General features: G+C 36.6%; 101 protein-coding genes (2 of these 101 only partly in view). 49 read left to right on the top strand and 52 right to left on the bottom strand.

Translation table 11 applies throughout. The annotated features are described in order from the left end of the window. Nucleotides 1–441, top strand: partial view of a class I SAM-dependent rRNA methyltransferase gene (locus tag MMF97_RS03010; protein ID WP_243359029.1) — the final stretch only. 747 nt of this gene lie to the left of the window's left edge; 441 of the gene's 1,188 nt are visible here — the last part of the coding sequence; its start codon lies off the left edge, out of view; it ends in the stop codon at nt 439–441. Between the two features lie 318 nt (nt 442–759). Next, nucleotides 760–1,401, top strand: a complete 642-nt coding sequence (locus MMF97_RS03005; protein ID WP_243359028.1) for a hypothetical protein — start codon at nt 760–762, stop codon at nt 1,399–1,401. 67 nt (nt 1,402–1,468) lie between these two features. On the opposite strand, the gene MMF97_RS03000 is transcribed toward MMF97_RS03005, so the two are convergent. The 3 genes from MMF97_RS03000 to fumC all read right to left on the bottom strand — a co-directional run bounded on the left by MMF97_RS03000 (nt 1,469) and on the right by fumC (nt 4,252). Further along, a complete protein-coding gene (locus tag MMF97_RS03000; RefSeq protein ID WP_243359025.1) occupies nt 1,469–2,260 on the bottom strand; it encodes a S1/P1 nuclease in 792 nt (263 codons plus the stop codon). 15 nt (nt 2,261–2,275) lie between these two features. Beyond that, nucleotides 2,276–2,710, bottom strand: a complete 435-nt coding sequence (locus MMF97_RS02995) for a fumarate hydratase (protein WP_243359023.1) — start codon at nt 2,708–2,710, stop codon at nt 2,276–2,278. 144 nt (nt 2,711–2,854) lie between these two features. Beyond that, nucleotides 2,855–4,252 (bottom strand): class II fumarate hydratase, encoded by a 1,398-nt coding sequence (gene fumC, locus MMF97_RS02990; protein WP_243359021.1) that lies wholly within the window; start codon nt 4,250–4,252, stop codon nt 2,855–2,857. Nucleotides 4,253–4,428: 176 nt separating this feature from the next. Here fumC and MMF97_RS02985 point away from each other — a divergent pair, with 176 nt between their 5' ends. Continuing rightward, nucleotides 4,429–5,661 carry a serine hydrolase domain-containing protein gene (locus MMF97_RS02985; RefSeq protein WP_243359020.1) on the top strand — a complete coding sequence of 411 codons (1,233 nt, stop codon included), beginning with the start codon at nt 4,429–4,431 and terminating at the stop codon, nt 5,659–5,661. A gap of 56 nt (nt 5,662–5,717) precedes the next feature. Here the strand turns inward: MMF97_RS02985 and MMF97_RS02980 are convergent, their stop codons facing one another. Together MMF97_RS02980 and radA are read right to left on the bottom strand one after the other, a co-directional pair. Beyond that, the gene (locus MMF97_RS02980) at nt 5,718–6,182 is read right to left on the bottom strand and encodes a DUF4920 domain-containing protein (RefSeq protein ID WP_243359015.1); all 465 of its coding nucleotides are present in this window, start codon (nt 6,180–6,182) and stop codon (nt 5,718–5,720) included. A gap of 99 nt (nt 6,183–6,281) precedes the next feature. Then, nucleotides 6,282–7,655 (bottom strand): DNA repair protein RadA, encoded by a 1,374-nt coding sequence (radA, locus tag MMF97_RS02975; RefSeq protein ID WP_243359014.1) that lies wholly within the window; start codon nt 7,653–7,655, stop codon nt 6,282–6,284. Nucleotides 7,656–7,786: 131 nt separating this feature from the next. Between radA and MMF97_RS02970 the strand changes: the two genes are divergently transcribed. Further along, the gene (locus MMF97_RS02970) at nt 7,787–9,001 is read left to right on the top strand and encodes an ROK family protein (protein ID WP_243359007.1); all 1,215 of its coding nucleotides are present in this window, start codon (nt 7,787–7,789) and stop codon (nt 8,999–9,001) included. A gap of 484 nt (nt 9,002–9,485) precedes the next feature. Here MMF97_RS02970 and MMF97_RS02965 read toward each other — a convergent pair whose 3' ends face one another. The 3 genes from MMF97_RS02965 to MMF97_RS02950 all read right to left on the bottom strand — a co-directional run bounded on the left by MMF97_RS02965 (nt 9,486) and on the right by MMF97_RS02950 (nt 12,462). After that, a complete protein-coding gene (locus MMF97_RS02965) occupies nt 9,486–11,036 on the bottom strand; it encodes an Rne/Rng family ribonuclease (protein ID WP_243359006.1) in 1,551 nt (516 codons plus the stop codon). 255 nt (nt 11,037–11,291) lie between these two features. Continuing rightward, complete coding sequence (locus tag MMF97_RS02955) at nt 11,292–12,143, bottom strand: tetratricopeptide repeat protein (RefSeq protein ID WP_243359005.1); 852 nt, start codon at nt 12,141–12,143, stop codon at nt 11,292–11,294. A gap of 16 nt (nt 12,144–12,159) precedes the next feature. Further along, on the bottom strand, nt 12,160–12,462 hold the full coding sequence (locus MMF97_RS02950) for an HU family DNA-binding protein (RefSeq protein WP_243359003.1): 303 nt from the start codon (nt 12,460–12,462) through the stop codon (nt 12,160–12,162). Nucleotides 12,463–12,637: 175 nt separating this feature from the next. Here MMF97_RS02950 and mutY point away from each other — a divergent pair, with 175 nt between their 5' ends. Together mutY and MMF97_RS02940 are read left to right on the top strand one after the other, a co-directional pair. Beyond that, on the top strand, nt 12,638–13,684 hold the full coding sequence (gene mutY / locus MMF97_RS02945) for an A/G-specific adenine glycosylase (protein ID WP_243359002.1): 1,047 nt from the start codon (nt 12,638–12,640) through the stop codon (nt 13,682–13,684). 12 nt (nt 13,685–13,696) lie between these two features. Beyond that, nucleotides 13,697–14,116 carry a single-stranded DNA-binding protein gene (locus MMF97_RS02940; RefSeq protein WP_243358998.1) on the top strand — a complete coding sequence of 140 codons (420 nt, stop codon included), beginning with the start codon at nt 13,697–13,699 and terminating at the stop codon, nt 14,114–14,116. A gap of 168 nt (nt 14,117–14,284) precedes the next feature. Here the strand turns inward: MMF97_RS02940 and MMF97_RS02935 are convergent, their stop codons facing one another. The 6 genes from MMF97_RS02935 to MMF97_RS02910 form a co-directional block, all read right to left on the bottom strand. Next, nucleotides 14,285–14,950 (bottom strand): hypothetical protein, encoded by a 666-nt coding sequence (locus tag MMF97_RS02935; RefSeq protein WP_243358993.1) that lies wholly within the window; start codon nt 14,948–14,950, stop codon nt 14,285–14,287. A gap of 57 nt (nt 14,951–15,007) precedes the next feature. Beyond that, complete coding sequence (locus tag MMF97_RS02930; RefSeq protein WP_243358992.1) at nt 15,008–16,468, bottom strand: RagB/SusD family nutrient uptake outer membrane protein; 1,461 nt, start codon at nt 16,466–16,468, stop codon at nt 15,008–15,010. Nucleotides 16,469–16,486: 18 nt separating this feature from the next. Further along, complete coding sequence (locus MMF97_RS02925; RefSeq protein WP_243358991.1) at nt 16,487–19,654, bottom strand: SusC/RagA family TonB-linked outer membrane protein; 3,168 nt, start codon at nt 19,652–19,654, stop codon at nt 16,487–16,489. Between the two features lie 308 nt (nt 19,655–19,962). Next, a complete protein-coding gene (glmS, locus tag MMF97_RS02920) occupies nt 19,963–21,801 on the bottom strand; it encodes a glutamine--fructose-6-phosphate transaminase (isomerizing) (RefSeq protein WP_243358990.1) in 1,839 nt (612 codons plus the stop codon). Between the two features lie 85 nt (nt 21,802–21,886). Next, nucleotides 21,887–23,329: a DUF4270 domain-containing protein gene (locus tag MMF97_RS02915; protein ID WP_243358989.1), complete on the bottom strand. Its 1,443-nt coding sequence runs from the start codon at nt 23,327–23,329 to the stop codon at nt 21,887–21,889. Between the two features lie 18 nt (nt 23,330–23,347). Further along, entirely contained in the window at nt 23,348–24,172 is an 825-nt protein-coding gene (locus MMF97_RS02910; RefSeq protein WP_243358987.1) for a glycogen/starch synthase, read from the bottom strand. 153 nt (nt 24,173–24,325) lie between these two features. On the opposite strand from MMF97_RS02910, the gene panC reads away from it, so the two are divergent. The 3 genes from panC to MMF97_RS02895 all read left to right on the top strand — a co-directional run bounded on the left by panC (nt 24,326) and on the right by MMF97_RS02895 (nt 26,999). Further along, entirely contained in the window at nt 24,326–25,174 is an 849-nt protein-coding gene (panC, locus tag MMF97_RS02905) for a pantoate--beta-alanine ligase (RefSeq protein ID WP_243358986.1), read from the top strand. A gap of 59 nt (nt 25,175–25,233) precedes the next feature. Next, nucleotides 25,234–25,584 carry an aspartate 1-decarboxylase gene (gene panD, locus MMF97_RS02900; RefSeq protein WP_243358985.1) on the top strand — a complete coding sequence of 117 codons (351 nt, stop codon included), beginning with the start codon at nt 25,234–25,236 and terminating at the stop codon, nt 25,582–25,584. Between the two features lie 275 nt (nt 25,585–25,859). Further along, nucleotides 25,860–26,999: an acyl-CoA dehydrogenase gene (locus MMF97_RS02895; protein WP_243358984.1), complete on the top strand. Its 1,140-nt coding sequence runs from the start codon at nt 25,860–25,862 to the stop codon at nt 26,997–26,999. A 46-nt stretch (nt 27,000–27,045) separates the two neighbouring features. Here the strand turns inward: MMF97_RS02895 and MMF97_RS02890 are convergent, their stop codons facing one another. Continuing rightward, complete coding sequence (locus tag MMF97_RS02890; protein ID WP_243358983.1) at nt 27,046–27,393, bottom strand: phage holin family protein; 348 nt, start codon at nt 27,391–27,393, stop codon at nt 27,046–27,048. A gap of 16 nt (nt 27,394–27,409) precedes the next feature. Here MMF97_RS02890 and MMF97_RS02885 point away from each other — a divergent pair, with 16 nt between their 5' ends. From MMF97_RS02885 to MMF97_RS02855, 7 genes are all read left to right on the top strand, one after another. Then, nucleotides 27,410–27,805, top strand: coding sequence for a hypothetical protein (locus MMF97_RS02885; protein ID WP_243358982.1), 396 nt, complete (start codon nt 27,410–27,412; stop codon nt 27,803–27,805). A 35-nt stretch (nt 27,806–27,840) separates the two neighbouring features. Continuing rightward, nucleotides 27,841–28,551, top strand: a complete 711-nt coding sequence (locus MMF97_RS02880) for a hypothetical protein (RefSeq protein WP_243358981.1) — start codon at nt 27,841–27,843, stop codon at nt 28,549–28,551. Nucleotides 28,552–28,674: 123 nt separating this feature from the next. Further along, the gene (gene rimP, locus MMF97_RS02875) at nt 28,675–29,139 is read left to right on the top strand and encodes a ribosome assembly cofactor RimP (RefSeq protein ID WP_243358980.1); all 465 of its coding nucleotides are present in this window, start codon (nt 28,675–28,677) and stop codon (nt 29,137–29,139) included. A gap of 2 nt (nt 29,140–29,141) precedes the next feature. Beyond that, on the top strand, nt 29,142–30,377 hold the full coding sequence (nusA, locus tag MMF97_RS02870) for a transcription termination factor NusA (protein ID WP_243358979.1): 1,236 nt from the start codon (nt 29,142–29,144) through the stop codon (nt 30,375–30,377). A gap of 69 nt (nt 30,378–30,446) precedes the next feature. Next, a complete protein-coding gene (gene infB / locus MMF97_RS02865) occupies nt 30,447–33,410 on the top strand; it encodes a translation initiation factor IF-2 (protein WP_243358977.1) in 2,964 nt (987 codons plus the stop codon). Nucleotides 33,411–33,480: 70 nt separating this feature from the next. After that, nucleotides 33,481–34,548: an acyltransferase family protein gene (locus MMF97_RS02860; protein WP_243358974.1), complete on the top strand. Its 1,068-nt coding sequence runs from the start codon at nt 33,481–33,483 to the stop codon at nt 34,546–34,548. 11 nt (nt 34,549–34,559) lie between these two features. Further along, nucleotides 34,560–35,489: a nucleotide-diphospho-sugar transferase gene (locus MMF97_RS02855; protein ID WP_243358973.1), complete on the top strand. Its 930-nt coding sequence runs from the start codon at nt 34,560–34,562 to the stop codon at nt 35,487–35,489. Here the strand turns inward: MMF97_RS02855 and MMF97_RS02850 are convergent, their stop codons facing one another. Genes MMF97_RS02850 through MMF97_RS02825 form a run of 6 tightly spaced genes read right to left on the bottom strand, consistent with a single transcriptional unit; the run spans nt 35,490 to nt 42,937 of the window. Beyond that, nucleotides 35,490–36,575 (bottom strand): glycosyltransferase family 4 protein, encoded by a 1,086-nt coding sequence (locus MMF97_RS02850; protein WP_243358972.1) that lies wholly within the window; start codon nt 36,573–36,575, stop codon nt 35,490–35,492. 5 nt (nt 36,576–36,580) lie between these two features. Next, nucleotides 36,581–37,381, bottom strand: coding sequence for a glycosyltransferase family 2 protein (locus MMF97_RS02845; RefSeq protein ID WP_243358971.1), 801 nt, complete (start codon nt 37,379–37,381; stop codon nt 36,581–36,583). 11 nt (nt 37,382–37,392) lie between these two features. Beyond that, on the bottom strand, nt 37,393–39,426 hold the full coding sequence (locus MMF97_RS02840) for a glycosyltransferase (protein ID WP_243358968.1): 2,034 nt from the start codon (nt 39,424–39,426) through the stop codon (nt 37,393–37,395). Then, nucleotides 39,401–40,168 carry a glycosyltransferase family 2 protein gene (locus MMF97_RS02835; protein WP_243358966.1) on the bottom strand — a complete coding sequence of 256 codons (768 nt, stop codon included), beginning with the start codon at nt 40,166–40,168 and terminating at the stop codon, nt 39,401–39,403. The genes MMF97_RS02840 and MMF97_RS02835 overlap by 26 nt, the downstream gene beginning before the upstream one ends. Next, entirely contained in the window at nt 40,168–41,103 is a 936-nt protein-coding gene (locus tag MMF97_RS02830) for a hypothetical protein (RefSeq protein WP_243358965.1), read from the bottom strand. The genes MMF97_RS02835 and MMF97_RS02830 overlap by 1 nt, the downstream gene beginning before the upstream one ends. A 4-nt stretch (nt 41,104–41,107) precedes the next feature. After that, nucleotides 41,108–42,937: an ABC transporter ATP-binding protein gene (locus MMF97_RS02825; RefSeq protein WP_243358963.1), complete on the bottom strand. Its 1,830-nt coding sequence runs from the start codon at nt 42,935–42,937 to the stop codon at nt 41,108–41,110. Nucleotides 42,938–43,042: 105 nt separating this feature from the next. Between MMF97_RS02825 and meaB the strand changes: the two genes are divergently transcribed. The 5 genes from meaB to MMF97_RS02800 all read left to right on the top strand — a co-directional run bounded on the left by meaB (nt 43,043) and on the right by MMF97_RS02800 (nt 49,393). Next, nucleotides 43,043–43,951 carry a methylmalonyl Co-A mutase-associated GTPase MeaB gene (gene meaB, locus MMF97_RS02820; protein WP_243358959.1) on the top strand — a complete coding sequence of 303 codons (909 nt, stop codon included), beginning with the start codon at nt 43,043–43,045 and terminating at the stop codon, nt 43,949–43,951. Between the two features lie 262 nt (nt 43,952–44,213). Next, on the top strand, nt 44,214–45,545 hold the full coding sequence (locus MMF97_RS02815) for an OmpA family protein (RefSeq protein ID WP_243358957.1): 1,332 nt from the start codon (nt 44,214–44,216) through the stop codon (nt 45,543–45,545). Nucleotides 45,546–45,613: 68 nt separating this feature from the next. Next, on the top strand, nt 45,614–45,964 hold the full coding sequence (locus MMF97_RS02810; RefSeq protein WP_243358955.1) for a bleomycin resistance protein: 351 nt from the start codon (nt 45,614–45,616) through the stop codon (nt 45,962–45,964). A 91-nt stretch (nt 45,965–46,055) separates the two neighbouring features. Continuing rightward, nucleotides 46,056–47,042 (top strand): pyruvate dehydrogenase complex E1 component subunit beta, encoded by a 987-nt coding sequence (locus MMF97_RS02805; protein WP_243358954.1) that lies wholly within the window; start codon nt 46,056–46,058, stop codon nt 47,040–47,042. Between the two features lie 77 nt (nt 47,043–47,119). Then, nucleotides 47,120–49,393, top strand: coding sequence for a Tex family protein (locus tag MMF97_RS02800; RefSeq protein ID WP_243358953.1), 2,274 nt, complete (start codon nt 47,120–47,122; stop codon nt 49,391–49,393). A 51-nt stretch (nt 49,394–49,444) separates the two neighbouring features. Here MMF97_RS02800 and MMF97_RS02795 read toward each other — a convergent pair whose 3' ends face one another. Together MMF97_RS02795 and MMF97_RS02790 are read right to left on the bottom strand one after the other, a co-directional pair. Continuing rightward, nucleotides 49,445–50,176 carry a glycosyltransferase family 32 protein gene (locus tag MMF97_RS02795; RefSeq protein ID WP_243358951.1) on the bottom strand — a complete coding sequence of 244 codons (732 nt, stop codon included), beginning with the start codon at nt 50,174–50,176 and terminating at the stop codon, nt 49,445–49,447. A 4-nt stretch (nt 50,177–50,180) separates the two neighbouring features. Continuing rightward, complete coding sequence (locus MMF97_RS02790; protein ID WP_243358950.1) at nt 50,181–51,698, bottom strand: lipopolysaccharide biosynthesis protein; 1,518 nt, start codon at nt 51,696–51,698, stop codon at nt 50,181–50,183. A 125-nt stretch (nt 51,699–51,823) separates the two neighbouring features. On the opposite strand from MMF97_RS02790, the gene MMF97_RS02785 reads away from it, so the two are divergent. After that, nucleotides 51,824–52,576: a glycosyltransferase family 2 protein gene (locus tag MMF97_RS02785; protein WP_243358948.1), complete on the top strand. Its 753-nt coding sequence runs from the start codon at nt 51,824–51,826 to the stop codon at nt 52,574–52,576. 2 nt (nt 52,577–52,578) lie between these two features. On the opposite strand, the gene MMF97_RS02780 is transcribed toward MMF97_RS02785, so the two are convergent. The 12 genes from MMF97_RS02780 to MMF97_RS02725 form a co-directional block, all read right to left on the bottom strand. After that, nucleotides 52,579–53,496, bottom strand: coding sequence for a glycosyltransferase family 2 protein (locus MMF97_RS02780; protein WP_243358946.1), 918 nt, complete (start codon nt 53,494–53,496; stop codon nt 52,579–52,581). A 27-nt stretch (nt 53,497–53,523) separates the two neighbouring features. After that, nucleotides 53,524–54,732: a glycosyltransferase gene (locus tag MMF97_RS02775; RefSeq protein WP_243358945.1), complete on the bottom strand. Its 1,209-nt coding sequence runs from the start codon at nt 54,730–54,732 to the stop codon at nt 53,524–53,526. Between the two features lie 104 nt (nt 54,733–54,836). Then, the gene (locus MMF97_RS02770; protein ID WP_243358940.1) at nt 54,837–56,030 is read right to left on the bottom strand and encodes a glycosyltransferase; all 1,194 of its coding nucleotides are present in this window, start codon (nt 56,028–56,030) and stop codon (nt 54,837–54,839) included. Beyond that, entirely contained in the window at nt 56,014–57,471 is a 1,458-nt protein-coding gene (locus MMF97_RS02765; protein ID WP_243358938.1) for an O-antigen ligase family protein, read from the bottom strand. The genes MMF97_RS02770 and MMF97_RS02765 overlap by 17 nt, the downstream gene beginning before the upstream one ends. Next, a complete protein-coding gene (locus MMF97_RS02760) occupies nt 57,464–59,632 on the bottom strand; it encodes an exopolysaccharide transport family protein (RefSeq protein WP_243358936.1) in 2,169 nt (722 codons plus the stop codon). Before MMF97_RS02760 ends, MMF97_RS02765 begins: the two co-directional genes overlap by 8 nt. A 6-nt stretch (nt 59,633–59,638) precedes the next feature. Further along, nucleotides 59,639–60,319, bottom strand: coding sequence for a TolC family protein (locus tag MMF97_RS02755; RefSeq protein WP_243358934.1), 681 nt, complete (start codon nt 60,317–60,319; stop codon nt 59,639–59,641). Between the two features lie 20 nt (nt 60,320–60,339). After that, on the bottom strand, nt 60,340–61,410 hold the full coding sequence (locus MMF97_RS02750) for a sugar transferase (RefSeq protein WP_243358932.1): 1,071 nt from the start codon (nt 61,408–61,410) through the stop codon (nt 60,340–60,342). Next, a complete protein-coding gene (locus MMF97_RS02745; protein WP_243358931.1) occupies nt 61,410–61,805 on the bottom strand; it encodes a response regulator in 396 nt (131 codons plus the stop codon). Before MMF97_RS02745 ends, MMF97_RS02750 begins: the two co-directional genes overlap by 1 nt. 94 nt (nt 61,806–61,899) lie before the next feature. Beyond that, nucleotides 61,900–62,376 carry an Lrp/AsnC ligand binding domain-containing protein gene (locus MMF97_RS02740; RefSeq protein WP_243358929.1) on the bottom strand — a complete coding sequence of 159 codons (477 nt, stop codon included), beginning with the start codon at nt 62,374–62,376 and terminating at the stop codon, nt 61,900–61,902. Between the two features lie 652 nt (nt 62,377–63,028). Next, nucleotides 63,029–64,333 (bottom strand): amidohydrolase family protein, encoded by a 1,305-nt coding sequence (locus MMF97_RS02735; protein ID WP_243358928.1) that lies wholly within the window; start codon nt 64,331–64,333, stop codon nt 63,029–63,031. Further along, a complete protein-coding gene (locus MMF97_RS02730) occupies nt 64,326–67,367 on the bottom strand; it encodes an amidohydrolase family protein (RefSeq protein WP_243358926.1) in 3,042 nt (1,013 codons plus the stop codon). The genes MMF97_RS02735 and MMF97_RS02730 overlap by 8 nt, the downstream gene beginning before the upstream one ends. Before the next feature lie 107 nt (nt 67,368–67,474). After that, nucleotides 67,475–68,746: an MFS transporter gene (locus MMF97_RS02725; protein WP_243358923.1), complete on the bottom strand. Its 1,272-nt coding sequence runs from the start codon at nt 68,744–68,746 to the stop codon at nt 67,475–67,477. Nucleotides 68,747–68,917: 171 nt separating this feature from the next. Here MMF97_RS02725 and MMF97_RS02720 point away from each other — a divergent pair, with 171 nt between their 5' ends. From MMF97_RS02720 to trpC, 4 genes are all read left to right on the top strand, one after another. Continuing rightward, complete coding sequence (locus MMF97_RS02720; protein WP_262916087.1) at nt 68,918–69,367, top strand: cytochrome B; 450 nt, start codon at nt 68,918–68,920, stop codon at nt 69,365–69,367. A 262-nt stretch (nt 69,368–69,629) separates the two neighbouring features. Then, entirely contained in the window at nt 69,630–71,033 is a 1,404-nt protein-coding gene (locus MMF97_RS02715) for an anthranilate synthase component I family protein (protein ID WP_243358921.1), read from the top strand. A 10-nt stretch (nt 71,034–71,043) separates the two neighbouring features. Beyond that, the gene (locus tag MMF97_RS02710; protein WP_243358920.1) at nt 71,044–71,646 is read left to right on the top strand and encodes an anthranilate synthase component II; all 603 of its coding nucleotides are present in this window, start codon (nt 71,044–71,046) and stop codon (nt 71,644–71,646) included. Between the two features lie 53 nt (nt 71,647–71,699). Then, nucleotides 71,700–72,497, top strand: a complete 798-nt coding sequence (gene trpC / locus MMF97_RS02705) for an indole-3-glycerol phosphate synthase TrpC (RefSeq protein ID WP_243358919.1) — start codon at nt 71,700–71,702, stop codon at nt 72,495–72,497. Here the strand turns inward: trpC and MMF97_RS02700 are convergent. Beyond that, nucleotides 72,494–73,153 carry a gluconate 2-dehydrogenase subunit 3 family protein gene (locus MMF97_RS02700; RefSeq protein WP_243358918.1) on the bottom strand — a complete coding sequence of 220 codons (660 nt, stop codon included), beginning with the start codon at nt 73,151–73,153 and terminating at the stop codon, nt 72,494–72,496. The two genes, trpC and MMF97_RS02700, sit on opposite strands and share 4 nt — an antisense overlap. Before the next feature lie 3 nt (nt 73,154–73,156). Further along, the gene (locus MMF97_RS02695) at nt 73,157–74,890 is read right to left on the bottom strand and encodes a GMC oxidoreductase (RefSeq protein WP_243358915.1); all 1,734 of its coding nucleotides are present in this window, start codon (nt 74,888–74,890) and stop codon (nt 73,157–73,159) included. A gap of 218 nt (nt 74,891–75,108) precedes the next feature. Between MMF97_RS02695 and hflX the strand changes: the two genes are divergently transcribed. From hflX to aat, 7 genes are all read left to right on the top strand, one after another. After that, nucleotides 75,109–76,302: a GTPase HflX gene (hflX, locus tag MMF97_RS02690; RefSeq protein WP_243358914.1), complete on the top strand. Its 1,194-nt coding sequence runs from the start codon at nt 75,109–75,111 to the stop codon at nt 76,300–76,302. Nucleotides 76,303–76,351: 49 nt separating this feature from the next. Then, entirely contained in the window at nt 76,352–76,726 is a 375-nt protein-coding gene (gene rbfA / locus MMF97_RS02685) for a 30S ribosome-binding factor RbfA (RefSeq protein ID WP_243358913.1), read from the top strand. Continuing rightward, entirely contained in the window at nt 76,719–77,357 is a 639-nt protein-coding gene (gene trhA / locus MMF97_RS02680) for a PAQR family membrane homeostasis protein TrhA (RefSeq protein ID WP_243358912.1), read from the top strand. Before rbfA ends, trhA begins: the two co-directional genes overlap by 8 nt. Before the next feature lie 81 nt (nt 77,358–77,438). Continuing rightward, nucleotides 77,439–78,239: a sterol desaturase family protein gene (locus MMF97_RS02675; protein WP_243358910.1), complete on the top strand. Its 801-nt coding sequence runs from the start codon at nt 77,439–77,441 to the stop codon at nt 78,237–78,239. Between the two features lie 124 nt (nt 78,240–78,363). Continuing rightward, a complete protein-coding gene (locus MMF97_RS02670) occupies nt 78,364–78,753 on the top strand; it encodes a hypothetical protein (protein WP_243358909.1) in 390 nt (129 codons plus the stop codon). Between the two features lie 81 nt (nt 78,754–78,834). Further along, complete coding sequence (locus MMF97_RS02665; protein WP_243358907.1) at nt 78,835–79,230, top strand: META domain-containing protein; 396 nt, start codon at nt 78,835–78,837, stop codon at nt 79,228–79,230. 8 nt (nt 79,231–79,238) lie between these two features. Then, complete coding sequence (aat, locus tag MMF97_RS02660; protein WP_243358905.1) at nt 79,239–79,880, top strand: leucyl/phenylalanyl-tRNA--protein transferase; 642 nt, start codon at nt 79,239–79,241, stop codon at nt 79,878–79,880. Here aat and MMF97_RS02655 read toward each other — a convergent pair. Next, a complete protein-coding gene (locus tag MMF97_RS02655; RefSeq protein WP_243358897.1) occupies nt 79,869–82,766 on the bottom strand; it encodes a DEAD/DEAH box helicase in 2,898 nt (965 codons plus the stop codon). The two genes, aat and MMF97_RS02655, sit on opposite strands and share 12 nt — an antisense overlap. Nucleotides 82,767–83,091: 325 nt before the next feature. Here MMF97_RS02655 and MMF97_RS02650 point away from each other — a divergent pair, with 325 nt between their 5' ends. Next, nucleotides 83,092–83,733: a GIN domain-containing protein gene (locus tag MMF97_RS02650; RefSeq protein WP_243358895.1), complete on the top strand. Its 642-nt coding sequence runs from the start codon at nt 83,092–83,094 to the stop codon at nt 83,731–83,733. Nucleotides 83,734–83,805: 72 nt separating this feature from the next. Here MMF97_RS02650 and amaB read toward each other — a convergent pair whose 3' ends face one another. Beyond that, entirely contained in the window at nt 83,806–85,347 is a 1,542-nt protein-coding gene (gene amaB, locus MMF97_RS02645; protein WP_243358893.1) for an L-piperidine-6-carboxylate dehydrogenase, read from the bottom strand. A 205-nt stretch (nt 85,348–85,552) separates the two neighbouring features. Between amaB and MMF97_RS02640 the strand changes: the two genes are divergently transcribed. Further along, nucleotides 85,553–88,054 (top strand): M1 family metallopeptidase, encoded by a 2,502-nt coding sequence (locus MMF97_RS02640; protein WP_243358885.1) that lies wholly within the window; start codon nt 85,553–85,555, stop codon nt 88,052–88,054. Between the two features lie 69 nt (nt 88,055–88,123). Here MMF97_RS02640 and MMF97_RS02635 read toward each other — a convergent pair whose 3' ends face one another. Next, nucleotides 88,124–88,573: a nuclear transport factor 2 family protein gene (locus tag MMF97_RS02635; protein WP_243358883.1), complete on the bottom strand. Its 450-nt coding sequence runs from the start codon at nt 88,571–88,573 to the stop codon at nt 88,124–88,126. A 238-nt stretch (nt 88,574–88,811) separates the two neighbouring features. Here MMF97_RS02635 and MMF97_RS02630 point away from each other — a divergent pair, with 238 nt between their 5' ends. The 7 genes from MMF97_RS02630 (at nt 88,812) to MMF97_RS02600 (ending at nt 94,808) form a co-directional block, all read left to right on the top strand. Then, nucleotides 88,812–90,215, top strand: coding sequence for a tetratricopeptide repeat protein (locus MMF97_RS02630; protein WP_243358881.1), 1,404 nt, complete (start codon nt 88,812–88,814; stop codon nt 90,213–90,215). 53 nt (nt 90,216–90,268) lie between these two features. Further along, nucleotides 90,269–91,030 carry a phosphosulfolactate synthase gene (locus MMF97_RS02625; RefSeq protein ID WP_243358878.1) on the top strand — a complete coding sequence of 254 codons (762 nt, stop codon included), beginning with the start codon at nt 90,269–90,271 and terminating at the stop codon, nt 91,028–91,030. Nucleotides 91,031–91,055: 25 nt separating this feature from the next. Then, nucleotides 91,056–91,808, top strand: a complete 753-nt coding sequence (locus tag MMF97_RS02620) for a shikimate dehydrogenase family protein (RefSeq protein ID WP_317228595.1) — start codon at nt 91,056–91,058, stop codon at nt 91,806–91,808. Nucleotide 91,809: 1 nt separating this feature from the next. After that, nucleotides 91,810–92,400: a gliding motility lipoprotein GldD gene (gene gldD / locus MMF97_RS02615; RefSeq protein ID WP_243358875.1), complete on the top strand. Its 591-nt coding sequence runs from the start codon at nt 91,810–91,812 to the stop codon at nt 92,398–92,400. A 71-nt stretch (nt 92,401–92,471) separates the two neighbouring features. After that, nucleotides 92,472–93,110 (top strand): MBL fold metallo-hydrolase, encoded by a 639-nt coding sequence (locus MMF97_RS02610; RefSeq protein ID WP_243358874.1) that lies wholly within the window; start codon nt 92,472–92,474, stop codon nt 93,108–93,110. Between the two features lie 66 nt (nt 93,111–93,176). After that, complete coding sequence (locus tag MMF97_RS02605) at nt 93,177–94,409, top strand: FtsX-like permease family protein (RefSeq protein ID WP_243358872.1); 1,233 nt, start codon at nt 93,177–93,179, stop codon at nt 94,407–94,409. A 3-nt stretch (nt 94,410–94,412) separates the two neighbouring features. Continuing rightward, entirely contained in the window at nt 94,413–94,808 is a 396-nt protein-coding gene (locus MMF97_RS02600; protein WP_243358869.1) for a hypothetical protein, read from the top strand. A gap of 48 nt (nt 94,809–94,856) precedes the next feature. On the opposite strand, the gene MMF97_RS02595 is transcribed toward MMF97_RS02600, so the two are convergent. The 6 genes from MMF97_RS02595 to mqnB form a co-directional block, all read right to left on the bottom strand. After that, nucleotides 94,857–95,711, bottom strand: a complete 855-nt coding sequence (locus MMF97_RS02595; RefSeq protein ID WP_243358867.1) for a menaquinone biosynthesis family protein — start codon at nt 95,709–95,711, stop codon at nt 94,857–94,859. Nucleotides 95,712–95,821: 110 nt separating this feature from the next. Next, on the bottom strand, nt 95,822–96,244 hold the full coding sequence (locus MMF97_RS02590; protein WP_243358865.1) for a DUF1801 domain-containing protein: 423 nt from the start codon (nt 96,242–96,244) through the stop codon (nt 95,822–95,824). A gap of 30 nt (nt 96,245–96,274) precedes the next feature. Then, entirely contained in the window at nt 96,275–97,861 is a 1,587-nt protein-coding gene (locus tag MMF97_RS02585) for an ABC-F family ATP-binding cassette domain-containing protein (RefSeq protein WP_243358863.1), read from the bottom strand. A 148-nt stretch (nt 97,862–98,009) separates the two neighbouring features. After that, the gene (locus MMF97_RS02580; protein ID WP_243358859.1) at nt 98,010–98,435 is read right to left on the bottom strand and encodes a GNAT family N-acetyltransferase; all 426 of its coding nucleotides are present in this window, start codon (nt 98,433–98,435) and stop codon (nt 98,010–98,012) included. Between the two features lie 33 nt (nt 98,436–98,468). After that, nucleotides 98,469–99,182, bottom strand: coding sequence for a hypothetical protein (locus MMF97_RS02575; protein ID WP_243358848.1), 714 nt, complete (start codon nt 99,180–99,182; stop codon nt 98,469–98,471). 15 nt (nt 99,183–99,197) lie between these two features. Beyond that, entirely contained in the window at nt 99,198–99,824 is a 627-nt protein-coding gene (mqnB, locus tag MMF97_RS02570) for a futalosine hydrolase (protein WP_243358837.1), read from the bottom strand. A 158-nt stretch (nt 99,825–99,982) separates the two neighbouring features. Between mqnB and MMF97_RS02565 the strand changes: the two genes are divergently transcribed. From MMF97_RS02565 to MMF97_RS02545, 5 genes are all read left to right on the top strand, one after another. After that, entirely contained in the window at nt 99,983–100,393 is a 411-nt protein-coding gene (locus MMF97_RS02565) for a 6-pyruvoyl trahydropterin synthase family protein (protein WP_243358825.1), read from the top strand. Between the two features lie 8 nt (nt 100,394–100,401). Further along, nucleotides 100,402–101,037, top strand: coding sequence for a GTP cyclohydrolase I FolE (gene folE / locus MMF97_RS02560; protein ID WP_394801152.1), 636 nt, complete (start codon nt 100,402–100,404; stop codon nt 101,035–101,037). Nucleotides 101,038–101,203: 166 nt separating this feature from the next. Next, a complete protein-coding gene (gene fabD / locus MMF97_RS02555; RefSeq protein ID WP_243358817.1) occupies nt 101,204–102,088 on the top strand; it encodes an ACP S-malonyltransferase in 885 nt (294 codons plus the stop codon). A gap of 226 nt (nt 102,089–102,314) precedes the next feature. Further along, nucleotides 102,315–105,932, top strand: coding sequence for a sensor histidine kinase (locus MMF97_RS02550; protein ID WP_243358815.1), 3,618 nt, complete (start codon nt 102,315–102,317; stop codon nt 105,930–105,932). Continuing rightward, the gene (locus MMF97_RS02545) at nt 105,932–109,363 is read left to right on the top strand and encodes a hypothetical protein (RefSeq protein ID WP_243358813.1); all 3,432 of its coding nucleotides are present in this window, start codon (nt 105,932–105,934) and stop codon (nt 109,361–109,363) included. The genes MMF97_RS02550 and MMF97_RS02545 overlap by 1 nt, the downstream gene beginning before the upstream one ends. Before the next feature lie 40 nt (nt 109,364–109,403). Here MMF97_RS02545 and MMF97_RS02540 read toward each other — a convergent pair whose 3' ends face one another. Next, nucleotides 109,404–109,868 carry a PEGA domain-containing protein gene (locus MMF97_RS02540; RefSeq protein ID WP_243358804.1) on the bottom strand — a complete coding sequence of 155 codons (465 nt, stop codon included), beginning with the start codon at nt 109,866–109,868 and terminating at the stop codon, nt 109,404–109,406. Between the two features lie 170 nt (nt 109,869–110,038). Next, entirely contained in the window at nt 110,039–111,622 is a 1,584-nt protein-coding gene (locus MMF97_RS02535) for a peptide chain release factor 3 (protein WP_243358801.1), read from the bottom strand. Here MMF97_RS02535 and MMF97_RS02530 point away from each other — a divergent pair. Both MMF97_RS02530 and MMF97_RS02525 read left to right on the top strand, forming a co-directional pair. Next, entirely contained in the window at nt 111,621–111,767 is a 147-nt protein-coding gene (locus MMF97_RS02530; protein WP_243358793.1) for a hypothetical protein, read from the top strand. The two genes, MMF97_RS02535 and MMF97_RS02530, sit on opposite strands and share 2 nt — an antisense overlap. A 119-nt stretch (nt 111,768–111,886) precedes the next feature. Beyond that, on the top strand, nt 111,887–113,233 hold the full coding sequence (locus MMF97_RS02525) for a Gfo/Idh/MocA family protein (protein ID WP_243358791.1): 1,347 nt from the start codon (nt 111,887–111,889) through the stop codon (nt 113,231–113,233). Between the two features lie 61 nt (nt 113,234–113,294). Here the strand turns inward: MMF97_RS02525 and MMF97_RS02520 are convergent, their stop codons facing one another. The 4 genes from MMF97_RS02520 to mfd form a co-directional block, all read right to left on the bottom strand. Next, nucleotides 113,295–114,311, bottom strand: a complete 1,017-nt coding sequence (locus tag MMF97_RS02520) for a LacI family DNA-binding transcriptional regulator (protein ID WP_243358783.1) — start codon at nt 114,309–114,311, stop codon at nt 113,295–113,297. Between the two features lie 350 nt (nt 114,312–114,661). After that, entirely contained in the window at nt 114,662–115,012 is a 351-nt protein-coding gene (locus MMF97_RS02515; protein ID WP_243358781.1) for a hypothetical protein, read from the bottom strand. A 76-nt stretch (nt 115,013–115,088) separates the two neighbouring features. Continuing rightward, nucleotides 115,089–115,316, bottom strand: a complete 228-nt coding sequence (locus MMF97_RS02510) for a DUF3820 family protein (protein WP_243358779.1) — start codon at nt 115,314–115,316, stop codon at nt 115,089–115,091. Further along, a protein-coding gene (mfd, locus tag MMF97_RS02505; protein ID WP_243358777.1) for a transcription-repair coupling factor crosses the window boundary here: on the bottom strand, nt 115,316–115,343 show its 3' portion. The gene runs 3,308 nt beyond the window's last position; 28 of the gene's 3,336 nt are visible here — the last part of the coding sequence; the start codon falls outside the window, past its right edge; it ends in the stop codon at nt 115,316–115,318. The genes MMF97_RS02510 and mfd overlap by 1 nt, the downstream gene beginning before the upstream one ends.

Below are 115,343 nucleotides of genomic sequence, written 5' to 3'. Positions count from 1 at the left end.
AGCTCTGCCTTAGCTATACAAACATTGAATCAAAATATTAGCTTAAATCATTTTCAAGCCGATAAACATACGGCTATTCAAAATGATGTGAACAAGCAACTTAGAATATTTGGAGATAAAGAACGAAAGTTTGATGTGGTAATCTTAGATCCTCCTAAATACGCGCCTTCAAGATCGGCATTAGACCGTGCAGCAAGGGCCTACAAAGATCTCAATAGAAGAGGGTTAATGCTTTTAGAAAAAGGAGGCCTACTAGCTACATTCTCTTGCTCAGGAGCTATGGATATAGAAAGCTTTAAGCAAGTTCTGGCTTGGGCAGCTTTAGATGCAGGCAAAGAAATACAGGTGATCAGGCAGTTCTGTCAACCCGAAGACCATCCAATTCGACTTTCTTTTCCGGAAGGAGAATACTTGAAAGGCCTATTGATCAGAGTGGTCTAAGCACTCAAATCTTTAAATTAAAATCTAAATCAAGACCTTATTTTCTTATAAAATATCCTGTCACAACCATTTGTTTTAAACAAAAAAGTGTTATGTTTGCGCCCTGATAAACAATCTGTTAGAAAAGAATCAGAATTAAGGCTCTATAATGCTCAATACAAATATTCAGGCAAGTCAAAAACTTCTTTCTTATAAACATTTATATGTTTATCCTTCATGTATTTGCTTTACTGTTTTTAAGTAAAGAAGGATGTCTATTGCATTATCAAATAAATAACAAACAATTATAACCCAACAAATTATTTAAGATCAATTTTTATGAAAAAACTATTATTATTAATTTTTACCTTAACATCATTAAAAGCATTCTCACAATTTGAAGGAAGCAAGCAAATTTACGAAGCTAAGGACTTAAAAGAAGCAATTTCTACTCAGAAGCTAGTTGCTATATTACCTTTCGAAACTAAAATCACCTACAAAAAACAACCTAAAAATTATAGCCCAGAAGGAAACCATCAGCAAGAACTGGCAATGGCAAAAAATATACAATCCAGCATGTATACTTTTTTGTTAAGAAAGAAAAATGATTATTCTGTTGATTTTCAGGATGTGGATAAAACGAATATACTTCTTAAGAAATCTGGAATCTTAGATAAACTGGATGAATATACTAAAGATGAAATAGCAAAAATATTAGGTGTTGATGCGGTAATTGGTGGTAAATTTGAACAGGAACAAAGTAAAAGTGAAGCCGGAGCAATTGCCTCTGCTGTTTTGTTTGGAGGCTTTGGTGGGAAAACAGGTTCTGGAACTCTAACCATGACTGTAAATAATGGCTCAAATGGAGAATTGTTATGGAGATTCTTTAAAACAATGGATGATAGTGTTTTTAGCTCAACAGATGATCTGATAGAGAGAATGATGAGAAAAGTATCAAGGAACTTTCCATATAGAAAATAGAACCTACCCTTTAAAAACAAAAAGCTGCTCCGAAAAGGGCAGCTTTTTGTTTTTTTATGCATTGTGTTTAACCATAAATCCCATTTAAGATATTAGCCAGTCTTATACCACCTTTTAACAACTGAGAGTTAACCGTAGAAATCCAGTCAAAATTATATCTATAACTCAACTTGTCGTCATTTTTAATGCCTGTAGCATAAATTTTATTGCAGATTTCGTAAGATTCAAAAATATAATCTTTGATGTTTCCTTTTTTCCATTCAGCAAGTTGTGCTGTTGTAGGGCTGTTAATTGCTTTTGTATATTCTGTATAGCTTAACTGCTGGTAATCAATTAGCTGTTCGTCCCATACGCGGTGCAGGTTAGATTTTTGTCCGAACCAGTTAACCGTAATCCGATTACCACCTAAATCTTCCTTACGGGCAGTATGCATAGGCTGATGCATATCGCCTACTAAGTGTATCAACATACGTAAAGCCAAAAGCTTTTGAGCTGCCGGAGTTTGCTTGTTTTTTAACAGGGCAATCATTTCATTAGTCTTGTTGTAAATGTTTGCTTCTGTCATGTTCTCAAGGTAATTATTAACCCCAATTTTGTCTAAATTTTCAGGTAGGTTAACGTAATGCCATGAGCTTAAATAATTATAACTTGAATCAGATTTGATAAAATCTGGCCAATTGGCCGTAATAGCCATACTTTCAGAACCTAAAATTTCTTTAACGGCTTTTCGGGCATTAGGGTTTAAATAAGATTCAGCTATTTCGCCTACAATGCGATGCCCTAATAAACCCCATGCATTTGCAGCATATGGTAAATAAGTTAGCACAGCTACAAAAATTAATTTTTTAATCAGTTTCATTTTTTATGGTTAAGATTATAATTCTTTTGGTACGCAGATTATTTGTTCACGTAGGGTAAAACTTAATGGATTATGACTGTTCAAGTCTTCAAGAGCAAGCTGTTTAGCTGACCAGTTCTTAATTTTAAATTCGTTGATATATCTCCCCGTCCGGTAGCAACCGCTAACCTTTTGTTTATAGTTTGCTTTGGTAAAGTCGCCAACAAGAGTTAAGGTATCATTTTTTACCAGATAAGTTCCCTTTGCATACTCTTTCCACACGCCATTGTTAAAGCATGAATCTTCATAGTAATTCTCTTTAGAATGAGTTACAAAATCAACGTAAAAAGAGTCGCAGGTAAACTTTAACCGATGGGTAGTATATGACAGGAGCTTTTCAGCGTGAGCTACGCTATCCTGCTGCCATATGCCTTGTAAAAAAGTTTCTCCTTTACCTTGTACATTAGGCATGCGCCTGCATGCTAAAGCCGTTATGCCAACTAAAAAAATGAAGATATACTTTTTACACATTTAACCTAAGAAATAAATAATGCTACGCTGTGATGAAATTAAAGCATGGTTGTTTTAATAACAACCATGCTTTAAAGATATTTTTTATTTTAAGCTGCCAACCATATCTTCAGGCTTAACCCAGGCAGTAAACTGCTCATCGGTTAATAAGCCTAATTCAATAGCCGCTTCACGCAAAGTTTTATTTTCTTTATGTGCTTTTTTAGCAATTTTAGCCGCATTCTCATAGCCAATATGGGTATTTAATGCAGTAACTAACATTAAGGAGTTTTCTAAATGCTGCTTAATTACAGGTTCGTTAGGTTCAATACCAACGGCACATTTATCATTAAATGATACACAGGCATCGCCTATTAAACGGCCGCTTTGCAATACATTAGCTGCAATAACAGGTTTAAATACATTAAGCTCAAAATGACCATTGCTGGCACCTATACTTACAGCTACATCATTACCCATTACCTGCGCACAAACCATTGTTAAAGCTTCTGGTTGCGTAGGATTAACTTTTCCAGGCATGATAGAAGACCCAGGTTCATTATCGGGGATAATGATTTCGCCGATACCACAACGAGGACCAGAACTTAAGATACGGATATCATTTGCCACTTTCATTAAAGAAACCGCAACGCGTTTGTAGGCAGAAGAAAGCTCAACCATAGCATCATGAGCCGCCAAAGCCTCAAACTTGTTTGGAGCAGTAACAAAAGGCAATCCAGTTAATTCTGCAATCTTTTTCGCAACCAATACATCATAACCTTTAGGGGTATTTAGTCCGGTTCCAACAGCAGTACCGCCAAGAGCTAACTCGCTAATCATCTCAAGCGCATTTTTAATGGCTCGTATTCCATTATCTATCTGTTGTACATAACCAGAGAACTCCTGACCTAAAGTTAGGGGAGTTGCATCCATAAAGTGTGTACGGCCGGTTTTTACAATATTGCTCCACGAAGCAGCTTTTGCGGCTAAGGTATTTCTAAGTTTTTCTAATCCCGGAATAGTAATCTCTACTGCCTGTTTGTAAGCAGCGATATGCATGGCTGTTGGATAAGTATCATTAGATGATTGAGATTTGTTTACATCATCGTTTGGATGAAGGATTTTTTGATCATCGGCTAAACTACCACCGTTTAATACATGGCCTCTGTTCGCGATTACCTCATTACCATTCATATTGCTTTGCGTACCCGATCCGGTTTGCCAGATTACCAAAGGAAACTGATCATCCAACTGTCCGGCAATTACCTCGTCACAAGCTTTTGCAATCAGGTCTGTTTTTTCCTTAGAAAGCACGCCTAGTTCATTATTTGCCAATGCTGCAGCTTTTTTAAGATAGCCGAAAGCATGGATAATTTCTTTAGGCATAGAAGCCTCAGGCCCAATTTTAAAATTGTTACGCGAACGCTCAGTTTGTGCACCCCAATATTTATCTGCAGGAACCTGAACTTCGCCCATTGTATCGTGTTCTATTCTGAAACTCATGATCTTATATTTTTAGCCAAATTTAAATATTTTAGAACGGATATGGCAATTTAAACTGTATTTACTTTGTGATAAAATGAGAGGAATAAAACAACAGAGAATGTTTAAAACTCTTTTCCCCGATACCGTTTAATAATGCTTATTTTTCGGGCTTTAACTTTAGAAAACCAGTATCAATGAGGATTAGATTTGTTGCTGCGGCAATTGCACTGAGTATATTTTCTGTTGTAGCATGTACCAGTAAGGAAGAAAAAGAGAAGAAAAAGGCCGCCGATAAAAAAGTAAGAGTAAAAGAAGATGATAAAGCCGATAGTTTATTATTAGTTTACGATAAAAAGAATGAAGATAAATGGATAGCAGAATTCGTCGAGAACCTGCACAAAAGATACGGATTTAATGGGAATGCTTTAGTGGCCAGGAAAGGCAAGATCATTTATCAGGGGGCAAAAGGCTGGGCAGATTATTTGCATCGCGATAGCTTAAAGATCAACTCAGAATTTGAACTGGCATCTATTACCAAAACCTTTACCGGAGTGGCCATTATGCAACTGGTAGAGCAAGGTAAACTTAGCCTTAATGATAATGTTAAAAAATTCTTTCCTAACTTCCCTTATGAGGGTATTACGATAAAATTATTGCTTACCCACCGTAGTGGTATGATGAACTACGTTTATTTTATTGATGATATATGGCGTAAGGAAAAACGTGATATGAAAAAAGGGATTACCAATGAGGAAGTGATGAAAGTTATAGCCGAGCGTAAACCTAACCCTTATGTAAAACCCGATAACAGGTTCCACTACAATAACTCTAACTATATGGTTTTAGGCGCTATTATCGAAAAAGTTACAGGTATGCGCTATTCTCAGTATATGGCCGAAAATATTTTTAAACCTGCGGGGATGAAAAATACGCATGTTTATTCTAAGGCAGAGTATGAAAAGATACCTGTAGATGTGGTTGGCCATGATAAAATATGGAAATACTCAGTTGCGCAAAACTTTTTAGACGGGCCAGTTGGCGATAAAGGAATTTACAGCACCTTGCATGATCTGGTTTTGTATGATAAGTACCTTAGAAATGAAAGACTTCTTTCTAATAAAAGCTTAGATTCTGCTTATGTTGGCAGAAACAAACCTGTAAACGGACATTTTAATTACGGTTATGGCTGGCGTATGTTTGATGGCAAAAATATGGATAAAGTAGTTTACCATACCGGCTGGTGGCATGGTTTCAGACATATTTATGTAAGAGATTTAGATAAAGATATTGTAGTAATCTTTTTGGGTAATCTAACTAACGGCAGTTTAATGCACTTAGATGATTTATATAAATACCTGAAAATGCCTATTATCAGAAAAGGAGCGTATTCGGGATCAGGCTCATTGCCGGGTAGTGATGAGGATTAAGAAATAAAAAAGGCAGGAAATTTTCCTGCCTTTTTAGATGATATAAACCTTAGCTTTTATTTGTCTAAAAGAACAACGCCTTTAGCTTCGAAAATAATTTCTTTTTTAGGTTGGGTAATTTTAGCAATTTCTTCAGCAGATTTTTTCTGATCTTCAGCATAGTGTTTCAAATCTTCAACAGATGTTGTTTTTCTTTCTGCAAAACCATCAATAACTACTTTTCTACCCTCAATATCTTTAGGCATAAAAAATGCATAATCTTTAAATTCTACACGCATAGTTTCGCCATTAGACATTTTCAGATTCATGAAACAACCTTTTTTCTTGCAAACAGAAACAACTTCTCCAACAACTTTCATGTCGGCTTTATTGCCTTTGCCTAAAGTAGCATCTACTTTATCAGCCGTAATTTCACCACCTTTTTTTACGCCTTCACCAAATGCTTGGCCCTGAAAAGCGTCTTGTGCAAAAGCAAAAGTTGCAAAAGCACAGAATATTGCACTTAAAATAATCTTTTTCATTTTTCCGAATTATGTTAATCAGTCAAATATATTTAAAATCCTTCTAAATAAGAACAAACAGAATTATACTTTGCCAGAAAAGTCTTGTTTTAAAATAACTTAGCCAAATAAGGCCGCAAATACTTCTTCTATTTTCGCAACTGTAACGAGCTGGATTTTGTACTTGTTTTTATCAAAGCCTTTAACATTATAACTTGAAATAAAGATCTTATCAAATCCTAATTTCTCTGCTTCGGCTATACGCTGTTCTATCCTGTTTACTGCTCTGATTTCACCTGAAAGACCTACTTCGGCAGCAAAGCATATTTTTGATGATACAGGCATATCCTCATGCGAAGAAATAATGGCAACGATAATGGCTAAATCAATGGCAGGGTCTTCAACCTTTATACCTCCTGCGATATTCAGGAAAACGTCTTTTATGCTCAGCCTGAAACCACATCTTTTCTCCAGAACGGCTAAAAGCATATTCATACGTCTGGTGTCAAAACCAGTCGCTGATCTTTGAGGCGTACCATAGGCCGAGTTACTAACCAAAGCCTGAGTTTCGATAAGCATAGGTCTTGCGCCTTCTAAAGTAGCGCCAATGGTAATCCCGCTTAATTCTTCTTCGCGTTGAGAAAGCAGTATTTCAGATGGATTTGAAACCTCACGGAGACCATTGCCATGCATGGCGTAAATGCCAAGTTCTGCAGCAGCACCAAAACGGTTTTTGATAGAGCGCAAAATGCGGTAAATATGATGACGGTCGCCCTCAAACTGTAAAACCGTATCAACCATATGCTCCAATATTTTTGGACCGGCAATAGCACCGTCTTTGGTAATATGGCCAATTAGGAAAACAGGTGTTGAAGTTTCTTTGGCAAATTTCAGCAGTTCGGCGGTGCATTCACGAACCTGAGAAACACTGCCCGGAGTAGATTCTATATGTGATGAATGTAAGGTTTGTATAGAATCGATAATCACCACATTAGGCTCTAATTGCTCTATTTGCTTGAATATGTTCTGAGTAGAAGTTTCTGTAAGAATATAGCAATTGGTGTTGGTTGTTTGGGTTATGCGTTCTGCACGCATCTTGATTTGCTGCTCGCTTTCTTCGCCCGAAATATAGAGCACCTTTGCATGGTGTATATTTAAGGCCAGTTGCAACATTAAAGTAGATTTGCCGATACCCGGTTCTCCACCAATTAATGTTACAGATCCTGCTACAAGTCCGCCACCTAAAACACGGTCAAGTTCTGCATTACCGGTAGGCATGCGTTCCTCTTGCGCACTGCGAATTTCATCTAGGCGATTAGGCTTATTTAAGCGCTGTGTACCACTTGCCGATTTCCATGTAGGTACATTTGCTGATTTTTCGATGATTTCTTCAACAAAAGTATTCCATTGTGAACAGACAGGGCATTTTCCAAGCCATTTAGCCGACTCATAACCGCAACTTTGGCAGAAATATGCTGTTTTTGTTTTAGCCAATTGAAATTATTTTTTAAAGTTTAATTGCTCGTTTAGCTTACGAATTTACTCTATTGCCTTTACAAATCATTACTTATTTTACATACCGGCCTTAAATTTATATCTTATTTTTGTTTAGAAAATCAGGCAGAATGAAACGCTTTACTGAAATTAATAACGATAGTATTTCTGGAGTGGCTTATAAGACCATAACGCTAAAAAAAGCAGTTATCGCTTATTTTAGCAGATATGGCAATGCTACCATAGCAGATCTGAAGACACAGTTGAGCTTAAGTACGCCAAAAATTATAGATGTACTGAATGATCTGGTTGAACTGGGACTGGTTAAAGACTATGGCAAACAAGAATCAAGCGGTGGCAGAAAGCCTAATGTTTATGGTTTAGCTGGCGAAGCAGGGTATTTTCTAGGAGTAGATATTAAAAATGACCATATCAAATTTGCGGTTTTAGACTTACAAAAAAACCTAGTGTATTTTAAAGATAAAGTGTCTTATCGGGCATCTAACACAGAAAAAGGATTAAATGAGTTATGCGATATCATTCTGGACTTTATCAAAGTAAGTAACCTACCTAAAGAAAAACTATTAGCTGTCGGAATTAGCTTATTTGGGCGGATTAACCAGATTTCAGGAAAGAGTCATAACCTGTTTAATTTTTATAATGAACCCTTAGATATCATCCTTTCACAAAAGTTAGACATGCGGGTTTTTATAGAAAATGATTCGAGAGCGATGTGTTATGGAGAATTTGCCCGTGGCGTTGTTACAACAGAGAAAGATATGTTATTCCTGAATATAGACTATGGTTTGGGAGTGGGTATTATCATCAATGGTTCCCTATACTACGGTAAATCCGGGTTTTCAGGTGAGTTTGGACATGTTCCTGCCTTTGATAATGAAGTGATCTGTCGTTGTGGTAAAAAAGGTTGTTTGGAAACAGAGGTTTCGGGATGGGCGCTTTTGAACCAGTTTAAACAGCGTATCGATAAAGGATCGGCATCTATTTTATCCGATAAATATCAGCAGGGAAACCTTGAAATAGATGATATTTTAGAAGCTATTTATAACGATGATGTGCTGGCTATCGAACTTGTTGCAGAAATGGCAGGAAAATTAGGTAGAAGCATTGCTTCGCTAATTAATATTTTTAATCCTGAGTTAGTGGTATTAGGCGGTAAATTAACTGCTGCCGGAGAAAATCTGTTGTTGCCCTTAAAAACGGCATTGAGAAAATACTCGTCAAGCCTGGTCAATAATGATACCCAGATAAAGATTACCGAATTGAATGAACAGGCTGGGGTTTGGGGAGCTTGTTTACTGGCAAGAAACAGAGTATTAGAAAATTAGTCTTATTCAAGAGGCTGTAACTTAACTCTTTCTTATTCACTAAATATTTACTAACTTAAAGAATATCAATTCTTTTGAGACCAGAATTATTTGGTTCAAAGGCTTGAGCAAGTGCATGCGAACACTTGAGCCAACAAGTATGATGTTGTTAAATCATATCGTTTTATGTTTTTACGTGGTAAAAAAACAACCTAACCTAAATTAAAACTTGAACAATGAACAAAGCAAATCTACTCAGCAAATCTGAGATGAAAAAAGTAAAGGGAGGAAATGGTTATCCACCATCATATTGCCTTGATAAACCTGACTGTAAGGGATGTTGTCCACTCACATCTGATCTGTTTATCTGTGAAGTTTTATGTGATTCGCCTAAAACAACTTAAGTTAATTTTTACCTATCTAGAAAACGCTTTGGATAGGCTTACATCACAAAAAAGTCTGGTTCCATTCATAGAAAACCAGACTTTTTATTTATGTAACCAGATTACAGTTTTATTTCTTCGTCTTTAGACGAGATAAAGCGAAATTCTGTTAAATGATAAGAGCTTACAGGTTTAACTTTTATCCATTTACCAAACTTAACGAACCATTTCCATTGCAATGAAAATAATCCTTTTTTAATATAGGCCTCTATATAAGGATGAACGCAAAGCGTTACTTTTTTCTCATTCTGCTCACGCAAAATGTAGCTTAAGTTGCTCTCAATATCGTCCATTAAAACAATACTTGCTTTAATTTCTCCCGTTCCATCGCAGGTTGGACATTTTTCAACCGTAACAATGTTCATTTCAGGTCTAACTCTTTGCCTTGTTATCTGGACCAGACCAAATTTACTTGGTGGCAAAATAGTATGTTTTGCCCGATCTAATAACATCAGCTCTTTGAGGTGATCAAACAGCAGCTTTCTGTTAGCGGGTTTGTGCATGTCTATGAAATCTATCACAACAATACCTCCCATATCACGTAAGCGCAACTGTCTGGCAATTTCTTTAGCGGCTTCTTTATTTACCTGAAGCGCATTTTCTTCCTGATTTTCTTTGCTGGCCGTTCTGTTTCCGCTGTTTACATCTATTACATGTAAAGCTTCGGTGTGTTCAACAACCAGATAAGCGCCTCCGGCTAAATTTACGGTTTTACCAAAACCGTTTTTTATTTGTTTTTCTACGCCAAAATGATCAAAAATTGGCTCTTTATGTTTGTACAGTTTAACAATTTTCTCCATCTCTGGAGAAATTTCATGTACATAAGATTTTATATCTTCAAACAATAATGCATCGTTTACGTAAACGTTTGCAAAATCAGTGTTTAAGATATCCCTGATTAAGGTAGATGTTCTATCCATCTCGCCCCAAACTCTTTTGGAAGGTTCTGCATCCGGAAGCTTTTTCATAAAGCTTTCCCATTTTGAAACGCAGTCCTGCAAGTCTTTTTGAAGCTCGGCAACGCCTTTTCCCTCAGAAACCGTTCTAATAATTACTCCAAAATTTTTAGGCTTAATACTTTCAATAATCTTTTTTAACCGATTACGCTCTGTATTGCTTTTTATTTTTTTTGAAATAGATATTGTATTAGAAAAAGGAACTAAAACGATGTGTCTTCCTGCAATAGAAAGATCAGAGCTTAGCCTGGGTCCCTTTGTAGAAATAGGTTCTTTAGCAATTTGTACCGGAATAACTAAGTTTTTGTTAACAACATCAGATATTTTTCCTGCTTTATCAATGTCGTCTTCTAATTTAAAGTTATCTAGTAAAGTGCCGTTTACTGTGCCGTTTCGCTTAATCTTAGTTAGCTTTATTAAAGATTGAACCTGAGGGCCTAAATCAAAGTAATGCAAAAACGCATCTTTGTCATAACCAACATCCACAAACGCAGCGTTAAGGCCGGGCATAATTTTTTTGATGCGACCTAAATAAATATCGCCAACGGCGTAATTATTATTAACGTGTTCCTTGTGGAGTTCTACAAGTTGCTTATCCTCAATTAAAGCTATGGTTACTCCTGCCGGAGTTGAATCGATAATTAATTCTTTTACCAAAAGCTATAGATTTTAAGGTGCTAAGCACGTATTAACGTATGGACTAAAAAACACAGAATCCACAAATGAATGCTACATATTGATAAGCATTCATTTGTGGCTAATACATAAAAATAGTTAAACTATTTTTTCTTATGTCTGTTTTTTCTTAAACGTTTTTTACGTTTGTGCGTAGCCATTTTATGTCTTTTTCTTTTTTTACCGCTTGGCATAATTTTAAGGGTTTAATTTTTTTATTAATCTGTTAATTAAATTTTATTTTTTTAGTTCAGCAATCTTTTTATCTATGAAATTAGATAAGGTAGGGTTTGCCGCTAATTTTTTACTGTGTTGATAAGCGTCAATTGCTTCCTGGTTTTTCCCTAAATTCTCATAGGCTGTTCCCAGGTAAAAATAGGCATCAGGAGTTGCTTTAATATCTTTTATAATATTTTCAAATCTTGTTACTGCCTTGTCAAACTGACCTGATTTTAAGGCGAAAGTGCCTAAATTCATGTTTGCTTTAAAGTTCTTAGGGTCTTTTTTAACCACATCCATTAACATTGCAATACCTTGCATAGGAGCTCCCATTCCATTTACGATGGTAATCCCTAATCCGGTTTTTGCGTCTGCACTGGCTGAGTCTATACTGATTGCTTTTTCAAAAGCTAAATTCGCTTTTTGCAGCATAGCGGGTTTTACAAGGCTATCCTGTGTATTGTCAAAAGCCTTTAAAAGACGCTCACCAGCTAAAACCCAATTGTTTAAAGAGCTTTCATTTTGTGCAACTTGTTCTAAATAAAGAGCGCTTGGAGCAGATTGCTCTAAATCGTCCCATTTTTGAGCTAATTGCTTGCCTAATTTTAATTTTTCTGCTCCCGAAGCAGATTTGTAAGCATCTTCTAAAGATGTAATCTCTTTAGCAGTAGCATTACTAATTAGGTTTTTGGCTGTTGCAGAAACAGATTGTAAATCTATTTGTGCAGCAACAGGTTGTGGAGCGGCTGTAGCAGCAGGAGTTTCCTCCTTCTCTTTAACCAATCCTTTAATGTCACGGGTAAACAAGAATCCTATAAGCAATATAACTGCCCCAATAATAATTATTTGTTGTTTACGGATTTTGTTCATGATAAGTACTGTTTAATTAAGCTTCGGCTTTAACTTTTTTAGTGTTGTTTTTTACTTTGTCAACAAAAACTTTTGCAGGTTTAAAGCTTGGTACAAAGTGCTCAGGAATAATGATTGCAGTATTTTTAGAAATATTTCTTGCAGTTTTTTGTGCTCTCTTTTTAACTACAAAGCTTCCAAATCCTCTTACGTATACGTTCTCGCCACCAATCATACTGTTTTTAATTACTTTAAAGAACGCTTCAACAGTTTCCTGTACGTCAACTTTTTCAATTCCTGTTTTTGCTGAAATCTCTGCAATAATATCCGCTTTAGTCATCTTTTCTAAATATTAAAAAATTATTGTGTGTTTTTCTTATTTATATGTGTTTTGGGGATGCAAAAGTATTGCTTTTTAACGAGATAGGAAAATAAAAGATAATTTATTTACAATGTATATCTCATATTATTGCAAGTTTTGGCGAAAAGCATGTAAATGGTTGTATTTTTATCAAATGGTTTTTCAGGACGAAATTATTAAGTGGTATAAGGACAATAAACGTGATTTGCCTTGGCGGCATACCAACGATGCATATACAATCTGGCTTTCAGAAATTATATTACAGCAAACCCGTGTAGATCAGGGATTGCCTTATTTTAACAGGTTTTTAGCGCACTATCCAACGGTTGCCGATTTTGCTGCAGCAACAGAACAACAGATATTGAAATTGTGGCAGGGCCTTGGTTATTATTCACGTGGGCGAAATATGCTGTTTACAGCTAAAATCGTAATGGAAATGCATAATGGCATTTTTCCAAAGAGATATGATGAACTGATTAAGCTAAAAGGAGTTGGTGATTATACTGCTGCTGCTATTGCTTCTTTTTCAAGTAATGAAGCGAAAGCTGTGGTTGATGGAAATGTATCGAGGGTTTTGGGGCGATATTTTGGCGTTGAAAAAGCAATCAATTCTTCTGAAGGTAAGAAAGAGGTCAATGCCTTGGCACAATCCTTAATAGAAGATCAACCTGCATCTGTGTACAATCAGGCCATCATGGAATTTGGTGCGCTGCACTGTAAACCTAAACAACCTTTATGTAACGTATGTTCACTACAGCAAAGCTGTTATGCTTTCACTCATAAAAAAGTAGCGGTTTTACCACTTAAAGAAAAGAAAATAAAGGTTAAAGAGCGCAGATTTAACTATTTTCTGTGTTTAGATGGAGATAAGATCTTAATGCGGCATCGTAGTCCGGGAGATGTATGGCAACATTTATATGATCTGCCTCTTATTGAAACAACGGGTTTGGAAAGCAACGAAGAAAATTCTTTGCAAAAGCAAGTAAGTGATCTTTTTGGAAAAAATGCTTCTTACAGGTTATTAGATCAAATTAAACATCAACTTACCCACCAAATTATATATGTTCAATTTTTTGCATTAGACAATTATATTGTTAACTTTAATAAACAGGCAGAAATAAAATGGGTGAGTGAGGAGGAACTAAAAACGCTTCCTATGCCTAAGCCCATAAGTGTCTTTTTGAAGAAGTATGTAGAATAATCAAATATAATTATGTCAGGTATCAACAAAGTTATTTTAGTAGGCCATTTGGGCAAAGACCCCGAAGTTAGGCACTTGGAAGGCGGGGTAACAGTAGCCAGTTTCCCCTTAGCTACCTCAGAAACATTCAATAAAGAAGGTAAGAGGGTTGAACAAACAGAATGGCACAATATTGTTTTATGGAGAGGGCTGGCAGAAGTAGCCGCTAAATATCTTCAAAAAGGTAAACTGGTTTATATTGAAGGAAAATTAAGAACGCGCTCTTTTGAAGACAAGGAAAAAGTAAAAAGATATGTTACGGAGGTTGTTGCCGAAAACTTTACCATGTTAGGCAGAAAGAGCGATTTTGAACCTGCAGGTAGCAATGGGGTTCAACCCAAACAGGATGAAGTTTACAGTGATACGATAGATGACGGAGATTTACCGTTTTAATGAATCCTAATCATCTGGATTAATGTAATAAGCAAGCAGCAGGTACATAAGTTCCTGCTGCTTGTTTGTATATGGTCTATCTATTATAGAGAATTAAAAAGAAAAGGGATATCAAATATGATATCCCTAATTAATTATCAACTATTGATTAACGTTAATTGCTTGGTTTTATTGAAGATCATTATAATAGTCGGCTAATTCTATAAAATTATCTTCTGTGTTGCTATTCATTTCTTTTTGTTGAGCATAATATTTTAGCTTGTCAGATAACCTGAAAAAACTTTTATAATCATTTATTTCTGTCATATTATTTTTGTCATCGTACAGATAATACTTTACAAAAGTTTGGATAGTTTTTGTAGGAGTTGTTTTTCCATAATCTGTTCTTTCCTGAATATATTTTTTAGCCAACTTTAAAAGTTTGAACTTCCTGTTAACGAGTACCTGATAAAAGGTTTCTCCTTTTGGATCTTTCTTAGAAACGAAGCCTCTTGAAAAAAAGGCATTCTTGCCATTATTGTCAAAAAAAAGAATGAATGAAAGAGGCCTTTGTGTAAATTTCATCTCAGCATCTTTTTCATATTTGAATGTTAATTCATCAGTAAGAAGATTGTATCTAAGCAATAATCCTTTCTCATAAACTAAATTTGATGACATATAAACTCTTCCTGTTTTATACCCTCCGTTATTAATATAGTAAGGAGATCCTATAACCTCTTCATAATTAATTGCTCGTAATGGAGTGCCTTCAACGCCTTTATAATAAATCATATCTTGGCTTTTAACCAGATTCCATGAAATAAATAGAAGAAAACAGACGAATAAAGATTTCATAACTGTTAATTATAACAGGCACTTAAATATTCAAGTGCCTGTTTTTTTTAAGAAAACCTAACGATTTATTGCAGGATTTAAAAGAATTTCATCTGAAGACATTGGCCATATATAAGCTGCTTCAGTAGGTCCAACCGCTGGTGCTCCTCCTTTTGCCAGAAAAGTTTGTAATAAACGGGTGACGTCAAGATTTCTAAAACCTTCTCCCAATAGTTCTATTCTTCTCTCTGTCATAATCAAAGAAACTAAATCTGCAGAGGTAACCGGTGCAAAAGTTGTACTTGCATCAGAACGTTGTCTTACTGCATTTAATAAATTAATAGCTTGAATATCTGGTGCAACAGTACTTATTCTTGCTTTGGCTTCTGCTAAATTCAGTAAAACCTCGGCCCATCTAATTACAGGTATGTAGTCGATATATTGAGGACTTGTAGTTGTAAACTTAGCCATGTAGTCTCGGCCATTAACCGTATTTCTATAAATCAAATTTCTTCTGGCATCGCTGGCTTTCCAGTTTGGATTTGAAACAATACCCGTAGCTAATAATGGGTATGGCGCTGATCCTACTGCCCCATTATTATAAAAGTAATATGCGGCTTGGCTTTGAGTGCCTGGGTAATCGCCTGATGTTGAAGACATCGGTAAAGAAAATATTGACTCTGTTGTTGTGTAAGGAGTTTTAAAAACATTGACAATATTGCTTTGTAAAGCATGAGGCACACCAGACTTTGCCACAAAAGGTGCAATAGTTGGAACTATTTTGTTTGCCTCCTCCACAACTTTTGGATAATTCTGCATAGCTAAATATACTCTTGTTTTTAGAGCGATAGCTGTATTCTTATGCGCTCTTGTGGTATTGAGTAAAGCACTAGAATTTGTAGATGGCAAGTTTTGCTCTGCAAAATCAAGATCATCAAGAATTTGTTTATAAACAGCATCTACAGAACTTTTAGGTTTTTCTGAAAATCCAGAGCCCACAATTCCTGTTAACCTTAAGGGTAATCCGGGTTTGGTGCCATTGCCATCAGCATATGGTCTGGCAAAATATTGTAAAAGGCTGAAATAACTCAATGCTCTTACTAATCTTGCCTCTGCATTATAATTTGCCGCCAAAGCCGTTCCTACTACTGAGTTACCTTTAGCAGCCATACCATCTAAAAATACGTTAGCTAAGTTAATCGTATAGTATGCCTGCGACCATAATCCTTTAACGGATGTAGCACTATTAGCTAAATTCATATTGTAAACATCGGCAGCAGTAACCAGGTTTTGATCAGTTATATCGTAGTCTTCACCACGAATTTCTCCATAAACAATGAAACGGCCACCGTAAAAATTAGATGCTTTCAAGGCGCTATATAAAGAAAGCACCTGACTTGAAATTCTGTTGGGGGTGTCAAAAGCCGAGGCATCTGTTACCGAAGTTTTTGGAACAGGATTCAATTTATCTTTCATACATGATGAAAGAATAGATGAAGCTCCCCATATCAATCCTATATATATTATTTTCTTTTTCATATAAAGCTTTTTTATTGGTTAGAAAGTCAAATTAACTCCTAATGTTAATGTTTTGGCATTAACTACTGTATTCCTGTCGCTTCCTTGCCCGGCTGAAGCTGTTCCATTTGATGACACTTCTGGGTCAGGACCTGGATAGCTTGTAATCATAGCAAGATTATTTGCGCTTAAGTATAAACGTGCATTGCTCAGCTTAGCCTTGTTAATAAAATTCTTTGGTAATGAGTAACCCAAAGAAATGGTTCTAAGCTTGATATAATCGCTGCTAAACACATTCCAAGATAATGGAATTGTATTTCCGTATGAAACATTATCTCCATAAATCGGACGTACAAATTCAGTAACATCTCCTGGCGATCTCCAATAGTTTAATACATCAACAGCATTATTCCAAAAACGTTGATCATGTAAGCCGGCATTTGTACCGTAGTGAACGTATCCTCCAAACTGATAAGTTAATAAAACATTTAAGTCAAAGCCTTTGTATCTAAATGTATTATCAAACCCTCCGTATGATTTTGGTTGGGTAGGTTTATACATTACGGCATCAGTTCCTTGGGTGATAGCAGGAGCTGCAGTACCATTATTTAGGTATGTCCATTGGCTTTGTCCTGTTGGTACAATATGCTGATAAGTAACAGCTCTGCCAGTTGCATCATAGAAAATTCTACGACCCGTGGCTGGGTCTGTTCCACCTGTGTTTACTACATATAAATATCCAATTGAATAGCCTGGAGCAGTTCTGTTTGGACTTTCGCCTGTAGTCCCACTTCCTGTTAGATAGGTGATTTGGGTTAGTCCCGGGGCTAACGCTGTAACCTCGTTTTTATTAAAAGTAATATTAAAAGAAGAAGACCATGTAAAATCTGCTTTTTGAATAGGTGTTGCATTTAAGGTTAATTCAAATCCTTTATTGTACATTGAGCCTACGTTTTTTAATATGTTGGTAGGCAGACCTGCAGAAGGAGCTTCTGGTACACTAATGATTAATCCGTCAATGTTATTTTTATAATATGCAAATTCAACATTTAACTTGTCTTTAAATACACCAAAATTAACTCCGATATCTGTTTTCTTACTGGTTTCCCAGGTCAATTGATTATTTCCTGCAGAAGAGAACTGCAATGTAGATGTTCCTCCATATAATCCCGAACCAAAGGTTGAGTAGATTGCAAAGTCTCCAATGCCCGAAACATTTCCTACTTTACCATAGCTACCTCTGATTTTGAAGCTGCTAAAAATGTTACTTAGTTTGCTGGAAGCCCAGAAATGTTCTTTGGTAACTTCCCATCCTGCAGATATTCCATAGAATGTACCTTTTTTAACCCCTAATGCCGAATATTCATCTTGTCTTATATTGGCACTTAAAAAGTATCGTTTATCGTAGTCGTAATTAAGCCTTCCAAAGTAAGATAGAAGATAATTTTCACCTAATAGCTGACCAGTAGAGTTGTTTGTGGTGTAACCAGCCTGTTCTACAACATAAGCCGGATCTGATAACGTCTGTCTGTTAATACCAAAGCCCAAACTTGTTCTGGATTGTTGCTCATTACCAATTAACAGGTCGAAATTATGTTTTCCACCAAAGGTTTGTGATGCCTGGGCGGTATTGGTCCAGGTCCAGTTTTTATATTTGCCATAAGTGGCTGTAGCGTATCCGCCATAAGATAAACCATCTCCATGTAAGGGAGCCCAGAATAAATCATTGTCAACAAGGATATTATCTATGCCATATGTTGTTTTAAGATTTAACCATTTAAATGGACTTACTTGAACAAATGCATTTGATTGAATGTGACTAATGAAAGTATTTGATCGGTTATTGTTTATTATATATTCCGGATTAAAGAAACCAGCTTGATTGCTTGCTAATACGTTATTCATTCCTCCTAAGTAAGTTGGAGTAATGTTATAAGACCCATCATTGTTATAAGGGGCAACGTTTGGAGCATTTACTAAGGCTAGTCGACCTAAACCAGCAGAGCTATAAGCCTCACCAGACAAAGATCCTGAACTGGTTGCTGCCAGATTTCGTTCATCAGAATATGAAAGCTTACCCCCTACAGATAGATAGTCATTTATTTTACTGTCTACATTAAGCAGGACGTTAGTTCTTTTAAAATCATTCTTTTTTATAATACCTTGTTGGTCGGTATAACCGGCTCCTAAATAATATTTCGTGTTTTCTGTTCCGCCAGTAATTGAAACAGTGTGATTTTGTGAAGTACCGGTTCTATAGATATAATCGTTCCAATCGGTGTTGATTACATTTCCATTAGCATCATAACTAAGATTGAATTTTGTATTTGCCGGAGATACAGAACCTGCTCTTATGGCTAAGGCATTGGCCACAGCAACATTTTTATAGTCTGTGTACTGATATGCATCTAATGTTTTAGGTAATCTGTTAGGAGAAGACCATCCAGACCAATAATTATAAGAAACAGAAGGTTTTCCTGTTTTTCCTTTTTTAGTAGTAATGAAAACAACACCGTTTGCGGCTCTACTTCCATATATAGCTGTAGCAGCTGCATCTTTTGCTATATCAATGGTTTCAATATCATTAGGATTAATGGAAGCCAAAGCATTACCCCCTGCATTTGTACTGCTGTAATCTCCGGTTTGAGCAACAACCCCATCTACTACAATTAAAGGTTGAGAACTTAGAGAAATAGAGTTTGTACCACGAATTCTAAATACAGGAGGGGCATTGAGAACTCCGCTCGGAACAGTTATTTGAACACCTGTTGCTCTACCGCCTAAAGATTGCTCAAATGATTGAGTTGGTCGTTGGGCTATATCCGCACCTTTTAAAGACACAGTGCTTCCGGTTACATCTCCTCTTTTTTGCACCCCATATCCCGTAACAACTACCTCGCTTAACAACTTAGAGTTAGACGTTAAAGAAATGTTTATTACAGTTCTGGAATTAATCTCTACTGTTTGGGGGTCATACCCGATGGATGTTATCTCTAAAGTAGTTGCAGATCTAGGTATGGATAAGGAGAATTTACCATTTGGATCTGTAGAGACACCAACATTGGTTCCCTTTGCTTTTACGCTTACTCCGGGTATCGGTAATCCGTCTTCTTTTGAAGTAACCGTACCAGTAATTGTTCTGTTTTGCGCCATTACCGTAGAGGTAACCAATAGCAAAATGAACAAACTCTGTAGAAGTTTTTTCATAAAATTTAAATTTAGGTTTAGTTAATAGTTTGATTAATAGTATTAAACTTAACCAATAAAATTATGTAACACAAATTTTATTTAAAAATGACTGTTGTGTGCTACATTTTTCGATTGAAAAACATGTTGAAAAAATATATTTATATATCGCTAAACTTAGATTTTATATTCCTGATTGGTTTAGGACATTTTTCATGGTAAAGAATTTTATAAAAACCTATTTTGGGTTGCAATAGAAAGGATGTAGAAAATAAGAAAGACAAAAGAGATATAACAAAAAACCCCCTGAATTTTCAGGGGGTTTTTTGTTATTCTACGGTAACGGATTTTGCAAGGTTTCTGGGTTGATCTACATTACAACCTCGCATTACAGCAATATGATAAGATAATAATTGTAAAGGTATGGTTGCCAGCAAAGGTAAGAATGCTTCCTGCGATTCAGGTATTTCTATACAGTAGTCGGCCATTCGCTTTACTTCTACATCACCTTCAGTTACAATAGCAATTACGACACCTTTACGGGCTTTAACCTCTTGTATATTGCTAATCACTTTTTCGTATGATGAATTTTTAGTAGCAATAAAAATAACCGGCATTTCTTCATCTATTAATGCAATTGGCCCGTGTTTCATTTCTGCTGCCGGATAACCCTCTGCATGTATATAAGAGATCTCTTTTAATTTAAGCGCACCTTCTAATGCTACCGGAAAACCATAACCCCTGCCTAAAAACAGACAATTACTTGAATCTTTAAACTTAGCTGAGATCGTTTTGATCAGCTCATTTGACTTTAACGCGTCCTGTATTTTTTCAGGAATACAATCCAGTTCTGTAAGTAGTTCGCGAAGTTTTGAGCTGCTGATTGTTCCTTTTTGCTGCGCCATATAAAAAGCCATCAGCGTAAGTACAGTTACCTGTGCGGTAAATGCCTTGGTAGAGGCCACTCCAATTTCGGGACCTGCGTGCGTATAAACGCCAGCATGTGTAATCCTTGGGATAGAAGCGCCTACAACATTACAAACACCAAATATGGTTGCTCCCTTTTCTTTGGCCATTTCAATAGCAGCCATGGTATCAGCAGTTTCTCCTGATTGTGAGATGGCAATTACAATGTCTTTTTCGGTTATGATCGGATTACGGTATCGAAATTCTGATGCGTATTCCACTTCAACCGGTATACGGGCATATTCTTCGATCAGGTACTCGCCTACTAAGCCTGCATGCCATGAGGTTCCGCAAGCCACAATGATAATCCGGTCTATGTTCTTAAGCTTATCGGCATAATCTTTAATCCCGCCTAACTGTACTTTTCCTTCTTCGGGATAAATACGGCCCCTCATACAATCTTTGATTGAACGAGGTTGCTCATAGATTTCTTTAAGCATAAAATGCTCAAAGCCACCTTTCTCTAACATTTCTAATTTTAGCTCTAACTCCTGTACGTATGGCGTCTGAATAACATTATCAAGTCTTTTTACAGTTAGATCATCTCGCTTTATAAGAGCTATTTCATTATCATTGAGATAAATCACGTTATTGGTGTACTCTACAATAGGAGTAGCATCAGAAGCGATAAAATATTCTCCTTTACCTACACCAATAACCATGGGACTACCTTTTCTTGCAACAATCAGCTGATCAGGCTGCTCTTTGTCCATAATTACGATGGCATAAGCACCATTTACTTCGTTTAAAGCCAGTCTTACTGCTTCAAATAAATCTATATCATGATTGTTATAAATTTCTTCTACAAGATGGATGAGGACTTCGGTATCTGTTTCGCTGGTAAATTGATGACCTCTGCTTAAAAGCTCTTCTTTTATTGTAGCATAATTTTCAATAATGCCATTATGTATAATACTAAGCTTGCCGCTGTTAGAAGTGTGAGGATGGGAGTTTCGGTCAGAAGGAGCTCCATGGGTTGCCCATCTGGTGTGTCCCATAGCTACAGTTCCGTCAAGATCTTTGCCTTCGGCATATTGCTCTAATTCTTTAACTTTTCCTGCTTTTTTGTAAATGTTTAAATCGCCCTTATTAAGTAAGGCAATTCCTGCACTGTCATAGCCCCGGTACTCTAATCTCTTCAAGCCTTTCAATACGATTGGCCAGGCTTCTCGGAAGCCTATATATCCTACAATTCCACACATTTGGTTATCTATTTTTGGTTAAAAAAATCGCCCTAAAGTTATGCTTTAGGGCGACAATATCAAATTCTGTGTAAAGAAAAAATTACTATTTAATCTTTGTGAGATAAATGTTGAGTTTCATTACATTATCGCCTGCGCCAGGACTTTTCTTGAAAGCACCTACTACAGAACGAGCTCCGGTACTATACGGAGGTGAAAAAACAAATTCAGAAGAAGGTGATGGAGCTAAAAATGTACCATAATCTTCTGTTTTTCCGTCTAAAAGATCTTGAATATAAGAAGTAATCACAAATACATATTGCTTGGTTACGGAATTAAAATAACCTCCAAAAGAACTTGGGTTAGCTCTTTTATCTCCGCCCCCATAAACAGAGCCGGCATCATTGTCTGGTACATTCTGGCGTTGCCCGGCAATATCATATCTGTATAACGCTAAGCGTTGAGCTGGTTTAAACGGAGATACATCTGTTCCTGATTTTAAATCAATCACTAGCTCTGCACGGTTCACAATTACTTTTCCTATTTCATTTTTGAATTTAGCCAGATAAGGAAAAGATATTTTGTTTCTTACTCCCGCTAAAGGCTGCAAGTAGGTTTCTGTAAACTGTATTTTAGAATCTGCAGTAAGCTGAGCATCAACAGGTGTGCCTGTATAGTTATGTTTTAATGTGGTGGCTACAGCAGAACTTGCAGAAGCATTAATAGGGAACCTTACAGAAACAGTATCAATGCTGGTAGATGAAGCATCAGTTTTTTTTCTGTAATAAAGAACCAATCCTGTTTGAGATGAAGAAGCGTCAAAGTTAAAGAACATTAAACCTCCTTTACCTGATGAGTTGCCTTTGTTAACTTCAACATGTAACCCTTTAAATGCATCCTGAAAATAAGCATTACGTTTTAAGCTATTGGCAGATAAATTAAGGATGCTATTGGTTATAAAATTATTGTTTAACCTTATTCTTATTTGAGGAGAAACATAGTGTAATGTATCAGGACCACCTGTTACAATATCAGTAACCTTATAAGGTGTGGAAGGGAAAACCTTGCCGGTATAATTTCCTACAGATGTAAGAGATTTTGAATAGCTTTTAGAACTTAGATAAGAGCTCTCTTTAGTAAGGTTGTTGCTTAATTGGTGAACGTCAAGACTATAATTAGAAGTACTATCTCCGTAAAATTCTGTGCTGTAGTTTAAAACTAAAACCGCAGAATCTAAAACAGTATTAGTACCAAAACTATATTCATCGTTAGGTAAGTTCACGCTAAAAGCCAGACTAGCATCCGTAGTTCCAAAAGTAGGGTCTGTTAAGGAGCCTAATGGATAACGGGTTAAGAAACTACTTGTAGAATAAGTAGGAGCATCGTCTTCTTTTATCGTTCTTGAATTAATTGTAGCTGTATCAATCAGCTCCCCATTAATTTTTGCGCCAGGATCAACCTCTAAACCAATTGTGGAAGTGTTCTGACAAGAAGAGAAAATAAAAAGACTTACTAACAAGGTTAATAAGTCTATTTTTAAAAATTTCATATATTAAATAATGCTATTTTATGCAATTGATACCAATTCTTCGCTTGTAATTTCTTCATAAAAATTAAAGAAATTATCATAATCTTGGGTCAAGTTAGTAGCTAAAGTTGGTTTATTCGAATCTTTAACAAATTTTAACACGGCATTATCAATGTTTTCATCGGCTAAAACTACAGCATCTGAGTATGTTATAGCTCCAATATGCATTGCATTGCAGTCTGCATCCATAAATGGCTTGGTATCTGCTTCTGTCATATTGCTCATAACTGCTTTTTTAGCTAAGCGCTCATTCAGTTTTTCTGAAAAACAATTCTCGTAAACAGAATAGATTACTTTAGAATTTTTAAAAGCGGGGTCATGTTTGTAAGTTGTTTTGATGTATGCAGGTACCAAAGCAGACATCCAGCCATGGCAGTGTACAATATCAGGTGACCAACCTAACTTCTTAACGGTTTCTAATGCCCCTTTACAGAAGAAAATAGAACGCTCATCGTTGTCATCAAAAAATACGTTATCCTTATCTCTGAACACGTGTTTACGCTGGAAATAATCTTCATTATCCAGAAAATAAACTTGCATGCGAGCTGCAGGTATTGATGCTACTTTTATAATTAAAGGATTATCATTGTCATCTATTATGATATTCATTCCCGATAAACGAATTACCTCGTGCAATCTGTTTCTCCTTTCATTGATGTTACCAAACCTTGGCATTAAGATGCGGATTTCAAATCCTTTATCTTGCATTGCTTGGGGTAGTTGACGGGTAATTTCTGAAATCTTGCTAAGTTCGAGGAAAGGCGCCATTTCGTGGGTAACAATCAGTAGCTTCGTTTTTGCCATCTCCATATTAATGTATTTTAAATTATTGTTAATTTAAAGATTATCAAGGTGCAAAGGTACGAATTATATTAGTATTTATCAATAAAATAGCCAATAGGCTTTGTAGTTTTTATAGAAATAACCAATTTAGCACCCTATTTAACTAAATCAAAGTTGGAAGTAACACAAACCAGAGCAGCGTTGCAAGAGTCGCTGGCGAAACTTAAAAAAGCGGGAAGTACCGTTGCTTTAGTGCCAACAATGGGTGCATTGCATGATGGGCATATATCGTTAATTAACGAGGCTAAGAAAGAAGCAGACATTGTAGTGTGCAGTATTTTTGTAAATCCTACACAGTTTACAGATCCCAAAGATCTTGAAAAATATCCCCGTCCGCTTGAGCATGATATCAATATGTTGAAGAAAGCCGGTTGTGATGTAGTTTTTATGCCGTCTGTAAAAGAAATGTATCCCGATTTTCCGAAGCCCGAAGATTGGTATATTGATTTAGGAGAAGCAGAGTTTCTTCTTGAAGGAGAATTTAGAAAAGGCCATTACCAAGGTGTAACTCAGATTGTATATAAGCTTTTTAAAGTTGTAGAGCCAGATATTGCTCTTTTTGGGCAGAAAGATTTTCAACAGGTGCTTATGATCAAGACAATGGTTCAAAAGCTTGATTTGCCGGTCAAAATTATAACCTGTCCCATCATTAGAGAAAAAGAAGGGCTGGCTATGAGCTCAAGAAATGTGCATTTAAGTGAAAAGGATAGAAAAAATGCATTGGTGCTTAGCAGGTCTTTACAGTATATTAAAGACAACTACAATACATTAGATATTAATGCCCTGCTTGAACAAGCAAAACAAATGATTATTGCCACAGAGCATGTTGAATTAGATTATTTAACTATAGCGAATGGCGAAACGCTGCATCCGCTTAAACAGAAAGCACTAAAAAATGTGGTAGCTCTTGTGGCTGCAAAAGTTGGGGAAACACGCTTAATAGATAACATGATTATTAATTAAGGTTTAAAGGTTTACTAAAATTTAACAATGTGCCCAAACATTATTATTAACTTTGCAGAATGATTATTGAAGTATTAAAGTCTAAAATCCACCGCGTAAAGGTAACACAGGCTGAATTGAATTATGTAGGGAGTATTACAATTGATGAGGACCTGCTTGATGCAGCCAACATTATTCCAAACGAAAAACTTCAGATCGTTAACAACAACAATGGTGAGAGATTTGAGACTTATGCCATAAAAGGTGAAAGGGGTACCGGTATTGTTTGTCTGAATGGAGCCACAGCTCGTAAAGTTCAGGTTGGCGATATTCTTATCATCATGTCTTATGCTGCTATGCCTGTTGAACAGGCAAAACAATATAAACCTATTCTTGTTTTCCCTGACGATAACAACCGTCTGTTAAAGTAACAATTACTTGCTGCCTTCTTTCTATATAAAAGTTAGAGTCATGGTGTAGCTGGTATGAGCAATATATTTTGTGCAGCCTCTTTAATAGAGGTATATTGACTTTTCTCTTTTATAACCAAGAAAATTAGGATTCTTATAAATATAGCTCTGAGGAGTATGCTTGCTAACTTATAGATGATTATCACGTTATCTTTACGGAAAAATATTATGGTTGCATAGTATTTTAATCAATAAACACTAAATTTGGAAAAATTAACCAATTGTAGATTATAGTTATGAATTTTGAGTTAAGTGAAGAACAACTGATGATAAAACAGGCTGCAAGAGATTTTGCACAAAACGAATTAAAGCCTGGTGTTATTGAGAGAGACGAACATCAAAAATTTCCTGCAGAGCAGATCAAAAAACTTGGAGAACTTGGATTTTTAGGGGTAATGGTAGATCCGAAATACAATGGATCTGGTATGGATGCACTTTCTTATGTTCTTGTAATGGAAGAGCTGTCTAAAATTGATGCTTCAGCTTCTGTAGTTGTTTCGGTAAATAACTCTTTGGTGTGTTACGGCTTAGAGCAGTATGGAACTGAAGAACAAAAAGAAAAATACCTGAAACCTCTGGCTTCAGGAGAAAAGATAGGTGCATTTTGTCTTTCTGAGCCTGAAGCGGGTTCTGATGCAACTTCACAGAGAACCACTGCCGAAGATAAAGGAGATTATTACCTGTTAAACGGAACCAAAAACTGGATCACTAATGGTAATAATGCTAGTTACTATCTGGTAATTGCACAAACTCATCCAGAGTTAAAACATAAAGGTATAAATGCTTTTATTGTAGAGAAAGGAATGCCAGGATTTACGGTTGGTCCAAAAGAAAATAAATTGGGCATCAGAGGATCTGATACGCACTCTTTAATGTTTAATGATGTGAAAGTGCCAAAAGAAAACCGAATTGGTGAAGATGGGTTTGGCTTTAAATTCGCAATGAAAACATTAGAAGGAGGAAGGATAGGTATTGCTGCGCAGGCTTTAGGTATTGCTGCCGGAGCTTATGAGTTAGCGCTTGCTTATGCTCAAGAAAGAAAAGCATTTGGTAAACCTATTGCAGATCACCAAGCTATAGCATTTAAATTGGCAGACATGGCAACCGAGATAGAGGCTGCAAGGATGCTGGTTTATAAAGCGGCATGGCTTAAAGATCAAGGAAAACCTTATGCATTAGAAGCAGCAATGGCTAAGGTATATGCTAGTAAAGTGGCCATGGATGTAACAGTTGAAGCCGTTCAGGTACATGGCGGTTATGGTTATGTTAAAGAATACCATGTAGAAAGACTAATGCGTGATGCAAAAATTACGCAGATTTACGAAGGAACCTCCGAAATACAAAAGGTGGTAATCAGTCGTAGTATATTAGGTTAAATTCATTTTTTATTTATGCGCCCTTTTTCTAAATAAGGGCGCATAATTAATCGCGGTTCATCCCAAAAATTGCATCTAATACTATTTTCACAAATGTTACTACAATTGCAAGAATAGTTGCAGATAAGAAGCCGTTAGTATTAAAACTGGTCATCATACTATCTACCAGTAATATCATTAAAACAGAAATAATAAAAGAAACCAATCCCAAGGTAAGCAGGTTAAGAGGAAAGGTGAAAAAGCGCAATACCAATCCAATAGTTGCATTTGCTAAGGCTATAAGTACAGATGCGATTATAGCGCTTAGGTATCCTTCAATATATACACCTGGAACAAGGTGTGCTCCAATAAGCAAGGCAAGCCCCATCAATAATACTTCTACAATAAGTTTCATAAGCTATATTTGTTAAATGAATAAATTTAAAATATTTGCTTCTATATTCCTAATGCTTGCTTCATGTAAAGCAGATAAGTCGCCTCAGATCGGGTTTTCAAGTGATAGTACTAAAATTGTAGTTGCTCATTTGGGAGAGGCAGAGCTTTATCAGATAAGACAGCTTAAAGAAAAAGAAAATTTAATCATGCAGGTCTATCAATCCAAAGAAGATAGCTTGGAAAAAGAGATAAAAGGAAAGATTAGTATTTCAGGAGATAGTTTGGTTTTTACTCCGAATCAACCTTTGGAAAAAGGAAGCGCTTATATGGTTAATACGTTAATAGGTGCAAATTTTGGAAAAACAGAAGATATTCTAAAATCGGATGTAGGGTATAAAGTAAAGACGCTGCAGAAAGAATTGTTGAGATAAAATACTATCTTGCGCCCCATTATCAAACAAACACAATGAAGAATTTTATTATTTTACCCATGTTATTTTGGGTAGGGAGTTTATTTGCACAAAATCCCGTTCAGCCACCAAAAGATGATGTGGTAAGTTTTAGTCATTTTCGTGTGGCATTTTCTGGTGGGTATAGCTATCTTTTAGGTAAAATTTCTAAAGATGCTACTGCAGAGGAGAGGTCATATATTCAGGGGCTAAAATCAGGAACTAACTATGGAATAGACATTAGTTATTATGTGAAACCAACCTGGGCAATTGGTTTAAAGCTAAATCAGTTTAAATCTTCTAATCAGGGAAATGGCTTCCTGACAGATAATTCTGGGCAGGTTATTGCTTCGGGCAAAGTAGAAGATCATCTTACATATACTTTTGTAGGACCAAGCTTATTGGGTAAGTACTCTACTGTAAATGACAGGCATAGCTTCTTGTTTGGAGTTGCTTTGGGATATTTAGATTACAATAATAAAGTCAATTCTGTAGGGAGATTGGCTACAATTACCGGAGGTACATTTGGATCTGCAGTAGATGTAGGCTATGATTTAAAAGTAGCAAAATCAATTGCTATTGGAGCGCAACTAAGTTTGGTTGGAGGTGTATTGTCTAAAATTAATGTAGATAATGGAACTACTGTCGTTACCAAAAATCTGGAACAGGATCAGAAAGAAAATATGGGGCGAATAGACTTCTCGTTAGGAGCACGGTTCTTCTTTTAAGTTTATAAATGCTTAGATATGAGAATGATTTTTAAAATTTGAAAAAAAATAATATCTTTGCAGAGCAAAACAAGAAAAGAGGGGACGCGTGTCCCCTCTTTTCATTTAGCAAAATTTTATACTATGCAGATAGAAAAGAGAGTTAGTGAATTAGTAGAAGAAAAAATTGCTGACAGACCTGATTTGTTTTTGGTTGATGTGAAAATGCTGCCAAATAATAAACTGATCATTCATGTAGATGGAGATCAGGGAATTAGCATACAGGATTGTGTAGCCATAAGCAGGCATGTGGGATTTCATTTAGAAGAAGAAAATGCAATCGAAACGGCCTATAATTTAGAGGTTTCGTCGCCCGGGGTTGGAGAACCCTTAAAGCTGGAACGCCAGTATGTTAAAAATAGAGACAGGCAACTGGAAGTTAAGCTGGTAGATGGTGCCAAAAAGCAAGGAAAACTTCTTTCGGTTGATGGAAATGCCATTACCATAGAAGAAACTATAAAAGAAAAAGGAAAAAAAGCTCAACAGGTAAGTGTATCAATTGAGTTTAAAGATATTTTAGAAACAAAGGTTTTAATTTCATTTAAATAGAAATGAGCAATATTAATTTAATCGATTCTTTTCAGGAGTTTAAAGACTTTAAGAATATCGACCGCCCAACGGTAATCAGTGTGCTTGAAGAGGTTTTTCGTAGCATGATACGTAAAAAATACGGAACAGATGAAAATTGTGACGTAATTGTAAACCCGGATAATGGAGATTTGGAGATCTGGAGAACCAGAAAAGTAATGGAAGATGGCTTTTCTGAAGATGATGATCTTGAAATTGAGTTAGCTGAAGTACGTCAATATGACGCTGATCTTGAAGTGGGCGATGATTATATAGAACAAATCACATTAGAGAGTTTTGGCCGAAGAGCTATTTTAGCTGCCCGTCAAACGTTGGTTTCTAAGGTACTTGAACTGGAAAAAGACGAGATCTTTAAAAAATATAAAGACAGGGTAGGAGAAATCGTAACAGGAGAAGTTTATCAGGTTTGGAAAAAAGAAACATTGGTTTTAGATGATGAGGGAAATGAACTTATCATGCCAAAAACTGAGCAAATCCCGGCCGACTATTTCAAAAAAGGCGATGCAGTACGTGCGGTTATTTCAAAGGTAGATATGGTTAATGCCACACCTAAAATTATCATTTCGCGTGTTGCACCTGAATTCTTACAGCGTTTATTTGAACTGGAAGTTCCGGAAATTTTTGATGGTTTAATTACTATTAAAAAGATTGTTCGTGAACCAGGAGAACGTGCTAAAGTTGCGGTAGAATCTTATGATGACAGGATTGATCCGGTAGGTGCCTGTGTGGGTATGAAAGGATCCCGCATCCATGGTATTGTTAGAGAGTTGAAAAACGAGAATATCGACGTAATTAATTTTACCAATAATATTTCGTTGTATATACAACGTGCTTTAAGCCCGGCAAAAATCACATCTATTAAGCTGGATGAAGAAAGTAAACACGCTTCAGTTTATCTAAAACCAGATCAGGTATCGTTAGCTATAGGTCGTGGAGGTCACAATATTAAACTGGCAGGCAAATTAACCGGTTACGAAATTGATGTATATCGTGAAGCAGATGAAGAAGATGAAGATGTGGATTTAGAAGAATTCTCAGACGAAATAGAAAGCTGGATCATAGATGAGCTTAAAGCCATTGGTCTTGATACTGCGAAAAGCGTATTGGCATTAAGCCTAGATGATTTGGTGAAACGTACGGACTTAGAAGAAGAAACTGTTAAAGAGGTTTTGGGTATTTTAAGATCTGAATTTGAATAATAGGCCGTTTACTTGAAAAAACAAGAATAAACGTTACTTTTGTATAATATAGAAAAAAGAGGAAAATCAATGTCAGACGACAAAACAATAGTGTTATTAAAAGCAGCAAAAGAACTTAACATAGGAATTTCTACGGCCGTAGAGTTTCTGGGTAAGAAGGGCTTTGCTGTAGATAACAAGCCAAATACGAAACTTTCCAGCGAAATGTATAACGCCCTTTTACGAGAGTTTCAGGGTGACAAAATAGTTAAGGAAGAAGCAAATCAAATCGTTATTGGCAAAATCCGTCGTGACGAACCCGAAGCAATTGAGAAATCCGCGGAAGCCCCTAAGGCTAAACAGGATTATGAAAATGAAGGGGTATTGATTAAAAACCTACATCAATATACACCTCCTGTAGAAAAGGCTAAAGAAGAAAAACCTGCTGTTGAAACTAAGCAGGAATCAGAGCCTAAAGAATCTGAAAATGAAGAAAATTCTTTACCAGGAGTGAAAGTTGTAGGTAAAATAAATCTGAATGACCTAAATCCTAAGCCTAAAGCTAAAGAAGAGATCAAAGAACCAGCCCCTACACCAGTGCAGAAAAAAGAAGAGGTGGTAAATATCCCTCAGGAAAAACCTGTTGAGCCTAAAGCAGCAGAACAGCCAAAGGCAGAGATCAAAGCAGAGGTAAAGGAGAAGGTGGTAGAAGAGAAACCAAAACAACCTGAAGTAATAAAAGCCAAAGAAGAAGTGAAGACTCCTGTAAAAGAGGAGAAAGCAGAAGATGAAGTAATTAAGGCGAGATCTGTAAAATTATCAGGCCCTAACATCATCGGAAAAATAGAATTACCGACAGTACCAGAGCGTAGAAGTCAGCCTGTAGCTTCGTCTAGTGATAGTGAAGCGGCTAAACGCAAACGTAAACGCAAGAAAACCGGTCCGGGAGGCGTAAATACACCTGGCCAGCAGGGAGGAGCCCAAGGGCAACAACCTCAAGGAGCAGGTCAGCATGGTCAAAACAGACATGGAGGTCACGGTAATAACCGTCCTGATTTTAAAGGAAATCAGCATGGGGGCAATAGAAACTTTAAAGGTAAAGGTCATCAAGGGCATCAGAATGTTGCAAAAGAAGAACCTTCTGAAAAAGAAATACAAGATCAGATCAAGGCAACGCTTGCACGTTTAAGTGGGGCGGGTAAATCTGGTAAATTTGCTCAAAGAGCTAAGTTACGTCGTCAGAAACGTGATGATATAGCCTTGTCAGCAGAAGAAGCAGCATTAGAGGAAGAATTACAATCGAAAGTACTTAAGGTAACAGAGTTTGTTACAGCAAACGAGCTGGCCAATATGATGGATGTTCCTGTTACCAAAGTAATAGGTACATGTATGAGCTTAGGTATATTTGTTTCCATCAATCAGCGATTGGATGCAGAAACCCTAACCATTGTAGCTGATGAGTTTGGTTATGAAGTACAATTTGTAAAACCGGATGAAGAGGAAGATGTAAATCTTGAAGAAGAAGATTCAGAAGAAGATTTAAAACCTCGTGTACCAGTGGTAACCATCATGGGACACGTTGACCACGGTAAAACCTCATTATTAGATTATATTCGTAAGGCAAATGTGGTAGCAGGCGAGGCTGGAGGTATAACCCAGCACATCGGGGCATATAAAGTAACTACAAATGCAGGCAAAGAAATCACATTTTTAGATACTCCTGGTCACGAAGCGTTTACCGCAATGCGTGCACGTGGAGCTAAAGTTGCAGATATTGCAATTATTGTAATCGCGGCAGATGATGCTGTGATGCCTCAAACTAAGGAAGCAATTAACCACGCACAAGCTGCTGGTGTGCCTTTAGTTTTTGCCTTCACTAAGATTGATAAGCCGGGAGCTAATTCAGATAGAATCAGAGAGCAGTTATCGGTTATGAATATTCTGGTTGAAGACTGGGGAGGTAAATATCAATCGCAGGAAATATCTGGTAAGAGTGGTTTAAATGTAGATTTACTTTTAGATAAGGTATTACTTGAAGCAGAGTTATTAGAGCTTAAAGCTAATCCAGATAAACGTGCTGTAGGTACAGTTATAGAGGCTACTTTAGATAAAGGCCGTGGTATTGTAACTACTGTTCTGGTACAAGGAGGAACGCTAAGAGTTGGAGATCCGATACTTGCGGGTAGTTACAGCGGTAAGGTAAAAGCGTTGTTTAATGAGCGTGGAGCCAAAGTAAATGAAGCCGGACCATCAGTACCTGTACAGGTATTAGGTATGTCTGGAGCACCTACCGCGGGCGATAGATTTAATGCTTTAGGAAGCGAAACTGAAGCCAGAGATATTGCGAATAAACGTTTACAATTAATGCGTGAGCAAGGTTTACGTACGCAAAAACATATTACTCTTGCAGAGATTGGTCGTCGTTTGGCTATCGGTAATTTTAAAGAGTTGAATCTGATTATTAAAGGTGACGTGGATGGTTCTATCGAAGCATTGGCAGACTCTTTATTGAAATTATCTACTGAAGAGATTCAGATCAATGTAATCAGCAAAGGCGTAGGCCAGATTTCAGAATCTGACGTATTATTAGCCTCTGCATCTGATGCGATCATCGTTGGTTTCCAGGTCCGTCCATCAGCAGGTGCCCGTAAATTGGCAGAGCAAGAACAGATAGATATTCGTTTATACTCTATCATTTATGATGCAATCAATGAGATCAAAACTGCTATGGAAGGTATGTTGGCACCTGAATTTGAAGAGAAAATTGTGGCTAACGTTGAAATCAGAGAAACCTTCAAAATTTCTAAAGTTGGAACAATTGCGGGCTGTATGGTGCTGGATGGTAAGATTAGCAGAAACAGCAAAATCCGTATCATTAGAGATGGTGTAGTAATCTATACAGGAGAATTAGCCTCGTTAAAACGCTTTAAAGATGATGTGAAAGAGGTTTCTAAAGGTTACGAATGTGGTTTGAATATTCAGAACTTTAACAATATTGAAGTTGGCGATATCATTGAAGCTTACGAACAAGTTGAAGTTAAACGTAAATTGTAATATAAATTATACAGTTGAAAAGCGTTTTGGGATTATCCCAAAACGCTTTTTTGTTGATATTAGCAGGTGAATGCAAAACACTGAATTAGTACAGGAGAAAAAGAATTTTGATTTTGTAGATACAATCAGATGTATAGCCATGATAGGCATTGTTTTTGAACATTCTGTTTATAGTGGAACATACATCTACGATAGCTTTTCTTTAAAACATATTGTATACATAAGTTTAATTCAGTTATCTAAATTTGGTACCATTTCTTTTTTTGTATTAGCCGGGTTTCTTTTAGGAAGTAAATTTGTTTCTTACTCTTCCTGGCAATATTTTAAAAGGCGTCTCTCTACCGTATTTGTCCCTTGGCTGATATGGTCTAGTATTTTTATCACCGTTGTTTTAATTCAGCAATACATTGTACTGAAAGATAAATTTGATCTTGCGCAACTGCTTCCTGAAAAAATGAAGATGGCCTATTTATACACGAATTATTGGTTTATTATAAACTTTTTATTTTGTATAGGTTTATTGCTCATATTTAAGAAGTTTCTATATAAATGGTGGCTAGGGGCTGTATTTCTTCTTTTTTCGCTTACATACAGTGTAAATGTATATTTTGAGTGGTTTATCCCCTCACATACTACCGCTATTTTTGGTTTTGTATTTTATCTTTGGTTAGGAGCCATCCTCAATAAAAACTGGGTTTATATAGAACAGAAGATAAAACATGTTTCTTATCCTGTAATTATTATATTGTTTATTTTGTCTTTTGTGTGCTCTGTTTTGGATAGTATGAATCTTATTAATCATCAGAGTTCCGATCCCTACAATACGTTAAGAATTAGTAATATTCTCTATTCTTTAATTACGATTATTTTATTGCTTAAAATAAAGAATTTTGGCTTTATTAAGTATCTGAAGCCAAGAGAAACTACATTTGGCGTATATTTAATTCATTATATATTGATAACCAATCTTCTTCCCGAAATATTCAGGCCATTTAAACTGCCTTTAATACAAGATATGTCTTTGATAGGAATGCTTGCTTATGTTTGCTGTAGGTTTATTATCGTATATGGAACAACGTTATTGTTGATATGGGGTATTTCGAAAAGCAGAGTGAAGTGGATTATTGGTAGAACATAAAATTAAAGCTCATGCTACAGTATAATAAAGAAATACCGGTTCTTTTTTTGGTCTTTAACAGACCTGATACTACCGAAGTTGTTTTTGAAGAAATTAAAAAGGCACAGCCGAAGAAATTATACATTGCTGCTGATGGCCCTAGGAACGAGGCCGAAGCTGAGAAAGTGGCTTTAGTAAGAGCTATTGTGAATGGGATAGATTGGGATTGCGAAGTAAAAACACGATTTAATGAGCATAATTTAGGTTGTAGAGAAGCCGTAAGCAGTGCAATTTCATGGTTCTTTAAAAATGAAGAAAAAGGGATTGTATTAGAGGACGATTGCGTTCCTTCTCAAAGCTTTTTTGGATTTTGCAGTTCAATGCTTGAAAAATACAAAGATGATGACAGGATAGGCCATATTGGTGGGGCTAATTTTCAAGAGGGAAATACAATTGGAGCGGGATCCTATTACTACTCCAGATTAACACATGTTTGGGGATGGGCCGGATGGAGAAGAGTTTGGGAAACTTATGATGTGGATATGAGTAGTTTCGAACATTTTAATGTTACGGAACTGGAAAATCTGGCCAGTCATGCTCCTTACAGCCAAATCTGGTATAGAAACCTAGAAGCTACCTATAAAAAAGAAATTAATACCTGGGATTATCAATATGCTTACTGTAACCTGATTAATAACAGGCTTAGTATCATTCCTAATGTTAATCTCATTAAAAATATTGGATTTGGCCCGGATGCAACCCATACTTTTGGCTCACATCCTCACGCTAATTTACCTGTTTATGAACTGGAAGAAATTAAAGATCCAAGGTTTTTTATTCCAAATGCGCAGGCAGATCTTTTTACCCAAAACGTAGAACACCCTATAATTAAGGAAGTAAAAAAGGGATTGTTATCCAGAACCTGGAAGAAAATAAAAACTAAACTTAAGGGAGCGAAATAGCTATAAATTATGATACAGGTTTAGTGTTTTGTCAATGCAGGTTTGTATAGGATACTGGATCAGCTTTTCTTTTCCAAGCATCACTAAATTCTGAGCAAGATTTCTATCCTCAAGTATCTTCTCAAGGGAAAAGATTAAGGATTCTAAATTATTGTCTTCAAAATAGAGCGCTCCCTCTGCAGCTATTTCTTTGAAACATTCATTGTTATTCAATAGTACCGGACATTCATTATTAAAGGCTTCTAATATAGGAAAACCAAAACCTTCGTAACTGGAAGGGTAAACGAAGCATTGAGCCTTATTATAAAGTGTATTAAGTTGTTCATCGGATGGATTGATATGGATTACCCTATCAGAAAGATTCTTCCGGTACAGGTATTCAGAATCTCCGTAGGCTAAATTTCCGCCACCAGCTAATACCAAAAAAATGTCGGGATATTTTTTAGTAATTTGTTCAAAGGCATCTATGAAGAAGAAAAAGTTCTTATAAGACCACCTACCGCCAACGTATAGAATATAGTTTTTAGGCAGATTTTCCACATCAGCATATATGGGAGGTACTAAATCTATACCATGATAAATGACCTCTATTTTTTTTTCAGGAACTTTTGTGAATTTCAGTATATCTGCTTTTGTTTTTTCTGATATCGCAATCAGCTTTTCTGCTTTTTCTATTACCATACGCTTGTAATAAGGCGTAGGATCGTTTGCCGGAAACAGGTGAGGAAAAGCTTCATAAGTCATGTCATGAACAGTAACCACCGTTGGCTTTTTTATAAGAGGTAAATAATAAGGGTCAAAGTAAGTTGGGTGAAAAACATCAAAATTATTTTGCTTAATTACCTTTTTCGAATAAGATTTGTTTCGCTTTAAGATCTTTTTTTGCGAGTTGAATAAAAATTTAAATTTTCCAATTACAGAGGGTAAGTCATGCTTTTCCAAGTACATATTTTCACTGTAAAGCGCAGATAAAATATAATTATCTTCAGCAGTATCTCGAATGCCGTCTATGAGATATTTAAAATAGCGAGAAATCCCTCCGGCTTTTTGCGTAGTAAAAATCTGATGGTCATAGCATATTTTCATAATTCTTATCGTAGAAGCTTTATTAATCCCTTAACCAAGGTCCATTTAAACTTATGATTGCTTTTTAAATATAGCAGTTGTTTAAGATATTTATCGTTATATGCGTTGAGGAGCTGGTAATCATTTTTAAAATTACTGAAGAACTTCTCTATGGTTTGATCTCTTTCTTTATGCATGGCAGGATGATTTTCTGTGTTCGAAGAAATTCCTGCTCCATCGTAGTCTGAAATGATTAGATTTAAGTGCTGATAAGTAGCATCGTATCTGAAAATAGCTACAATAAAAAACTCCCAGTCTGAAACAATTTTATAGGCCTCATTATACAATCCTATTTTATCAAATAGAGATTTTCTGATAAAACTGGCCTGATGAGATAAGTTGAACCTGTAGAAATAACTAAAATCTAATTGCTGCGGAAAATCCACTTTTTTATTTGTTCCATCAGTTTCTTCGTAAATAATATCACCGTAATAAATATCAACAGGCTTATTCATTAACTTAGAAGCTTCACTTAAAGTTGTCGAATGGTGTAACCGGTCTCCAGCATTTAAGAAAAGAAGATATTCGCCTTCGGCTCTTTGGATGCCTTTGTTCATTGCATGGTAAATACCATTATCGGGCTCACTTACCCAAAAATCAATTTTATCGTTGTATTCTTCTAAAAGGTCTTTACTCCCGTCAGCGCTTCCTCCATCTATTACCAAAAACTCAAATTTGGTAAAGCTTTGCTCAATTACACTTAGAATAGTTTTTTTTAAACCTTCTCTGTCATTAAAATTTACGGTAATGATGGAAATCTTTTTCATAAAGATGAATGCTAAAATAAAATATCTTTAAGCTGGTTAGTTACAGATTCAGGTGAATATTTAGCAATGGCATTTAATGAGTTTTCATGGATTTTCTGCCATAATACGCCATTATCATATAAGCGAATAATTTTTGCCGCAAATGCAACGGTATCATTGGCTACCATACAATTCTCTTCATCATTTAAATACATACCCTCTACTCCAATTTCTGTTGATACAACAGGAAGGCCAAACTCCAAACTCTGTCCAATTTTTCCCTTCATTCCGGCTCCAAAGCGTAAGGGAGCAACAAATATGCGAGAATTTAGAAAATAAGGAGCTACATCTTCTATATAACCGGGTACCATAACCCTATCTGAGGCTAAACTCATAATATTCTCAGTTGGGTTACTGCCTAACAGAAATACGTTTATGTGTGGGTGTGTTTGCCAAACAAGGGGCATAATTTCTGTAACTAGCCAAAAAGCAGCATCAATATTAGGTTGATGAAGGTAACTGCCGATGAATAGTAACCCTTCCCGCTCGTTAAATGGAAGATTTTTATCAGCTATGTTTTGTAGGGGATGTATATTGGGGATTGTATACACATTCGCGATGTTATACTGGTTCAAAATATCTTTTTCAACATCGGTTACCGTAATGGTATAATCAGCAAGGCTTGCCAGTTTAAGTTCTTTTTCCCTGAGCTGGTCTATATTGTAATCAATTACCAAAGAAACACTACTGCTAACTTGTTTAGCTCGTTGTTCCCTTATAAAATGTAAATCTACAGTATCGTATATCCACTTCATATGTGGATTGGTCTGTTTAATACGCTCACCATAAATTTCATTCATATCAGGCCGCGAAATCCATGCAAAATCAATCTCAGGCAGATATGAGTTTAATTTAGAAAACTGTTTCTCTCTGTGGTAATTTCCCCTAAATACTCTCACACCCAGATTTACCAGGTCATTATAGTATTTTTCTGTTGTTATTGCCTCGTGAGCTAAAAAATAAACCGTAAGATTTAGCGATTCGAAAATTTTAATCAGTTCAAAAAGCCTTCTTGAGCCGGAATCTTTATCTGGGGTTGGATATACGGCATCAACAACCAAAATTGCCTGATTTTTAAGCCCATTCTGCTGAGTAAGATATACAGGACTTTGGTCTAAAGTTGCCTCAAATACTTCATCGCTGTATGTTTCAAAAGCTAACAAGGGATAATAGTAAACGGGTCTATTTAAATTAGTGCATAGATTTGAGCTTAGTTTGGCTAAGCTTTCTACCCAGTTATCTGTCTCTAAAACAAAATTTTCTAATTCGAGTAAATCAGATGTTTTAACAAATAAGGTTTCGGTAGCTAACTCTACTGGCGTAATATAATTAAACCCGAAATCGTTAGGATTAGAATAAAGTCCTTGCAGGATTACTTTTTGGTTTTCATACCTTGCTCCGGCACACTTTAGCAAGCCATTACTTGCAAAAATTATCTTAGAAGTTAATGCACTAAAATCACCCGTAAATTGTATACAGTTGACAAGAACATCATTAAGTAATTGATGATAGGCACGTATTAAAAAAGTATATTTCGCATTTATATTTTTTGCTAAGATGTCTTTATCAAGACTTGTCGATACCTGTTTAATGTTGTCAGGTAATTGATATCGCTCATTTGTAATCACAACAAGCTCATAACGTATCGATTTTACTTTGTTATCAATACTTGCTAAACAATTGTGTAAATATTTTTCGGGACAATTTACCGCATTAATAATGATGCAAACAATAGGAGCATCAAAAACAACTGGTTTATAAGTGGCATTGAAAAAATTTTCGGTTGGCTTGATATCGTTTAGAAAAAATGAGAGACTTGTTTTTCTGCTTTTTGCTATACCTAAAGCCAAAATATTATAAGCGAGTAGATAAGCCCATTTTTTTAAAATAATGATGATTAATTTAAGAGAAATAGTTTTTTGATTCCCGAAATAGACCGTTGCGGCCGCATAGCTTAAGTTAATCGCTTTTGTTTTAAGCTTAAGCCTTATTCTGTCTATTTTCATTTCTTTTTCTTTTTAAAAAATCTCTGATCAGCAAAAATAATTCCCGTCCGTAGTAAAAAGCTAAAACATCAAATGGAAATATCCGATGTATGATTTTTTTCTTATCTCTTATAAAATCCTGGTCATCATTATTTCCCGAAGAACCTCTGTCGTTAAACTTTGCTACGATGATATCAAAATAGCGGAACTTATAGGTTGTTTTAAAGAACAGTTGGATGTTGAGGTTGTAATCTGCCCAAAGCTTGTATTTTGTATCATAGCTAAAGTGCTTAAAAATTTCTCTGGGATAGAAAACCGTTTGATGGTTAAAGTTATGTTTTGCAAGCTTATACCTATTCATCTTCTTAAAACGAATGGTTTTGCGATGAATATAAAAGGCATTTCCATAAATAATGTCATTATGCTTTACATCATTCATTTTTGAAAAAATGCTGGTCAGAACATTGTTGTCATAAAAAACGTCATCAGACCCTAAAAAATACACCCAATCGCCAGAGCAATATTTTAAGGCCTTATTCATGGCATCATATATGCCTTCGTCTTTTTCAGAAATGAGAACATCTATTTTATCCCCAAAACCTTCAAGTATTTCCGTAGTTCCGTCTGTAGAAAGGTTATTTATGATGATCAGCTCCTTATGGCCATAGGTTTGATCCAATACACTTTTTATAACATTTTCAATGGTGGCAATTGCATTGAAAACCGGAATTACAACACTAATCTTAGGGGAATTACCTGTCATTATTTCTTTAAAAACTTTTTTAAAAAGGATTTTTTCTTGGTGTAGGCCCATTTAAACAGCTCAAATTTTTCAACTCCGGCTTCGATCATTTCCTTTTGATAGATGTCGTAAACAGGTTTAACATCAGGATTACTTGCAAATGTATATCTGTAATGCCTTGAAATCTCATGCTGCTTATAGTTGTAAGAGCTGAAATGGTAAAATACAAGATTGCTTTCACCATTCACCATAAAAGAAGAATCGTTTTTACTGTTTAGGCTTCGTTCATGTAAATTCCATGGTCCCATATTGTAACCTTTGTCTAATATAATAAACGTTTCTTTGGGATGAAACAGGGGGATATAGTTCATCCAGAGCTGGTCTACAAAAAAACCATATTTTGGATTGTTAAATCCCATTTTCAAGCAACGATCTTCCCACCAGTCAAGAGTGGCAGCAGCGGCCTCCGATTTTTTTAACCCTAAATAACCTAAATTATATAGGCCATGGCGCAGGAAAAGATTTTCATTGGGAGAACCATCCTGCCACTTAATAGGATTAAAAATATGAGGTGTAAGCAATATGGATGCCTGATCAAAATATGCATCAAGATGATTTAAAGATGAGAATAATCTGATATCAGGATCAAAGTAATGAACAATTTCTGCTTCGTATTTTGAAAACAGATATTTAAAGCAACTGGCTTTAATTCCGGTACTCAGCTCAACCACGTCAAATTTCTTTTTAAGATCTTCACAATCTATAGGAAGATCTTGCCAATTAATGAAATTGATGTTTTCAAGCTTGCTATATTCTATTTCAGGACTAAATTCATCGGCCAGGAACAGATAAAATGTGTAATCTGGGGCTAGTTTTTTAACAGATTTAGCTAAAACATTTGCTTGTGCAAGATAGTTATTGGTGCAAACTGTAAATATAATTTTTAACGGGTTCATATAATTATTCATTAAAAGCCTGCATTTCTATCAAGCGATTGTATAAGCCTTTTTGTGCGATCAATTCAGCATGAGAACCCTGCTCTACAATTTTACCTTTATCTAAAACCACGATTTTATCAGCATGCTGTATAGTACTTAACCTGTGAGCAATTACTACAGAAGTTCGATTTTGCATTAAATTATTCAAAGCATTCTGAACCAGTTTTTCAGATTCAGTGTCTAAAGCAGAGGTCGCCTCATCCAGTAACATAATAGGAGGATTTGCCAATACAGCTCTGGCAATGCATATTCTTTGTTTTTGGCCGCCAGATAATTTATTACCTCTGTCTCCTACATTGGTTTGATAACCAGCCTCGGTTTCCATAATAAACCCATGAGCATTAGCTACTTTTGCAGCGGCAATTACTTCCTCTTCTGTAGCATTAGGGTTAGCAAAGGCAATGTTGTTGAAAATAGAATCGTTGAATAAAAAAGAATCCTGATTAACTAAGCCCATTTGAGACCGAATACTCTCAACAGTAAGGTCTGTATAATTCTTGTCGTCTATTTTAATCGTTCCACTCTTAGGATCATGAAATCGGGGAATTAAATCAAGTAAAGTGCTTTTACCGCCACCAGAAGGGCCTACCAAAGCTATCGTCTTTCCTTTTTCAATAGTTAAGTTAATCTGTTTTAAGATTTCTATTTCCCCGTAATTAAAGCTCACATTTTCTAGCGTAATCTTTTCGTTAAAAGAATTCAGAGGTTTTGCCTCAGATTGATCCGTAAATGCAGGTTTTGTATCTATAAGGTCTAAAACTCTTTCGCCGGCAGCAATTCCAGAGTGTATGCCGCTAAACGAATCGGTAAGTGCTTTAGCCGGGCGCATAACCTGTGAGAATATGGCAATATAAGCAATGAACTGGCTGGTAGATAGAGCTCCCGGATCTCCGCTAATGATCAGATTTCCTCCATACCAAACAATTACAGATACCATTAATACGCCTAAAAACTCAGAAACAGGAGAACCTAATTGTTGTCTGCGTACCATTTTGCGGTTAATGTTTGAATAAAAAACATTTTCCTCATGAAACTTTTCCTTAATCCGCTGTGTGCCATTAAAGGCCTTAATAATTTTTATGCCGCCCAAAGCTTCGTCTAAGAAGCCAATCATTTTTGCAAAAGATTCATGAGCTTCCTTAGCCTGCTGTTTTAAGCGCTTAACAATTTTGCTGATGATAAAAGCTGAAACAGGGATGACCAATAAAGAGAACAAGGTTAACTTTACAGAGATGGAAAGCAATACTAAAATGTAAAATATAAGTGTAAGAGGCTCTTTAAAGACAACCTGCAGGGTATTGGTAACAGTATATTGCACTACTTGTACATCTGAGGCAACCTTTGAGATAATATCACCCTTTTTTTCATTGCTAAAGTATCCCACATGCAGATTCATTACATTATTAAATACAGTTTTACGTAGATTTAATAATGTATGTACTCTTAAATCTTCCATGTACCGTTGAGAAAAATACCTGAATAAATTAGATAGCAATACTGATGCGACAATAACCATACAAACATAACTTAATGTGGTTGATTGCCCGTTGGTGATTATGGACTGATTTACAAAATCTTTAAACTGTGATGTAATATCAAAAGAAGAGGTTGCTTTGTTGGCAACCGAGGTAATAGATGAAGCGCCTTTTGATATTAAAGTTTCAAATAAAGGAACAAGTAGGGTAAGATTTAATGTGCCAAAAATGATGGATAGCAGTGTTGCAATAACATAAGGAATTGCAAATTTCTCTATGGGTTTTGCAAATGATAATAGTCTAAAATATGTTTTCATTCAAAATACTGAAAGTTAGCAAAGGTACGGTTTTTAATAAAATCTTTATTGTGACCAAAATTTAAAGATAGGCCAACAATTTAAAATTATTATGTTTGTTTAATTATGCTTGCAATTAAATTACAAGAATTCATACATAATATTTCAATTGGCGATTTTAAGACCATAGCAAGGGCGCTTACTTTCGTTGAAAATAATATTCAGCCTTCAGAAGAGCTCTTAAAGTCTTTAAATTATCATAGTTCAACATCTGTTGTAGGTATAACCGGGCCTCCTGGAGCTGGGAAAAGTACTTTGGTAAACGCTATCGTCTCTTCTTTAACTTCTGGTGGGAGAAAGGTGGCGGTTTTGGCCGTTGATCCGACTTCTCCATTTAATTTAGGCTCTTTGTTAGGCGACCGGATAAGAATGGTTAAGAACTTTAACAACCCCAACTTATTTATCAGATCTTTGGCAACAAGAGGATCATTGGGGGGTGTTTCTGAAAAAACTCTGGAAATGATCGATGTTCTGAGGGCTGCCAACTTTGATTTAATCATTGTTGAAACAGTTGGAGTAGGACAATCTGAAATAGAAATTGCAGGGTTGGCAGATAAAACTATACTGGTTTTAGTACCCGAAGCAGGAGATGAGATACAGCATATTAAATCGGGCTTAATGGAAATCGCTAATGCGTTTGTGGTCAATAAAGCAGACAGAGAAGGTGCTGATCATTTTGCTAATAGCTTAACAAAAATGGTTAGAGAACAGCATCACAAGATACCTGTGTTTAAAACAGTAGCAGAAAAGAACGAAGGTATAAATGATCTTATAAAGTGGATAGAGAAACCTTTTGAGCAGAACTCAGACAGAAAAAATATATTAATTACACAAAAAGCGCTCAAAATTATTCAGCAGCAAAAAATGGCACATATCAAAACAGATATTTTATATAATGCTATTGTTAATGCGGCAAAAGAACCACATTTTAATGTTTACAGATTTGTTGAAGAATGGTTGAAGGTACATAATTAATAAAGCAACTGTCTAAAAAGCAGGTCGATCAAAATGAATTTGTTTGGCAAATAAAACGTATTTGTTGTTAATTTTAATCACAATAAAGAATTAAATAAAAGCAGATAAATTAAAAAATGATAAAAAACAATACATTTTTTAAATAGAACTGATTTTGGAACGGTGTTTGTGTTTCATTTTGAGAATTTGAAAAATTGTTTAATTTTGTAGAGCAAAAAATTATACAATAGAAATATTTTGTTTAACCTTAAAAAAGAAAATTATGAATTATTCTACTTTAAAAAAGGGTGTTGCAGCTTCTTTAGTAGCATTACTAGGGGTTACTTCCTTAGCGAATGCACAAGATGCTCCAGCGACCTCGTCTTCTGCTAAGGTATTTGGTGGAAGAGCACAGTACAGAACGTGGTCTTTAGGTATTAACGGAGGTGTTTTAACACCTGTAGTTTTAACCGGAGGTTCTGATGACTTTTCAAACTGGGAAGCTAACTTAGGTTATGGTCTTTCATTACGTAAGCAATTAGCACACTCATTTGGATTAGAAGGTAATATTTTCCGTGGTAAAGTATCTGGAACAAATAAAGATAATCCTTCTATGACTCCAAAAGGATTTCAAACAGATATTCAGTATGCATTAGATTTAAGAGGTGTAGTTAATGTTGCTACTATCGATTTTATCCGTCGTGAGAATTCTGTTAATTTCTTTGTAACAGCTGGTTACGGTGTTGTTGCTTTCAATCCAATCGTAGATGGTAAAGACAACAAAGGTACATTCGGTAAAGACGGAGATAAAGACTTCATTAAACAAGCTTACATCCCTGTAGGTGCTGGTATCAAATTTAAAGTATCTGACCGTGTTTCTTTCAACTTAGCTTATACAATGAACTATGTTGACGGAGATAATTTTGATGGAACTTATGCAAAAAGTCCTTCAAAAGATAAATTCTCTTACGGATCAGCTGGTTTAGAATTCTCTTTAGGTTCAAAAGCTAAACCTAACTTGGATTGGGTAAACCCAGTAGCTATGATGTATGATGAGTTAAAAGATCCTTCATTACGTCAAGAAGTTGAAGCATTGAAAAACCGTGTTGCTAACGTAGAAAAATCTGTTGAAGATTTGAAAAAAGATAGCGATGGTGATGGTGTTGCTGATATGTTTGATAAAGAGCCAAATTCAGCTCCAGGTGCTGTAGTTGATGGTTCTGGTCGTACTATCAAATTCCCAGAAGCTAAAACAACTGTAGTTGAAGCCAACAACAACAACGCAGTTACTGGTTTTGAGAACATTCAATTTGATTTCAACAGTTCAGTTTTAAAAACAGAATCTTATCCAACTTTAGATAAATTATCTTCAATCTTGCGTGAAAACGGTAGTAAAGTAACTGTAAACGGTTACGCTTCTAGCGAAGGTACTGCTGCATACAACTTGAAATTATCTAAAGACAGAGCTAACTCAGTAAAAACTTACTTAGTAAACTCTGGTGTTAAAGGTAGCCAAGTTGCTACTAAAGGTTACGGAGAAGCTAATCCAATTGCTTCAAACGATACTGAAGAAGGTCGTATCCAAAACCGTCGTGTACAAACTGTAAGAAACTAATTATAGTATAACACCTATTAAAAAGAGCTTCAAATTTTGAAGCTCTTTTTTGTTTAACAAGAATATCTATGCTTCAATCAGCAGTACCCATATTGGCTTCGTTAAATACTAACGAAACAATTGCTTTTTATACAGAAAAACTGGAATTTACCTTTCATTCAAATTGGGAGGGTTATCTGATCTTCAGTAAAGATAATGTGCAAATACATTTATGGCCTACCGATGATTCTGCCATCCCTAAAAATACAGGGTGTTATGTTAATGTTACTGAAGTAGATGAACTTTATGAAAAATACAATGCTTTAAATATAATACATCCAAATGGGCATTTAAAGGATATGGAATGGGGCATGCGCCAGTTCTCTATATTAGATAATAATGGTAATATTATTCATTTTGGGCAAGACATACCTGATTAATGGATAACGTAAAGCCTAAGTGTAATCAAAACACTACTTTAAAATTACGATACAAATCTTATATTTGCGCTTGATAATATTTCAAAATAAAATGAGAGAAATTCAATTTAGAGAAGCACTACGCGAAGCAATGAGCGAAGAAATGCGTAAAAACGAGAACATTTTCTTAATGGGCGAAGAAGTTGCGCAGTATAATGGTGCTTATAAAGTTAGTCAGGGTATGTTAGATGAGTTTGGTGAAAAACGGATTATAGATACCCCTATTGCCGAGCTTGGTTTTGCCGGTATTGGTGTTGGTGCGTCTATGAACGGATTGTTGCCAATTGTTGAATTCATGACCTTTAACTTCTCATTGGTTGCTATTGACCAAGTAATCAATAGCGCTGCTAAAATGTTATCAATGAGTGGAGGCCAGTTTTCTTGTCCTATCGTGTTTCGTGGCCCAACCGGAAATGCAGGACAATTAGCAGCCCAACACTCACAAAATTTCGAGAACTGGTATGCAAACTGTCCGGGTTTGAAAGTGGTAGTGCCTGCTACTCCATATGATGCAAAAGGTTTATTAAAATCAGCAATATTAGATCCAGATCCTGTAATTTTCATGGAGTCTGAGGTTATGTACGGAGATAAAGGAGATGTTCCTGCAGAAGAGTACTACTTAGAGTTAGGAAAAGCAAATGTTGTTAAAGAAGGAACAGATGTTACTATTGTAACTTTTGGTAAGATGTTAACCCGTGTTGTTAATCCTGCGGTTGAAGAATTGGCAAAAGATGGTATCAATGCAGAAGTAATAGACCTACGTACAGTTAGGCCAATAGATTATGCTGCTATTATCAATTCGGTTAAGAAAACAAACCGCTTAGTAGTGGTTGAAGAGGCATGGCCTTTAGCTTCTATTTCATCTGAAATTGCATTTAATGTTCAGAAAAATGCATTTGACTATTTAGATGCTCCTGTAACTCGTATTACATGTGCAGATGTGCCACTTCCATATGCACCTACTTTAATTGCCGCAAGCTTACCAAATGCAGAGCGTGTAGTTAAAGCCGTTAAAGAAGTAATGTACGTAAATAAATAATATTAGATTATTTTTTCCATAATTTAAGTCCTCAAGTTTTGAATTTGAGGACTTTTTAATTTTCTACACTTAGAATAATGAATGCCAATTATCCATACATCGCAACCAGATTAGCTTTAAAAGATAAGCAGGTTAAGGCAACTTTAGACCTCCTTGAAGAAGGGGCAACTATTCCTTTTATATCAAGATACAGGAAAGAAATTACCGGAAGCCTTGATGAAGTACAAATTGCTCAGATCAGAGATTTGGCTCAGCAACTCCGGGAGCTTGAAAAAAGGAGAGAAGCTATCTTAAAGTCGCTGACAGAACTTGATAAGCTCAATCCTGAACTGGAGAAAAAGATAAGAGAGGCAGAAACATTAAGCCTTCTAGAGGATATCTACCTTCCTTTTAAACCAAAAAGAAAAACCAGGGCAAGTGTAGCAAAAGAAAAAGGGTTAGAGCCTTTAGCGTTAAAGATTTTTGCTCAGCATAAAATGGATTTAGAAAGCGAAGCAGAGACCTTCGTTAATGAAGAGAAAGGTGTTCTTCATATGGAAGATGCGATTGTGGGTGCAAGAGATATTATTGCAGAACTGATTAGTGAACATAGCGATTCTAGGGAAAGGATGAGGTCGTATTTTGAAAAGAAGGCGACTTATAAAAGTACTGTAGTTAAAAATAAAGAAGCAGAAGCAATCAAGTACAAGGATTATTTTGATTGGGAAGAAACGGCGAAAACTGCGCCATCGCATAGAGTTTTGGCAATGAGAAGGGGTGAAGAAGAAGGTTATCTAAAATTGGATGTGCTACCTGAAGATGAGGGCGCAATTACAATTTTGCAGCAGCTGTTCATTAAAGGAAACAACAGTGCTAGCCAGCAGGTTGATCTGGCTTTGCAAGACGGATATAAGCGCTTGCTAAAACCTTCGATGGAAACCGAGCTAAGAGCCTTAACTAAGCAAAAGGCAGATGAGGAAGCAATAAGGGTATTTGCAGAGAATGCGAGACAATTGTTAATGGCCGCTCCTTTGGGTCAGAAAAATGTGATGGCAATAGATCCTGGATTTAGAACGGGCTGTAAAGTGGTATGTTTAGACAGACAGGGTACTCTATTAGAAAATACAACCATTTACCCTCATACCGGACAAGGAAATGTTAAAGATGCAGGATGGAAAATAAACCAGCTTTGCGATAAACATGAGATTGAAGCCATCGCAATAGGGAATGGAACAGCAGGTCGCGAGACGGAAACTTTTATAAGAAATTTGAAGTTGGCAAATATTACCATCGTTATGGTAAATGAAAGTGGTGCATCTATCTATTCTGCATCACCATTGGCCAGAGAAGAATTTCCTGATCATGATGTAACTGTACGGGGGGCTGTATCTATAGGCAGAAGATTAATGGATCCTTTGGCCGAATTGGTTAAGATAGACCCTAAGTCTATAGGCGTAGGCCAATACCAGCATGATGTAGATCAGAGCAAATTACAACAGAGTTTGGATGATACGGTGATGAGTTGTGTAAATGCTGTTGGGGTTGAGCTCAATACAGCTTCTAAGCAAATCCTTGCCTATGTATCTGGATTGGGAGAGAGCCTGGCTCAGAATATCATTACTTACAGAACCAAAAACGGGCCGTTTAAAAATCGTGAAAGCCTTAAGAAGGTACCAAGATTAGGAGATAAAGCTTTTGAACAAGCTGCGGGATTTTTGCGTATCAGAAATGCTGAAAATGCTTTAGATAGCAGCGGAGTACACCCTGAGCGTTATAATTTAGTTAAAGAAATGGCGGCAGATTTGGGGGTAGACGTAAAGCAATTGATGCACGATAAAACATTACACCAGAAAATCCATTTGAATAAATACGTAAGTGCAGAAGTGGGCTTACCTACGCTGCAAGATATTATGAAAGAGCTGGCAAAACCTGGTCGTGATCCACGTGAACAATTTGAGGCATTTAGCTTTGCGGATGGTATAAATAGCATTGAAGATTTAAAAACTGGAATGAAGCTGCAAGGGATTGTTACTAATATTACCAATTTTGGTGCTTTTGTGGATATTGGCGTACATCAGGATGGTTTAGTCCATACCAGCCAGATGGCAAATAGATTTGTTGCTAATCCTAATGAGATCGTTAAAGTTAGTCAGGTTGTAAGTGTAACAGTAACCGATGTTGATATTGCCCGTAAACGAATTTCTTTGTCGATGAAAGAAGAGGTAAAAGAGCAAGGGACAAAAAGTAGAGAAAAGCAGTTTCAGAAAAAAGAACAGAAACCTAAGCATTTTCAACAACAACCGAAAACAAAGAAAGAGGCCGATGGAGATTTACAAACTAAATTAGCCAAACTCAAAGATATGTTTAAATAAAAGAGCGCAAATGCCATTTTCGGGGCAGGCTTTCTTGAAAATGGCATTATATTATTTGTTCTTTATTTTTCTGTATTTTCCTGAAAGATAATCTGCAATTCTTTTGCCTAATAAAGCATTGGCTATTTTACCCAATAAACTATATTCTTTGTGTAACCATGATCCTGCAAAATGGTGTATGCAATATGTGTTGTTTGTAAGGTTTACCTTTAATGTTTTCCAGCTTTTAGGACAAAAATAATCACTAGGATATATTGTGCAATAATCCTCTATTTTTTGAAAGGTGTTATTGATCAATATACCTTTCTCCTTCTTCATAAATGCTGTTATAATCTCAGTGTTGGGATTAACATCTAATTTTCCATCTTTTAGATAAAAGCTCCTGTCTATATAATGAGAAAGAAGATCGCTTATCCATTGTCCACCTTTTTCACTGCCCATTATAGCCGAAGATATAAGTAAGTTGTCTTCAAAGCCTGTAAAAGCCTTATTATCGAGGATATAAATGTCTAGTGGGCGTAAGAACTCTACATCTGTATCCATGTATATTCCACCCATTTCTTTTAAGGCATGTAAACGGCATACATCAGAGACAAAAGCGAATTTCCGTTCTTTATAAGCTTCAGCCGAAAAAGTATAGCTGTTGATATCAAAATTATCTTCATTCCATTCCATGATTTCATAACCAGGAAGATGCTTTTGCCATGATTGAATGCACTCTAAAGCCAATGCAGGCTTTTCTCCCCTGCCAAACCAGCAATAATGAATAATCTTAGGTATCATAAACTTACTTTTTCCTCACTTTTTTATAGATGTCTATTAAGGTGGCTTTATCAAACTTCATAACCAGAGTAACAGCCAATAATACTATTCCAATAGCACAACTATTTAGGATAAACATAAACCAGGAATCTACCGGAACCCAGTTTAACTTTCTCCATCCATAGGTAATCAATATCAGAACGCTAAAACCGGCAAGACCTTTGATGATTTTAATGAAAAAAAACCACCTGCTTTCCTGCAGACAATATGCCGCGTACAAAGGCGTAAATGTTAAATGACTAAACACACCACTAATTAAAGCCGCTACAGGAATAGCATATATACCTAATGAACTATGTATGCACAATATGATTACCAAAACAAAGTTTAGAATAGATATAAAGATGCCCCAGAAAGAAGCTATTTTAAGCTTGTTGGTAATCACAAAAACATGGTAAACGGTTTCTATTGTTCCATGTACAATAAAAGGTACCAAAGTGATAATAGAAAGTATATGAAGGGCATGAGCATCTTGGGTAGGTAACCATAATCTGAAAAAAGCATCACCATATACAAAGAATACAGATAGAGGTAACAGAACTACCACAAAAATTGCTTTAAAGGATAGGTCTAAGTTTTGCTTCAGCTTGTTCATGTCATTTTGTGCATAAGCTTTGAGCATCTCGGGCAAAAAGATAGGAACGATAATCCCCAGTAAGATATAAATCGCATTGGGAATAAACTTGGTAAGGGATAAAAAACCCATGCCTGAAGCCTTGAAAAAATGATTGGCTATAAGCAGGTCAAGCTGTGTATTGATTACATTAGACAAGGCCATAACCGAATTCCATATGCCCGAGCCTACGATTACGGACAGGGCACTGCGTGAGAAAAAAGACCAGCTGATATGAACCTCAGGAAGAAGCTTTTTAGTAATCCTGTAATTAGCGTAAAATACATAGATGGCGGTTACAAAGGTTACTACGCCTAAAAAGTGTATTCTTGGGGTAAAAAAGTAGAACAATAAAATGATAGCCCCTAATTTTAATACATTAGATATAATGTTGATCACCGCCAGTTTATCAAATCTGTTTAAAGCAAAGGCAGTTACCGAAAAGACTGCCGACGAAACATTGATGATCAGACTTAATAAGATGAATACAAAGAGCAGACGTACATCATAAACCAGCCCTCCCGGGATGTCTAATATCTTATCAATGAAGATACAGAATAGGGTACTGATTAGCACAAATACAAGCGAAATCAGCAGATTGCCAAATAGCACCGAATTGAAATAAGTATTTACTTCTTTGATGTCTTTTTTCTCGAGACTAATGGTAATATACCTGCTCGACATAGAGTTTAACGCAGTGGTAATAATACCGGCGTACATGACAAAGTTGTTAGACAAAGGATAGAAACCATAAGCTTCTTTTCCAAGATGTTCTACAATATATGGTGTTAAAAAGAAAGAGATACCAACTCCGGAAAGGGCACTAAAAAAATTGGAAACCAGATTAATTATAAAACGTCTTTTATCCATATATAAATAGTTGTACTAAAGTAATCGTTTTTATCCGACTTCTGTTCAAACTTGGATGGATTGTTATAATTTATCTTTATTTTGGCCGTAATTAAACTGTTTTGATTTATCTTAAATAGATTTAGGTGGAACAACCTCTTGTCTCAATTATTACACCCTGTTATAACTCAGCAGATTTTATAACCGCAACCCTTAATTCGGTACTTGAGCAAAGCTACCAGAACTGGGAATTGATTGTTATTGATGACCAATCTAAAGACAATACTTGTGAACTGGTTGAAGCCTTTTCTAAACAGCAACCTAAAATCAGGTTAATTAAGCTTGAAAAAAACGGCGGTGTGGCTAATGCCCGTAATGTAGGTTTAGAAGCGGCTAATGGTAAATATATTGCCTTTTTAGATAGCGATGATATCTGGCTGGGAGAGAAATTGACTAATCAGGTGACTTACATGGAAGAAAAATCTTTGCTGATGTCGTTCTTTGCTTATCACAGAATAAATGAAGAGGGGGAGATTATTTCGGGGAAAATAGGAGTTCCCGACAGCGTAAACTATAAAAAACTCTTATGGCATAACGTAATCATCTTTTCTACTTCAATGGTCTTAAAAAGTGCAATTGGTGATTTGAGATTTAAAAAAACAGGACATGAAGACTGGATTTTCTGGCTTGACCTGTTTAAGAAATGTGGCAATGGTTATGGAATTAATCAGCCTAAGGTTCAATACAGGATCAGACAAGGGTCTGTATCGGCTAATAAGTTGAAAGCAGCAGGTTATACCTGGAAAATTTTAAGGGAGAATGAAAAAATAGGCTTAATAAAATCAATGTATTTATTCAGTAAATATGCTGTGGCAACAGTCTGGAAAAGACTGAAATAAAGCTAATTTTTAATTGTAAAGCCCAGATTTTTACTGTTTTTACTGTGGGTATAATTCCAGAGGAGTCCCTTAAATACCCATTTAGCTAAATCAGGTTGCTTACTAAGCAAAAGTGTTAAAATAGCTTTGGGGCAAGCTACCAATGTATAGTAAGCCGCAAACAGTACTGTATTTAACCAACCGGTATTTTTCCTGATAAACAACATCCGGTTACGGGTATTGAAATAAGTTTTTACCGAACTTGCTTTACCTACGCTCATCGATTCTTTATGGTAAACAAAAGTCTTTCCGGTAAACCAGATCTGTTTACCTATGTGTTTAAACTTCTCGCACCAGTCTAATTCTTCATAATACAGAAAATAATTTTCATCCATTAATCCGGCTTTCTGTAAATCTATTTTTCGACACATTACAGCAGCTCCATGGCAAAATCCGGTTTGATAAGATTGGTTATTATATTGACCTGTATTTTTATCAAATTGCCCTATACAGGCATTGCGACCTGTTAAATAGTTAAGAGGAGTATAACCAGCATATTGGATGATATCTTTCTGATCAAAGTATAACAATAAAGGGGATAGAAGCCCAATGTTTTCATTAGCTTCCATTTCTGCAATCATAGTTTCTATGTAGCCTTCTGGGATTTCGGTATCGTTATTAAGCAGAAAAATATAGTCACCTTTGGCCTGTTTGATACCCAAGTTATTTCCTCCGGCAAAACCCAGATTCTTTTTCGATTGGATGTATTTGATGTTTTGAAAATGGGGCTGGAAAATTAGTTCCATATTTTTAACCGCTCCATTATCTACAATAATTACCTCAACCTGTTCAGGGGAGTATGACTTTGCTATTGATTTCAGTAAATCTATAGTAATATCAGGTTGATGATAATTAACGGTAATAATTGAGGTTGGTAACATCCGCTTCTAAAATAGCTGTTTTGTATATTATTGTTTATCCTTTTCTATCTGTTGAATAGCCTTATAGATTTCCTCTGCATTTTTTTCCCAAGTGTGGGTTTGGGCAAAAGCAATGCGTTCCTGCTCCAGTTTACTGTTATTTTCGGTTAAAGCTTTTTCGGCTAATACAACATAATCTTCCTTGGTTTCAGCAATATAAATATAATCCTTAAAAATACTGATAGCCTCTGTTTTTGTGGCTAAAGTAGGTTTACCCATGGCCAGGTATTCATCTATTTTACGAGGATAATTACCAATAGTTAAAGGGTTAACTGCTTGCGGATTTAAGCAGATGTCAAAACCTTTAATATAGGATGGCAGGGTTTCGGGTTTTTGCGGGCCGAGGAAATGTACATTGGTTAATTGATGAAGCTTGCTTTTTGCGAAAACTTCATCTTCAGGGCCTACTAAAACAATACTCCAATCAGGTCGTTTTTCAGCTAGATGCAGAAGAATGTGTTCATCAAGTCTTACAGATAATAGAGCGCCTACATAACCCAGTATGGGTTTCTTAATGGTAGAAAGCGTTTCGGGAACTTTAACACTGTCATCGTTTTTAAACATTTCTAAATCACACCCTTGTCCTACGTAGAAAGAATTGGGATTGTATTGCTTACAATAGTTGGCTAAATAAACCGAATTGGCTACACAGAGATCGCTTTTCTGAATCAGTTCGGGTTCAAGGTATTTACCATGTCGGCCCCAGTAGGAGGTGGCTAATAAATTATCTCTTGAATAGTAAATGCTTAAATCGGGCTTTAAAAGTTCTTTTGAGTGATAGCTTCTAAACATATCACTATCATTGAACAAAATGAAGTTCTTAAAACCTAATTCAGAAACGGCTTTCTTAACAGATTTGCTAAATCGCTTGTTATTAATTTTATTGAAGAATCTAAATACAGATGTCCACTTGATCCAGTTGATAGATTCGATGACTACATCGGGATAAAAAGTCCATAAATTAGGGGCTATTTCTTCTAATCCGTTTTGATGCCCCTGAATAATACGGACACGTTTTTTTACACTTTCTGTATGTCGTTGTTGGAATTTTGTTCTGCGATCTAAAGGTGCATTGATGTACAATACCCGGTTATGTTTACTAAACTCTAAGGCCAGGTCTTTACAATTGCTACCTATGGGGGTATCCCAGGGTTGCTGACCTACTACAATTATATCTCTATTTTCAATAACAGACATGGCTTAATAATTAGTTTTTAGCCTTTTTATAAGCATTCAGGCCACTTATAAAGCCGATTATGCCAAAAATCACACCCGGAATAATTAACAGTTCTAAAGGCATATTAATTCTTATCAATAGGTTTATTGCTATGTGGGGTTACCATAAAAGATTTCTTGGCTTTGCCGATACTAAATAATGCCACTACCATACCTATCATAGCTTTAGGTATTTGCAACATGGCAATGTATAATCTTCTATCAGCGTAAAATCTCCTTGGAACAGCAATTAATAAAGTTAAACAAAGGCAAATAAATAAACCAGCCCAAAATATAACGGTAGGGCCAAATGGATTAAAGATGGATTGTAAGGTCATGACAAAAAGTAATCCCAACAAAAGCATTCTAGGTACCAAAAAGGTTTGAAGAGTCTTATTGAAAAACTCTAAGTTTCCATTAAATAATTGCACAAAACCCTCAAAAGCATATTTTTTCAGAAATTCTACCTGTGAAGCAATCCAACGAGTACGTTGCTTGGTAAAAACTTTGGCATTCTCTACCTTTTCGTCATATACATATACATCGTTCATGTAGGTCACATGAACCCTGTCTTTGGCAATCATGAAATCAAGTTGCTTATCTTCTCCAACCGTTTCGCCGATGTTATTTAATAAGTTGCGGAAGTATTCAAACTCAAAGGCCATTCCCGAGCCAATAAGTGCCGGTGAAAGACCTAAAACGGCCTGACCTTTTCGGTAAATATGGTTATTTACTTCTTCGTTGCAGGCATCTAGAAAAGCAAAACTGCTATCCATGTTTTTGGCTGTGCGGTGAGTTTGTACTACTCTTTGGCCATGCTCAAAAGCATTGTTAATGTAGTTTAGGCAGTTTTCGCTCATTACATTATCTACATCCAACACTAAGGCAATATCAAATCCCTGACCTTCTAACTGGTTCATGGCAAACTTCATGGCCTTTCCCTTTGTACTCTTTTCAAAAAAGACTTCAATTACCTGTGCTCCAAGCTCTTTTAAAGTATGGAGCGTTTCGGGTTGCAAGCCATCTGCAATAACAATTACTTCAAAAGGTCCATTATATGAATGCTTTAATGCCGCTTTTACACTTTCTACAATAACCACATTTTCCTGATAAGTTGGAAAAAGCACGGCTATTTTACGGGATTGCTCTGCTGATGTTTTTGATTTTGGTAAAGTAAATAAGCCAACAAGCGTGAAAAAAGCCAAATAGCAACAATTAAGCAGGAGATATATGCCCAATAACCAAAATAAAAAGTTTAAAACGCTATATATTACTTCCATTTTCTTTTAATTCTTGGGATTGTTTATCTAACATAGGTGCAATAAATACGAATGACCACGACATGAACATAATCACTGAAGAAGGCATACCGTTCATTATTTCGTTACCATAACTACAAATAAAACAGCCTACCGTACCCGAAGTAAGGGCAACCATTTTAACTTTAAGTCGGGGATCTTTCAGCTTCCATACAATACCACTGCACTTGCCTATAATATAAGCATTGATAGAAAACCAGATCAGCAGGCCAACAACACCATACATTACCCATATCTTAACCCAATAACTATCTGGTTGTACATTAGCTATAGGCTTATCGGCATTGTAAGTAGTACCGTTCATACCGCTCATACCTAAACCTGCGCCAAAAGGCAGGTCTCTTAGCATGAACTTCAATTTTTTCTGATTTTCTAACCTTACGTTAAAAGATGCGTCCTTAGGGTTTAAGGCACTGCGCAAACGCCGCACCTGAAAAATCTCATCACCAATATCGGTGTATTTAAGTACCCATAAACCGCTAAGGGCAAAGGTGGTACCGACAATCAAGAGCTTAAAATTCTTACTTAAGAAAAGCGCATAAAATAAGCCTGAAACTAAGGCAAACAATGCGCCTCTTGTTCCTGATATACCCATGCCGTATAAAAACAGTAATCCTGCTATAACAAGAAAAATCTTTTTCATGAACCCAAAAGGTCCTGAAGCTAGTACCAATGCTATAACAGCCATAATAGCCTGTGAGGCTCCAAACTGTCCAGCATCTGAATACATAGAAAATACCCTGAGTTTTCCCTCAAGGATATGTGTATAGTCGTTACCTGCGTTTAACCATTGCTGTTCACCGCTGGTTACACCTAGATAAAGTTGCTTTACACCATAGAGTGTAGCTATTGCTGAAAAAAACAGGATAAATAGAATAAAATGATTCAGGTCCTTTCGGTTGTTAAACAACAGAAAAACAAGCGGAGCAATCAAAAGCCAGCTTAGAGCAGTGAACCTGAACTCGTTAAACCAGCCGATTAAACTGCCTCCTGCTGGATTAAAAACCTCTAAAAAACTAATTACAAACCAGATTAATGAAAGCGTAACATGCTCATTCTTTAAATTTTTCCAGTTAAAGCGATTTTTGTTAACCAGAATACTGCACCAAGTAAGGAGCAGAATACCATCTAAAGCAAGACCAACTGGAATTTTGAGGAAAGATTTGGAAACAAAGCCTAAAACGAAACAGTAACCAAAATATATCCAAAAGGCAATTCTAGGTTCTTTGAACAGGGAGATCATGAACGTGCCCATGGCGACTAAAGCCATTACAGCGATAGGGCCTAAAAAACCGTATTGATAGATTGAGCCTGCCATCAGGATAGAAAGGCTCATCGCGATTAGGAAGAATAATATTTTTTTTTTGCTGTCAGTAATATACATGCGCAACTTTTTAAGCATTGGTGCGCTTATTCCGTTTCACACCATCAATTAACCATCCGATAAACTTATTATCCTCACTAAGGTCTTTTATGGCTTCTTTGTCCTTTTCGCTAATAGAATTACCAGCCATAAAAGTAGCCAGGTATTTTTCAGTAAATAAAGTCCATTCCTTCATGTCATTTACTGTATTTAAAGGCTCGAGACAAATAATGATTAGATCAAACTCTTTTTTAAGCTTGTTAAAAGACTGTGTAAGGTTATTTTTATCATTCTTTTCTAATAAAGAAAAACCTTCGAGATCACTGTTTAAATAAGTAATGTGCTTGTTTTTTTGTATACTACAATCCTGAAAAACTGCTTTAACAGATTGGTTGGTAGGTACGTTTAATTTTTGTGCCTCAAAGCCAACTTCATTATTACCGATCAAAAGAACTTGTTTGTTAAGGCGGGCAAATGCATAGGCCAGGCTCGTAACAGAAGATATATAATATTTATCAGGTTTAAGGGAAGTGATGCCTAAAATCTTAAAATCTTCTTTTGCTAAAATTTTATTGACCTCGAAACGGATATGACGCAACTGGTTTTTATACATTAACCGATCTTTATAAGCTTCAGATGTTTTCCAAAGTTCATGGATATTGCTGCTGTCTGATTTGAGATGATTTAGTTCGCCAATAACTTTATTATTTGTGGCTTCCTCTAACTGTTTTTGATCGTTGATAGAATGGTCAAAAACATGGATGATCAAAAGAATAAAGAAGCAAATGGCAAAGCTAGCAATGGCTGCTAAAGCCATGTATATAACCTTTTTAGAAGCCTCGGGCGAGGTGGGCACGCCTTCCTGTTCTAATTGCAGGCGTAATCCTATGTTTTTATCCAGATTGGTCTGGTTATAGCGATTTAAGATGTCTAAATATTCTTTGGTTGCCACATCTGCATCGCGTTCATATTTTTGCACACCAGCATCAAAAGGAACCATGGTGGTAAACTTTGCATTTAATTTTGCCAGTTCATCATCAATATCTTTAATACTTGCTCTGGTTTTATCCAGATCAACACCAAGAGATATGCGTCTGAGTATTAAACTTTGTTTAGCTACTAAAGGATCGCTTACATAATTATCATTGGATTTTACCAATTGTGCATTAAGCAGTTGTTGAAGCGAGTCTACTTTCTTTTTATCCTTAGCGAGGAAGCCTCCATCTATATAATCATTTTCGGCAGTATGTATCTTATTTTTTAAGCTAATGATCGTTTGATTGTCCTGAGAAAGCTCAGCTCCCAGGTATTTATCCTGATCTCTGCTTTGCAAATTCTTATTTACATTGTTTAAAGCCGATTGTAAGGATTGCAGATCGATTAATGCCTGTGACTTCTTATTCTCGTAGTCTATGATCTGTTGGTAAACAATTTGCGATTGCTTATCAAGGTTTAGCACCCTATTTTTGATTTTATATTCCTTTAACTGCTGATTCTTATCATTCATTACCCCTTCTTTTTTCTTTAGAAGAGAATCTAATACTGTTATGGATTTATTCTTATTGCTGATCAGGTCAAAGCTGTAATTGTTAATAAAATCCCTAGAGAGTGTATTTACTACAAAAACAGAAAGAAACGTATTGTTTGAGGTGAACTCTACCGTAACAAAATCGCTGTTGTCTTCGTGACTGATGGATAATTTTCTACTTAATGTCTTGGCATCATAACCCATTGATTTTACCAAGTTATATAGCTTGATATGGTAATTGTCTAGGGGAGTTAATACTTGTTTTTGAGCTAAGCGCTCTTCAAATAATCTGATTGCCTCCTGCCTTTCGTTTTCGCTCAAGGCCTTTACATCATCGCTTAAGGGTTTAAATGGTTTTTGTGGGTTCTTAAGATCGTGTAAAATTAAACGATAAGAAAGAATGCTCATGTTTTTTGGCATAGCCATGATATCCATGATATTGGTAAACTGCTGATTGATCTTGATCAATAGGTCTGGGCCTGAATAGGAAGGAACATCAGGAGCAACCTGTCTTGAAGGATCCAATAAACCAGTAGATAATTTAGCCTGCGATTTATATTCTTTAGGAAGATTTTTAACGAGCAAGTAGGTTATGCAAAGCGTTATTGTAGGAATTGCAATAATCAACCATTTATATCTGGCAATAAGATTTAAAAATTCTCTAATATTCATAATCGCTTATTTCACATCTTCTAATTTTTGGCCAATTAATGTTTCTAAAGTATCTTTTGCTTTTAGGAGATTAAGTTCTGTTAATAATTTTTCTGATTGGGCAGAAGAAGTAATAGCTTTGGCTTTGCTATATACATCTAGCGAAACTTCCCCTTTTTCAAATTTATATTTCAATCCGTCGCTGGAAGCTTTATTATCTATGTAGGCTTGTGCTTTTACTTTAAGGTCATTAAACAGCTGTAAGTATTCATAGTATTTTTGCCTTACTTCTGATTCTAAGATCAGATCATATTCTTTGGTTTGAAAAGTAGCCGCTTTATATTCTTCTTTTGCCTGTTTAACCAATGATGGAGTTCGTAAAAATATACCCAAGTTAAGGTAAACCCCAAATTGAAATCCATTGATAGAGTAAGGATTGGAGTTATTGATGATGGTGGCATTATCAGGCCTGTAAAAATAAGAAACGTTAAAAGCTTCCAGATAAGTGGCAGAAGCAACACCTATCTTAGCTTTGGCACTTAACTCACTAGACTTGAACATTTGCCTTTTAGGATAATTCTGTTTAGCTAAGTCAACATACTTTTGCAACAAGGGCGTGTTAATCTGGTTAATGATATCGTCTTGAGCAAAAACACTTTTTGAAGTGAGCAAGACAAACAGAAACACAAAGTATGTATATTTTTTCATTTAGCTAATTTGATTATAAGTTACACCTTTTCTTTTTGAAAAAGCACAGGTATAGTCATAAATATTATTTTCAAATCTAACCAAATAGAGAACTTTTTGTTGTAAAAATTATCAAGTTTCTTTCTCTCGCGGTCAGACATGTCACTTTTGCCTCTTTTAATGATCTGCCAAAGTCCTGTAATACCTGCTGGCCCTAAAAAACGCATAGACCATTCATTAGTGGTAAGTTGTTCTGCTTCGTATAAAGGAAGCGGGCGGTTACCTACTATAGACATATCGCCTTTTATAACATTAAATAACTGGGGCAATTCATCAATACTGGTATTTCTTAAGAAACTCCCTAATTTGGTTACACGTGGGTCATTCTGAAGCTTGAAGAACGCAGATTCGCCATATTGGTTTTTGTTCATCAAATTCTGAACTTCTTTATCCGCATTTTGCCGCATAGACCTGAATTTATAGAAATCGAAAATTTTATATCCGGTGCCCACTCTTTTACTGGTATAAAATACCGGACCTCTTGAATCTAATTTAATGAGAAGTGCAACGATTAAAAATACTGGACTTAGCAAAATAAGTGCCGTTGTAGAAAATACAATATCAAAAGCTCTTTTTAAGAAGGGCGCTTTATATTGCTGAAGGGGTTGTTCCGGAAGATTTTTGAGTTGCTCATTTAAGATTTTATAAGCGGATAAAAATTCCAATCTCAGCTGCACGTCTGTAAAATTAAAAGGAGGCGTGTAGCAATCGCTTACCCTTAGGTCAAATGCTTTTTGCGTAACGGCTGCATCAGGCTCAGTAAGCAGGAATATGATTACAATGTTGCGGCTCAGCCAGTTCTTCTTTAGTGAATCAACCAAGTTAAAAGCTTCATGAACCTGCGCAGGCTCAACTTCTAAAAAAATGGAAACATTGAGTTCAAATACAGATAGATGGCTAACGATATCAAAAATTTCATTATAAGAAGTGGCCTTTCGTAAACCGTGCGGAAAACTAAAAGTATCTTTTATCTGGTCTTCATACTTATTGGCAAAGTAAATAATATTAAACCGTGGTTGATTGGAATTAAGAGAGGGGTTTTGATTTTCCATTAGTCTAACAATGACTTGATATGTTCCTGTAGTTTTGAGGGATTAAATGGTTTGGGTATCAATAGATTAAACTTATAAGTTAGTTTTGCTGCCAGATCCTCTGCTGAGTAAGCTGCAGATAACAAGATAACAGGTATATTTCTGTAATATCCGCTTGATTTTAGCCCCCTTACAAAGTCAATACCGTCAACGTAGGGCATCAGCAGATCCGAAATAATCAGATCGGGCATATTACCTTCGTCCATCCAACTGATTGCTTCTAAACCATTATTGTGTACAACAAGGTTATAATCTTTTTTTAAAATGAATTCCAGAAGCTTAAGAACGGTAACCTCATCATCTACCAATAAAATTGTTTTTTTATTAAAAGCTAACGCTGGACTAAGGTTGTGCATTTTGGCTGTGGAAAAAATTTCTTAATATTCTACAATAATCTTTAAAAATCTCAAAAAAAATATACAAATCTGAAAAAAATATAAAATAGTTGTGTTATAACAATTCTATTTGCCTTTTAATGCTTTCTTCTAGCGAAATGAGGGTTTCGGTTCTTTGTATCCCTTTTACGGCCTGTATCTGTTCATTAAGCACATAGCGTAAATGATCGGTGTCTCTACAGGTAATTTTGGCGAACATGCTGTAAGAACCGGTGGTATAATGTAGCTCTACCACCTCTTTAATCTTGCTCAGTTGTTCTACCGCATCTTTGTACAGAGATCCCTTTTCGAGATAGATACCCAGAAAGGCTGTAATGTCATAACCTGCTTTTTTAGGATCTATGATTAAATGAGAGCCTCTTATGATGCCCATATCAGCCAACTTCTTCATGCGTACATGTACTGTACCTCCAGAAATAACCAATTCTTTTGCAATTTCTGTATAAGGTTTGGTGGCATCGTGCATCAGTTGGGTGAGGATTTGAATATCCAGATTATCAATTTCTAAATTTTGGCTTTCTTTTTTAAGCATAAAATATTGAGTTTTCAATAAAAATAATTAAATATTGCTGATTTTGCAAAAATTAAAATAATTTATTGAAAAATTTGTAACATAAATAGGCTTTGACCTATATTTGTAACAAGCAAAACAAAAAAAGTTCTTTAATTAGTTTTTAATTGTAGGGTGGTGAAACAGGCAGACACACCTCCTTGTCTCGGTGGCGGAGAATATGGAAACTCTGGAAACAGATTAACTACTCCTTGAAGGTTCGAGTCCTTCCCCTACAGCTTTAATAATTGCAATATAAGCATTGCAGATTAAAATTAAATACTGTTGGGTGGTGAAATTGGCAGACACACCTCCTTGTCTCGGTGGTGGGGATTATAGGATAAACAAGGGTATATCTTGGCTACAATTGGATATACTTTGCTAACTACCTCTTGAAGGTTCGACTCCTTCCCCAACAGCTTTTTAAATAAATAGTAAGTTAGTTAAGGAGGCGGTTCTATGTTTAGGATCGCTTTTTTTATGAAAGAAAAAGAAGGTGTCTAAAAAGTTTTGAGATTCGTCATTCTGAACTTGTTTCAGAATCTGAAACATTTTGTAGTAGCTCTACAAAAAGACCCTGAAATAAATTCAGGGTGACGACCGACCTTTTTAGATACCTTCTTCATTTGAAGGATTACTTGATTCCGTATTTATCGCTAAATTTCTTGTCAAGTTGCTTGTGCAAGTTATCTAGGTTAATATCCCTGCCTTGTATAAAAGCTCTTTCAACCTTGTTTGATTTCATATCCAAAGCATCGCCGGCAGATATAAATAATGTGGCATCTTTACCACTTTCTATGCTACCTATTGATTTATCCATACCTAAAATCTTTGCTGTGTTTAAGGTAATGGTTTGTAATGCTTTTTCTTTATCTAAGCCCCACGCAGATGCCGTACCAGCCATAAAAGGTAGATTTCTCTGTTGCCAGAAACCATCAATGCTGATTGCAACCAATACTCCTGAGTTAACCAGATTGGCTACGTTTTTATAAGGTTGGTTCACATCGTCATCTGTGTTGTTAGGTAAAGAATGTGGCTTATCTACAACTACACCTACGTTGTTTTCCTTTAAGAAATCGGTAACCAGGTAAGCTTCAGATCCTCCGGTAATTACAGGAGTAATACCGAAACTTTTTGCAAAATTAACTGCTGCTACAATATCTTTTTGCGTATTGGCATTGATGAATAGTCTCTGAGTGCCTTTAAAAAGTCCGGCCATTGCAGCAAATCTGGTATTGGTTTCTGCTGGTTTGGCACCTTCGTTATAAGCTTTTGCCTCAGCAAAGAAACTTTTTAGTTCGGCAATTGCATTCTGCGTGCGCTCTGCAAAACTTTCGGCATTAAATCCGCCTCTGCCGCCAAAACCTCTGAACCTAGGCATGGTAGGCCAGCTTAAATGCATAGCATCGTCTGTTTTGATTACCGCATCTTCCCAATTCCAAGCATCCAACTGTACTACAGATGAACTGCCTGATATGGTGCCTCCCTGCGGAGTAATCTGCGACATTAACACGCCATTGGTACGTAAGGTTGCCTGTACTTTTGAGTCGGTATTGTAGGCAACAATAGATCTGATATGTGGGTTCATAACACCGATTTCAGAAAAATCTATTGTGGCTTTTATCGATTCGAATTCTACCAGACCTAAATTATTGGTGGGTGCAATAAATCCTGGATAAATATGCTTGCCGTTTGCGTTGATCACCTCGCCATCTGCCGTACTGAATTTAACAGTTGTGGCATCACCAGCTGCGGTAATTTTGCCCTTTTCAAACACTACATATCCATTGTTGTAAACTTGGCCATTGCCCACGTGTAAAATACCACCCATGATGATGATCTTTTTTGACTGGGCTTTTGCAGGAGATATATTTGCCTGTGCAAAAGCACCAAAGGTTGTGGCAAAAGCTAAAAATGCGCTTAAGATATATTTATTCATGGCCATGTCCTCCTTCTGTTCCAATAGCTTCGAAACCTGCTGAATAATCACTTAAAGTTTCGCAGTTATATAATGTAGAGGCCATTCCGGTTGGGCGTTGCGTTCTGCCTCCTTTATTTTTACTTTCTAACATTTTTTGAGTTAAACGGGCTCTTTCAGCCTGTTGTTGTTTTAGTTTTTGAGCATCTTTCTCCATATCCCAGTATAGAATGCCATCAACAAAAGTTTTCTCTACTTTGGCGTAAATAGACAGTGGGTTGTCAGACCAAATAACAACATCAGCATCTTTGCCAACTTTTAAACTGCCAACTTTATCATCGATGTGAAGCATTTTAGCTGGATTTAAGGTCACAAATTTGAAGGCTTCTTCTTCAGGTACGTTACCATAAAGTACTGCTTTTCCTGCTTCTTGGTTTAAACGACGAGCCATCTCTGCATCATCAGAGTTGAAGGCAGTAGTAATACCTACATTGTGCATAATCTTTCCGTTGTAAGGAATGGCTTCTGCAACTTCATATTTATAAGCCCACCAGTCTGAGAAAGTAGAGCCTGCAATATTATGCGCTTTCATTTTGTCGGCTAGTTTGTAACCTTCTAAAATGTGCGTAAAAGTATTGATCTTGAAGCCTAAGCTATCTGCAACATGGATAAGCATGTTAATTTCTGATTGTACATATGAGTGACAGGTGATAAATCTTTTATTGTTTAAGATTTCAACCAAAGCATCAAGCTCTAGATCTCTGCGTACATTATTGCCTTTAACTTTCAATGCCGCTTCGTAATCTTTAGCGCGGGTAAAGGCATCCACGAATGTTTGCTCAACACCCATACGGGTAACTGGGAAACGTTGTCCTGTACCAAAATTACTTTGCTTTACGTTTTCGCCCAATGCAAATTTGATAAAACCATCAGCACCTGCAAATTTCAGTTCTTCAGGCAGTTTCCCCCAACGTAATTTAATAAGCTGCGACTGTCCACCAATTGGATTTGCCGAACCGTGCAGAATTTGTGAAGTGGTTACACCTCCTGCCAATTGGCGATAGATATTGATGTCTTCAGAGTTAAGGATATCGCCAATGCGTACTTCAGAAGAAACCGATTGTGCGCCTTCGTTAATACCTCCGCTACCAGCAATATGCGAGTGCTCGTCTATAATGCCCGGTGTTACGTGTTTGCCTGTGGCATCAATTACTTTTGCAGAACCAGCCGCCAAATTTTTACCAACAGCTTTTATTTTGCCGTTTTCTAAAAGTACATCGGCATTTTGAAGGATACCATCTTTTTCATTGGTCCATACGGTAGCATTTTTTAACAGTACGGTTTCTGCCTTAGGCTGAACTTCGTTACCAAAAGCCAGGAACGGAAATACTAAAGGACCGTTTGCTGCAAGCGTAGCTTTAAGTTCGTCACGTTTAGGCATTTCTTTTGCCGCTTCTTTAAAAGTAGCCGTCCATTTGCCTTCAGTTCCATCGCTTAAAGCAGCTTCACCTTTCATTACAATCGGATTAGCAGCTGATAAATAACCACTTAAACGGGTATCTCCTTTAGGGTTTTTCTTTAGGTTAAAGTTTAAAGTAACCCAGTCGCCGCTACGAGTAAATGTAGCGTTAACTTTTGCGCTATCAGCTCCTGTTCTTTCAATAGAAGCTGCATTTCCGCCAGCGGTACCAGTTATTTTTAATACCAATGAGCCAATACCATCTACGTTTAAATTGTAGGTACCTCTCAAATCGGTGACATCCATTTTATTTACAACATAACGTTTGCCCTGTACCCAGTTCTCGTAAATGATATTGTTGTTTTTGAAGATGTTATCAGAAGTAATCAGGAAGTTGGCCAATTTGCCTTTTTCTAAAGAACCTACTTTATCACTGATCCCCAAAAGTTTAGCTGGTGTTTCGGTTATTGCCATTAAAGCTTGTTTTTCTGATAAACCATTCTCTATGGCAGTACGCATATTAGCCCAAAAATCGCGGGTATTGTCTAAGCCGAAAGCTGTAATGGCAAAGTTAACACCCGATTTTTCTAATACACTAGGGTTTGTTGGTGCCATTTCCCAGTTTTTCATTTGCGCAAGACTGATGTTTCTGGCTTCAGCCGGATCCTCAACATCAAACGCTTTAGGGAAATTGATTGGGATAATTAGGCTTGCTCCAGTAGCTTTAACGGCATCAATGCGCTGATATTCATCACCAGATGATTTAACGATAAATTGCTTGTTAAACTCTTTGGCAATTTTATCTGCACGTAGGAGATTAGCCCAGCCATCAGCCTCAAAAATTTGAGGTAGATTTTGCTGCTTGTTAAACTCTTCTAAAGAAATATTGTACTCTTCTTTTTGGTTTTTATACCATGTTGCATCATAGTAAGTTTGGCGCAATAAGGCAATAGATCCCATTAAAGAAGTAGGATAATCGTTAGCTGAAGTACCTTTGTTGAAAGAGTAGTTGGCTGCGGTTTGATCTTTTAACATTACTTTGTTATCGCTCTCTTCGTTTAGTGTTACTGCTGCAGATGTACCACGGGCAATACCATCACGATTGATTACGTTCACGCTTCCAAAACCTACTTTTCGCAGTTCATCAGCTTTTTTCTGATCGGCGCTAAAAATAGCTTTAACTTCTGTTTCAGGCCTAATGGCTTCATTCCAGTTGTAAGCACCTTTTTTGGTTGATGTGAAAATAGAACGACGAGCACCTCCGCCAAAGCCGCCTTGGGCGTTTCTTTGTGCTTCAGGTAATCCGTAGCTGGTAAAGGCATCAATTAAAGAAGGATAAATGTATTTACCCTTTAAATCGATAACCACATAGCCTTTGGGCACAGCGGTACCTGCACCTACAGATTGTATAACCTGGTTTTTGATTAGCAAAACACCATTGCTAATAGTTTGGTTGGCATTTACAACAATATTTGCGTTGGTAAAAGCAAACTGTCCACTCCTAATATCGACTGAGCCGTTTACAGGAAAGGTTTGCTGTGCAAATAAAAGAAATGCAGAAAATACCAACATTAAGGTTAGTATAGTTTTCTTCATAAATTAATAAATTAAATACTCTTTAAAGCTATTGATAAAACGGCATATAAAGTTAATTTAACTTACATTTTACAAAAGAAAATAAGAGGGGTAGCAACGAGACTTTGTTAGGCCATTAGCGGTTCTTCAATTTGGGGTTCAGGAGCTACAACCTGCGTTTTCTTTTTGACCATTCTATCAACCCTTAGCATGAGCAAGATAGAAATAAGCGAAACAACAACTACCACATATCCCACAATGTCATAATGCTGAAGCGGGCTGAGTTTATTTTCCTGATAAACAATTAAACCGGCAATTGCTGCGGCTATTCCTCCTGCTATTTGTTGTAATGATGCATTGATGCTCATGAAAGCTCCTCTGTCTTGCATATCCGGAATTGCAGAGATCAATGTGGTAGAGGGTACCATTCTGCTCATGATCCCCATCATCATACAGATGTTTACCAATAAAACCAGTATGAAAGGGGTTTCAGAAAGATTGGTATAAATCACACAAATAAGCATGAGCCATAAAGAGGCGAAGGTGAAAAGTTTGTATTTGTTAACCTTATCGCTTAACCTGCCCACAAGAGGCATAATAACCAGAGAGCTTAAGCCTGAAGCCATGAACAGAAAAGGTAAATTTTCATGGCTGATCTTTAAGTTATTTACGGCAAAAACGGTTCCGTAAGGCATCATCATAAAACCACCTACTGATAAAACAGCTGTGGCCAAGAAACCAATACGATAAGGTCTGTTCTTAATCGTTTGCATTAAATGCTTCAAAGCATTTTTCTGTTGTTGCATGCCTAAGTGAGCATCAACAGGTTTTAAACGAACAGCAATCAGTAAGGCTATGAGTATCGCAAAAATGGCAATAAACAAGAAAGGGGCTTCCCAGCCTAATTTATTGGCAATATATAAACCTATAGGTATGCCTAAAACCTGACTGGCACCAAAACCCATTTGTACAAAGCCCATTACACGACCTCGTTTTTCGAGCGTGAACAGGTCTGTAATGATAGCCATTGAAATAGAACCAATAACTCCGCCAAATAAACCTGTTATAATACGAGCCGCTACCAAGGTGTAAAAACTGTTTGCTATTCCGCAGAAAAAAGTTCCTATTATAAATCCTGAATAGAAGAATAACAATAATTTTTTTCGGTCATATTTATCGGCAAAGCCGGCAGTGAGTAAGCCTGATATGCCTGCACTGAAGGCATAGGCCGAAACCACTATGCCAAAAGAAGAGGCTTTCATATCCATAGCTTTAATCAAAAGATCCCCTAAAGGAGACATGACCATAAAGTCTAAGATAACGGTGAATTGCGTGATAGCTAGGATAAAGATGACCAGTTTTTCATAGCTGGTAAGAGACACTTCAGGTTTTGATTGCATAACAGCAAATATAAATGATGTATGGGTTAATTTATATGATTGGATTATTAATTAATTGAAAGAGTTGATGCGGGTAGAAGATGATGTTTCTGCCGTTTGAGTAAGTATTTTAATAATAATGCTTTTTATAACGAATAATAACTATTTTTGACATACAAACACTCATTTAACATGGATATAAACGGAATTTTAAAAAGCGCTCACTCTGGCTGGAGATATGTAGTGCTGTTGTTATTGATCATAGCCGTATTACAGGCATTAGCCGGATGGTTTGGCAAAAAATCTTATACAGAAGGAAATAGAAAGCTTAATGTGTTTACCCTGATCAGTGCACATATTCAATTGCTTTTAGGACTTGGAGTTTATTTTTTGAATGGCTGGTATAAAATGGATAGCTCTGTTGCTATGGGTCGTTACTGGAAAATGGAGCACATCAGTATGATGGTATTGGCTATTATCCTGATCACCGTAGGTAATGCAAAATCTAAAAAAGTGGCAGATGCTGTGGCAAAACACCGTACAATAGCTGTATTTTTTGGTATAGCATTGTTGTTGATTTTAGGAGCTATCTTCATGATGGTTAAAGCAGATCCTTCAAGAACATTCTTTGGGATATCGTAAAAATCTCAGTATGAGGTCTTGATAAAAAAATGCAAAAAATTTTGATTATTTAACATTTTGTATATTTTTGCTTTACAATGATTAACAATAAACATACTTGGCAGTGGCGTCGTAATTCAAACAAGAGTTTCGTCATAGCCTCGTGTACCTTATAGTTTATCAACCTCAACCTAAACTTAAATCACATTTAAACCCGACGAAACCACGCGTCGGGTTTTTTATTTTATAAGATTTTTAAATGTTTAATGCAGAAAAGCATACCATGAAGAAAATAAAGATACATACTTATCAAAAGAAAGGACTAGCAGATACGGTAACGCCTGTAAGCATTTACTTAAGACTTAGAGATGCCTATCCGAATACCATTTTACTGGAAAGTTCAGATTATCATAGTCGTGAAAACTCTACCAGCTATATCTGTGCACAACCTGTTGCCGGCATTATACTGGATAATGGTACTTTAACTACCACTTTGCCAGGGGGCGAAAAGCAATCGAAAACCACGTTTGATCTTACTGTCGAACTGGCCAAATTTAAAAACAGCTTTGAAATGAGCAATCGGGTTCAGGGCAAGCATATTTCAAGTGGCTTATTTGGGTATTTTACCTGGAATACGGTTCAGTATTTTGAGGATATTGAATTTAGTGCGGTTACACCAAAAGCAGATCAGATCCCTACTTTACAATATCACGTTTATCGCTATATTATTGCCATAGACCATTTTAAGAATGAGATTACACTTTTTAAAAATGTCTTTGATGGCGATGAAGATGATGATATTTCAAAATTAGAATACCTTATTCAGAATAAGAACTTCCCAGAATATCATTTTAAGACCAAAGGAGAAGAACAATCTAATCTAAGTGATCATGATTTTAAAGAAATGGTTATACAGATGAAAAAGCATATTTATCGTGGAGATGTGTTTCAGATTGTTCCTTCAAGAGCATTTAGCCAAGGCTTTTTAGGGGATGAATTTAATGTGTACAGGGCATTGCGTTCCATAAATCCTTCGCCTTACCTATTTTATTTCGATTATGGCAGTTTTAAACTGTTTGGGTCATCGCCCGAAGCACAAATTACCATTAAGCAAGACGTAGCCAGTATTTATCCTATTGCCGGAACGTTTAGAAGAACAGGAAATGCTGCTGAAGATGCAGCGCTGGCAAAAAAACTGGAAGAAGATCCTAAAGAAAGTGCAGAACATGTGATGCTGGTGGATCTGGCGAGAAATGACCTGAGCCGTCATTGTAAAAATGTGGAAGTGAAATCTTTTAAAGAAGTGCAGTATTACTCGCATCTTATACACCTGGTTTCTAAGGTAAGTGGCGACCTGCACTTGAATACCACAGCGTTTGATGTAGTGGCTGATACTTATCCTGCAGGTACTCTGAGTGGAGCACCAAAATATAAAGCTATGCAGTTGCTGGATCAATATGAGGGTTTAGGACGTAATTTTTATGCAGGAGCTATTGGTTATATGGGATTTAACAATGATTTTAATCATGCTATTATGATTAGAACTTTTATGAGTAAGAATAATACGCTGTATTACAGAGCAGGGGCAGGTATTGTGGCCGATTCTAATGAAGAGTCTGAGCTGAACGAAGTGAACAACAAAATTGCAGCACTGCGCAAAGCAATTGAAATGGCCGCGCACATTTAGGAATAAACAGATGAAAAATAACAATATAGATTCTTCTTTGAATACGAGAACAGTACTGGTTATTGACAATTACGATAGCTTTACGTATAACCTAGTGCACTTGATTAATGAGCTGGGATTTGAGGCCGAAGTATGGAGAAATGATAAATTCAATATAGAAGATGTAAATGCTTACCATAAAATTCTTTTATCGCCAGGGCCGGGTATACCAGAAGAAGCAGGTTTGCTACTGGATGTGATCAGAACTTATGCGCCTAATAAAAGTATTTTAGGAGTTTGTTTAGGGCAGCAGGCCATAGCAGAAGCATTTGGAGGGAAATTGCTGAATTTAGGCCGCCCGATGCATGGTGTTGCCACCCGTATTACAGTTACCGATGCAGAAGAGCTTATTTTCAGGGCTTGTGAAGAACCTCTTGAAGTAGGCCGTTACCACAGTTGGGTAGTAGATGCCGAAGGATTTCCTACCTGCCTGCAAGTAACCGCTGTAGATGCAGATGGACAGATCATGGCACTGAAACATAAAGATTATGATGTGAGAGGAGTGCAGTTTCACCCTGAAAGTGTACTCACGCCGCAAGGAAAGCAAATGATAGAGAATTGGTTGAAAGCCTAAAGTTTTAAAGTCTGAAGTCCGAAGACCGAAGATGGAAGACGAAACAACGAAAAATGAATATACTTGACAAAATCGTTCTACGAAAAAAAGAAGAAGTTGCCTTAGCAAAACAACAGGTAAGTGTAAAGGATTTGGAAAGCAATCCAGTTTTTGGAAGAGCACCTTATCATTTTAAAGATTTTCTATTAGCAGAAGAAAGAACGGGCATTATAGCTGAATTTAAGCGAAAATCACCTTCAAAAGGATTGATCAATGGCGATGTTAGCGTAGAAGAAGTAACGCAGCAGTACAATATGGCTGGCGCTTCTGCCTTATCAGTTTTAACGGATCGTGATTTTTTTGGTGGCAGTGCGGAAGACTTGAAAGCTGCAAGAAATCTAAATAACATACCTATTCTACGTAAGGATTTTATTGTAGATGAATACCAGATATTGGAAGCCAAATCCTGGGGGGCAGATATTATCTTACTGATTGCAGCCATTTTAACGCCTCAACAAATTGCAGCTTACGGAGCATTGGCGCAAAACTTAGGTTTAAATGTACTGCTTGAGGTACATAATGTCGAAGAATTGGAAAGAAGCCTTTGTCCTTATGTAAATGCAGTAGGGGTTAATAATCGTAACCTTACTAATTTTACAGTTGATATCCGTACATCTTTTGATCTGGTAGATAAAATCCCAAATGATTTTCTAAAGATTTCAGAAAGTGCCATTAGCAATCCTCAAACCATTAAAGAATTAAAGGAAGTAGGTTTTCAGGGCTTTTTAATTGGAGAAAATTTTATGAAATCAGAAAATCCCGGAGAAGCAATGCAAGAATTTGTAGCGCATTATAATGCGCTACAAGATTAAGAGTCGAATTTTACACACTCTTTCAATTCTTTCTCGGTATAAGATAAACCGTATTGTTTAAGCACCTCATCAGGTACGCCATTCCATTGGTTTGGCGTATTACCTGCATAACCTATATCGGCCACGCCAATCTCTGAAGTATAAAATCCAGAAGCGGTTAAGTTGCGCATACGGTTAAAAAAAGCCACGCCCTGGCTCATTTCGAATTTTGCTTTATTAGGATAAGCAATCAAATCAACCATCTCAATCTGTTGTTTGGCATCACATTCCCTAAAAGCCTTACCATATCTGCTTAAGCACTGCATATCTAACCAGCGTAAGCCGCCACGCATAGGCACTTGATGCGAAGGCATATCTTTTACAATAAATTCTATAAAATCAGGAACCTTAGCATCTGTAGCGCTGCCACTTACTTCGTCTTTAGGAATAATGATATCAACCAGAATGGTAATGGTAGCCATTTCCTCTTTGGTAAAGAATTTATCTTGTGCTAAAAGCTGCTTTTCGCGCTCCAATTCCTCTTTAGCCCTGTCGTAGGTAAACTCAGGATCGTTGGTTTTGGCATCTTTTTTATCTGAAGGTTTGCAGCCTTCGGCAATTACACCTGCCGATATGGCCCCGATACCTAAAATTTTTAGTGATTCACGTCTGTTCATGGGTTACAAGTTTTGTTTTTTCATTTCAGAAACAATGTATTCGCTGGCACGCATAGCCAAAGCCAAAATGGTCCATGTAATGTTCTTATCAGCTTGCGAAGTAAATGCAGCACCATCCATTACAAATAAGTTTTTGCAATCGTGTGCCTGATTATATTTATTCAGGGCAGAAGTTTTAGGATCATTACCCATACGGGCGGTTCCTGCTTCATGGATAATTTTTCCAGGCGATTCTAAGCCATAGTTGTTTTCTTTGTTGTAATCGCCTCCCCAAGTAACAATGGCGCCCATATTGTGCATCATCTCATCAAAAGTTTCTTTCATGTGCTTGGCCTGCAAAATTTCATGCTCACTCCATTTCACATTGAACTTTAATACCGGAATACCGTATTTATCAACTACACTAGGGTCTATTTCACAGCGATTATCATATAACGGAATAGCTTCTCCACGACCTGCCATACCTACGCTTGCGCCATAAAAAAAGCGGTAATCTTCTTTTAATGATTTGCCATATCCTCCGGCTTCTTTCTGCGTACCACGAACAGCAAACTTGCCATTCATACCTTCAATGCCACCCCCAAAACCGTAGGCTGGTTGCCCCATACCGCCCCAATACTCAATATGGTAACCACGAGGAAAGTCTAATTTCTTGTTATCTAACCACCAAGGTGAGTAAACGTGCATACCGCCAACCCCATCTTCATTGTATCGTTTACGGTCAAAAAGCTGCGGTAGTACACCACCCATGCTTGCCCCGGTTGAATCATGTAGATAACGGCCAACCACATCGCTGCTATTTGCCAATCCGTTAGGGTGTCTTTTTGATTTTGAGTTCAATAAAAGGCGAGAACTTTCGCAGGCACTGGCAGCTAAAATTACGGTACGGCCCGTAACCTGATATTCCATCATATCATCTTTGTTGATGTATGATACGCCTGTAGCTAACCCTTCATCGTTGGTTAAAACCTCACGTACCATGGCATTGGCCACAATATCGATGTTACCGGTAGCTAAGGCCGGATAGATCAGCACGTTTGTTGAAGAGAAATCGGCTTTTGCCATACTACAATTACGGTTACATTGCCCGCAAAAAAAGCATACGCCTCTATCATCATTTAGTTTCTGTGTTAAGATAGATAACCTCGATGGAATTACCCTAACACCCGAAGTTGCCGCTGCCTTTTTGATAAATAATTCATGCAAACGGGGTTTGGGAGGAGGAAGAAAAAAACCATCTGGATCATTTTCAAGTCCTTCATTTGTTCCAAAGATACCAATCAACTTATCAACCCTATCGTAAAAAGGCTTAACATCCTCATAACCTATAGGCCAGTCTTCGCCTAAACCATCAATACTTTTACGTTTAAAATCTTTTGGACCAAAGCGCAATGATATGCGCCCCCAGTGGTTGGTGCGGCCACCTAACATCCTTGCACGCCACCAGTCCCATTCGGTTCCGGGCGCTTTGGTATAAGGTTCGCCCTCAACATCCCAGCCGTAATAACAAGCATCAAAATCGCCAAAAGGCCTGAATTTTGTACTGGCTCCGCGACGTGGAGATTCCCAGGGATTTTTTAATTGTGTAATATTTTTTTGAGGATCGTACATGGCTCCGGCCTCAAGTAAACATACTTTTAAGCCTGCTTTGGCAAGGGTATATGCAGCCATACCACCGCCAGCACCAGATCCTACAATCACTGCATCATATTTTTTGCTTTGCTTTTTAATTTCCATTTAGGTTATGGTGATTTATTTGGTCGATTTAAGGTAGAATTTTTTTGCCGATATGCAAAAAGGTATTTATTAACAGCTTTATTCAGAGTTTATTGCAGTTAAAGTATGGTATGTGATTAAAGGTATTGAACGGTAGCGTAAATAATTTGTAAGGAGTTGCAAACCACAGGTATAAATCTGTTGAAAAGGGTATGGATTTTGTATCTTTGTGAAATTAGATGGGAAAACAGAAATTTTATGATACCGCTCCTAAAAAAGAACGGGTAGTTTTAGTTGGCGTGGCTTTACCCGGTGAGCGTGCCGAACAGACCAAGGAATATTTAGAGGAATTGGATTTTCTGGTTCAGACCGCAGGCGGTTTGGTAGAAAAGACTTTTGTTCAGAGAATGCAAAAACCAGATCGGGCTACTTTTGTAGGAACCGGAAAGCTGGAAGAGATACAAGCTTACGTAAAAGCAGAAGAGATAGACATTGTGGTGTTTGATGATGAGCTTTCGCCTTCTCAGTTGCGTAATATCGAAAGAGAATTACAGGTTAAAATTTTAGACAGAAGCAACCTGATATTAGACATTTTTGCAGGAAGAGCCCAAACCGCTCAGGCAAAAACACAGGTTGAGCTGGCTCAGTTACAATATTTATTACCGCGTTTAACCCGTATGTGGACCCACCTTGAACGTCAAAAGGGTGGTATAGGTATGCGTGGTCCGGGTGAAAGCCAGATTGAGAGTGATAGAAGGATGATTTTAGAAAAGATCACTCTACTTAAAGACAGGCTTAAGCTGATAGACCGACAAAATGAAACCCAGCGTAAAAACCGCGGACAATTAATTCGTGTGGCTTTAGTGGGTTATACCAACGTAGGTAAATCTACGATTATGAACATGCTTTCAAAATCTGAAGTATTTGCCGAGAACAAATTGTTTGCAACCTTAGATACCACAGTTAGGAAAGTTGTGATAGAAAATCTTCCTTTTCTGCTTTCTGATACGGTTGGTTTTATCAGGAAATTACCCCATCACTTGGTTGAATGCTTTAAATCTACGTTAGATGAAGTAAGAGAAGCAGATATATTGATTCATGTGGTAGATGTTTCGCATCCTAACTTTGAGGACCAGATCCATACGGTAAATGAAACCTTAAAAGATCTGGGCGCCCGTGATAAAGAAACCATCATGCTGTTCAATAAAATAGATGCTTACGTTTCTCCTGAGGTTGAAGAAACAGGTGAGGAGCCTGAGGCACCGTTAACACTTGAGGATTTTAAACGGAGTTGGATGGCACATGAAAATACTCCTGCCTTGTTTATTTCGGCTACCCAGAAAGAGAACATAGAAGAGTTTAAGCAATTGTTGTATGATAAGGTAAAAGCCATGCACATACAACGTTATCCATACGATAAATTGCTATATTAGTAAATACAGTTTAAACACCAGTTGCCTTAGCGACTATAGAAATAAGATAATGGAGAGTAAAAGACAACAAAAATTTGCAGGACTGTTACAGGAAGAACTGGCTGCAATTTTTCAGAGAGAAGGATCAGCATATTTACCCAATACTTTAGTAACCATTACCAAGGTTCGTGTTTCACCAGATTTAGCCGTTGCAAAAGTATATTTAAGCTTTTTAAATACAGATAATACCCGTTTATCAGTAGCTACGGTTAATGCGCATGCTAACGAGATCAGGTATAAATTAGGCGCTCGCATTCGTCATCAGGCCAGGACCATTCCTACCTTGAGTTTTTTTGTTGACGATACCAATGAATACGTAGAGCGTATGGACCAAATTTTTGATAAAATCGCAAAAGAACGCAAAGAGAGCGGTAACGATGAATAAATATATTCGGGAGCCCGGAAACTTTTTTACTCATCTTGTTCCTGCCGTTCTTGCCTTTCCCGGTTTGTTGATGCTTTTAAATAAAGCAGACAACAGCCTGGCATTAACTGCTGCTTATATTTATGGTTTTGCCATTATTACTGTTTTTGGCCTAAGTGCAATATACCATAGCGTACCCAAAACAGAATACGGCATAAGGATGTGGCAAAAATTTGATCATTGCTGCATTTATATTATGATAGCAGGTTCATTTATGCCCACCACATTGCTTGTTTTTGAGGGATGGATACGCTGGTTCTTGTTTGCCTTGGTTTGGGGGATTGCCTTAATGGGTTGCCTTTTAAAGATCTTTAATAGACTTAAAAGTAAAGCGCTTTCTAATGCCCTGTATATTTTAATGGGCTGCCTTATTATTCCTTTTATGAGCAAAATGATTGGCTATGTACCACTGGCAGGCTTTTTCTGGCTATTTTTGGGTGGCGTTTTTTACATAGGCGGTACTTACTACTATGCCAAAGACCAACCTTTGCATAAATATCTGCATAGCCATGAATTGTGGCATCTGTTTGTAAATATGGGTGCTTTATCTCATTTTGTGTACAATTACGTTTATGTTTTTAAAGGGTTGTAAGAAATGATTTTTATTATAACTTGTTGTTTTTGAATATTTTATGTTAAATTTAAGTTATAGACCAACTAAATACTATAGCTTATGTTTGAAAAAATAGCACAGTTCCCCAATCCATTGGAACTGATTATGGATCCCGCCTCCATAATTGTAATTTCTATTTTTCTGTTCTTAATCATAGCAGAAGAACTCAGGCCCGGAAGAAGATTACCAAATGTTAAAAACTGGAAGATTAAGGGTATTTTTGCCTTTATCATTTATTTTTTTCTCTCTTCTTATTTACCCTTGTTTTGGAACGAATATTTAGCTCAATACAGGGTGTTCGACTTTACTTTTTTAGGAAATTATTGGGGAGCTTTAGTCGCTTTATTGTTATATGAGCTGGGAGTGTATATCTGGCATCGTAGCATGCATAAAAGTAATTTGCTATGGAGGGTTTTTCACCAAATGCATCATAGTGCTGAAAGGGTTGATGCTTATGGGGCATTTTACTTTAGTCCTATGGATATGATTGGTTTTACGGCGTTAACAAGTTTGGCAATGGTATGGATTGGGGGTTTTACCGCAGAGGCTACAATTTATGCAATTTACGGAGCTACTTTTTTAGCGGTAATTCAGCACGCTAATGTTAAAACACCCCAATGGATGGGTTATATCTTTCAGCGGCCAGAATCACATTCGCTTCATCATGCAAAGGATATACATGCGCATAATTATTCTGATCTGCCTTTGTTTGATATCATATTTAGAACATTTAAAAACCCTAAAGACTTTACCTTAGAAACCGGCTTTTATCCGGGTGCTTCAGCCAGAGTAAAAGAAATGGTATTATTTAAAAATATACATCCGGGTGTAAGCAATGAACCATTGCATGATCCTAGCTAATATTGGATGTTTTTTTCTTGAAAAGAATTTATGAATTAAAATATCGCAGGTTTGTAAGAAATTGTTTAAGATTTTAAGTTTGTAAAATATAAGCTCCTTAAAGCTTATACATTATTGAACCAACATGCGCAAACTTTTTCTTGTATTTGCTTTTTTAGATGCTATATCTCTGATTTTTTTAGGGATGCAGCTTTGGCAAATTTCTTCCGATTTTTCAAAAATTACCCTGTTATCCGAAAAAATATCATCGGTTTTAATGTTTCCGATGTTTGCGTTGATTGCATACTGTGTATATGCCCAGATTAAGGCAAAAAAGATAGCCGCAGTATGGTATTATGTACAGTTTCCTTTCAGGTTATACTTATGGATTTTCAGTATAGGTTTTATCTCTCTTATTCCTGAAGCCATAGGTTTATTTGAAGATAAATGGTTTGATATCACTTTAAAAACCTGTATCATGTTTGAGTTTATTAGGCTTTACCTTACCATACGCAATCATAAAAAACTGAGCTGAAAAATAGTCTGGTAATTTTGGCTATAAAATTGCTTTTGCAAAGGACCGTAATGGAGCGGTTATAGTATAATTTTAAATCAAATGAAAAGAATTGTTTTTTTATTGATGGTCATTGTTGGCTTGCAGTCATGCGCTTCTATCTTAGGTTCGGTAAATGTATCAGGTACCAACTGGACTTTAACACAATGGACAGATCATACTCTACCGGCTAAAGCTCAGGCTACTTTAAATTTCAGTACAGATAACAGAGTATCTGGGAGGGCATTTTGTAATACTTATGGTGGCGGATTTGCACTAATAGGCTATAATATTACATTTACCCAGATGTTCAGTACTAAAATGATGTGCGAAGATGTGATCAAATACGAAACCGATTACCTTAAAGATCTTGAAAAAGTTACCAGTATCAGAACAGAGAACGGAAAGCTGATGCTATACGCAGGAGAAAGGTTGCTGATGTCTTTTTCTAAGTCTTAATTGTAACAATGATCTTCAGATTACCTCCCGATGAAATTGTTTTCCCTGATCCTTCATTAGCTGAAGAAGATGGATTACTGGCTATAGGAGGTGATCTGAGCATAGAAAGATTATTACTGGCATATGAAAATGGGATCTTCCCCTGGTACAGTGAGGAAGATCCTATTCTTTGGTTCTCGCCACATGAGCGTTGTGTGATTTATCCTGATAAGGTTAAGATCAGCAAGAGCATGAAAAAAGTTATACAATTGGGTGCATTTAAGGTTTCTGTTAATCAGAATTTTAAACAGGTAATTAAACATTGTGCAGTTACACCCCGTAAAGACCAGCCCGGGACCTGGATCACAACTGAAATGCAGGAAGCCTATATCAAATTGCACAACAAAGGTTTTGCGCATAGTATTGAAGTATGGCAAGAAGAGAAATTAGTTGGCGGTTTGTATGGCGTAAGAATAAATCGGGTATTTTGCGGAGAAAGTATGTTCAGTCTTGTGCCCAATGCATCTAAAATGGCACTCATTTATTTATGCAAAAGTTTAGACTTTGATTTGATAGATTGTCAGTTACCTAATGAACATTTATTAAGTATGGGCGCTGAAATGATAGATCGTGAAGTCTATATGAGCTTTATCAAAGGCTTAGTTAAGTAACTCCCTGATATCATCTTTGCTCAAAGATTTAAAGAAACTTTCTTCTGTGGTAATCAGCGAGCTGGCCAGCGTTTTTTTTCTGTTCTGTAAAGCCAGTATTTTCTCTTCTACGGTATCTTTAGCTATAAACTTGTAGATAAATACCTTTTTTTGCTGCCCTATACGATGTGTACGGTCAACGGCTTGTTGTTCTACGGCAGGGTTCCACCATGGGTCTAAAATGAAGACATAATCTGCCTGAGTAAGATTTAATCCTACACCTCCGGCTTTAATTGAAATCAGGAACACCTTTAAATTTTCGTTTTCCTGAAATTCAGAAACGATTTGCCCACGGTTGTGGGTTGCGCCATCTAAATAAGCAAAATCAATCTTTTGTTCAGTCAGGTATCTTTTAAAGATTTCGAGATGCTTTACAAATTGTGAAAACACCAGTACTTTATGTCCGCCTTTGAGCACATTGTTTAAGGTATGGATTACATTTTCGAACTTGCCCGAGTCTGAAGTGTACATTTCATCAATCATTGAAGGATGGTTAGCCAATTGCCTCAAAGCAGTAAGTCCCTGCAAAATCTGGATTTGTTTTTTGGCATAAGTGCCGTTATCCATGCTGTTTAAAAGATCGTTGCGGTAAGCCGATTTTGTTTTTTCATAATAAGCGGCCTGGTCTTCGCTCATGTCGCAGTAAAAGATCTGTTCGGTTTTTGGTGGAAGTTCGGCAGCAACCTGCTCTTTGGTACGCCTTAAGATAAAAGGTTTGATAATAGCCTGTAGTTTCCTAGCCTTTTCTTCATCTTTTTTCTTTTCAATGGCCTGTACATATTCTTCTGTAAAATAAGCCTGAGTTCCCAATAAACCCGGGTTTAAAAAGGTAAGTTGTGTCCACAGATCACTTACCGAGTTTTCTACAGGGGTACCGCTTAAAACCAATTTATGTCTCGATTTTAATGCCCTCACCGCTTTGAAAGATTTTGAAGAAGCATTTTTAATGTTCTGGCTTTCATCCAGAATAATATAGTTGAAATAAAAGCTTTGCAGCAGATCAACATCTACACGGGTTATGCCATAGGTGGTAATTACAATGTCAAATCGATCAAAATGGCTTACATCTTTATTGCGGTTAGAACCGGTATGCGCTAAGATTTTTAATGCCGGAGTAAACTTCCTGGCCTCATTTTGCCAGTTATAAATCAAAGAAGTAGGCATAATAATCAGCGAAGTGCCGCGAGTGCCGCTCTTTTCATTTTCCTCCTTAAGTTTTTGCAACATGGCCAAAGTCTGTATGGTTTTACCCAAACCCATGTCGTCGGCTAAACAGCCGCCAAAATTATATTCACGTAAAAAACTGAACCAATTGTAGCCGGCTTTTTGGTAATGGCGTAATTCGCCTTTAAAGCCTTCTGGCATAGAAAAGTCGCCAATTTCTTCAAAATCGGTGAGTTTTTGCAGTTTGCGGTCTAAAGTTACATGTGCTATACTATCTTCGGCCAGATCATTGATCAGTCCAATATGATGTTTCTTAAGCTTAATCTCGTTCTGGTTAGATGATAAACTAAATAAGCTATTGTATTGGGTAAACCATTTTTCTGGAATAACGGCAATTTCTCCATCTGGTAGAATAAATTCTCTCTTTTTATGAAGGATGTGGTTCTTTAAAGAAATAAAAGGAATGGGATGCACACCAAAATAAACAATGGCATTGATATCGAACCAGTCGTTATCTTCCTTGATTTCAAAATTGATCTTGTTATTGCCAAAAACAAAGCGTTTCTGACTACTTGCCTGCTCAATCTCAAAACCACTTTCTTTTAGGGTTTCTATATTTTCGTTTACCCAGTTAATGATTCCGTAAGAAGCATTACCTTCTTCGGCAGAAACCGGTAGTTCTAAATTATAAAACAGCGCACTTACTTTTTTAAGCCCTAAATGCTGTAAGAAGAGGTATTTTTCTTTTTCCCAGTCCAGATTGCGCTTTATGCGTGTAAAAGTATAATCATCAGCGTTTTTAGACAGCTTAACGGTAACCTTGGTATCGCTGCCTGCGGCAAAAGCATATTCGCCATATTTAAAATACAGTTGCACCTGCGATACACCACCTTCTATATAGATGATTTTTAAGGTTGCCTTAGGCTCATGCTTTTCTGTTTTGATGTCAAAACCTTCTGCATATACATGGTACTTTTCTATTAAAGGAGCTACAAACTTTTCAAAGTACGTTTCTTCTGTAGCTTTAGGTATGGTAATGTACCGTTTATTTAAGAAAGGCATCAGTTTCTTGCCTTCCATGCTTTGCTCAAAGAAATAAAGAACATCGCTGAGCAAAAGCCAGCCCGGTTGGTTACAAACTACCTGTGCATCTTTAAACATAAAATCGATACGCATACCCTGGTATTTTATGGTAGGGAAATAGCGGGTCTCGGTTTCATTACGTCTGAAATGGAACAATACAGTAGCTGCTTCTGTAGCAATCTCAATTTTGCGTTCGGCAGGCCATCCGTCTTTGTCCATAAGGTATAAACCGCCTTTGTGTTTTAAGATATCCAGCACTTCGGCCAGTTTCTTTTCAATTTTAGGTCTTACGGTTTCGTAAAATTTCTCATCGTAAAACTTGCTGAAAAACTCAAAAGGACGAATGGTCTTTTTATGGTATTTCTTAATGATAAAATCCTGTTCGGTTTCATCGAGCAGTTTGATCAGCTTAAAATCAGTTTCATCCAAGTGTTTGTTAAACTCTTTGGCGGTGTGTGTAAAAAGGCGTTGGTAAGTTAATGATAAATCGCCGTGAGGATTTAATTGTACGATATGAGGCTCAATAAGATAGCCGAAATAGTCGTGTTTACATAACGAATATACAATCTGGCATGGAAGTGAGCTATTTACGCGTAACATTTTAAATCGGTTAAAAACAATTTAAGCTAACTGATAAAAAATTTTAAACTTACGGCAATTCTCCTGCTTAATCAAATAATGATTGATAAATGTTGCATTCTTCTCGAAAATGAGGTGTAATCTCCACTTCTTTTTATAGAATTCATAGAAAATACATGATCGACGAAATTTTCGTCGAAAAAATTAAGGCGTTGGTCTATGCTTGTTTTGATGTGGTATAAAACAAGCTTTCATCATGAAACCTTTTTAAAAAATCACTGTCTTATCTACAAAACAAATTAACTGATAAAATACAGATATACAAACCCTTAAAAATATTTTAATTATGAAAACTTTTATCACAACATTAATTACCGCAAGCATTTTTTCGGTAATCGGATTAAACAGCACATATGCTGCAGACAGTTCAAATGAAAAAGCAGTAACTACTTTGAACGACTTAAAAAACATTAAAAAAATTGTAGCCAATGGTAATGTAGAAATTTTACTGTTACAAGCCCCAACAGAATCGGTAAAAGTGTATGATAGCTATTATACTAAGAATGCTTTAGTACAACAACAAAACGGTGAGCTTAGAATTAGCTCATTTGAAAAAGAACCTTTAACGGTAGCTGTTTATGTTAAAAACATCAATACGATTGAAGCTTGTGGTAACGCTATCATAAAAACGGTTAACAAAGTGAGTTTTTTAGAACTTAACATCACACTTAAAGACAACGCTAAAGCCAATATCAATGCAAATACCGTTAGTTTATATACCAATGTAACAGACAAAGCAAGTATCACTTTAAGTGGAGCAGCAGAAACCTACTATGCAGAATTAGGAATGAAGGCTTCTCTTAACTTAGATAAATTTAAAGCAGAAATCAGTGACGTAAAATCTTTAGCTCCGGTATATGCTAAAAATGTAGCAAACAAAAAAACAACACTTAATGATCTGTTGATTGAAGATCCGTTTGCAAAATAAAACATACTTCCCCGTTTTGGGTCCATATATAAATGCAAAGAGGCTACTTTTTAAAGTAGCCTCTTCTTTTATTTACAGGTCAAATTTAATTCCCTGTGCTAAAGGCAATGTTGTTGAGTAGTTGATGGTGTTGGTTTGTCTGCGCATATAATTTCTCCAGGCATCAGAACCACTTTCTCTACCTCCACCGGTTTCTTTTTCACCGCCAAAAGCACCGCCTATTTCAGCACCAGATGTACCGATGTTTACGTTGGCGATACCGCAATCTGAACCCTGTGCAGATAAGAATTGCTCAGCTTCACGCAGGTTTAAGGTCATAATAGCCGAAGATAAACCTTGAGGCACGCCATTTTGCAAAGCAATGGCCTCGTCTAATTCTTTGTATTTGATCAAATATAAAATCGGCGCAAATGTTTCATGCTGAACAATTTCGTAATGATTTTCAACCTCTGCAATACATGGTTTTACATAACAGCCAGAACTGTAAGCATCTCCGCTTAATACACCACCTTCTACTACAAATTTTCCGCCTTCTGCTTTACATTTCTCTATAGAACTTAGATAAGCATTCACGGCATCCGTATCAATAAGAGGACCAACGTGGTTATGCTGATCTAAAGGATTGCCTATTCTTAATTGCCCGTAAGCTTTAACCAGTTTTGCTTTAAAGTTTTCATAAACACTTTCGTGAATAATTAAACGGCGGGTAGTTGTACAGCGTTGTCCGGCTGTACCTACGGCTCCAAAAACCGCTCCAATTAATGACATGTCTAAATCGGCATCTTTAGAGATGATAATGGCGTTGTTACCACCTAGCTCTAAAAGAGATTTACCCAAACGGCCGGCTACAGCAGCCGCCACGGCTTTACCCATTCTGGTAGAACCGGTAGCAGAAACCAAATCAACACGTTTATCGTTGCTCATTAATTCACCAATGTGGCGGTCGCCCGTTACAAGGCATGAAACACCTTCGTGAATATCATTAGCTTCAAATACCTCTTGTATAATATGTTGACATGCAATAGCGGTTAATGGTGTTTTCTCTGAAGGTTTCCACACGCAAACATTACCGCATACCCAGGCTAAAGCAGCGTTCCAGCTCCATACGGCAACCGGAAAGTTAAACGCCGAAATAATGCCTACCACACCTAGCGGATGCCATTGTTCGTACATACGGTGGCTTGGACGTTCGCTATGCATAGTCAATCCATAAAGCTGGCGTGATAAACCCACAGCGAAATCACATATATCAATCATTTCCTGCACTTCGCCAAATCCTTCCTGCAAACTTTTTCCCATTTCGTAAGAAACCAGGGTACCTAAGGCTTCCTTATTTTTTCTCAAAGCATCACCAAACTGGCGCACAATTTCACCTCGTTTTGGTGCAGGTACTTTACTCCAGTGTTTAAAAGCGCTTTGTGCAGTGGTAATTACATGATTGTACTCTTGTTCAGAAGCGGTATATACCGAAGCAATCTTTTTGCCGTCAACCGGCGACATGCTGTCGATCTGTTTTCCGTCGGTAGCCGGGCTCCATTTACTGCCTGTACTGTAAGATGGATTAAGGGAAGCAATACCCAATTGCTTTAAAATGGATTGAATATCTGGTATCATTATGTATTCTTGATTTTTAATTAACCTATTTACAAATCAACAAAAAATAGGAGGAAAAGCCAAACGGTAACCCCAAATAGTAAGAAACTGTTTAAAATCGGTAAGCTATTGGTTCAATCATAATTTGTGCAAAACATTAAATTTTGAATAAAGCTGTAACTTTGACTAAAGTTAACTTGTCTTAAGTTTACCAAAAATACCTCATATGAAAATAAAATATCTTATAGCGGGAATACTCGCTTTCTTAACACTGGGTTCTACCAGTATTTATGCTCAGGATAACGAAGTCAACAAGGTTTACAGAGCCACACCAACCAAGATCAACGCTTTGGTACATACTAAACTGGATGTGAGCTTTGATTATGCCAAACGATATTTATACGGTAAGGCCTGGATAACCTTAAAGCCCTATTTTTACAATACCGATTCTTTAACGCTTGATGCCAAAGGCATGGATATTAAAGAAGTAGCTTTGGTAGGAGCAAAAACAAATACACCTTTAAAATATACTTATGATAACGAGCAGCTTTTTATTAAGTTAAACAAGAAGTATTTGAAAGATGAGAAATATACACTGTTTATTGCTTATACAGCCAAGCCTAATGAATTAAAAACCAAAGGTAGCGCTGCTATTACAGATGCTAAGGGCTTATATTTTATTAATCCTGATGGAACAGATAAAAACAAACCTGTCCAAATCTGGACTCAGGGAGAAACAGAAGCTTCATCTGCCTGGTTTCCAACCATAGATAAGCCGAATCAGAAAACTACTGCCGAAATTTCAATGACAGTCCCATCTAAATATGTTACACTTTCAAACGGTAAATTGCTTACCCAGAAAGTAAACACCAATGGCACAAGAACCGATACTTGGAAAATGGACTTACCTCATGCTCCATATCTGTTTATGATGGCGGTGGGCGATTTTAAAATAACTAAAGACAGCTGGAAAGGTAAGGAAGTAAGTTATTATTTAGAACCTAAATATGCGCCTTATGCCAAGCAGATTTTTGGCAAAACACCTAAAATGATTGAGTTTTTCAGCAATAAATTAGGTATAGATTATCCCTGGAACAAGTATTCGCAAATTGTGGTTAGAGATTACGTATCAGGGGCGATGGAAAATACTACGGCAACTTTACATGGAGAGCACGTACAACGTACTGCCCGTGAATTGTTAGATGGTGATGAGGAAGGCACTATTGCACACGAATTGTTTCATCAGTGGTTTGGCGATTATGTTACCGCAGAATCATGGTCTAATTTAACGGTTAATGAGAGCTTTGCCACAATTTCAGAGATCTTATGGAAAGGTCATGACGCAGGTAAAGATGCAGAAGATGAAGTGAGATATGAAAAACTAAGCAGTTATCTGCAATCTACGAAAAACGGAGAAAGCCCGGTGCTTGCCCGTTATTATTACAATGATAAAGAAGATATGTTTGATAATGTGAGTTATGCAAAAGGCTCTATTATTTTGTATGCTTTAAAAAATCAAATGGGAGATGATGCCTTTTTTAAGGGCTTAAATCTTTATTTAAGAAGCAATGCTTTTAAAACAGGAGAACCGCATCAGTTAAGGCTGGCTTTTGAAGAAGTAACCGGAAAAGACTGGGCGCCTTATTTTAACCAATGGTATTTTAACGGAGGCCACCCTGTATTAGACGTTAAATATGATTATACAGGAAGCAAAATTACGCTTCATGTAAAGCAAATACAGTCAGATAAGGTGCAGACTTTTATTCTGCCTTTAAAAGTAGATTTATATGTTGGAGGTGCAAAAATCAGAAAAGAGATTTTAATTGATGCCAGAGAGCAGACCTTTAGCTTTAATGTTGCAGCAAAACCCGACTTGATTGACTTAGACCCCGATAAAACTTTAGTTGGTGAGATAAAAAGAGATAAAACCTTGGCGGAATATGTTTTTCAATATAAAAATGCACCTTCATATGCTAATCGGATTGAAGCTTTAAAAGCTGCTGCACGTTCTTCAGAAAAAGAAGCAATAAATCTTCTTGTTTTGGGGTTGCAGGATCAGAATAGCAATTTAAGAGCATTGGCTGTTTCAGCTTTAAAATTAAATGACGAAACCGTAAAACAACTTGCTGCTGCAAAAATTGTACAACTGGCTAAGGCAGATAAAAGTTCTGCGGTAAGAGAAAAAGCCATTTTAACTTTGGCGAAATCAAAAGATCAGAGCTATCTGCCTTTGGCTAAAGAAGCGCTTAAAGATCAGTCTTATAAAGTAATAGGCGCTGGGGTTACCGCAATTAATGCCTATGAACCGGCAACGATAAACACCGTAATTAATGGCCTTGATGAAGACACAAGACTTCATATCCCAATTCAGGTAACTCAGGTTTATGCCGGTTTAGGCGATGATGCATATGCAGATTATTTTGTGCAGGTATTTGATGAGTCTAACATTAACAGACTGGCATCATTAATCGGTTCTTATATGGGTTATGTAGCCAAGAATAAGAATACACAGGTTATATCAAAAGTTACCAATTCGCTGGTGAAAAATATGGACAGAACCACTTTAACAAAATATGTGAGTGGACAAATGGTAGTAGGCTTTCAAAATCTTGAAAAAGCCAAAAATGCTGCTGCCGATAAAGAAACGAATAATGAATTAAAAGCAGAATTGCTAAAACAGGCCGCGATCTTTAAAGATGCTGCAGAGAAAATGAATAATAAAAACTAAGAATTAAGAGGGTGTTCAAATGATTACATTTCGACAAGCAATGTGACATCATTTGAACACCCTATATTTTTAATTACAGTTATCTTTCCGGCGGGTGTCGATGATATAAATGATCTTCCAGCCCTTATCAGTTTTTAACAGCTGAAAAGAATTTACTCCGCAATGGCTAAACTTTTCGCCAATATAAAACTTATAGCTGGTCCATACACTTGCCAGATTGGCATCAATTAAAATCTTGTCAAAAGTTATCCTTTCGTCAAATTTTTCAGGAAAAGGCTTTGCTATACTTTTAATAAAATCATCTACTCTTTCTGTTTTAACCTCCCCACGGCTTATCGTTTGCATAATAGGGCGTTCAGCAAAGGCATTTCTGATCATGGTGGTGTCTCTGTTGCGCATGCCATCAAAAAGTAGATTTATAGCAACCTTTACATTGCTCTCTTCATTTTGTGTTTGGGCATAGGTTTTGATATTAACAATTATACCGCATAACAAAACCAGTTTAAATAAAGCTCTCATCAAATAATAGTTTAGGGTTTTTGAATAAATATAAGTGATTTATGCCTAAAAGCATGTGTTGATAGGTTTTAAACATTATAGGTGTATAAAAAATAGGGCTTATAACCGTTTAATTGTGAGTGATTTGAGCTTTTTAAAGGTGTTGTGTGGAAAATTATTTTATGGGCTATTTTAATAAATAACGTAAACTTATAATGTTCAAGCTAGTATTAGGGTAGTTCTTTAAGTATTCAAAATTATGGAAGAAGAATTTGAATTTGATTATAATGAGGATGGTCAACACTCTGTTGAACGTTATGAAGAAATGATTCGTAACCAGGATCAGTATTTTTTTGATGCGCAGGCTTTTGAATATATTATAGACAATTACATTGAGAAAAACGATCCTGTTAAGGCGTTACAGGTAATAGATTTTGCCTTAAGCCAGCATCCTTTTGCAGCAGTTTTCCTGATTAAACAAGCTCAGTTACTTTTATTGACCAATCAGGTAGAAAGGGCTTTTAAAGCTTTGGAAAAAGCCGAGATGCTCGAACCGTCAGAGGCAGAGATCTATGTGCTTAGAGGAAACATCTATCATAATCAGGAGCGTTATGCAGAAGCTTTGGAAAATCTTGAAAAGGCCCTGCTTTTTGCCGAAACAACTGACGAGATCTTATTGCAGATAGCCTATGTTTACCAGAGCATGCACGATTATGAGCAGGCTATCGTGTACATTAAACGTAGTCTGGAGCAAAATATGGAGAATAAAGATGGTTTATATGAGCTGGCCTTTTGCTATGATATTTTAGATAAACAGGAAGAAAGTATCCAGTTTTATAAAGAATACATCGATAATGATCCTTATTCATATGCGGCCTGGTATAACCTGGCAAACTCTTACCATAAATTAGAATTGTATGAGAAAGCTATAGATGCATATGATTACGCCATACTGATCAAAGAAAACTTTGCTTCAGCTTATTTTAACAAAGGAAACGCTTTGGTTCAGTTAGAAAAATTTGAAGAAGCCATTGATGTTTATAAACAAACCTTTGAATATGAACCGCCCAATGCCGATACCTATTGTGCCATAGGAGAGTGCTATGAGAAGCTCGATAGAATGGATGAAGCCAGATCCTATTATAAAAAATCGGTGAAAATGGATTCAAAAATGGCCGATGCGTGGTTTGGCATAGGTGTTACCCTCAATGCAGAAGAACGTTATTTCGAATCATTGCATTTCTATAAAAAAGCACTGGATTTAGATGATGAAAATGCTGATTTCTGGTTTGCAATAGCCGATGCACATTATAAACTCGGGCAGATAGAAGAATCGATAGAGGCCTATTATAAAGTTTTAGAGTATAACCCTGTAGATGTAGAAGCATGGCTTGATTTCTCTACAGTGCTTTATGAACAGGGCAGATTGTTAGAAGCTTCTGAAACGATGGCAGAAGCCATTAAAAATAACCCAGATGCCGCAGAACTGTATTACAGAATGGTGGCCTATCTTTTTGCTTTGGGACAAACCCAGGAAGCAATGGCTTATCTGGAAACAGCTCTGGTAACCGATCCTGAGAAACACTATATTCTGTTTGAATATTTACCACAATTGCAACAAAACAGTGCAATTATTGACGTGATCAACAGATACATTAAATAGTTAACATTTTTAACCCTAATAAAACAGCAGAGTTTTTTAACTTTGCCAGCAATATGAATTTCAAATTAAATGACTTACCTGAGCGCTCTATAAAACCTCGTCAAAAAGGCCTTACCATGGTTATGGATAAGGGTCTGAGCTTAAGACAGGTAGAAGATTTTTTAGATGTTGCAGGTGTGCATACAGATATTGTGAAACTGGGATGGTCAACATCGCATGTTACACCACGTTTAAAAGAAAAACTGGAGCTTTACAGAAGTGCCGGCATTCCGACTTATTTTGGCGGAACGTTATTTGAAGCCTTTACCGTACGTAACCAGTTTGAAGATTACCAACGTGTTTTAGATGAATATGGAATGGAATATGCAGAGGTTTCGGATGGTTCTATGGATATAGAGCATGATATAAAATGTGATTATATCAGAAAATTATCTAAACAGGTTACCGTAATTTCTGAAGTGGGATCTAAAGATGCTACCAAGATATTTGCTCCTTACAAATGGATTAAGCTGATGCAGGCAGAAATAGAAGCCGGTTCTTGGAAGGTGATTGCAGAAGCCAGAGAAGGAGGAAATGTGGGTATTTATCGTGGTACCGGAGAAGTGAGGGAAGGTTTGGTAGATGAGATCTTAACACAGATACCAAGCGAAAGAATTATTTGGGAAGCGCCGCAAAAAGAGCAACAGGTTTGGTTTATTAAGTTGATAGGATCAAATGTAAACTTGGGTAATATCGCGCCGGCAGAGGTAATTCCTTTGGAAACCATACGTTTAGGGCTTAGAGGAGATACTTTTGATTTCTTTTTAGGCAAGTAGTTGTTGCTTATTCAATTTTGGCATTATGGCAGATATGAAAAGTTACGGCTTGATTGGATTTCCTTTATCACATTCGTTTTCAAAAAAGTACTTTACGCATAAATTTGAACAGGAGCAGATCAAAAACTGCAAGTATGAGCTGCATCCTATTGTGCGTGCAAGTGAAATAAGAGACCTTGTAGAATCTAATCAATCGCTTTGCGGATTAAATGTAACCATTCCTCATAAAGTAGAGGTAATGGCATATTTAAATGAATTAGATGAAGCGGCAAGCGAAATAGGGGCTGTAAATTGTATTACAATAGACAGAAACGGCGATAAACCCTTTTTAAAAGGCTACAATACAGATGCGTTTGGTTTTGCAGAGTCTTTAAAACCGCTTTTAAAAACCCATCATAAAAAAGCGTTGATTTTTGGCGATGGTGGTGCTGCACAGGCGGTTAAATATGTGCTTAAACAATTGGATATTCCCTATCTTACGGTAATAAGGCACGTAAAACCCGGAACTATTCTGTATTCTGGTATTACTCAGGAACTGTTAAAAGAATATACCATTTTGATCAATACCACCCCTTTGGGCATGTTGCCTAATTTAGATTCTTTTCCGCCTATACCTTATCAGTATCTGAATGAACAACATCTGGCTTATGATTTGGTTTACAATCCTGAAGAAACGGCTTTTTTAACTAAAGTTAAGGCACAGGGTGGAACCATAAAGAATGGCATGGAAATGTTAACTTTACAGGCAGAACGTTCATGGCAAATCTGGCAAAAATAAGATGAAGAAATTAACTTATATGTATGTGCTGTTTTTGTTAGCGCTGTTAGTTGGTGGCTGCGGCAGCGATCATGTAAGTACGCCAAAACCGAAAGGCTATTCACGTTTATATTTTCCTGATAAGCAATACCGCTTATATGATGCCGATGCACCTTACAGCTTTGAGTATCCTGTATATGCTACTTTAAGCAACGATAGAGATAAGAATGCACAGAAATGGTGGAAGAACCTGAATTTTACACAGTTTAATGGTGTTTTGCATCTTACCTATTATGAAAATTTTTCGGCCAAAGATTATAACGAAATGACCGAAAATGCAAGAGTTCTGGCTATGAAGCATACCATCAAGGCCGATTTGATCGATCAGAAACGGATCAATTATCCCGATAAAAAAGTTTACGGTATTTATTATTCCATTGAGGGCAATACCGCATCATCAGTACAATTCTTTCTTACAGATAGTCTGCACCATTATTTAAGAGGAGCTTTATATTTTAATGAACGCCCTCAATATGACTCCATACAGCCGGTTATTAATTTTATTAAACAAGATATAGATAAAATGATAGCCACATTTAAATGGAAGAAGTAAAATTTCTGAAGCCAGATACTCGATAATATAATGCCCAATCGTAATTCCTAAATCTAAAATTGTAAATCAAAATGATTAACCTAAAGCAATTCACTTTTAACCCCTATCAGGAAAACACTTATGTTTTATCTGATGAAACAGGAGAATGTGTAATTATAGACCCGGGAATGTATAATGGTACCGAACAAAACCAGCTAACTTCGTTTATTAAAGAGCATCAGCTTAAGCCGGTTTTGTTGCTCAATACCCATTGTCATATAGACCACGTATTTGGAAATAAGTTCGTGTTCGATAACTGGGGCTTAAAACCACAGTTTCATAAAGGAGAATTGAGTTTACTACAGGCCGTTCCAGGTTATGCTCCGCAAATGGGCATGCATTATGAACTCTCGCCTGATCCAGAAGTCTTTTTACCTGAAACAGGCAGTATAGCTTTTGGCAATAGCAAATTAGAGCTGATTTTTGCTCCGGGTCACTCACCTGCACATTTGTGCTTTTATGCCAAGGAAGAAAACTTTTTAATTGGCGGTGATGTATTATTTTACAGAAGTATAGGACGTACCGATCTGCCAGGCGGCAATTACCAGCAATTGATAGACAGTATAAAAACAAATCTGTTCATTTTACCTGATGATTGCGAGGTTTTCCCTGGACATGGACCAAGTACTACCATTGGTTTTGAAAAACAGAATAACCCTTTTTTGGTTTAAACAGCACTGGACATCATAAAGAAATAATGATATTAAAAGCATAAGCTTTTATTTATCTTTATAACCGTGAACACAGCCCTTTACATAGCTCGCAGATATCTTTTTGCAAAGAAATCAACTCATGCCATTAATATCATTTCGGGAATATCGGCTTTGGGCGTTTTTGTGGGCAGTGCGGCACTTCTCATCATTTTGTCTGTATTTAATGGTTTGGAGCAAACGGTGTTGAAAATGGTAAATACCGTAACACCACAAATTGTGATAGAACCAGATAGTGGTAAAACTTTTAATCCTCAAACTGCTTATTTTACCCGTTTAAAAAAAGATAAAGCCATTTATTCTTATACCGAGGTTTTATCTGATAATGTGCTACTTTGGTATAAGGGCAAGCAAACTCCGGCGGTTTTAAAAGGTGTAAACAGTGATTTTCTAAAAAATAAGAGTTTAGACAGTATTGTTTTTGACGGAAGTTTTGTGCTCGAAAATCCTGCGGGGTCAAATGCGGTAATCGGCGCGGGTTTACAGGCTTTCTTAGGGGTAAATACAGCCGATCCTTTTGAACAGGTACAGGTTTTTTCACCTAAAAAAGGAGCAAGTGGTAACAGCTTGAATCCTCTGGATGATTTTAATGTAATGGATATTCCCGTGGCCGGCATATTTGAAGTACAGCAGGATTTTGACAATGTAATTGTTGTCCCTCTAAATTTTGCGAGAACACTGCTTGGAGATAGTGCGAATGTATCTGCGATAGAAATCAATGTAAAACAGAATGTTGATGCCGAAAAACTAAAAAAGCAGATTGCAGAAGATTTAAAAGGAGCGTATAAAGTAAAGAACAGAGTTGAACAAAATCAGGCCTTACATAATGTGTTGACATCTGAAAAATGGATCAGTTATATTATCCTCACCTTTGTGCTCATTATTGCAATATTTAATATCATTGGGTCGTTAACCATGCTGGTAATCGATAAACAAAAAGATATATCGGTATTGAGCAGTTTAGGAGCGGGTAAAAAACTGATAAGAAGAATATTTTTAGCAGAAGGCATGATGATAACCCTTGCAGGTTGTATCTTTGGCTTATTATTAGGACTAATTTTTTGCTTATTGCAACAACATTTTGGTTGGATAAAGATGGGTGAAGAAAATATAGTGCTTTCAAATGCCTATCCAATAGCAATGAAATGGCAGGATTTTGTACTAGTTTTCATAACAGTTGGTATCTTTTCTTTTCTTGCTTCAAAATTGGCATCAAATTTAAGTGTTAAAAAAGTAGATCAGTTTAATAAGGATCTTTAAATTATGGATAACTGGAAAAAGATAGGAAAATTATTGGCTTTATTTTTTGCTTTGCTTTTAGGTTTTGCCGCATGCCGTAGCAAAGAAGGTAATGAAGGAACTAAAATAAAAATCCAAGTGCTGAAAGGACTTTACAGCTATGGGCCCGAAATTAAATCATTTACAGATTGCAGAGATGAAGGTCGTGAGTACTGGGTGGCAGACAGCTCTAAGAATTTAGAACTGGCCTATAATAATCTGGGTTTCGAAAAACCTTATATCCCTGTTTATATAGAGGTGGAGTGCCATATCGTAAAATCGGATACCAATAGCATTTATGGTGATTATGATTCTACTATGGTAGTAACCAAGGTGCTGAAAATATCTAAAGATATTCCTGACGGACCTTGTAACCAGTAAAAAATTGAATATAAATGAAAAGCACCTTGAAAAAGGTGCTTTTTTATGTTAGGGATTAACGTAAAGGTCTTTTTCTATCCCAGGAATGACCTTGTTTTGTGTAGCCAAACTAAAGAGTGTATCAATCGCTTTACGGCCTTCTTCTCCTAAATCAACTGAGTATTGATTAACATATAATTCAATATGTTTATACATCACGGCTTCATCCATAGCTTGTGCATGTTCTTTAATAAAATCTAAACCAGATTTGGGATTGGAAAAAGCATATTCAACAGATTTCTTAACCAGTCGGTTAACTTTCTGCTGAATTTCAACAGGTAAATTCCGGCTCACCACAATACCACCTAATGGTATAGCACAATGGGTTTTTTCTTCCCAGAAAGTGCCCAGGTCTTTTAGTTTATGTAAGCCTTTTTGCTGATAAGTAAAGCGGTTTTCATGTATAATAAGTCCGAGATCAAAGGTATCATTAACCAAAGCCTCTTCTATTTCAGAGAAAACGATCTCAGTTTTATTGGTGAGCTGAGGGTAAGCAATGCCAAGTAAGAAATTGGCGGTGGTAAGTTTACCCGGGATAGCTACTTTTAACTGAGGATTTTCCTGTTTCAGTTCTTCGTTAATACGATTTAGGTGTTCTGCTTTGCAAATGAGCAACGGACCCACGCCAAAGCCCAGCGCACTGCCAGCATCTAGTAAAGCATATTGATGAGCTACATAAGCAAAGGCATGAAAACTTAGTTTGGTAATGTCCAGTACATTGTTTAAAGCCTTTTGATTGAGCGTTTCAACATCATCATAAAATACTTCAAAGTTTAAACCTTCGGTGTCAACCTTATGGTGTATGAGTGCATCAAAAATGAAAGTATCATTAGGACAGGGAGAAAAGCCAAGTGTAAGTTTCATGCGGTAAAGTTAAATGAAAATTGATTTACAAAGGTCATTTAAGCGTTAAGGAAACAAAGACATGTTTTCGAACTCCTTGTTTTATTTTAGGTAAATCGGTCCTTTATCGTTTAAAGCCTGTATTTGGTTTGAAGATAGTTTATGGTGGCCTTAATTAACTGTTTTAAAACCTCTGAATTAATGTCGCTCAATTTTTTGATATAAATGCAGGCTTTTCCCATTTTATATTTCCCCAAATCACTTAAAAGATGTTTGTGTTCAGGTAAGCCTGTAAAAACATAAAGCGAAATAGCTGATTTTCGGGGTGAAAACCCCACTAAAGGCGCATCACCTTCATGCCCGCTTTCATATTTATAATGATAAGTTCCAAACCCAATAATGCTTGGCCCCCACATCTTGGCTTCAAAACCTGAGGCATCTTGCATCAGCGCAATCAGATCAAAACTATCTGAACGCTTTTGTTCCGTATCGGTAAAATGTTCTATAAATGCCGAAACGTTTTCACTGGTTGGATTGGTTTTATTTTTAGCCATATTTAAAGTTAATAAAAAAAGACAGGTATCTTATAGTTGTATAACCCGTTCGGTATTGATCTGCTTGAGAAAAATCTCATCATGTGATACAACAATTAATGTTCCCTGATATTCGTTAATGGCGGCAGTAAGGATTTCTATATTTTGAATATCTAAATTGTTGGTTGGTTCGTCTAATATGATCGTATCTGGTGATTGACCTTGAACAATCAGACAACACAACATTAATCTCATTCTTTCTCCACCACTTAAAATATGGCAAGGTTTATCCCAATCGTTTTTGCCAAATAAAAACCGGTTAAGTCTTACCTTGATTTCATGCTCCTGTAAGGAAGATGTATTGAATAATTGTGCCTGATCATAAACACTCAGTTCATTCCCGATCAGGGAATAATCCTGATCAATATAAACAGATTGGCCTGGTGTAAATGTAATTTCGCCAGCAGAAGGATGGAGTGTCCCTAAAATCAATTTGATCAGCGTTGTCTTGCCTGATCCGTTTGAGCCTTTAATGGCAATCCGTTCTCCGCTATGGATCTGTATGTCCAGATTTTCTTTCCAAAGAGGCTGTGTATGATAGTTGAAATTAAGACCATTCCCCTTAAATAATATTTTACCGGTGTGCAAGCCAGAGTTATTAAAACCGAATTTCATTTGATCTATATCTGATCTGTTTGAACGAAGTTCCTGTAGCTCCTGTGAAATATTGCTGATTTTTTCCTGATGTACGCTTTTCAATTTAGCGCTACTGTTCTCTGCATTGTTTTTGAGCGTATTCATCATGATGCGGGCTATACCTGCTTTTTCCTGTTTGCCTTTTCCTTTAGCATCTAGTTTCTGTTGTTTTTCTAATATTTCGCGCTGTTTTTCTTTAGCCTTGCGCAATAACCTCTCCTTGTGATGAATGTGCTGATTTAAGGCATTTTTTGCCGTCTCTTTTTGTTCTACGTAAAAATCATATGAACCGCCATAAGTAGTTATTCCATGTTGACTTAATTCGCAAACGGTATTCAGGTGCGCTAACAATTCTCTATCGTGACTTACCACAATTAAGGTTGCAGCAGTAGATTGTATCAGATCATATAATTTTTGCCTGCCCAGCCTGTCTAAATGATTGCTAGGTTCATCCAGCAAAATAAACTTAGGTTGATGAATGCTTATACCTGCCAAAAAAACCTTGGTTTTCTGTCCTCCACTTAGTGAAGCTAAAGGTTGTGAGAGGTCTAAATCTGTAAGTTGCCAATGCGTAAGTGCTGCGGCACAGCGATCTTCTATATCCCAGTTGTCGTTAAGTAAATTCAGGTAATCTTCGGTAACATTACCTTTTAATACCTCATGTAGCGCAATAAGTTTATCTTCAACCTGTAAGGCCTGACCAATGCTCAGGTGATTATATTGACCAAAAACCTGAGGAATGTAATAAGGCTCATTGTGCCTAATTACACTTCCTGAAGAAGGTTGTAGTACTTTGGCAATAATTTTAAGCAATGTAGATTTTCCCGAACCGTTGTTGCCAATCAGGGCTATTTTATCACGATCATTAACGTTTAGGTTAATATTTTCGAATAATAGATCTTTATTAGGATGTATGTATGAAATGTTCTGTAAAGTAAGCATGATTTCTTTCTGTTAAAGATGGATGAATAGCGCATAACCTTTAGAGTTGGTTGCGTTTGTCTTTAAGTTTTTTTGAAAGAAATTAAATCTTACATAATGAATTTTGAAAATTTTCTGCCGCAAATATAACCAAATTAGCTATAATATGCTAAACTAACTTTTTGAACAAGTATTTGGGAGACTCTGTATATCCCTGCCTGTAATAAAACTGATGAGCTTTTTCCCTTCTTGAATGGCAGTGAAGCTCTATTCTGTCGCAGTTTCTTTCTCTTGCGATTTTTTCAGCATATTCTTCCAACAATTTGCCTGTTCCGCTGCTTCTGAAATTTTCATCCACACAGAAATAACTGATTCTAGCAAAGTCGCCCTTAAGAGCAATTTGCGGAATGATGTGAATGGAAATAAAACCAATTACCGTACCTTCATTTTCAGCTACAACAAAATATTCATTCGGATTTTCAAGCAAGAGATTGATTTTTTCTTTGATAAAATCTTTGGTATCGGAATAGCCTAGCTGATCAAGTAATGCTACTATTGTTTCGCTGTCGTTTTCATGAACGGGCCTGATTTTCATCTTCTGTAGAATTATGGTTTTAAACGAACGTGTTTATAGAGGTTGTTTTTTTAATAATTGTCTTATCGCTACCAGATGTCCAAACAATACTATAGGAACAATAAATGTTGGAAGCCAGCTAAAAGGAAAATGAAGAATAGCTATATTAGGTTGGTCAAATGCAAATTTCTGCAATGGAGAAGGGGCAGATAAAAATGCGTTTACGATAATGTTGATCAAAAGACCAAGGCAGATAAAATTCCAGATCAAAATGATTTTTCGGCTTAACATTTTTCTTGAAAAACCATAATAAGCAATTAGAGGTGCAGTTATGCCTGCTATTATATCAAAATTCCGACCTTCAAAAGTCATGAGTTCAGGGATCATTTTACTTATGAAAAGCCCATACAAAACAATTTCAACAGGTATTCTGATCATATGCAGATAAGTTATTTGTTTTAAAGGCAAGCTGTCAATAAACTTTCGTCCACCTTTAGTTATAAATAAAATGCAGATTGTTAAAACAGGGGGTAATATTCCAAAGATTAAGATTTTAGGAGGAAGAGAGTTGATATCATTACTGTAAACATTTTGAATCGTAAGAATAGCCTGCAGGATTAGCCAGAGCATAAGAAGCGAGGCAATTTTCAGGGTGTTTCTTTTTACAGTCTCCTCACCAGCATTTTTGAGCACAATCATAAAAAATGCAAATGTAGCAAGTGTAGTTAACCAAAAAACAAAAGTACAAAGGTCGAGGCTAGCCATCATGTAAGAGTATAAATGTTATATCGTTGAAAGTTCTTTGCTAAGTAACCAATCGTTTAAATTTTTAACGGCCAGACCAATTTCCCAATTATTGCGGTTACGGGGTTCTACATAATTAGAAATAGCCCTTATTTGTATGCAAGAAATGTTTTGGATGGAGCAGGCATAAAAAACAGCAGCACCTTCCATACTCTCTGTTTGGACAGCAAATAATGCCTGTGTTTTGGCAATACTATCGGCATTGCCATGAACTTTATTAACCGTAATGGCGTTCACAGTTTTTAGGTTGTAGTTTTTGTTGCCTGTAGATTGATACGTGCTTTTTCCAAAGCCCAGATTTTCTATCCCGATAAAAGACTCATGGTCTTCTGCGCCTAGTTCTGCAAAGGTATCGGCACTAACATTCACTAATTCTCCTAAAGAAATATTCCGGTCAAAACTGCCCGCTATCCCAACATTTAAAACCCGATTATACTTATTTTTATCCAAATGTTGACCTAAGGCAAAGGCTGTAGCCACCATGCCCACACCAGTTACCAGCACATCAAAATCGGCGGTTTCCATCAAAGGCTGATCGGGCAGATTAAAATGAGATAAAAATGGTGCTATCTCAGCCCTTGTTGCGACTACAATTAATAATTTCATACGGTCTAATTTAAGGATAAATCTTTTCTGCCTGCTCGGTGTTATCAATATTTATATACAGATGATATATCACAGTACAAAGGTTTTCAAAAAACTGACAATGATTAAAACATGATGCTAAATCATTATCTGTATATTTGCACTTTATTTGAAAAAGAATGATTTACATTACACGCAGGGAAAGTTTTAACGCGGCTCATAAATTATCGAGAGCCGACTGGAGCGATGATAAAAATATGGCCACATTTGGAAAATGTGCTAATCCTAACTGGCATGGTCATAATTATCAGTTATATGTAACAGTTAAGGGAGAGGTTAATCCTGAAACTGGCTTTTTAGTTGACCTGAAATGGTTGAAAAAAGTGGTTAATGAACATGTAATAGATAAAGTTGACCATAGAAATTTAAATCTGGATGTTGATTTTATGAAGGGAAAACTGGCATCTACAGAAAATTTAGCTATTGCTATCTGGGATATTCTAGCCCCGCTTATCGGAGAAGCAGGTGCAAATTTACATTGCATAAAAATTTACGAAACAGAAAATAACTATGTCGAATATTTCGGCTAAGAATTAATATGGCGCACGATAAATACGATCACGAAGAAGAATTAATGGGCTATCAGAAAATAGACCGTTACGATCAGAAAAAAATAGATGCAGTAGCATTTCATTATAAAGATATTTTAACGCAATTAGGTGAAAATCCAAGTCGCGAAGGACTTGAAAAAACACCGGAACGTGTAGCTAAGGCTTTACAATATCTAACACATGGTTATGATCTTAAGCCCGAAGAGATTTTAAAATCGGCTATGTTTGAAGAGGACTATAGCCAAATGGTGGTGGTTAAAGATATCGAGGTTTTCTCGATGTGTGAACATCACATGTTACCTTTTTTTGGTAAAGCACACGTAGCTTATATTCCAAACGGACATATTGTTGGCTTAAGTAAGATACCTCGCGTTATAGATGCTTTTGCCCGCAGATTACAGGTACAGGAACGTTTAACAAACGAGATCAGAGATTGCATACAGCAAACCCTGAATCCTAAAGGCGTGGCCGTTGTTATAGAATGTAAGCATTTATGTATGGCCATGCGTGGGGTACAAAAACAAAACTCTGTAACCACAACTTCGGCATTTACAGGTGAGTTTATGACCAATGATAAAACCCGGGCCGAGTTTTTACGTTTAATTACAGCAAGTTTAGACTAGGGGTTTACGAAGTTTAGATTTAACCATGAAGGCACAAAGAACACAAAGTATTTTTTTGTGGAACAGTTTGAAATCTTTATAACAATACAATAATCAAACATTTAAAGTGATATGGGGTTCGGGCAGGTGTCTTACATTTCGATACTCATATCTCAAATCTAAAAAAATGAAGGCATATATTTTTCCTGGGCAGGGAGCCCAGTTTGTTGGCATGGGTAAAGACCTATATGATAACAGCCCATTAGCTAAAGAATTATTTGAAAAAGCTAACGAAATTATTGGTTTTCGCATTAGCGATATCATGTTTAGCGGAACAGACGAAGAGCTGAAACAGACCAATGTTACGCAACCTGCTATATTTTTGCATTCGGTTATTTTAGCTAAAGTATTAGGCGATAGCTTTAAACCAGACATGGTTGCCGGCCATTCGCTGGGAGAATTTTCTGCCTTAGTTGCTGCTAATGCACTTTCGTTTGAAGATGGTTTAAAACTGGTTATTGCCCGTGCAAATGCCATGCAAAAAGCCTGCGAACTACAACCTTCAACAATGGCTGCTATTTTAGGCCTGGCTGATGAAGTAGTTGAGCAGATCTGTGCAGAGATAGACGAGGTAGTTGTTCCGGCAAATTACAATTGCCCGGGTCAGTTGGTAATTTCAGGTTCTATAGCAGGTATTGATAAGGCTTGCGAACAGCTAAGTGCAGCAGGTGCTAAAAGAGCTTTAAAATTAAACGTAGGTGGAGCGTTCCACTCACCTTTAATGGAGCCTGCAAAAGTTGAATTACAGGCAGCTATCGAAGCTACAGCCATCAATGCACCGGTATGTCCTATTTACCAGAATGTAAATGCGCAGCCTACTTCAGATCCTGCAACCATTAAAACAAACTTAATTGCTCAGTTAACCGGAGCAGTTAGATGGACCCAAACTTCTGAGAATATGATCAAAGACGGCGCTAACGATTTTATCGAAGTTGGGCCGGGTAATGTATTACAAGGTCTGGTTAAAAAAGTTAGCCGCGAGGTACAAACCAGCAGTGCGTCTATAGCATAATATCGCATTTCAATAGGGCTGTTTCAAGAGTAAATATTGCTAAAAACCGTTTTTATGGCAATAGAGTAGTTTTTTGACAGCCCTATTTCTGTATATTTATACCTGATAAACTTTTATGGGCGTTACAGTTAGAGGTAAAATACGGTTATTAATGTTAGTTCTGGGGCTGTGTTGCTTTGTTACAACACTGTCTCTAAAAACATTTACCTCTAATAGACACATTCTTTTGCATGAGGCGAGCGAACTGCAAAACAATCTCATTAAAAAAGAAAAAATCGCTACAGGCTTCTTTGCCGATCCCAATAAAATTGAAGTATTAAAAAAACTGGTTGATAATGATAGTTTAGCTATTGAGTTTATTAACCTTTACCGGCCCCAGGGTGTTAACATGTTCATTTATAAAAATGATATGCTTGAGTTCTGGAGCACACAAGCGGTCTTACCGCCTAATATTCTTAAACTTAAAGAAGGAATTTCTTTTAATAAACTGCCCAACGGGTATTATGAAACAATAAAGAAAACTGTAGGTAATTATAAATTTGTATTTCTGATTACGGTTAAATCACAATATAAGATCGAGAATCAGTACCTGAAAAATGAAATTATCCCAGAACTGTTTCCTAATAAAACCTTAGATATTGCAGGCTTTTCAGACAAAGAAACAACTGAGATATTTAGCGCAGAGAAGGATTATCTTTTTACCGTAAAGCTAAGCAGCAGCTACAACCATAACATTTATACCACACTTCAAGCCTGGCTTTGGATTTTAGGCTTGTTAAGTATCTGCATGTTTGTAAATTCATGCTGCCTATGGCTCGTAAAAAGAGATAAATTGGTGCTGGCAACCATTATCATTACTGTATTTTTTTTAGTACTGCGCTTAACAGATCTGCATTTCTTTTGGTTGAACCACCAGTTCAATTCAGAGATTTTTAACCCGGTTATATACGCTGAGAGCGATTTATTGCCCTCTTTAGGCGACTTGTTAAACAATACGCTGGCAGCTACATGGATATTGGTATTCATCTACGTACACCGTAGAAAATACCACTGGCCACAATTTATTAGTAGGAATAAATCCTTGGTTTACCTGTTAACAATGGTTTTTCTGAGTATAATATGGTCGCTGGGAATCTTAACCGAAGATATCTTCTTTGGCCTTATATATAATTCCAAAATAGAGTTTAACATTAATAATATTGTAAACCTAAGCTATATTAGCTGGATTTGCATACTTATTCTATGTCTATTCTGGTTAAACATCTACATGTTGATACAGGTTTTTGTAGAATGGTGCAATAAATTAGGGATGAAATCTCTTGGAAAATGGGTTGTGTTTTTCCTGCTGCTGATCGCATATACCATTTACAAGCTATATACAGATTATACGGTTTTTTACCTCATTTATGGCATTTTTATAGCCGCAACAGCTCATTATTATACACATCGCAACAAGAAATACATTGTTTCCATTTTTACCCTGATCTATCTCTGTTTGGCTTTGCTTACTGCCATAAAATACCTGAAGTTTACAGATATTAAAGAACGAAGTTCGCGGGCAGCTTTAGCCGAAAAATTGTTGTATGAAGAAGATCCGAAACTCATTTCATCATTAGAAGAAATAGAGAAGAACCTGGCAACAGATACCATCATTACCAATTATTTTAAACAACCTTTACTAACCCAAACCTATAGCTTTCACAATTACGTTATTAAAAATTACCTGGATGGGTATCTGTCTAAATACGAGTTCAATATTTACGAGTATAATGTAGATAACAGTTCTCTTAAAAGAGATGAAAGTTTACCCATCTATAAATATTATGATCTGGTAAAATCAGGAGCTATAAAGACTCAGCAGTCTGATTATTTTTATCGCGTTAACGATACTTTTGGTTTTCAAAACTATTTTGGAATTATCCCCATATTTAGCGGACCAAATTTCTTAGGTTCTATCATTATTGATCTTAAAACAAGAGCTTTTGACTATGATGCTTATTTCCCCGATCTGTTGATTAATGGTAAGATCAGGAAAGACGAAGATTTAAGCCAATATTCACTGGCTTTTTATAAAGATAATCAGTTGGTTAGCCGATCGGGTAAATATGTGTATCCGGTAATCAATAACTTATTTAAGGACAATATAGACGGGGTAGATTTTTACAATGAAAAAGCAACCCATTACAATCACGCTATTTATGCGCCTTCAAAAGATCGGCTTATTGTTATCAGTAAGGAGAAAGTCCCTTTTACCGAAAGACTTACAACCGTATCCTTCTTCTTTTTGATCTTTATCATTTTTGGCGCCTGTGTAAATATCATTGTATGGTTTGCCGTAAATATCAGTAAGAGTAAGGGCGGTATATTTACCATCAATAAATACTTATTGATCAGCGAGAAAAAAATCCTTTATAAAACAAGGATACAATTTTCTATTATTTTTTCGGTGGTAGCTACGCTGATTATTGTGGGTTGGGCAACCTTTTTTAATATTAAACAGCAATATTTAGAGCAACAGAAACAGGAGCTGAGAGATAAAATGCGTAAGGTGCAAGTGGGATATGAAAAGTATGTTGCTGCTTTGGATAAGATCAGTATATCAGAAGATTCAAAGATGGAGTTTAATCAATTTGCTGATGTAAATGGTGCATTGTTAAACTTGTATGATAAAGATGGTAATCTCATTCTTTCATCTATACCTAAGCTTTTTGATTATGGTATTATAGCACCTCGTATGGGAGCTGTGGCTTATATTAACCTATCGAGGCTCAAAAAATCTGAATTTCTGAACAGTAGTGAGAATATTGCCAACTTTAAATATGCGGCTATTTATGCGCCCATCAGAAATGCCATGAACCAGACCATAGGTTATCTGGGTTTCCCTTATTATTCAACAGATACCGACTATAAGGCCAAGATTGCTCAGTTTATTAATACATTGATCAATATCTATGCGTTGGTTTTCGTTTTAATTGGGGTTTTGGCGGTCTTTCTGGCCAATCAGATTACCAGTCCTTTAACTTTTATCCAAGAAAATATTAAGGAAATAAAGTTGGGACAGAAAAATCAGCCTATTGTATGGCATAGGCAGGATGAAATAGGCTCTTTAATCAGGGAATACAATAAAATGATTGCCGAGCTTGAAATCAGTGCGAATAAACTGGCCCGTAGCGAACGTGAAAGTGCATGGCGTGAAATGGCTAAGCAGGTGGCGCATGAGATTAAGAATCCGCTTACACCTTTAAAACTGGGTGTACAGCTTATAGAGAAATCGTGGCGTGAACGAGATCCTAATTTTGAAAGTAAATTTGAGAAATTTAACAAGTCCTTCGTTGAACAGATAGACAGTCTGGCAACCATTGCTTCAGAGTTTTCGAACTTTGCTAAAATGCCCGATACCAAGGTTGAAAAACTGGAGCTACTACCAATCATAGAACAGGCTATAGCAGTATTCAGCACGGCTGATAATGTAGAAATCAATATTAAAAATAATACTTCTAAGCCATTGGTGGTTATGGGCGACAGAGATCAGCTGCTTAGAACATTCAATAACCTGTTTAAAAATGCTATAGAGGCTAGTGAGCAAAAAGCACAATGTATCATTAATTTATTCTTAGCTAATGATGAACATAACGCATACATCCAGGTACAAGATAACGGTAAGGGCATAGATCCTAAGCTTTATCATCGCATCTTCATTCCTAATTTCACGACTAAATCTTCGGGCACTGGTTTAGGATTGGCTTTTGTAAAACAGGCTATAGAAAACACCGGAGGTAAAATAGATTTTTCTTCGGTAGTTAATAAAGGAACCAAATTCTATTTAACCTTTCCACTGGTTTAATGGTAAGGTATATCATTATATGGTGCGTACTGTTTTTACCTGTTGTTGTACATGCCCAGCAAACAGACAACAATAGAGTAAAGCTAATCCATATTACGCAAGCCGAAACAATTATAGATACTTTAAGTATTGTTCCTAATTCCACACAGGTTTTTCATAATTCAGGAGCAGCGGTTGACAGCGCTTTATATGCTTTTGATTTTGCCAAGGCCCGGTTTCTATGGAAAGGAGAAATGGGGTTACAGCTCAAAATTGTTTACAAAGTTTTTCCCATTCTCTTCTCAAAAAAATACTACCATAAAGATATTAAAGCCATAACTGAGTTACCTATAGATAATTCTGCTTATTATACTTATAGACCACAGCGAGAGAATAATACCTTGTTTAGTATGCCCGGCCTGAATAAAAGTGGAAGTATTGCAAGAGGCATCATGTTTGGGAATAATCAGAATCTCTCTTTAAATTCTGCCATGAACCTGCAGCTATCAGGAAAGATAGCTAATGGTATAGAAATATTGGCGGCCATTTCAGACGATAACCTGCCTATACAGCCTCAGGGAAATACCCAGCAATTGAATGAGTTTGATAAGGTTTTTATACAAATCAAAAAAGACAGTACCACACTTATAGCCGGCGATTATGAACTAACAAAACCCGAAGGTTATTTTATGAACTTTTATAAGCGTACGCAGGGTGGTTTAATCAGTCACGCTTTTAGACACAAAGACGTGTATTATAACTCAAGTTTGGCATTGGCTGTTGCCAAGGGTCGTTCGGCACGTAATACTTTTAACGGACAGGAGGGCAATCAGGGGCCTTACCGCTTAACAGGGAACAATAACGAGAGCTATATTGTAATTATAGCTGGCACAGAAAGGGTTTATATAGATGGGGTTTTAATGGTAAGAGGTCAGGATAACGATTATATTATCGATTATAATACTTCTGAATTAACTTTTATGGCTAAGCGACTGATTACTCAGAACAGCCGTATATCGGTAGAGTTCGAATATTCTGATAAAAACTATTCCCGTTCTTTAACTTTTTTTAGCCAAACTGCTCAAACCGAAAAGCTGTCCCTAAGATTGAACTACTATAATGAAAAAGACAACCGCAATCAACCCTTTTTGCAAAATTTGGATAATGAGCAGAAACAGTTCTTATCGCAAATAGGGGCTGATATCAGCCAGGCTTTTTACCCCAATGTAACGGAGGTAGAGTTTAACGAAAATGAAATTCTTTATGAACAAGTTATAGGTACTGTTAATTATTACAGATACAGTACAGATCCGCAGAAGGCGAAATACCGTTTAGGTTTTTCATATGTAGGAGAGGGTAAAGGAAATTATATCATCAATAATCAGTCTGCTGCCAATGGTAAGGTTTATGAATATGTAGAACCAGTAAATGGAGTACTTCAAGGCGCTTATGAGCCTATAACTTTGCTGATTACACCTAAGCAACAGCAAATGTTAACTTTTGGGGCAGATTTTAAACCCCGTAAAAATGCGTTGATAGGAGCAGAACTGGCTACAAGCAATTACAATGTCAATCTTTTTTCCCCCTCAGAACAAGCAGACAGCAAAGGCTATGGAGCTAAGCTAAAAGCCAGTAATGACTGGAGCTTAAATGCAAAAAGCTTACAACTCAAAACACAGGTAGATTATGAATATGTGACAGCAAACTTTAAACTGATAGAAAGATACAGAACGGTTGAGTTTAATCGTGATTTTAACCTTAATACACAGGCTTTACCTGTAGCAGAACATCTTATTGCAGCCAAAGCGCAGCTCATCAATAATCCTCATCAGTATTTTAATTATGCCTTTAATACTTTTATACGTGAGGGACAATATGAAGGCTATTTGAATGAAATAAATACGCAGTATAAATGGCAAAAACTGAAGCTTAAATATGATGGTAGTTTGCTGAACTCTGATTCGAAGGTCAATAAGGGTACCTTTTATAAACACTTTTTTGATCTTAGCAGAGAGATAGGCAGAATGGATATAGGTTTGGTATTTGAGCAGCAGCATAATGTAACCAGAGACGCCTTTAGCCAAAATCTTACCGGCAGCAGCTTTAACTATGAGGTATATAAAGTGTATGCGCAATCTGGTCGGCCGGATAAAAACCGTTATAAAATAGACTATGCCTATCGTTTAGATGATTTACCTCGTTTAAATGATTTATTGAGAAGTGCAAAGTCGCAAATGGTTAATGTAGGTATAGATTTAGCGGCTGATCCTAATTCAACATTGAGCCTTACATCAGGGTATAAAAAAACAGTCTATGAAAATAATTTTGTTTCTGCACAGAATGATGAAAGTGTGGTAGGAAGATTAGAATATTATTTGGGCATATTCAAACGTTTTATCAGTACCAATATTTATTACGAGGTAGGGAATGGACAGGAGCCTAAACGTGATATTACTTATTTAGAAGTATTACCTGGGCAAGGAGTTTATGCATGGATAGACTACAATGGCAACGGAATTAAAGAATTGGATGAATTTGAGATTGCTCGCTTTCCTGATCAGGCAAAATACATTCGCATTTTTACGCCTTCTACACAATATGTGCGTACCAATTTTACGGGCATAAGCCAAACGGTTAATATCAATCCTGCAGCCATCATCAAAAGTAAGAAAGGTTTGCCTGGGTTTGTTTCAAAATTTACAGACCAGTTATCTTATAAGATTGACAAGAAAATACTGGCCGGAACAGGTATTGAAAATTATGATCCGTTTTATACTGCTATTGATGCCGCAAACCTGATTTCTTTGAACTCATTTTTGCGGAATAGCCTCTTTTTTGACCGTAACAATCCGGTATTTGGTGCAGAATTCAATTACCTTACAGATGGTGCTAAAAGCTACCTCTCAAGTGGCTTTGATACTCGTAAAAGAAATGAAACCGGATTACGGATCAGAACAGGTTTTATGCGGAGCACGAATATTAATTTGGTGCTTAATCAGGGCAAAAAACGATATGAGTCTGAGTTATTCAAACAAAGAAATTACCGGATCAATTATTTTACCTTACAACCTGAGGTAAATTACCAGTTCAATACCGATTTAAGGGTAAGTTTTGTAGGTGTTTTGAATTTACAGAAAAATGAAGCTGCATTAGGTGGAGAAAGCAATGAAAATCTAACCTTTTTAACCGAAGGCAGGTACAATGTTTTGAAAAAAGGAGTACTTACAGGTAAGCTTTCTTACATCAATAACAACTTTAAAGGCAGCAGTAATAGCACAGTAGGTTATGAAATGCTTTCAGGATTGCAAACAGGTAATAATTATACCTGGGCATTGGGTGTGCAGCGAAATATAGGAGCCGGTATTCAGCTCAATTTAAATTACGAAGGGCGTAAATCGCCTGAGGTAGCAGTTGTACATACAGGAACCATGCAGGTACGAGCTTATTTTTAGGTAAAAGAACTGCCTCAATTCTTGAGGCAGTTCAAGAAACTTAATCTATTGATTTTTCTAATTGACCAATTTTAGTCCAGCTGGTATCTGGTTTCAAATCAACTGCAATTAAAACTCCATCTTTAGTCTTGTTAAAAGCAAAGCCATTCGCCAATTCTGCATTAATATCTTTTGGTGTTAACCTATATAGAGCACCTGTAATGGGGTCTATAACTAATCCAATGATACCGCCGAATAAAATATTTCCGATATACCATTCATTAAATTGTTTTTTCAACTCAACGCTATAAGGCTTATACCCTTCAAGTTTAATCTGTACGGTGTGAGTATCTTTTCTTGTAAGCTTGGTTGTAAATGGTGTTTTCCCCATTTCTTTCCCATCAATAAAAACAGTAGCGTTGTTGGGCGTACTGTTAAATTGCATTTCTTGTTTGGATCCTGAAATGATTGTTGCACAACCTGTTAATGACAAAGTCACTACGATTCCTAAAATAAATTTCTTCATGTTTGTTTAAAGAGGTTTTTTAATGAGCTCAAAAATATTAATATTTCTTTGCAGTCAAAAAAAGAATATTCGATGCGATTGTTTATTATTTCTAAACAAAAAAGGTCGGAATATTTTTTCTTCCGACCTTTTCCGATAAAGTCTTATTGATATTTTTTATAATAAAAGAGTTATTTCTTAAATTCACTGGTTGCGTAAAATTCCATATCCGGATAATCACGTTTGGTCATATCCAGCATAAAATCATTGTCTGATAAATAAACTGGATTTCCTTCTTTATCTGTGCCAATGTGAGCCTGTTTACGTTTTACAAATTCATCTAATTTTTTCTTATCATCACAAGTTACCCAACGTGAGCGAGAGTAAGTAAGCGTACGGAAACGACACTTTGCGCCATACTCATGCTCCAAACGAAAGTTGATTACCTCAAACTGTAATTCGCCCACAGCACCAATAACTTTGCGGTTACCGGGCTGCATTACAAATAACTGCGCAACACCTTCATCCGTTAATTGTTCTATACCCTTTTCTAACTGTTTGGTGCGCATAGGATCCATATTCTCCACTTCCTTAAAAATTGCAGGAGAGAAACTCGGAATACCTTTAAAATGAAGTTTTTCTCCTTCGGTAAGGGTATCACCTATCTTAAAGTTACCACTATCGTACAGACCTACCACATCGCCTGGCCAGGCTTCTTCAACCAAACTTTTTTCATTGGCCATGAAATCCATCGGATTGGCGAATTTCATTTTCTTATCCTGACGGGTATGGTAATAAAATTTATTTCTTTCAAACTTACCAGAACAGATACGCAGGAAAGCAATTCTGTCACGGTGTTTGGGATCTAAGTTGGCATGTATTTTAAACACAAAACCACTGAAATTCTTCTCATCAACCAATACATCTCTTTCTTCTGCTTCGCGGTGTTTAGGGCTTGGGGCAATTTCTATAAACGTATCTAACAATTCTTTGATACCAAAGTTGTTGATGGCCGATCCAAAAAATACCGGAGCCAATAAACCCTCTCTGTATAATGAAGCATCTAAATCGCCATATACACCATTGGCTAATTCTGCTTCATCTTTTAAATTGCTGATTTCTTTTTCCTGTAAATAATCCAGCAAAGCACTATCATTTAGGTTACTTACCTTAACTACAGAATCGGTAACCTTGCTCTTATCAGAGTGGAAAAGATTCAGCTGTTTATGGTAAATACTGTAAACGCCTTTAAAGGTATGCCCTTGTCCAATTGGCCATGATTGCGGGCAAAGGCTAATGTTTAGTTTTTCTTCAATTTCATCCAGCAGGTCGAAAGGTTCTTTACCTTCTCTGTCCATTTTGTTAATGAAGATAATTACCGGTGTATTACGCATACGACAAACAGACATCAGTTTTTCAGTCTGCTCCTCTACACCTTTTACGCAGTCAACCACCAGAATAACACTATCTACAGCCGAAAGTGTACGGTAGGTATCTTCAGCAAAATCTTTGTGCCCGGGTGTATCTAAGATATTGATACGCTTATCTGCATATTCAAAACCCATTACCGATGTAGCTACCGAAATACCACGTTGGCGCTCAATTTCCATAAAATCGGAAGTATTACTTTGATTGGCCTTGTTTCTTTTAACGGCACCGGCAGTATTGATAGCTCCACCAAAAAGCAGGAATTTTTCGGTCAATGTGGTTTTACCTGCATCGGGGTGACTAATAATGGCAAACGTTTTTCTTCTTTCTATTTCTGGATTTAACATGATTTTGATGGATGAAGATGGTGAGAAAATACAACAGCTTGGAACCTATAAGAACCTTAAAGCGAATAATATGGCTGTAGAAAATTTCACGGGCGCAAAGGTACATATTTTTACTTTATCTAATTGCTTTTATACTAATAACTAAATATATACCCATAACACAAACGTTTGCGCAATGTTAATGCGCTGTCAATCTAGGTGTAAGCTATATTTTTTTATAACTTACGGTTCAATTTAAATCAACCACAAATAAAACGGTATAAAATGGAAAGAAGAGATTTCTTAAAAAACAGTGCAATGGCTGCTGCGGGTATCACAATTTTACCTTCAGGTTCTTTATTTGCCAAAGATAATGGCAAAGTAAGATTAGGATATATTGGTGTAGGTGCAAGGGGCATGAACCATATCAGCGAAGGTATTTTAAGAGATGATGTTGAAGTTGTTGCAATTTGTGATACACAGGAAAGCTCATTAAAAATTTGTCGTGAGTTTATTGCTAAAAAAGGCAAACCGGCTCCCAAAGAATATACAGGTGGCTTAGACGCCTATAAAGCATTATTAGATAGAAAAGATATTGATGCCGTAATTATTTCTACTCCGTGGCAGTTTCACCACGAGCAGGCTATTTATGCCATGAATGCAGGTAAATATGTAGGGTGTGAAGTAATTGCAGGTTTAACAGTTAAGGATCATTGGGATATTGTAAACACATCCGAGAAAACAGGCATTCCATACATGACTTTAGAAAATGTATGTTACCGCAGAGATGTACTTGCTGTTTTAAACATGATAAGAAATGGCATTTTTGGAGAACTGGTACATACAGAAGGAGGATACCAGCATGATTTACGCGAAGTGTTGTTTAACAATGGTAAGCAGTACTATGGTGGAGGAGTAGAATTTGGCCCTAAAGCTTTAAGTGAGGCACAATGGCGTACCCAGTTTAATATAGATCAAGATGGGGATCTTTATCCAACACATGGAGCAGGTCCTGTAATGCAGTATTTAAACATTAACAGAGGTAACCGTTTTACCAGTTTGGTTTCATTCAGCTCTAAAGCACGTGGATTGGCCAGTTATGTTGAAGAGAAATCACCCGGACATCCTAATGCAAAGATCAACTACAAAAATGGTGATGTTACCACCACTCTGATTAATTGTGCCAATGGCGAAACTGTAATGCTTACGCATGATACCCATTTGCCACGTCCGTATTCATTAGGGTTTAGGGTTCAGGGAACCAAAGGTTTGTGGATGGATGTCAACAAATCTGTGCATATAGAAGGTGTGTCTAAGCCTCATACCTGGGATAAAGCAGATGACTGGTTTAAGAAATATGACCACCCACTTTGGAAAAAATATGAAGAATTAGCGGTAAGTGCGGGTCATGGCGGTATGGATTGGTTTGTGTTTAACGGTTTTATTGAAGCGGTAAAGCAGAAAAAACAAACCCCGATTGATGTATATGATTCAGTAACCATGAGCGTAATTGCACCTTTATCAACAGAATCATTAAAGAAACAGAATAAAACCATGGAGTTTCCTGATTTTACCAAAGGTAAATGGCAAAATAGGAAAAATACTTTTGCGCTAGACGATAGCGGTTTTTAATTAAACATCCCTTCTAAATAACGGCATCATGTAGTGTAATGCAGCATGATGCTTTTTTATGTTAGCCAGTTTTTTGATGCTCAACGAGTTCAGAATTAATCACTACACGGTAATAAGCTTCTTCAGTATGGTTGTTAATGATATCAAGCAGGGTATCTATGGCTTTTTGGCCTTGTATAGCAGGAAACTGTTCTACACTTGCTAAGGGTGGATATTGTATAAACTGATTGATAGGAGAGTTGGCAAAGCTTACAAAGCAAATGTCTTCGTTTATTTTTAAACCCAAATTAATAGCATGCTTTACTGCGTAAGAAGATACATAATCGTTAAACGCAATAACAGCAGAGGGTTTTCTTTTAAGAGCAAGCAGTGTTTCTAAGGCTTCTCGTGTTCCCCTTTCGGTAAGATTACAGTTTACCACAAGGCTTGGATCAAATTTTAAGCGGTTTTTCTGTAAGGCCGTGATATAGCCCTCTTTACGTTGTTTGCTGGCCAGTAAAGAAACAGGGCCGTTAATGAGTGCAATATTGCGATGTCCTTGTTTCAGAAGATAATTTACAGCCTCAGTGCTCCCTGTTTCAATGTTACAAGAAACGTGGTGAATGTTTTTTAAAGGAGGGATGCGATCAAAGTAAAGTACAGGAATGTGGTATTTTTTGAGCTGTTCAAAATGGCTATAATCTGTAGTGTTCTTGGCAAGCGAAACGATTAAGCCTTCTACACGATGCGCACGCATTTTTTCTGCCAATAGCTTTTCTTTTTCTTCATCATCGTGCGATTGCCCGAGCAAAATGGTATATCCTCTTTTATAAGCAATATCTTCAATGGCACTTAGGGCTTCGGCAAAAAAAGTTTCAGACAATTCAGGTAATATAACGCCAATGGTAAAAGTTTTGCCTTTTTGAAAATGAATTGCTGCCTGGTTAGGTTCATAATGCAGTTCCTGGGCCATTTGTTTAACCTTTAAGCGTGTTGCGGCACTGATGCTGGGATGATCATGCAGTGCTCTTGAGATGGTAGAAACCGATAGATTCAGCTCTTTGGCAATTTCTTTTATGGTGACTGATTTTTTTATCATGCTTAACAGTTCACAATGAGAAATTGAAGATAGGAAAAATCTATAAAACTTATGATTCTAATCCATTCAAACGTTTGCGTAAAATAAATTTATACCATGTATTTAGCGTGAGTTTGCATTAAGAAATTCATTTTTTATTGAAGAGATAGCCGTAAAATACCTCCGTTAAACTTAAAAACCGACCTTGACTGATGCGGTCTGCAATTATTAGCCTAAGCAGATACTTTGCAGCAGCAGGCGCAGTCGGGATTTTTGGTCCTTTTTTAAAAAAGGACTAGGCCTCGCCGGCCAATGAGGCGAAAACATAAAACTTATTTTCAGATTTAATATTTATCCCGAACTCACACTATTTATGAATTAAATAGTTCTTGCTCATCACGATCTTGTACGGCTATCTGCTTTAAGAAATCATCAAAAAAAGTACCCTTGTTATTGCTATATGCCCCGTAAGCGTCTAAAATGAAGCCTAATTTTGCATCAGAATCTTCAATCAGGTAAAGCACAACATTATCTGCAGGATCAGACATGCCTTCAAAACGATAGGTTTTTATGATGGTAAGATCTTCGGGGGCATAAGTTTTATTATGCTCTTCGGATCTCATTTCATTATTTTCAGATACAGTAATTTCGTTAGTTATTCCGCGTTGACGCAACTTCTCCATTACCTGGCTTAAAGTGTTCATTTCATTCGGCTGTTTCATGGTTCAAAAGTTTTATATGAAATAAAACAACGCGCTTCTGCAAATGGTTTTTACTTGTTTAAAAACTTGCAGATTCCTAATATGATCCTTTACGCAGGGGTGATAAAAGATGCTCTAAACCATTGAGTTTAATTTCGTAAAGCGTTTCTAATAACATGCCTAATTTACCTTGAGGAAAACCTTTTTGTTTGAACCAAACCAAATAAGTTTCAGGTAAATCACAAAGCTGTTTGCCCTGATATTTGCCAAAAGGCATTTTCATCTCTACCAGATCTTTTAATAACTGTGGATTAGGACCGTTCATTATAATATCATTTCAAGCATTTCTACT

Origin of the sequence: Pedobacter montanisoli, assembly GCF_022809115.1 — a bacterium.
In the GTDB taxonomy this organism is placed as follows: domain Bacteria; phylum Bacteroidota; class Bacteroidia; order Sphingobacteriales; family Sphingobacteriaceae; genus Pedobacter; species Pedobacter montanisoli.
Note: the sequence above shows the minus strand (reverse complement) of the source record. Positions and strands in the feature narration are given on the sequence as shown.

Excerpts from the sequence above, each read along its gene's own strand:
- MMF97_RS03005 (WP_243359028.1), top strand. The coding sequence starts at position 760 with ATGAAAAAACTATTATTATTAATTTTTACCTTAACATCATTAAAAGCA.
- MMF97_RS03000 (WP_243359025.1), bottom strand. The coding sequence starts at position 2,260 with ATGAAACTGATTAAAAAATTAATTTTTGTAGCTGTGCTAACTTATTTA.
- MMF97_RS02995 (WP_243359023.1), bottom strand. The coding sequence starts at position 2,710 with ATGCCTAATGTACAAGGTAAAGGAGAAACTTTTTTACAAGGCATATGG.
- fumC (WP_243359021.1), bottom strand. The coding sequence starts at position 4,252 with ATGAGTTTCAGAATAGAACACGATACAATGGGCGAAGTTCAGGTTCCT.
- MMF97_RS02985 (WP_243359020.1), top strand. The coding sequence starts at position 4,429 with ATGAGGATTAGATTTGTTGCTGCGGCAATTGCACTGAGTATATTTTCT.
- MMF97_RS02980 (WP_243359015.1), bottom strand. The coding sequence starts at position 6,182 with ATGAAAAAGATTATTTTAAGTGCAATATTCTGTGCTTTTGCAACTTTT.
- MMF97_RS02970 (WP_243359007.1), top strand. The coding sequence starts at position 7,787 with ATGAAACGCTTTACTGAAATTAATAACGATAGTATTTCTGGAGTGGCT.
- MMF97_RS02955 (WP_243359005.1), bottom strand. The coding sequence starts at position 12,143 with ATGAACAAAATCCGTAAACAACAAATAATTATTATTGGGGCAGTTATA.
- MMF97_RS02950 (WP_243359003.1), bottom strand. The coding sequence starts at position 12,462 with ATGACTAAAGCGGATATTATTGCAGAGATTTCAGCAAAAACAGGAATT.
- mutY (WP_243359002.1), top strand. The coding sequence starts at position 12,638 with ATGGTTTTTCAGGACGAAATTATTAAGTGGTATAAGGACAATAAACGT.
- MMF97_RS02940 (WP_243358998.1), top strand. The coding sequence starts at position 13,697 with ATGTCAGGTATCAACAAAGTTATTTTAGTAGGCCATTTGGGCAAAGAC.
- MMF97_RS02935 (WP_243358993.1), bottom strand. The coding sequence starts at position 14,950 with ATGAAATCTTTATTCGTCTGTTTTCTTCTATTTATTTCATGGAATCTG.
- MMF97_RS02930 (WP_243358992.1), bottom strand. The coding sequence starts at position 16,468 with ATGAAAAAGAAAATAATATATATAGGATTGATATGGGGAGCTTCATCT.
- MMF97_RS02925 (WP_243358991.1), bottom strand. The coding sequence starts at position 19,654 with ATGAAAAAACTTCTACAGAGTTTGTTCATTTTGCTATTGGTTACCTCT.
- glmS (WP_243358990.1), bottom strand. The coding sequence starts at position 21,801 with ATGTGTGGAATTGTAGGATATATAGGCTTCCGAGAAGCCTGGCCAATC.
- MMF97_RS02915 (WP_243358989.1), bottom strand. The coding sequence starts at position 23,329 with ATGAAATTTTTAAAAATAGACTTATTAACCTTGTTAGTAAGTCTTTTT.
- MMF97_RS02910 (WP_243358987.1), bottom strand. The coding sequence starts at position 24,172 with ATGGCAAAAACGAAGCTACTGATTGTTACCCACGAAATGGCGCCTTTC.
- panD (WP_243358985.1), top strand. The coding sequence starts at position 25,234 with ATGATTATTGAAGTATTAAAGTCTAAAATCCACCGCGTAAAGGTAACA.
- MMF97_RS02895 (WP_243358984.1), top strand. The coding sequence starts at position 25,860 with ATGAATTTTGAGTTAAGTGAAGAACAACTGATGATAAAACAGGCTGCA.
- MMF97_RS02890 (WP_243358983.1), bottom strand. The coding sequence starts at position 27,393 with ATGAAACTTATTGTAGAAGTATTATTGATGGGGCTTGCCTTGCTTATT.
- MMF97_RS02885 (WP_243358982.1), top strand. The coding sequence starts at position 27,410 with ATGAATAAATTTAAAATATTTGCTTCTATATTCCTAATGCTTGCTTCA.
- MMF97_RS02880 (WP_243358981.1), top strand. The coding sequence starts at position 27,841 with ATGAAGAATTTTATTATTTTACCCATGTTATTTTGGGTAGGGAGTTTA.
- rimP (WP_243358980.1), top strand. The coding sequence starts at position 28,675 with ATGCAGATAGAAAAGAGAGTTAGTGAATTAGTAGAAGAAAAAATTGCT.
- nusA (WP_243358979.1), top strand. The coding sequence starts at position 29,142 with ATGAGCAATATTAATTTAATCGATTCTTTTCAGGAGTTTAAAGACTTT.
- infB (WP_243358977.1), top strand. The coding sequence starts at position 30,447 with ATGTCAGACGACAAAACAATAGTGTTATTAAAAGCAGCAAAAGAACTT.
- MMF97_RS02860 (WP_243358974.1), top strand. The coding sequence starts at position 33,481 with ATGCAAAACACTGAATTAGTACAGGAGAAAAAGAATTTTGATTTTGTA.
- MMF97_RS02855 (WP_243358973.1), top strand. The coding sequence starts at position 34,560 with ATGCTACAGTATAATAAAGAAATACCGGTTCTTTTTTTGGTCTTTAAC.
- MMF97_RS02850 (WP_243358972.1), bottom strand. The coding sequence starts at position 36,575 with ATGAAAATATGCTATGACCATCAGATTTTTACTACGCAAAAAGCCGGA.
- MMF97_RS02845 (WP_243358971.1), bottom strand. The coding sequence starts at position 37,381 with ATGAAAAAGATTTCCATCATTACCGTAAATTTTAATGACAGAGAAGGT.
- MMF97_RS02840 (WP_243358968.1), bottom strand. The coding sequence starts at position 39,426 with ATGAAAATAGACAGAATAAGGCTTAAGCTTAAAACAAAAGCGATTAAC.
- MMF97_RS02835 (WP_243358966.1), bottom strand. The coding sequence starts at position 40,168 with ATGACAGGTAATTCCCCTAAGATTAGTGTTGTAATTCCGGTTTTCAAT.
- MMF97_RS02830 (WP_243358965.1), bottom strand. The coding sequence starts at position 41,103 with ATGAACCCGTTAAAAATTATATTTACAGTTTGCACCAATAACTATCTT.
- MMF97_RS02825 (WP_243358963.1), bottom strand. The coding sequence starts at position 42,937 with ATGAAAACATATTTTAGACTATTATCATTTGCAAAACCCATAGAGAAA.
- meaB (WP_243358959.1), top strand. The coding sequence starts at position 43,043 with ATGCTTGCAATTAAATTACAAGAATTCATACATAATATTTCAATTGGC.
- MMF97_RS02815 (WP_243358957.1), top strand. The coding sequence starts at position 44,214 with ATGAATTATTCTACTTTAAAAAAGGGTGTTGCAGCTTCTTTAGTAGCA.
- MMF97_RS02810 (WP_243358955.1), top strand. The coding sequence starts at position 45,614 with ATGCTTCAATCAGCAGTACCCATATTGGCTTCGTTAAATACTAACGAA.
- MMF97_RS02805 (WP_243358954.1), top strand. The coding sequence starts at position 46,056 with ATGAGAGAAATTCAATTTAGAGAAGCACTACGCGAAGCAATGAGCGAA.
- MMF97_RS02800 (WP_243358953.1), top strand. The coding sequence starts at position 47,120 with ATGAATGCCAATTATCCATACATCGCAACCAGATTAGCTTTAAAAGAT.
- MMF97_RS02795 (WP_243358951.1), bottom strand. The coding sequence starts at position 50,176 with ATGATACCTAAGATTATTCATTATTGCTGGTTTGGCAGGGGAGAAAAG.
- MMF97_RS02790 (WP_243358950.1), bottom strand. The coding sequence starts at position 51,698 with ATGGATAAAAGACGTTTTATAATTAATCTGGTTTCCAATTTTTTTAGT.
- MMF97_RS02780 (WP_243358946.1), bottom strand. The coding sequence starts at position 53,496 with ATGTTACCAACCTCAATTATTACCGTTAATTATCATCAACCTGATATT.
- MMF97_RS02775 (WP_243358945.1), bottom strand. The coding sequence starts at position 54,732 with ATGTCTGTTATTGAAAATAGAGATATAATTGTAGTAGGTCAGCAACCC.
- MMF97_RS02770 (WP_243358940.1), bottom strand. The coding sequence starts at position 56,030 with ATGGAAGTAATATATAGCGTTTTAAACTTTTTATTTTGGTTATTGGGC.
- MMF97_RS02765 (WP_243358938.1), bottom strand. The coding sequence starts at position 57,471 with ATGCTTAAAAAGTTGCGCATGTATATTACTGACAGCAAAAAAAAAATA.
- MMF97_RS02760 (WP_243358936.1), bottom strand. The coding sequence starts at position 59,632 with ATGAATATTAGAGAATTTTTAAATCTTATTGCCAGATATAAATGGTTG.
- MMF97_RS02755 (WP_243358934.1), bottom strand. The coding sequence starts at position 60,319 with ATGAAAAAATATACATACTTTGTGTTTCTGTTTGTCTTGCTCACTTCA.
- MMF97_RS02750 (WP_243358932.1), bottom strand. The coding sequence starts at position 61,410 with ATGGAAAATCAAAACCCCTCTCTTAATTCCAATCAACCACGGTTTAAT.
- MMF97_RS02745 (WP_243358931.1), bottom strand. The coding sequence starts at position 61,805 with ATGCACAACCTTAGTCCAGCGTTAGCTTTTAATAAAAAAACAATTTTA.
- MMF97_RS02740 (WP_243358929.1), bottom strand. The coding sequence starts at position 62,376 with ATGCTTAAAAAAGAAAGCCAAAATTTAGAAATTGATAATCTGGATATT.
- MMF97_RS02735 (WP_243358928.1), bottom strand. The coding sequence starts at position 64,333 with ATGAATAAATATATCTTAAGCGCATTTTTAGCTTTTGCCACAACCTTT.
- MMF97_RS02730 (WP_243358926.1), bottom strand. The coding sequence starts at position 67,367 with ATGAAGAAAACTATACTAACCTTAATGTTGGTATTTTCTGCATTTCTT.
- MMF97_RS02725 (WP_243358923.1), bottom strand. The coding sequence starts at position 68,746 with ATGCAATCAAAACCTGAAGTGTCTCTTACCAGCTATGAAAAACTGGTC.
- MMF97_RS02720 (WP_262916087.1), top strand. The coding sequence starts at position 68,918 with ATGGATATAAACGGAATTTTAAAAAGCGCTCACTCTGGCTGGAGATAT.
- MMF97_RS02715 (WP_243358921.1), top strand. The coding sequence starts at position 69,630 with ATGAAGAAAATAAAGATACATACTTATCAAAAGAAAGGACTAGCAGAT.
- MMF97_RS02710 (WP_243358920.1), top strand. The coding sequence starts at position 71,044 with ATGAAAAATAACAATATAGATTCTTCTTTGAATACGAGAACAGTACTG.
- trpC (WP_243358919.1), top strand. The coding sequence starts at position 71,700 with ATGAATATACTTGACAAAATCGTTCTACGAAAAAAAGAAGAAGTTGCC.
- MMF97_RS02700 (WP_243358918.1), bottom strand. The coding sequence starts at position 73,153 with ATGAACAGACGTGAATCACTAAAAATTTTAGGTATCGGGGCCATATCG.
- MMF97_RS02695 (WP_243358915.1), bottom strand. The coding sequence starts at position 74,890 with ATGGAAATTAAAAAGCAAAGCAAAAAATATGATGCAGTGATTGTAGGA.
- hflX (WP_243358914.1), top strand. The coding sequence starts at position 75,109 with ATGGGAAAACAGAAATTTTATGATACCGCTCCTAAAAAAGAACGGGTA.
- rbfA (WP_243358913.1), top strand. The coding sequence starts at position 76,352 with ATGGAGAGTAAAAGACAACAAAAATTTGCAGGACTGTTACAGGAAGAA.
- trhA (WP_243358912.1), top strand. The coding sequence starts at position 76,719 with ATGAATAAATATATTCGGGAGCCCGGAAACTTTTTTACTCATCTTGTT.
- MMF97_RS02675 (WP_243358910.1), top strand. The coding sequence starts at position 77,439 with ATGTTTGAAAAAATAGCACAGTTCCCCAATCCATTGGAACTGATTATG.
- MMF97_RS02670 (WP_243358909.1), top strand. The coding sequence starts at position 78,364 with ATGCGCAAACTTTTTCTTGTATTTGCTTTTTTAGATGCTATATCTCTG.
- MMF97_RS02665 (WP_243358907.1), top strand. The coding sequence starts at position 78,835 with ATGAAAAGAATTGTTTTTTTATTGATGGTCATTGTTGGCTTGCAGTCA.
- aat (WP_243358905.1), top strand. The coding sequence starts at position 79,239 with ATGATCTTCAGATTACCTCCCGATGAAATTGTTTTCCCTGATCCTTCA.
- MMF97_RS02655 (WP_243358897.1), bottom strand. The coding sequence starts at position 82,766 with ATGTTACGCGTAAATAGCTCACTTCCATGCCAGATTGTATATTCGTTA.
- MMF97_RS02650 (WP_243358895.1), top strand. The coding sequence starts at position 83,092 with ATGAAAACTTTTATCACAACATTAATTACCGCAAGCATTTTTTCGGTA.
- amaB (WP_243358893.1), bottom strand. The coding sequence starts at position 85,347 with ATGATACCAGATATTCAATCCATTTTAAAGCAATTGGGTATTGCTTCC.
- MMF97_RS02640 (WP_243358885.1), top strand. The coding sequence starts at position 85,553 with ATGAAAATAAAATATCTTATAGCGGGAATACTCGCTTTCTTAACACTG.
- MMF97_RS02635 (WP_243358883.1), bottom strand. The coding sequence starts at position 88,573 with ATGAGAGCTTTATTTAAACTGGTTTTGTTATGCGGTATAATTGTTAAT.
- MMF97_RS02630 (WP_243358881.1), top strand. The coding sequence starts at position 88,812 with ATGGAAGAAGAATTTGAATTTGATTATAATGAGGATGGTCAACACTCT.
- MMF97_RS02625 (WP_243358878.1), top strand. The coding sequence starts at position 90,269 with ATGAATTTCAAATTAAATGACTTACCTGAGCGCTCTATAAAACCTCGT.
- MMF97_RS02620 (WP_317228595.1), top strand. The coding sequence starts at position 91,056 with ATGGCAGATATGAAAAGTTACGGCTTGATTGGATTTCCTTTATCACAT.
- gldD (WP_243358875.1), top strand. The coding sequence starts at position 91,810 with ATGAAGAAATTAACTTATATGTATGTGCTGTTTTTGTTAGCGCTGTTA.
- MMF97_RS02610 (WP_243358874.1), top strand. The coding sequence starts at position 92,472 with ATGATTAACCTAAAGCAATTCACTTTTAACCCCTATCAGGAAAACACT.
- MMF97_RS02600 (WP_243358869.1), top strand. The coding sequence starts at position 94,413 with ATGGATAACTGGAAAAAGATAGGAAAATTATTGGCTTTATTTTTTGCT.
- MMF97_RS02595 (WP_243358867.1), bottom strand. The coding sequence starts at position 95,711 with ATGAAACTTACACTTGGCTTTTCTCCCTGTCCTAATGATACTTTCATT.
- MMF97_RS02590 (WP_243358865.1), bottom strand. The coding sequence starts at position 96,244 with ATGGCTAAAAATAAAACCAATCCAACCAGTGAAAACGTTTCGGCATTT.
- MMF97_RS02585 (WP_243358863.1), bottom strand. The coding sequence starts at position 97,861 with ATGCTTACTTTACAGAACATTTCATACATACATCCTAATAAAGATCTA.
- MMF97_RS02580 (WP_243358859.1), bottom strand. The coding sequence starts at position 98,435 with ATGAAAATCAGGCCCGTTCATGAAAACGACAGCGAAACAATAGTAGCA.
- MMF97_RS02575 (WP_243358848.1), bottom strand. The coding sequence starts at position 99,182 with ATGATGGCTAGCCTCGACCTTTGTACTTTTGTTTTTTGGTTAACTACA.
- mqnB (WP_243358837.1), bottom strand. The coding sequence starts at position 99,824 with ATGAAATTATTAATTGTAGTCGCAACAAGGGCTGAGATAGCACCATTT.
- MMF97_RS02565 (WP_243358825.1), top strand. The coding sequence starts at position 99,983 with ATGATTTACATTACACGCAGGGAAAGTTTTAACGCGGCTCATAAATTA.
- folE (WP_394801152.1), top strand. The coding sequence starts at position 100,402 with ATGGCGCACGATAAATACGATCACGAAGAAGAATTAATGGGCTATCAG.
- fabD (WP_243358817.1), top strand. The coding sequence starts at position 101,204 with ATGAAGGCATATATTTTTCCTGGGCAGGGAGCCCAGTTTGTTGGCATG.
- MMF97_RS02545 (WP_243358813.1), top strand. The coding sequence starts at position 105,932 with ATGGTAAGGTATATCATTATATGGTGCGTACTGTTTTTACCTGTTGTT.
- MMF97_RS02540 (WP_243358804.1), bottom strand. The coding sequence starts at position 109,868 with ATGAAGAAATTTATTTTAGGAATCGTAGTGACTTTGTCATTAACAGGT.
- MMF97_RS02530 (WP_243358793.1), top strand. The coding sequence starts at position 111,621 with ATGATTTTGATGGATGAAGATGGTGAGAAAATACAACAGCTTGGAACC.
- MMF97_RS02535 (WP_243358801.1), bottom strand. The coding sequence starts at position 111,622 with ATGTTAAATCCAGAAATAGAAAGAAGAAAAACGTTTGCCATTATTAGT.
- MMF97_RS02525 (WP_243358791.1), top strand. The coding sequence starts at position 111,887 with ATGGAAAGAAGAGATTTCTTAAAAAACAGTGCAATGGCTGCTGCGGGT.
- MMF97_RS02520 (WP_243358783.1), bottom strand. The coding sequence starts at position 114,311 with ATGATAAAAAAATCAGTCACCATAAAAGAAATTGCCAAAGAGCTGAAT.
- MMF97_RS02515 (WP_243358781.1), bottom strand. The coding sequence starts at position 115,012 with ATGAAACAGCCGAATGAAATGAACACTTTAAGCCAGGTAATGGAGAAG.
- MMF97_RS02510 (WP_243358779.1), bottom strand. The coding sequence starts at position 115,316 with ATGAACGGTCCTAATCCACAGTTATTAAAAGATCTGGTAGAGATGAAA.